We start from the raw sequence: 110,208 nt of genomic DNA, 5'->3' as shown, positions 1-110,208 counted from the left end.
GCTGCTGCTGCCCAGCCAGCGCGCGCGCGATACCGCACTGAAGGACCTGTGGCCACGCGGGCTGGGTGCCAGCCGCATGTTCATCCACGCCCTGCCCGGCTACGCCTACCTGCGCGGCATCGTGCCGCAGAGCGATATGCCCAACGCACGCGACTTCGCCGCACGCATGCTCACCCTGGGCAACAGCGCCTGGCAGACCCGTGAAGACACGGCAGAAATACTGCAGGCTCTGGCCCGCGCGTGACCCGCACGCGCATGCGTGGCCTGTGTTTCGCGCATTCTTCCAGACGCCTTCCTGAACGCTTTCCCAGCCCCTCAATGAAGCCTTACAACAGGAAAGGAACGAGAAAGGCGGCCTGCCTACATTGAGCCTGCCCCGGCATCGAGCCGGACGTTTCCTTCATCGACGGACCTGCCCATGCACTGGAGCATCCTGTGTGACTTCGACGGCACCATCAGCCTCGAGGATGTCATCGACTCGCTGCTGGAGAAGTACGGCCAGCCGGGCTGGCAGGCGCTGGAAGACCAGTGGAAGGCAGGAAAGATCGGCTCGCGCGAATGCATGCAGGGCCAGGTGCGGCTGCTGAAGCTGGACCCGGCCACGCTTGATGCGCACCTGGACCAGGTGCAGATCGATCCGGGCTTCGTCGCCTTCGTCGCCCGCGCCGAACAACTGGGCCTGCCGCTGCGCATCGTCAGCGATGGCCTGGACTATGCGATCCACCGCATCCTCGCCAACCACGGCCTGTCGCGACTGCCGGTGGTGGCCAACCATCTGCGCTGGTGCGAAGACCACTGGGAACTGGAATCGCCCTATCAGGCCGAAGGTTGCCGCAGCGGTACCTGCAAATGTACCTGCGCCGCGCAGGCGCGCGCCAACCAAGCACCGCGCGTGCTGATGATCGGCGACGGCAGCTCGGATTTCTGTGTGTCCGAAGATGCCGACTTCGTGTTCGCCAAGCGCCGCCTGATCACCCATTGCACGAAGGCCGGCATCGAGCATGCCGCCATCGACACCTTCCACGATGCAATCGCGCTGTTGCCGCGCCTGCTTGATGGCAGCCTGCTGCAGCCATGTCGCATCGACGCCAGCCCGCAGCCCGCCGTACTGCCCCTGATGCTGGCCACCGCCTGAGCACTCCCTTCCAGCCACGCTCCCCCGTTGCCCCCTTTCGAACGTCCTTCACGGAACCGAACTGCATGAATATTTTTGACAAGAACGCCGACGCCGCTGCCTCCGATGCGCAGCTGCTGGCCGACGAAGCCCGCTACAGCTCCTTCGGCGACACCGTCCACTACGTCGACCCACCGAAGATCTTCCAGCGCGGCGAAGGCAGCTACATGTTCGATGGTGCGGGCGTGCCCTACCTCGACCTGCAGATGTGGTACTCGGCCTGCAATTTCGGCTACAGCAACAAGCGCCTGAACGACGCGCTGAAGGACCAGATCGACACCCTGCCGCAGGTCGCCAGCCAGTACCTGCATCCGACCCGCGTGCAGCTGGCCAAGACCATTGCCGTGGACATGCATGAGAAGTTCGGCCTCGATGGCCGCGTGCACTTCAACGTCGGCGGTGCGCAGGCCATCGAGGATTCGCTGAAGATCGTGCGCAACGCGCGTGGCGGAAAGAGCCTGATGTTCGCCTTCGAAGGCGGCTACCACGGCCGTACCCTGGGCGCCTCGTCGATCACCTCCAGCTACCGATACCGCCGCCGCTACGGTCACTTCGGCGAGCGTGCGATGTTCATCCCGTTCCCGTACCCGTTCCGCCGCCCGAAGGGCATGACCCCGGACGAGTATTCCGACCACTGCGTGTGGCAGTTCGAGCGCCTGTTCGAAAGCGAATACAACGGCGTGTGGGATCCCAAGGTCGGCCAGGCCGAGTACGCCGCGTTCTACGTCGAGCCGATCCAGGGCACCGGCGGCTACGTCATCCCGCCGCGCAACTTCTTCACCGGTCTCAAGCGCGTGCTGGACAAGTACGGCATCCTGATGGTCGTCGATGAAATCCAGATGGGCTTCTGGCGCACGGGCAAGCTGTGGTCGATCGAGCACTTCGGCGTCACCCCGGACGTGCTGGTATTCGGCAAGGCGCTGACCAACGGCCTGAACCCGCTGTCCGGCCTGTGGGCACGCGAAGAGCTGATCAACCCGACCGTGTTCCCGCCGGGCTCCACCCATTCCACGTTCAACTCCAACCCGCTGGGCACCCGCCTGGGCCTGGAAGTCCTGAAGCTGGGCAAGGAAATGGACTACGAGCGCACTGTGCCGGAAAAGGGCGCGTACTTCCTCGACGGCCTGCGTGGTCTGCAGAAGCGTCACCCGGAAATCGGCGACGTCGACGGCCTGGGCCTGGCCCTGCGTGCGGAGATCTGCCAGACCGACGGCTACACGCCGAACAAGGAACTGCTGGACCGCATGGTCGACATCGGCCTGGCAGGTGACCTGCTGCACGACGGCAAGCGCATGGGCCTCGTGCTGGACGTGGGTGGCTGGTACAAGAACGTGATCACATTTGCGCCGTCGCTGGACATCAGCTACGAAGAGATCGACCTGGCGATCATCCTGCTTGACCAGGCGCTGACCAAGGCCAAGGGCTGAGGTCGGATGCGCTGCCGGTTCCCGTGCTGATGGAAATGACGTCACGTGCATCCAGCACCGCGCTGGAACCGGCCGCGCTGCTGGAAGGCTTCCTGGCCCACCCGCCGCTCGGATTCGAGGCAGGCCGCCTTCCCAGCGGCCTGCCGACCTTCCGTGCACCGCTCGACCTGACCACCACGATGGACGACGCGCTACGCAGCAGGCTGCTCGGCCTGCCGCTGTCGCGCCTGTGGCGGCCGTGGATCACCTGGAAGACCCGCTTCGTCGGCGCCACCGCCACCGAGTACACCCCGCTGCCGGCACACGTCGCGCCGGAGGCGCTGGCCGAGGACGTGACGCGTCACGCGATCGGCGATACCCGGCTGCTGGTGGTCAAGGACCTGGCCATCGATTCACCACTGCTGGACGACGCGGCCAATGCGCACAGCGCGTCCTTCCTGCAGGCATTGCTGGCGCGCGGCTTCGTTGAACTGGACGGCATGCCGCTGGCCTGGGTGGCGATCGATTTCGATTCGATCGACGGCTATCTTGGCCGGCTGTCGCCCTCGCGCCGCAAGAACATCCGACGCAAGCTCCGTTCGCGCGACGGCCTGCAGATCGACTGCATCGCCACGGGAGATCCGGCCCTGGCCGACCCGCAGCTGCAGGCCGAACTGCATGCACTGTACCTGGCCGTGTACGCGCAGAGTGCAGTGCACTTCGACCAGCTCGAACCCGCCTACTTCCGGCATCTGCTGGCCGATGGCCACGGCCAGGGGCGCATGTTCCTGTACCGCCACCAGGGCCGGCTGATCGGCTGGAACCTTTGCTACGTGCATGCAGGAAAACTGGTGGACAAGTACATCGGCCTGGCCTACCCGCAGTCGCGCGAGCACAATCTGTACGCGGTGAGTTGGATGCACAACCTTGAGTACGCGCTGCTGCACGGCCTGAGCCACTACGTGGCTGGCTGGACCGATTCGCGGATCAAGGCCGAGCTGGGCGCCCGCTTCACCTCCACCCGGCATGCGATCCACGCACGCTCCCCACTGCTGCGCGCCGCCCTGCGCCGGCTGGCACCATACCTGCAGGGCGAACCTGATGGAGGCGGCTGAGCAATGCTGGTGCGTTCCCCGCTGATCCTGGACCTGGACGGTGGCGTGCTGCCGCTGCCACAGGCGCAGACCCTGGCGCTGCCGCAGTGGCACGATCCACTGCGCTTCGCCTGCAGCAACGCCACCCTGGATCGCTTCGGCGCTGAAGTACTGGCGTCGCTGCCTGCGCAGCCGTGCACAGTGATGCTCGGCAGTGGTGACTTCCACCATCTCAGCCTGCCGCTGCTGCGCCGCATGCGCGCACAGGCGCCGTTCCAGCTGGTGGTGCTGGACAACCATCCGGACAACATGCGTTTTCCGTTCGGCATGCACTGCGGTTCGTGGGTGAACGCTGCCAGCAAGCTGCCGCAGATCTCGCACATTCATGTACTCGGCATCACCTCCAGCGACATCGGCCTCGGCCACGCCTGGGAGAACCACTGGCGCCCGCTGCTGGGCGGCCGCCTGACGTACTGGTGCATGGACGTGGATGTCGGCTGGGGCCATCGCCTCGGCATGGGCCACGCCTTCCGCCGCTTCGAGCACCCTGAAGCGCTGGTGGCCGCGTTCGCTGCCGAACAGGCCAAGTCGCCACAACCCACCTACCTGTCGATCGACAAGGACGTGTTCGCCGAGGACGTAGCCCGCAGCAACTGGGACCAGGGCCGCTTCCAGCTGGAGGACGCGCTGGTGGTGATCGAGGCGCTGCGTGCCGGCGGCCTGGTCGGCAGTGACATCACCGGCGAAGTGTCGCTGGCCAACTACCAGAGCCGCTTCAAGCGCTGGCTGTCGTCACTGGATGGCCAGCCGGACATCAGCGCCGATGATCTTCCCGCCTGGCAGGCCCGGCACCAGCAGGTGAACCGCGAACTGCTGGCAGCGATGGCTTCGGTCCCGATGGCCTGCTGACTGCAGGTGCCGGCCGCTGGCCGGCACTACACTGGATTCCCACCCCAGGAGCCCCCGCCATGACCCAGACCGTCATCCCGCAACTGCGCATGCGTCACGCCGATACCACCCTGCCGTTCTACGTGCAGGGGCTGGGCTTCGTGGTCGACTGGGAGCATCGCTTCGAGCCCGGTTTTCCGCTGTTCGCCCAGCTCACCCGCGATGGCCAGACGATCTTCCTCACCGAACACACGGGCGACTGCGAGGTCGGCGGAGCGGTGTACTTCATCGTCGAGGATGTGGATGCCCTGCACCGCGCCTTCAGTTCGGCCAGCGTGCCGATCGAGCAGCCGCCGCATGACACCGAATGGGGCAGCCGCGAAATGCTGCTGCGCGACCCGGATGGCAACCGGTTGCGCTTCGCCACCCACACGGACTGAATGACGCTGGCTTGAGACGGACATACGAAACGTATACGATTCGTATATTCACTCCTCAAGGAGCCCTCATGGGCATCGTCAACATCGATGACACCCTGCACGACCAGCTGCGTCGCGCCTGCACCGTCTCCAGCCGCTCGATCAACGCCCAGGCCAACTTCTGGATCCGGGTCGGCATGCTGTGCGAGATGAATCCTACGCTGAGCTTCCAGGATATCGTCGCCAGCGAACTGCGCGCGGCCGGCGTGCAGCCGCCACTGCTGCCGTCGGGCCAGGTCTGAGCCCATGGGCATCATCAAGCGCCCCGACGAAATCGCGCTGATGGCCGAATCCGGGCGCCTGCTGGCGCGGGTGTTCGCCGCGCTCGACCGGCTGCCGCTGCAGGGCCGAAGCACGATGGAGATCAACGATTTCGTCGAGCGCATGATCGTCGATGAGCTGCAGGCACGGCCCGCCAGCAAGGGCCAGTACGACTTCCCGTATGTGCTCAACACTTCGATCGACAACGTCATCTGCCACGGCGTGCCCAGCACCTCCGACGTGCTGCGCAATGGCCAGATCGTCAACCTCGATATCACGCTGGAGAAGAACGGCTACATCGCCGACTCCAGCACCACCTACCTGGTCGGCGAGGTCGACTACGCCGCGCGCAGGCTGGTGCAGACCGCCTACCAGGCGATGTGGAAAGGCATCGCCGTGGTGCGGCCCGGCGCGCGCCTGGGTGACATCGGCCACGCCATCGCCCGTCACGCCCGCAGCCACGGCTACAGCGTGGTGAAGGAGTATTGCGGGCACGGCATCGGCCAGGAAATGCACGAGGAACCGCAGATCCTGCACTACGGCCATCCCGGCACCGGCATGGTGCTGGAAGAGGGCATGGTGTTCACCGTCGAGCCGATGCTCAACCAGGGCAAGCCAGCCATCCGCCAGCAGCCGGGCGAATGGCCGGTATACACGCGCGATGGAAAGCTCTCGGCGCAGTTCGAACACACCGTAGCGGTCACCCGCAGCGGCGTGCGCGTGCTGACCCTGCGCCCGGCCGAAGCGCCCCTGTGCGCGGTGGATGCGGCCTAGAACGGACGCTGCTGCATCCCGGCCGCGTCATGCAGGGCGCGGTGTCGTCCCGTCAGCGGTTCACGCACGCGTTGTGCCACGTAGCCGACGCTGGCGGCAAGGATGAAGGTGTAGCCCAGCAGTTCGGTGGTTTCCTCGATGGTGTTCTTGAACACCCGGATGTACTGGTCTCCCAGCAGCCCGCTCCACAACGATGTCATGCCGATCAGGCGCGAGTAGAACAGCAGAAGGACCAGGCCGATGGTCATCACCGTACCCGGCCTCGATACCAGGAAGCGCACCAGCCCCTGCACGCTCCTTCGCCAGTCGCGGCCGGCCCAGGCCAGCGAACCGGCAATCAGCACGGCCACCGGATACTTCCAGAAACCGTGTGCGATCAGATCCAGCGCCTCGTCCATCTCACGCAGGAACATGCAGGCAAACAGCGCTGCAGCCAGAACGGCGAAGGGCCGATCATCCACACGTTGCAATGCCAGCCGGACGAAGGCGGCCACGCTTGCGACCAGAAAACCCTCCTGGGTCAGCTCGACCAGCGACCACTCCCCAACCGCGTTGCCCAACCAGTGGATATCAAGCCAGGCCAGCGCCGGCGGAATGGCCATCATCAGGCCGAACAGAAGCGTGCGTCCCAGATGGGAAAGGAGCAGTCGTAGATTGTCTTTCATGCAACACCGATGCCGCACAATGGCGGACGTACAACAGGAACACAGGCGACCCGGGGGCTGCCGGACGACGGCATGCGCGGCGGGGTCGCGGCGAGGCACGCATTATCCGCGCCGCGACCTGTCGCGTGAACCATACCGATGGAACACATACGCAACACCGGCGTACATCACGCACTCATGGCGATAGTGGACGCAACAGCAGCAGCGAAGCGAGGCAGAACATGAACACCGCCACGCCAGTGTCCAGCACCCGCCAGGCGCCCGGCCTGCGGAACACCGGCTGCAGAAGGCGCGCGCCGTAGCCCAACGTGCAGAACCAGACCACGCTGGCCATGCAGGCACCGGCGGCGAACGCCCAGCGCAGGTCACCCGGGCAGCGCGTGGACAGGCTGCCCAGCAGCACCACGGTATCCAGATAGACGTGCGGATTGAGCAGGGTGAACGCCAGGCAGGTGAGCAGCACGTGGCGTCCGTTGCCACCCGCTGGCTCGGCTGCGGCCAGCGCACTGCCACCGCGCCACGCGCGCAGCCCCGCCTGCAGGCCATACCAGAGCAGGAACGCTGCACCACCGAAGCGCAGCACCTGCAGCAGCAATGGCCACTGCAGCACCAGCGCGCCCATGCCACCCACCCCGGCCAGGATCAGCGCGGTGTCTGCGCCGGCACAGGCCAGCACCACGCGCCCCACGTGACGCTGCTGCAGCCCCTGGCGCAGCACGAAGGCGTTCTGTGCACCAATGGCGATGATCAGGCCGGCACCTGCAAGCAGGCCGGCGACGGTAGCGGCGATCCACATCAGGACAGGCCAGGCAGCGAGGGGACGCGCAGGGTGCGGTCGCCGCCCCTGTTTAGACAATCTGATTTTTCTTTATCCTGTGCAGGAAAACTGAAGAGGCACCGGCATGGATCTGGTACATCCGCAACTGGCCGCGTTTGCTGCGGTGCTGGAAGAAGGCAGCTTCGAGGCCGCGGCACGCCGCCTGTCGATCAGCCCATCAGCACTGTCGCAGCGGATCAAGGCGCTGGAGGACAGGCTCGGCCAGGTACTGGTGGTACGTCAGGCACCGTGCCGCCCCACCGCCGCAGGCGAAGCGCTGCTGCGCCGCGTACGACCAATGCAGGCACTGGAAGCCGAAGCGCTGGCCGAGCTGCTGCCCGAGCGTGGCAGCGACGCCGCGCGCACGCCGATTCCCTTGGCGGTCAATGATGATTCGCTCGATACCTGGTTCGTGCCGGCCATCGCCGACCTGCACCAGCGCCACGGCTACCTGTTCGACCTGCGCATGGACGACCAGGACCACACTCTGCAACTGCTGCGCGATGGCAGCGTGCTCGGCGCAGTCACCGCCGAAAGCCAGCCGGTGAAGGGCTGCAACGTGCACCCACTCGGCGCGATGCGCTACCACGCCATCGCCTCGCCCGGCTTCGCCCGCCAGTACTTTGGCGAGGGCATGCAGGCTGCGGCGCTGGCCCTCGCACCGATGCTGGTGTTCAACCGCAAGGATGAACTGCAATGGCGTTTCGTGCGTCGCCTGACCCGCGCGCGGCTGCAGCCGCCGCTACACTACCTGCCCTCCTCCACCGGTTTCGTCGAAGCCGCCGCGTGCGGACTCGGCTGGGGCATGGCCCCGGAAACCCTGGTCGCGCCCGCCGTGCGCGCCGGCCGCGTGGTGATACTGGAACCCCGTCGCTGGCTCGACGTGCCGTTGTACTGGCAGCATGCGGCCGTGCGTTCAAGCACGCTGCAGCACATCACCCAGGCGCTGCGCACCGCCGCCGGCGGCACCCTTCGCTGAGGACCACACACGATGACCGCAGACCCGGGCTTCACGCCGCGCGCACTACCGTTTGCGCACTTCTTCACTACTGGGACGGCATGGGCGTGATCGGCCGACGGACAAGGACGCACCGCGCGACGGCCGCGCTGGCGCTGGCAGCCTGCCTGCCATTTGCTGCGCCCGCGCAGAGCACTGCCGATGCACCGGCGCTGGACTGGGAACAGGCGCGGCAACGCTTGGAACAGGTCTCAGACGCGCTCGCGGCCGCCGACGCGGCGGTGCGCAACAAGCAGGATCTGCAGGACGCCACGCGCCTGCTGCGCCTGCCGGAGATCACCGGCGAAGTGCGCCGCCTGCAGTTCCAGAAGACCCTCACCCTACCGCTGGGCTCACTGGCGCCGGTGGCTGAGGCTTATGGCATCGACTCGCCGCTGTCGTTCACCGAACGCGACTGGCGCACGCGTCCGGTGGTGACGGCTGTGCTGCCGCTGTACACCGGTGGCGTGATTCCGGCCGCGCAGCGCGCGGCGAGCGCCGCCCACGAACAGGCCAGTGCCGAGCGCGAGGCACAGCGCCAATCGCTGACCGTGCAGCTGGCCCAGGCCTATTTCGGCCAGCGCCTGGCCGAGCAGGCGGTGGACGTACGTCGTGATGTGCGCGATGGCTTGAATCGCCATCTGTCAGACGCGGAAAAGCTGGAGCGCGAAGGCTTCGCCACCCGTGCCCAGCGCCTGCAGGCCACCGTGGCCCGCGACAAGGCCGAGCGCGAGTACCAGAAGACGGTGAACGACCTGGCCACGTTGAAGGCCGCGCTGGCCACGTTGCTGCGCAGTGGTGGCGAGGTACAGCCGGTGTCGCCGTTGTTCGTGCAGCGCGTGCCACTGGAACCGGTGGCCAGCTTCGAGCGTACCGCGCAGGCGCGCCAGCCGCAGATCGCGCGCCTGCGGGCGATGGTCGCGCAGGCCGAGCAAGGCGTCCGCGTGCAGCAGGCCAAGCTGAAACCGCAGATCTTCGCCTTTGGACAGTACGACTTCCGCCGCCGCGATGAAATGCTGACCGACCCGGACTGGGCGTTCGGCATCGGCCTGAAGTACACCTTCCTGTCGCCGAACTCGCGGCCGGCGCAGATCAGCGCCGCACGTGCGCAACAGGAACAGGCCGAAGCGGGCCTGCGCGAGGCCGAGAACCAGGTCGCGCTGGGCGTGCGCAAGGCCTGGAACGAACTGGAAACCGCGCGCCAGCAGTACGTGCTGCTGGACAGCAGCATCGCCCAGGCACAGGAGAACCTGCGCCTGCAGGAACTGGCGTTCCGCGAAGGCCAGGCCACCTCGCTGGATGTGATCGACGCACGGCTCGGCCTCGGCGGCGCCCGCGTCGAGCGAGCGCAGGCCGCCTACCAATACGATATTGCGCTGGCACAGTTGCTGGAGGTCAGTGGACAGATGGACCGTTTTGAAGAATTCCGGCGCCGTGCGGACGAGGTGATCGACCATGAGTGATGTGCTGCACGACGAAGCGACGACGCCCCCGGGCAAGCGCCGGTTGGGCCCGATTCTGGCGGTGGTGCTGCTGATCGTGGTGGTGCTGGGCCTGTGGCTGGCCTGGCGCAGCCCCGCCGACCAGATCCAGGGCATGGCCGATGCGGACACGATCAACGTGGCCGCCAAGATCACCGCGCGCGTGGCCGAACTGAAGGTGCGAGAGGGTGACCGCGTGCAGCCCGGACAGGTGCTGTTCCTGCTCGACAGCCCCGAAGTGGCCGCCAAGGAACAGCAGGCGCACGGCGCGCTGGCCGCCGCGCAGGCGGTGGCCGACAAGGCCGACGAAGGCGCGCGCAGCGAAGACATCCGCGCCGCGGAAGCCAACTGGAAGCGCGCCGAAGCCGGCGCGACGCTGGCCGAGGCCACTTACCAGCGCGTGCAGAACCTGTTCAACGAAGGGGTAATGACCCGGCAGAAGCGCGATGAGGCCCATGCCCAGGCCACCAGTTCACGCGAACTGGCGCGTGCCGCCCGCGCGCAGTACGACATGGCATTGGCCGGCGCCCGCGAGCAGGACAAGCGCGCCGCGCAGGGCCAGGTGCAGCAGGCGCAGGGCGCGGTGGCCGAGGTCAACGCCGCGCGTGCCGAAGTGGAAGGGCGCGCGCCGGTGGCGGGCGAGATCAACAAGCGCATGGCCGACCCGGGCGAACTGGTGCCGGCCGGCTACCCGGTATTCACCCTGGTCGACATCGACCGCATGTGGGTGGCGATGAACCTGCGCGAATCGCAGATGCAGGGTCTGAAGGTCGGCAGCACGCTGAAGGGCAGCGTGCCCGCGCTGGGGCAGGACGCTGCGTTCGAGGTCTACTTCATCAATCCTGCCGGCGACTATGCGACATGGCGTACCACCCGCCAGTCGTCCGGCTACGACGTCCGCAGCTTCGAGGTGCGGGTGCGCCCGGTACGCCGCATCGAGGGCTTCCGCCCCGGCATGAGCGTGCTGTTCGCATGGCCCCAGCACTGAGCCCGGACCGCAACGGCTTCGCCGCTTCGTGGCGGCGCGAGCTGCGTGCGCTGCGCGGCAACCGCGCCGACCTGATGCTGGTCACACTGCTGCCGCTGTTGATGCTGGTGCTGATGGCGTGGATGTTCACGCCCTCGGTGATGCGTGACATTCCAATCGCCGTGGTCGATCTCGACCACAGCAGTGACAGCCGCCTGCTGCTGCGCATGCTCGATGCCAGCCCGGGCGTGCGCATCGCCAGCCAGCCGGCGGACCTGGAGGATGCGCGTTCGCAGCTGCGCCGCCTGGACGTGTTCGCGATCGTGCTGGTGCCAAGCGATGTCACCCGGCAGGCGCTGCGTGGCCGCCAGGGCACGGTGTTCGCCTATTACAACGCCACCTACATGACCACCGGCCAGTCCGCCGCGCGTGATATCGGCGATGCGGTCTCGGCCTGGAACGCACGCCTGCTGCGCGAGCGCATCGGCCTGCAGGTCGGTCCAGGCAAACTGCGCGCGGCCCCCATCGCGGTGCAGTCGGACATCCTCTACAACCCGGCGCGCAGCTACGAACTGTTCCTGCTGCCGCTGATCTTCCCGGCGGTACTGTCACTGGTACTGGCGCTGGCCGTGGCCGGCAGCCTCGGCCGCGAGATCCGCGACGGCACGCTGCCCGCCTGGCTGGGCCGCACGCCGCGGGCGGCCATTGCCGGCAAGATCACGCCGTACATCCTGCTGTTCTCGCTGTATGGCGCGCTGGGGCTGGGCTACCTCGCCTGGCTGCGCGGCGATGGCGTGGCCGGCAGCGTGCTGCTGCTGGTGCTCGCGCAACCGCTGTTCTACCTCGCTACCGCCGCCTACGCGCTGTTCTTCGTCGGCGTCACCCGCGACATGGGCACCGCACTGTCCGCCGCGGGCCTCAGCATCGGCACCGCGCTGGCGTTCTCCAGCGCCACCTTCCCGGTGCTGGACGGTCCGTTGTTCACCCGCGTCTGGCATCAGCTGCTGCCGCTCAGCGCCTACATCAAGCTGCAGACCCAGCAGCAGTTCATCGGCTCACCGCTGCAGGTTTCGCTGTGGCCACTGGCCACGCTGCTGCTGATGTCACTGATCGCTGGCGGCATCGGTGGCCTGCGTCTGGTCGCCTTCGCGCGCACACCCGAAGCCGCGCAGCCGGCGGGGGCAGACGCATGAGCGCACTGTGGCGCAGCCTGCGGCAGACCCTGATGGCAGTCCTGTGCGACCGCTACGCGATCGTGGTGATGGTCGGCGCAGTGATCCTGTACTCGTTCTTCTACCCGGCCGCGTATCGCCACCAGGTGGCCGGCAACCTGCCGGTGCTGGTGGTGGACGAAGACCACAGCGCCACCAGCCGCGAACTGCTGCGCAAGCTCGATGCACTGCGGGTCGCGCGCGTGGTCGGGCAACCGGCAGACATCGACAGCGCGCGCCAGCAGCTGGAAGCGGGCCATGCCGAGGGCATCGTGCTGATCCCGGCCAACCTGGAGCGCGACATCCTGCGCGGGCACCCGGCCAAGCTGGTGCTGCTCGGCAACGGCGCCTACCTGGGCCGCGCCAGCTGGGTGCTGGGAAGTGTGGCCGAGGCACTGGGCGCATTCGGGCGGGATGCGGTGGTCGGACAGGCCGCCTTCATGGGCGCACCGCAGGCACCGCCGGTCGCGCTGGTGCAGCGCCCGCTGTACAACACCCAGGAAGGCTATGGCAGCGCCATCGTGCCCGGCGTGGCCGAGCTGATCGTGCACCAGACCCTGTTGATGGGCATCGGCGTGCTGCTCGGCGGCCGCCGCCTCGCGCTAGGCCGCCGCTTGCGCTTCGACCTGCCGACACTGATCGGCATGGCATTGGGCTTCGGCCTGATCGGCCTGTTCGGCCTGTTCTACTACGCCGGTTTCACCGCCTGGGTGCAGGACTATCCGCGCGGCGGCAATCCATTGGGCCAGCTGCTGGGTGGCACACTGTTCATCGCCGCCACGGTAGCGTTCGGCTTGTACATCGGCAGCTTCTTCCGCACCCGCGAACGCGCCTTCCAGTACATCATCGCCACCTCCATCCCACTGTTCTTCCTGGCCAACCTGTCGTGGCCCGCCGTGATGACGCCGCAACCACTGGTATGGCTGGCACAACTGCTGCCGACCACCTCGGGCATCAACCTGATGGTGCGGCTGAACCAGATGGACGCCCGCCTGGCCGACGTCAGCCACGAACTGATCACCCTCACCGCCCTGTTCGTGCTCTACGGCAGCCTCGCCGCCCACCGCCTCCTCGCAAAAAAGGGGACGGAGGGGAATAAATCGTAAGCGGCATGATTGGGGGATTGCGACTTAATCCCCTCCGTCCCCTTTTCTGCAATGAAAAACGCCGGCGTTGGCCGGCGTTCGACGTAGTGCATTCGGCGGAAAGGGCGCTGCGGTACGGTGGATCAGCGATAGACACGTTCGCAGCGGCGTTCAACCACGCGGTCGCCGTTCTTCTGCTGGCTGTTGCCCTGGATCTGCCGGCCTGCGGCACCACCGGCCACGGCGCCCGCAACGGTCGCGAGCTTCTTGCCGTTGCCGCCGCCGACCTGGTTGCCGAGCAGGCCGCCGATCACTGCGCCGGTAGCGGTACCCGCAATGCGGTTGGGATCGCGTGAGTTGCGCTGCACTTCCACGTTCTTGCACACCACACGGCTGCCATCGTTGAACTTGCGTCCTTCGTCACGCGGGCCATAGGTCTGCGCGCCGGCAACGGACGACGCCGCCAGCAGCGTGCCCAGCACCAGCAATCGGGTTGAGGTCTTCATGGCCATCTCCTGAGGTCCGGTATGGGGTCAGTGTCCTCCCGCATCCGGCAACTGGAAGTGAAATGCGCGTGTCCGCAGGTTCATCGGCCATCGTCCGTTCAGGAAAAATCGCGCCCACCGTGATCAGCCTTCGCGATGGGCGCCGTCTCCCTACCGACTTCCCGTGTTGCTAGAACTCTTCCCATCCCCCTGCATTGGCGGCCAGCGTCGGTTCGATGCGCGGCGACAGCACTGCCGGGCGCTTCACCGGCGCGACCGACGCAGCCACTGCCGCCAGAGCGCGTGGTACCGATACCGCCGCAGCCGCCCCGGTGCGGAACACCGACACTGCCTCGGCCAGCAGGCTGGCCTGCTCTTCCATGGAGCGTGCCGCAGCGCTGGCTTCTTCGACCAACGCAGCATTCTGCTGTGTGGTCTCATCCATCTGCACGACTGCCTGGTTGACCTGTTCGATGCCCGAACTCTGCTCCTGCGAGGCAGCGGAGATGTCAGCCATGATGTCGGTCACGCGCTGCACCGAGGCCACGATCTCGCCCATGGTCGTGCCCGCCTGACGGACCAGCGCTGATCCATCGGCCACCTTGCCGACCGAATCCTCGATCAGGCCCTTGATCTCCTTGGCCGCGCCCGCCGAGCGCTGCGCCAGCGTGCGCACTTCGCTGGCCACCACGGCAAAGCCCCTGCCCTGCTCACCGGCACGTGCGGCTTCCACCGCTGCGTTCAGCGCCAGGATGTTGGTCTGGAACGCAATGCCGTCGATGACCGAGATGATTTCGGCAATCTTCTTCGACGATGCCTCGATGGCCGACATCGTCACCACCACCTGGCCCACGACCTCCCCTCCCTGTGAAGCGACACCGTGCGCGCCGATGGCGAGCTGGTTGGCCTGGCGCGCATGCTCGGCGTTCTGCTTCACGGTGGACGTCAGTTCCTCCATCGACGCGGCGGTCTCCTCCAGATTCGCCGCCTGCTGCTCGGTGCGCCGCGACAGATCGGTGTTGCCGGAGGCGATTTCGCCCGCCGCCAGGTTGATGCTGGATGCACTCGCCTGGATGCGACCGACAATCTGCTTGAGCTGATCGACAGTGGCATTGCAGTCATCGCGCATGCGGGCAAATACCCCGTGGAAATCGCCCTGCATGCGCACGGTCAGGTCACCACGCGAGATCGCCTGCAGCAGGGTCGATACCTGCACGAGGTTTTCGTCAGTGGCCTGCATCAGGCGATTGAGTCCGGCCACCATGTCGCGGAAATCGTAGGCAAAGCGATCCTCGTCGCCGCGCAGGCTGAAGTCGCCTGCCGCTGCCGCCGTCGCCAAGCGGCGGATCTCGCTGTTGATCGCCGACAGACTGGTCTTGGTCTCGTCCATTGCCTGGGTGATCGCCGCCTTCTCGCCGGGCAACGGGTCCATGTCCACCGACAGGTCGCCGCGCGCATAGTGCTTCATCACCTCGATCAACCGGTTCTGTACCTGCACGTGCGAACCGACCAGGGCATTGGTTTCATGCACCATGCGCCCGTAGTCGCCGGGGAACGCGCTCTCGTCCATGCGGTAGCTGAGGCTTCCGCCATCGTGCTGGCGGGCCAGCTCACCCTGCGCAGCCATCACCGCCTGCAGCTGTGCCTGCATGCGCTGCATCGATTTCAGCAGCTGGGTCACTTCATCGTTACCGGACGCATCGATGGCACTGTCCAGGCGCCCCCCGGCAATACCGTCAGCCAGCCTCACCGCCCCTTCCAGCGGGCGGGTCAGGCTGCGGGTGATTGCCCAGGCCGCCAGCGAGCCCAGCAGCAGGCTCAATGCCCCGAACGCGATCAACAACGTGCCCGTCCAGGATTCCGTTGCGCGGTAGTCTTCGCGGCTGCGTTCGGTCAGCGTTTCCTGGTGCCGCAGCAACGCCGAGATGGATTCGTTCCAGGCGGTGGCCAGGCCGTGCTCGGCCAGCAGCTCTTTCGCCGCGCCATCGAAATCCCCTTCCGTCATGCGCTCATGCAGCTGCCGGGTGGATGCATCGGTGGCCTTGCGGGCCGCCTCGATCCGGGCAACCAGGGTATCGCCGGTGGCATCACGCGGAATCTTGATGTATCTGTCCCATATTCCGTCATACGTTCGTGACAGCTCCTGGGCACGCTGGTAATCCTTGTCAAAATCCTCGCCACGCTTGATCACCATCAGGCGGCGATGCATCAGCACCGCGTTGTTGGTATCAAGCATGTCGTTCAACAGCCGCATTTTCACCATGTTGACGTCCACCACTTTCTCGAACTGGGCGGACTTGAGGTGATTTCCATACAGCATCAGGCCGACGATGGCCATGATGAACAGCAGCAGCAGACCGAAGCCGGCGCCAAGCCGGGACCCCACACGGAGATTACGTAAGGCAAGCATCTCAATTCCCTTGATCGTGGCCGTACGTTCGATGGCGGCGCAACGAAGGGAAACTTTATGGGACTTTATATATGGACCGATCCAAATATATGGAACTGTGCAGGCCGGCATAAAACAAACGGATTAACCCCGGCGCCGTGGCAGTATCTGCCCCCGGGGCAATCCCGATGCGCAGCAGCAATCACGCCAGTTTTACACCATGAACCGGGGCAAGGTATCCGGAATGCATGAGCGCTCCAGACCGGACAGTACCATCCGCGCAGGCGCACCCCCCTGTTATTCTCGATGCATGATCGTCCAGAGTCGGCATATGCCGCTTGTCCTGCACATCGAAGGCGCGTCCATCAATGACATCGCCAGCCTGTATGCGGAAATCAACCGCGTGCTCATGGCCAGCGAAGACTGGCAGCTGGGCCCGAGCCTGGACGCACTGGATGACCTGCTGCGGGGTGGCTACGGCGCCCTCGCCGGCCATCCCACCGCGACGGTGGTGTGGCGCGATATCGCGCACAGCCGCGCAGCACTGGGTCACGAGGCCACGCGATCCTGGCTGGAGTCGAAACTGGACCAGGCCGGCAGGTTCAACGTCGCGGCCATCCGTGACCAGCTGACTGCGCTGGAGCGCGGGCACGGGCAGACCTACTTCGAGATCGTGATGGAGATCTTCGGCGCCCATCCACGGATCACCCTCGTCGCTGGCTGAGCGCGGTGCGGCAACAACACGTGCGTGCCTCAGAACTTCGCCAGAGCCTCGCCCAGACGCCGCGGGAACGCGATCTCGCTGGCCAGGTGCCAGGCGCGTGCATTGCTGCCCAGTCGGCTCCATTCAGCCTCATCCATCGCCAGCGCACGCTCCACCGCCTGTTCCAGCGCTGTCTCGTCCACATGCCACGTCCTGGACAGATTGCAGGGCGCGCCTTCATGCGCGGCGACCAGGATGCCCCGGCTCTCGTCGATCATCTGGTTCATCGGTGCGCCATCGCAGGTGATCACGACCGCTGCACAGCTCATCGCCTCCACCAGGTAATGGCCCCAGCCTTCGGTCTGTGAAAGGCACAGGTGGAACGCGTGCTCGTTCTGCAGGCGCTGCACTTCCTGGTCAGGCAGCCGCTCGCGGACGATCCGCAGGTTCGCCGCGCTGCCCACATCTTCCCCCGACGGACCGCCACGCAGGATGGTCAGCAATGGCCACTCCGGATGTCGCTTCCAGACTTCAACAAGTGCAGCGGTCCCCTTCATGCGGCTGCTGCCGGCCGCGTGCAGGAAACTGCGGGGCCTGCGCGTTACCGTCGGATCGTAGCGGTCGCGGCTGCAGAACCCGACCTCCAGCGCGCGCAGGCCCAGACCATTGAAGATGCGCGTGGCATCTTCGGTCTTGGTCAGCAACGCATCGAAGCGCGGCAGGGTACGCAGGCTGCGCGGGGACACCCATTCCGGGTTCGGTATCAGCAGATTGACCCTGGCCAGGCCGAAGCTTGCCGGCCGGACATGTTCCAGCGAGATGTTGATGTCGAAGCGGGCCGGCGTGCGCCCCAGGCTCAGCCAGGAGGCCAGCAGCCTGCGCAGTCGCATGCCGCGGAGTTTCCAGGCGCCCCCGTTGCGGACCGCATCGAGACGACTGATGGTCACCTCGTGCCCCAGCTGCTGCAGCGAGCGCTCGATCATCTGGATGTCATGCGACAGGCCGCGCTGGTTGTCTGCGGCGAGCAGATGGATATGCGCCATCAGCAGCTGCTGCCTCCCTGGCGTACATCACGCGCGGGCAAAGCGGTCGCCAGCATGAAGCCCAGCACCAGATAGAAGTAGAACGAATGGGGCATCGCCCGGTAGAACACGTTGTCCGTGAACGCCGACAGAGCGTAGACGATGACCACGGCAAGCCCCGCAGTGGCGATCATCGCCGTGGTTTCATCGGCATGGCCGACACGCCGCACGAAATGCAGGCCCGGCAGGATGAACACCAGCAGCATGATCACCAGCAACGGCACGCCGCCGGTCGCCGCCGCTTCCAGGTACTCGTTGTGCGGGTGGTTGTAGCGGAAGATCGAATCGGACACCTCACCGCGGGCGATGCCCTCGCGCGCATAGGTACCGAACTGGTTCAGGCCCACGCCGGCCACGGGATGCTCGGCAAAGGCATCGACCGCCACGCCCCACATGGCGATGCGCTCACGGACCGAGCCGACTTCATTTTCCTGGTTGAAACCAGTGATCTCTCCGCTGACCTCGCCGAAGCGCTGGATCACCTCGTGGTTCAGCATCGTGGTCGCTCCGACCACACCAATGACCAAGGCACCGACGAAGGCCAGTGCCCCCCGCCAGCGCCGGGTGCGCCGCACATGCACGGCGATCACCATCAGCATGGCGGGGATGAACGCCAGGATCGGCCCGCGGCTCTGCGCCAGGATCGAGCCATAGACACCGACAGCAATGGCCACGCCGTGCAGCCAGCGCTCGGCCGGATGGACATTCGGCTGGATCAGCCGGATGACCGAGAACAGCGCCATGCACAGCGTGACCATGGTGAACTCGATGGCTGTCCACTCGCCGCCGCTGAAGCCATGTGCGCGCTCCAGGCCCAGGACATGATGCTGAACGATGCACGATCCACCAAAGACCAGCGTGGACAGGGCAAGGATCTTCCAGATCAGGCGCCAGTCCAGCACGGTGGCGAACACGGCGGCCGTGCCCAGGTAGAGCAGTGTCTGCGCCGGCAGATCCAGCTCGTTCCAGCGCAGGTCGTGCCAGGTGATGCTGTAGAAGGCATAGGCCAGGCGCAGGAAGCAGACGATCACGACGAACCGTGCGATGCGGTAGCGCAGGCGGACATCGGGCTGGCGGCGGATCAGCACAATGCCGGTGACCAGCAGGACCAGCAGGACCAGCGCCTTCAGCAGGGTGTAGGGGGCGGATCCGGCAAGCGGAACGATGGCGACCAGGATGCTCAGCAGGACGGTGCGCCAGGTGTAGCCAGGTTCGGCGGCCATGCAGGCTGCAGTCATGCGTGTTCTTTCTCTTTCCATCAACGCCCGCCACGAGATCGGCCGCCCGGCTTTCATGGGGCCCGTTTGGCGGAAATCGCCGGGGCTGACACTACCGTGGGGTCCCGTGGAAATCAACCAAACCGCAGGTGTACGGCGGCTTGCGTTGGCATAGGGACAGGCATGGGCATCCGCCCTGCCCCCGGCGCCGCTGGCCGGGATCATCGACTGGCCCAGATCGCTACACTAACGGTCCTGCCGGCCATGTCCGCATGGCCACGCCCCGACGCCCTGCCCAAGACGCGAAACGCCTCAAGTGACTGATACAAAAGACAACACCAGCAACGCCAAGGCGTCCAAGGAACACACCCCGCTGATGAAGCATCATTAGCGTCTGTTCATTTTCGAGCGCGAAAGCCTTGCTGGGCAAGGCCCGGACAGCCAGGCCAATACTCTGACCTGACCGCCGCAACACTATCGCAACAACTCTTCCCTCTTACTTACGCGCTGTGCGGCCACCCGTCATCCCCAGGCCCAGTCACCGGCATCCGCCTTGACCGCCCAATGCCACGCGCCTTCTGCCCCTGTCACGCGATCGGCAATCGGTTTGACTTCTTGCCCTTGTGTGTGCTATGGCTTGCAACGGGGCAGGGTTTCTTACTCTTTTTCCCTGCCTCATTAAGCCCCCGAGCTGCAGGCCTCCTCCCCCGGTCGTTCGGGGGCTTTTTTTAGCTCGCTTGCGCTTTCCTGAAAATCCACTACCCCTGAAAGCATCTATCTACCTTTCTGGGAGGAAAGCATGCAACCGCGCTTTACCATCGCCGTCGTTCTGGCTTGCCTGACACTGGCTGGGTGTTCGACCGTTCAACCCAAACCCAAGCCCAGCAGCCCCTGGGTTTTCCAAACCCCGAAGCCGCACGGCGCCATTTACCGATTCTTCCATCCGAAAAACGAACGGATGTGGAAGGGGGTTTCCCCAGCGCTGCGGGAAAAGGTGGAAGCCGTCCAGGCCCAGCTGGCCGCGGAAGGGTTTGATGTGCGGCCCGTGGAAGGGTATCGAAGCCCCGAGCGCCAGGCGGCCCTGCTTGCCTCCGGGTCTGGCGTGACCAGCGTTGGGGCATTCTCCAGCTGCCACAACTTCGGACTGGCCTTGGATGCCGCCGTGTTCATCAATGGGGAGCCCAGCTGGAACTTGGACGATGCCCATGTGATGGCCGGCTATCAACGCTTTGGGGAGCTGGCGGAGATCGTGGGGCTGAACTGGGGCGGCCGATGGACCAGCCCGAAAGACTATCCGCACGTCGAGCTGAAAGCCGAGTGCGGCCAAGCCAAGTGGGCCTACCGGCAGGGGCGCAAGCCGGGCGCGTTTCCTTCGGTGACCGGGGAGCCCTCTTCGGAAGTGCTGGCCCGTGCGCTGGCACCGGCTTGGTGCCCTGCGGGGATGGAAACGGCGTGCTTGGCCTGGGGCAATGAAAACCGGATGGCCTGGAACTGGTTCGCGCCGGCACGGGTTTGCTTTGCGACCTTTCCTAACACCTTGAAAAAGATCGGATGATCACCTTGCGGAAATGAAATCGCCTGCTATGGATGAAGTATCAATCCATACTCGGGAGGGTTTTCATGTCTTCGCTTCGCGCATCCATCTTAACGGCTTTGATGGGGGCCTCGTTGTTTGCCTCCCCATCGTTTGCTCAAACCGCCACGGGAACCGGGGCCACGGCTTCGGAACCCAACTCGACGGCGACCGGGGAATACGCCCAAGCCTCAGCCCCGAATGCCACTGCAACGGGGGCCTATGCCAATGCCTCCGGGAACGGGGCCATCGCCACGGGCGTTCAAGCCAACGCCTCCGCAGACAACGCGGTGGCGTCGGGCACGAATGCCCAAGCGTCCGGTGCGAACTCCATTGCGACGGGCCAAGCCGCGAATGCCGCGGCAGCGAGGACTGTTGCCATCGGCACTTTGAGTTTTGCTGGTGGCGAAGATGCGGTAGCCGTTGGACAACAAGCCGTCGCGACCGGTGTTAAATCGTTGGCTCAAGGGGTGCAGGCGCAAGCCAGTGGGGATCTTTCCATGTCCTTTGGCTATTCCAGCCGTTCGCGGGGCAATGCATCGATTGCTCAAGGCCACTTGGCAGAGGCAAACGCTGACCATGCCGTCGCCATAGGCACCTCTGCCGTTGCCGATGCATTTCAGTCACTTGCGTTAGGCGTTGGGGCTGAAGCACGCGGGCAAGACTGCGTTGCCCTGGGCTCACATAGCCGCTGCTGGGCCAGTGACGAAGTCAGCGTGGGATCCACGTATGAGGACGGGGGCCAGAGCACCCGCCGAATCACGAACGTTCGAGCCGGCACCTCAGACACCGACGTCGCAAACCTCGGACAGGTCCGTCAGGCGGCCCAAGCGCTGGGCGGCGGTGCCACGTTCGTCAACGGCAACTTTATCGCGCCCATCTATCAGTTCCGCAGCGGTGCCACGCATCAAACCGTGGGAGCCGCATTGGACGATCTGGACGGACGCGTGACTTCGCTCGAGCAAAACCCAGGCAGCGGCTCTGGCACGCCAGGCCCGCGCGGCGCGGATGGGTTGAGCGCTTACGAGGTGGCCTTGGCCAACGGCTTCCAAGGGAATGAACAAGATTGGCTGGCAAGCCTGAAAGGGGAGCCAGGGGTCCAAGGGCCTGCCGGCACCGATGGGGTGGATGGAACCGCCGGGACCGGCGCGGGCTGGACTGTAAGGGCGGGCAAGAACGTCGAGGTGACCGACAACACGGACGGCACCCAAACCGTGGCGGTCAGCGACAACGTGCAGTTGTCCGAGCAGGGCTCTGTCCAGGTCGGCCAGACCACGGTCAACGCCCAAGGCGTGACGATTCAAGGCGGCCCTTCGGTGACGACTGCGGGCGTCAACGCGGGCAATCAGCGCGTGACCAGCGTGGCTCCGGGGCGCATCGAACGCGGGTCCACGGATGCTGTGAACGGTGGGCAGGTCTACGAAATGCAGCAGGTGTGGGATGACCGCTGGGTCGATACGGACCGCCGCCTTCGGCACCAGGATCGCCGCATCAACGGCTTGGGCGCGCAACTCGGCGCGATGAGCCAGATGGCCACCGCTGCGGCGCAGAACGGGGGCACGGCCGTTGGCCAGGTGAACCTGAACGTGGGCGTGGGATTCTCGGGGGGCAGTGCTGCAATGGCCGTGGGCTGGGGTGCTCGGGTGTCTGAAAAGGTCAGCGTCTCGGCGGGCCTGTCCTTCGGCTCTGGCAACAAGCCGGTAGCCGGCTTCGGGTTGAGCATCAACTTGGGGCGCTAAACGATTGCGTGGTGGAAAAGGAGGTGATCGTATCTCGGCAAGGGCCCTTCGGGGCCCTTGTTCGTGCCATGGCTTGACGAATCGGTTCTTTCTTTTATGGGTATGTAGGTATACCCATCGATGGAGGACCCTTGAACTGGAAACGCAATCAGAAATACCTGCCCCGCCCACGCCATCTCTACGGGTTGTTCTTTGACAACGGGTGCTGCTACGTGGGGCAGACCGTCGATTTAAAGCAACGCGAGCAGCAGCACCGCAGTGCTCGTGGGGGCTGGCAGGGACGCCGATTCTCGTTCGTCCCGCTGTCGAGCATGACGGGCACCCAGGCCGATGCCGAGGCTCACGAATACGCGTGGCGCTACAAGGCCTTTCAGAAAGGCTGGCGGATCTACAGCAAGCCACCGGGCATTCTTATTCGCGATCCCAGCAGGCGCACCACGGGTTACATGAAGTCCTTGGCGGCGGGGTATGCGTGGCCCGAGGCGGTTCCGCGCCGCTCGGCGGGGGCTCCGTCGTCCCTGGCTTGGGGGTTCTTCAAATGGCTGTTCCTCTACCCCTTCCTTTTCGGCGTGGCGGTGATGGTGCTGCAGGCTGTGGTCATGGCCGCCCTGTAAAGCAAGGGCCCCGGCGGAAGCCGCGGGCTGCCCTGCCGCACCCTCCATGCGCTTTTGACGTTGCTTTGGTGTCAAAAAGAACGCGGCCAGTGGCCGCGCCTCAAAGCAAAAGCGGTGTGGAGAGAAAAGCACATGGGCGGCATGGCCGCCCAGCCTGCTGCTCACAACGAGAAGCCCTGCCTGTGTTTCGGGGACTGCGCTGGCAGCTTGGGAGAGGCCTTTCGCGCCCGCCGCAACGGCTCCAGCACTTCCAGCAGCCAACGGGCCTTGCGCTCGCCCTCGCTCATCTGCGGTTTTGGGCGTTCCGCGTGCTCCTTCAGCAGTGCGTCGAGCTTGCCCTGGATGCGCGTTCGCTGAGCGGCTGGGCGTTGAGTGTTGGGGCGTGCAACCGCCCCAAGGCCCTGGACAACCGGCCGTTGCGGATCGTCTTTCAGTCCCGCGTCGAGCACGGTCTCTTTGAGGCGTTCCAGCCCCAGGCGTTCGCTCAACCGCTCCACGTCATCGGACGTCGCATACATGCGGTAGGAACCCTTCGTGAGTCGGGTGTAGGCCACCAGGGCGCTGTGGGCGTCGAGCATGCCCAGGTTCGCCAGGTGGTAGATCTCCCGCTTACCTTGGCCCTGGCTCTTGTGAACCGTCCCGGCATAGGAATGCGTCAGTGCTTTCATTTCGAAGCTGTTGAACGTCAATCGCCGGCCATCGGCCTTGGTCTCCGAGCGAATGGAAACGCTGATGTCGTAGCCGCCCGCCCTTGAGGGCTTGATGTTCTCCACCACCGCCTGCGTGCCATTGATGACCCCCAGGTCCTTGTTCTTCGCGGTGAAGACGATCTGATCGCCTTTGGACAACGCCAAGTCGAACTTGCGCCCCTTGTCCCGGGCCTCGATCACCACTTCGTCCTGGCCCAGCTCTCCCCGTTCTTTCAACCCAGCCCGGATGCCCGCATTGAGCGCGGCCACGTCTGCACGGGTGTGGGCGATGACCAACTTCTCCTGCATCGGGGTTGGGTCTTCGAAGTATTCGTGCAGCAAGCGCTCGCGGGAGTCCTTCTCCGTGGCCGTTTCGCGGATGGTGCCGAGCAACCGGGCCTTGATTTCGTTGCCCTTGTCGAGGGTCTGCGCCCGGGAACGGCTGGCCTTTTTCAGATCGATGATCTGGCCGCTTTCGTCCGTGGCGTAGAACGACAACGCGGTTTCTCGGTCTTCCTGTTTGCCCTGGCGTCGGATCTCCGTGAGTTTGGCATCACCCACCGCGCTCTTGGTCAACTGAAAGCCGGACCCAGCTCCGATGGGCTGAAGCTGTTCCACGTCGCCCTGCATGATGACCTTCGCCCCCGCCTTGGCGGCGTAGCTGAAAAGCTTGTGGGTGTTGCGCGCATCGACCATGCCTGCCTCATCCACCACAATGACGTCCGTCTTGCGGAACTGCATCTTTCCTTTGTCCAGGTCATGGAGCATCTGCGCCATGCTCACGCTGGACATGCCGCTTTCCGCCTCCAGCTTCTCGGCCGCGGCGTTGGAAACGCAGACGCCCAGCAACTCGAATCCTTGGGTTTCGTAAGCTGCCCGAAAACACTCACTGATCGTCGTTTTACCGGTTCCGGCGAGCCCAGAAAGATTGACCACGCCCCCGCTGCCCTGGGTGATGTGGTCCAACGCGTGGCGCTGCTCCTGGGAGAGTTGAAAGCCCTTGGCCTTCTCGTAGTCTTTCACCACCCGGTCCACGTCGGCCAGGGGCACGTGGTGATGGGTTTCCTTGGCTCGGTCAATCGCGAAGGCCACCACCTCCTGCTCGATCTGGAGCATCCACGGGGCGCAGTAGCGCTCCTGGGTATGCCGCCTTGCCAGCGAGTCGCCCTTGTCGTCGTCGTGCAGGCGCATGGGGTTGACCAGCACCAGGCCGTGCTCCTTCTTGAACGCTTCAACCAAGCCGTAGAGCTCTGGCACGGTCACGCTGCCGGCGTATTCCTGGCCCAAGACCTCCAAGAGGTTGTGGTCGCAGAAGATGGCGTCGGTCTCATGGAGCCGCTCCAGCAGTTCTGCCGGGGATTTTTGCTCCATTTCGTGCGCGTTGCCCTTGGCCTGCTTCAGGCTTTCCGTGGATACGTCGAAGCCTTTCAGCGTGTCCTGCCAGTGCGCGATGAGCTCCTGGTAAGGCGGCTCGTCCTTGTCTTTGCGCGTGGCCAACGTGGCCTGCTGATTAGACACGTTGTGCTTGGCCGCGTAAGCGAGGATTTCCTTGCGGCGGTTGCCATAGCGATCCGTCACCTCCTCGTCCAGGCCCGCGATCCGCGCGTAGACGCGCCCGGTTTCCTGGCCGTCGTCGTCCAGTTCACGGATGCGGTCCACCCCATAGCCCAGCGCCTTCATGCCCTGGTAGAGCTCGGTCTTGTAGACCTCATCCATGGCTTTGCGGTAGCGGTAGATTTCTTCAGCAGAGAGGCTGGCCTCTTTGCCGTCGTTGCCCAAGGAAAGGTTGTAGAGCAGGTTGTGGGTGTGGAGGTTCGGGCCCATCTCCCCGGTCGCTTCGTCGGCTCGTGAGGCGTAGTGGTGATGGCTGCTCCAGATCAACCCATCCACCCCAATGACGTCTTTCCCGGCCTTGTTGCGCCGGGTTTCGGACATGGCTTCGAAGGCTTCCATCGCCCGCTGGACCGCGTTGCGGTGCGCGGCATGAATGGCCTCTTGCTCTGCCGGATCGGACGCCAGTGCAAACGCCACGGAGATATCCAGCGGTGCGCTGATTGTCAGGTCAAAGCCGATGCGATGCCCACCGGCCAGATACGTGACCACCTTGCCGTCTTTGTCGCGCAACGGGGCCTTGCCGGTCTTATCAAAGCGGACTTTGACCTGTCCGCGATCCCCGGCTCCGTGGCATAGCGCTCGACCGGTCTTGGGGTCAAATCCATCCGTCAGCGGAATCATCAGCTCTTCCGTGGCGCGGACGCCTGCCAGACCCAGGTGCTGGGCCAAGCCGCCGTAGAACTTCGATTGCGCCTCTTTGCTCGGCGCGGAGCGGCTGTAGTAGCCAACGGCCATGCTTGCCTGCTCGGCTTCTTCAGAGAGCTTTTCCTGGGCCAAGAGGTAGTAAATCGACGCAGAACCACCCTTGGTTCCCCCGGCGTTTCGCTTCAGCAGTGTGGTGTTGATCATGAGTTCTCCAGGTCCTGGCTATCCCTTCAGATCTACCAAAACCCTGCGACTCCACAACCCCACTACTTGCGGAAGATGGCTTCCAGCTCGTCGTCAGAAACGGCGCGAAGTTTCGGCGGAGTGGCACCCCGCTTCTCCAGCTCTGCGGCGGCTTGGTCTGCGGTCATCTTGAGCACGCGCTGGACCTCTGCGGCGCTTTGCGCGTCGCTCTGCGGCATGGGTTTCTGCTCCACCGGGCGAGCGCCCTCCTCTGTCCAACTCGCCCGTTCCTGCCCATCTCGAACCTTGGGATAGCTCACGCCTGGCCAGTCCAGCAGAAGCGGATCCCCGGTGGTCTGGACGATGGCTCGGATGCCCCAGCGCTCGGGGCCGTAGGCCTTCCCTTTGCGGAAGCCTAGATCGTCGGTGAGGCGCCCTGGCGGAACAACGGATTTCGACTCCTCGTGGACAGTCGCCTTGTCGTCGTGCGTGCGCCAAGCCACCGTCCGCTTGCCCAGGTTCCGGGAGATCTTCTCTCGGGTCTCGCCGACCTGAAGCTGGCAAATGATGTGTGTGCCAACCAACCCAGAAAACGCCTGCGCGGTCTTGTCTCCGTAGACCTTCTCGACCTGTGACCAGTCTTGGACGGCCATACAAGCCACTACGCCTTTCGACCGGCCCAGGGCCAGCAACGGCTCGATGTTGAGCTTGCCGGCGGAGGTGAGCTCATCGAAGAAGAACCCCAGGAGTCGCCCGGCCTCGTCATCCGGCAGGCTTGGCGAAATGATCTCGGGCACCGCGCAGTTGATCATCGCGCTGATGTAACTGCGCGCCAGCACCTCATCCGGACCCGATTGCACAATGACCTGTTTTCGCCCCGTGTAATCGTCCTTGATCCAATCCAACATGGAGAACATGCGGTCTGACTTACGCTCCGGCCACGCCAAGGCCAGGCGCTCAATGACCGCGGTGCCGTTGGCAAGCACGGCCATACAGCTGCTGGTGGTGTTGCTGTCGGGGTTGGCAATGAGCGCGGCGGCGCGGGGATAGTGGATTGAAAGCGCTCTAGCCATCGGTTCAGCGGGACGGGCAACCAACGCGGCCAACTCTGCCCACCCCCAGCTCTTGCCCTTCGTGGCCTGGAGTTCGCGCACGCACCCTTCCAGCAAGGCTTGCGCCGCAGACGCCCAGAATGCGCCGCTGCCCTCCTCCGGGGGGATGATGCTTTGGGAGAATGCGGCGGCTTGGGTTTGCGTCGCCACGTCACGGCCCACGTCCCAGATCCAACTGCGTTTGTCGAAGGGGCAGACGATGACCGGGTGCTTAAAAATGGACGTAAAGTCCCCTTTGATGTCGTAGATGAAACTTTTCTTTTTGAGACGGACCGTTTGCTCCAGCAGGTGCTTGAGGATGACGCTCTTACCGCTGCCCACGCTGCCGTAGATGAACATGTGCCGGGCCAGCAGCTTCTTGCTTGCGATCCAGTCGGGATGCAGCGACAAGGCATGCAGCTCGTCTTCCTGCTCTTTCTTCGTGAGCGAACGACGCCGGGCTTCAGTCAGGGCCTCTTTCCCCTGTAGCAGTTGAGCGCCGGACACATGCCAAGTATTTGAGCGCGGGATGAGCCCCCGACGCGTTACCCAAGCCGACGCCCACCCGGCCAAGCCCGCCGCAACGCCGACCCGTGCCAATGTGCCAAACGTAGCCTGCTCCTTGGCCACCTCCCAGAACGCCGCGGCAGGCTCTCGGAAGGAGATGGTGCCGGTGGCAAGGTTCCCCATCGCTGCCAGGCTGCCAGTCAGTGCCTGGCTGTAGTTCATGAGGGTGTGACTGCTGGGCACCTGCCAGCCCAACCAAAGCGCGGCCGGATACGTCAGGGCAGCGATGACCGAACCGGAGAGCAACGCCTGGGGCCAACAACGCACCTCGCGGCTCGGCTCGATGCTCGACGGGACCGTCCAGCTCCAGCAGTCATAGACCGAAGGCTTGCCCATGCTCCCTCTCCCTCACCCGATGCACGTCCCCCGGTTTGCGGCCGGCGCTGTCCAGCTGCCCAGGGTCCGCGCCTGCGGCCATGAGCTCCAGGCAGCACTGCGCGCGTTTGTGTTGGGCCGCCACATGCAGGGGGGTCTCCCCGCGGGGATTCCCCAAGGCGGGGTCCGCGCCGGCCTCAATCAACCGACGAACGATGCCGGGGTGGCCGTGGCGCGCGGCGAGGTGTAGCGGCGTCTCGCCGTTGGCGTCGGGCACATTGGGCTCGGCCTGCATGCGCAAACAGGCCTCAACCCCCTCCAGGTTCCCAGTCGTTGCGTTCTCGCAAAGCCACGTCTGCCAAGGGGCTCCGTATAGCCCCAAGTGCGGGGCGTGCGCATGGGCTGCTGCCAGCACCTGGCTACCATGCATGGTGTTCAGCGCTTCTCCATAGGTCGCCTTGACGTGGTCCGCCGCCAACCGGGCTTGGGCATCGGGGACCTCAAACCGCCGGAGCAGTTGGGCGATGTCCAGAGGCGGCTGAGACGGCACCGGCAGTTCAGGCAGGACTCGGAGGGCCTGGAGCTGCTTCGCTGCGGAACGGTTCGACTGGACCTGGTCGATGGATTCCCTCAGCTCTCTCAACAGCCCCTCCCGCTGCTCGGCCGGGAGCAAGGCGTAAGCGGTGGCCAGGGGCTTGTGGCCCAGCACGCCGGCATGGATGGCTGCGTCGAGCGGGAGAGCGGACAGGTCCGGATCGACCTGAAGCAACGCGGCGTGGCCGCCCTGCCCCAGCTCCAGGGAAATGCGGTTGGAGAAACGGCTGGGGGTCAGCACCCAGTCAAAGCCCGCGTCGGTCTGGGTGTCCAACCCGGAAACCTGGGCTTCTCGGCAAAACCGCGTGGCCAGGTCCAACACTTCCCGCGCATCGGCGCCCGCGGCGGCCTCGTGATGCTTCCCGTAGAACTGGGCCAGCGTCAGGGGGTGCAGAATGGGATGAAGCAACGGCTCGTGGGGACGATTCAAGAAATCGCCCCCACCTGGGTTGCCTGCTGGATTGTCGTGTTGGGGTTCCATCCCCTTTGCATACCGTCTTTTTCGGTTTTGGCAATCAGCAAGCGATCTTGAGGATGAAAGCCGCGCCAACCAAAACCCCGGTTTGTAGGAAAAGCGAAACGGTGTGCAGATCCATCTGCTCCAAATCCCCCCTCAACCAGGCCATCAAGCCAGCAACCCTGCCACGTTGGCGGCCACGTAGCTCACCACCGAAAACGAAAGCAAGGTGATCAGCAGGTTCCCCACGTTGTCCACGGCGAACTCGTAAGCATCGGCAAAAATATACATAAGGGCCTCCCCCGGTTGTGTTTGACTGATTACAGTCAACCACATCCCATAAAACTGGCAACCCTAAAAATCTCGATTGATCGACACTTTTGATGTTTAGTCAAACCTTTTTTTCTCTCTTCCCCAGATGATCAACCCCCACCCCGCTTCTTGCTTTGAGCCGCTTTTTCCGTTTGCTTTTATGGGTAGATCGATCCACTCACAAACAAGGGAACGTGCCCAACAAAAAGGGCCCCGAAGGGCCCTGGATGCGACACGGGGAATGGACCGTCATTGACGGTAGATGTTCTTCTGGACTTGGGCCTCGTGCTTGTCCCAGTCGAAGCCCGCCTCATAGCGCTTCATGAAGTCCGCTTCCTTCTTCGCGCTGGCGGCGTAGTGCGCGTAGCCCAACTTACCAGGCCCCATGGTTTGCTGCCGCTGGGCCGCAGTCAGCATGGGGATGTTTTCCCCCAAGGATTGCCCTCCGTCCTTCTGCTGGCGCTTCTGTCGCCATTCGTCCACGGTGCTGAACACCACTTGGGCGTGCTTGTCTTTGGGCGCGTCTTCAGCGCGCTGCTGCACCTGTGCGTGCAACCGCTCACGCGCGTCGGTGATCTCGTCGGGCTTGGCTTGCTTGGCCCAGTCCAACACGGCTTGTTGCTTCTCCTGGATATCGGCCTGGTCCTTCGCCAGCGACTGGTCGAAGGCTGCTTTCTTCTGCGGTTGGTGGTCGTTTGGACGCTCTCCGGCCAGCTTGGCTCGCCGTTTATCGCGAGCGCCCAGCAGGTCGTTCAAGGCATCGAGGTGGGTATTACTCATAAAGTCCTCCTTCAAGGAAATGGGTGGTTGGGTCAGCATTGATCGATTTTGGGAAAGGGCAAGGGTTGCCTTGCCCTTTTTGGGCTCAGTCGTTGGGCATCATCTCGGCCAAGTCCGTGCGGCTCACGCCTGCCCGGCAGAGCGAGACAATCGCATTGCCGCGTGCAGCGGTCAGGGCCGGGTATTCCTCTTCCAGGAAGAGCGGCAGGACCTCCCGCTTGCCCCCTGTGGGCATGTCGATGTCCCGTGCCAGCTCCTCTTGGCCCACCGTGTCTTCAGCCCCGACGCGCCATTTGCGCCCCGTCGCCGGATCCACGCGAAGCGCGCTCAAGCGGCCTGCGCCCTGCATCAGCATTTGCTCGTAGGCCGCTGCGTAGGGGTGGTTCGGGTCGTTGAGAACGCTGTGGCGGAAGTTGGTCAAGCCACCCGAGAAATCGATGCCACGCGTCGGCTCCTTGAAGGTGGTCAACTGAGCCTTGCCCAGCCGCTTCATCAAGTAGTTGCGTGTGACAAACGAGTGGTTGAGCGCGATGACCGATTGCATGGTGTTGGCCAGCAAATCGGCTTCGTTCTCCGACCCGTAGGTGTTGATAAGGCTGTCGTGGCCCTGCACCGCGATCACCGGCATCAACCCCAGGCTTCGGGAGGTGCTGAAGAGCAGCACGTCGTCCGAAGTCAGCAGCAAATGCGCCTCGTCCATCATCAGCAGCACGTCGGTTTGGCCCGGCAGCATTTCGCGCCACTTGTCGCCGTGCGCCCCGCGTGCCCGAATGCCGTTCATGACACGCTGCTTGAGCAACCGCTGCATCATGTCGCCCGCTTCGCCGAACTGGGTGGGGGGCAGGAACAAGCCCACGAACTTCCCGTAAAGCGCCTGAGAGACGTCCACTTCCCCACGTTCGACGGAATGCCACGGGATGTCATCTGCCGTCCGGAGCTTTTCACCCCGAAGCAGTTTTTCGATGAGCCCCCGCGAGTTCAACGTGAAGGACTGGCGCTGCTCTTTATGCATTGCAGGAACGCCCAGCAATGCCCATTCCAGCGAGCTTTGCAGCTGGGACATGGGACGCAGCAAGTCGGGATGGACGGTCTCGGACCGGGTGGCCAAGCGGTTGTGGTAGTCCCGGGAGTAGGCGGCATAGGCCTCCCGCTCTTCGTCAGTGCTAGACGTATCCGGGCGCTCCAACCCCAACCAGTTCACCAACTCCAGCACGCGAGCGCTGGCAATCTCCCCGCCACGCGGCGTCGGCACCACCTGCTCAACCATCGCCAACAGCTTGGCATGGTGGAATGGGGTGTAGAACCAGTTCCGGGAAGCCTCCGCCACAATCGCGTAAGTGCCCATTTGCTCTTCCACGCGAGCCAGCGCCGCTTCCAGGTCTTCCAACCCCAAGCCACGCTTCTCCAACTCCTCCCGCTCCAGCAGCATCATCAACCGGGCGTGCTCCAACCCTTCCAGCTTGGCGATGCAGAAGTCTCGGTAGGCCTGCTCGTGCTCGCATGCGGCCTTCAGGATGATGCCGGTGTGGAAGAGGAAAGCGTCGCCGCCATCGCTCCAGAGCTTGGACTTCTCATCAACCTTGCCGCCGGTCGCGCCGCGAAGGGCCTTGGTGATTTGATCCGGCTCCAGGCCCTCGTAGGGGGCCACCGACATGCCTGCGCGCACGACGATATCAAACGCGTCCTTGCCCAGATCGGAGATGATCGCGCCGTCCTTCGCGTCGAGGATGAGTGCTCCACCCCCGCTGCGCTTCGCATCAAGAACGGTCTCGCCCGCGGCGCTCCCCTTCAGTTCATTCCGCAGTCCTACGGCTAATGCGGACTCGCGATAGCGACGGGCCAACGGCCGCAGCACGCTGAAGGACTTGCCCGAACCGATACGCCCGTAGACGATCAGGCCTTGGGTCAGGTCGCGCCAGGACAGCATCATCACCGTGCCCTTGTCCGGCGCAAAGCCATGGCCGCGGTCGTTCAGGTGACCAGACGCTCGACCCACCTTCAAAAGCGGGGTCTTGTCGCGCAACGCTTCGGCAGCCTGCTGCTCGCGGGCCTTCACGTGGGACTTGGACAGGGCACCCTGGGTCGCCAGGTTGTTGTCCAGGTTTTGCAGGTAGAGGCGAGCGGCCGTTTGAACGAAGTTGCCTTCCGTGAACTGCAAGGCATACATGGCCGCGATCACAAACGCCACGGCCACGCCCATCCCGTCCGGGAGAAGGGAGCCAATCCCCACCAGGGCCAAGATCACCACCATCCACTTCATCAACTGAATGAAGCGCTCGGCGGTCCCCCCCAGCACGCCCCGGTGGGGATGCGAGGCCGCACTCAGGAAGGCCGCAAACAACAGCAGGCCAGGAATGGTCAAGATCAGAAGAACGATGCCCGCCATTTTGGCAAAGCCCGCAGCGACCGCCATCATCCCCGCTCCCGTGTTCATCGGGTCAACCGCTGCTTGCCCCATGCTGGCCGCGTCCACGTGGAGCGCGGACGACAACGCCGCCGAAGCGGTTGCAATCAGCACGGGCAGCACCATCAGGGCCAGGCCCTTGAAGGCTTCCTTCATCCCTTCCGCTTGCTTCAACGCAACAAAGTAAGGAATCGCGGCCAGCAGCGCCACGTAACTAAAAGCGCCAATGAGCGAGCCCAAGAAGTATTGAACCGCACCGATCAGCGGGAAGGCCAGATACATCAGCGAGGTTGCAGTGCTGTCGCCGCCCAGCGCCATGTCGTCCCCCAGCACGAAGCCTTCGGCACGACGTCCTTCCTTGGTGATGATCATGCGGGCCTGGGTGTTGCGCAGATCCTCCGGAACCTTCGGCCACCACGGATGGAACTGGTCCAGATCCAGTTCTTCGGGCACAACCAGTGCCATCTCTTTCTCGTCGAAAACCGCGCCCGCTTGGACCGCCATATCTACATCCTCTGGGGGAACGTCCAGCACGCGGCTCTTCACGCGGTCGCTCACGTCAAAGCGCCCGACCAAGTTTTCGTAGCGGTCATTGCCGTCCAGAATGATTTGCTCCAGCGTGCTCGACGCTTGATCGTCCTTCTTGAACAGCTTGCGGCCAATACCGACCGTCCAATCCATCAGCGATAGCAACATGCTCAGTGCCTCCCGTTGTTGTTGTTGTTGGTTTGAGATAGCGCCTGACACGCCACGATTTCCTGAGGCGTGATGGTGCCGCTCGTCCATTTCTTTTTGCACTCGTTCAACGACAACGAGGGCGCGAGTTGGATCGCCGCCGGCGAAGGGCGTGTTCCTTTCACTTTGTTGACGACCAATGCCCCAAAGCAAAGGGCCACGCACGCGGCCGAGGTGACAAGAAAGCCGGCTTTGGACACATGTTTTTCGCTGGCGTGCCGAACCTGGCTGGCGCGCAGGGCGTCCATCCTCCAGGCATCAAAGTCCTCATCGTTTGCCACCGGCATCTTCCGGTCCGCCCGCAGGTAGTAATACGAGGTCAGGACGTTCTCTCGGCAATCGGAGAGCCCAAATCTTTCTGGGTTACCAATGAAAAATCGCCCATGCAGGTTGAGCCACTTCGATCCGAAGTGGAGCTTTCCGGGCTTTCGATACTGCGTAAACAACCACCCAAACATTTTTCCTCCCATCTTTCATGGATACACATTCTTTCTAGCAAGGCTTTCGATAAGCGCAAGCACCTCACCTGATCTTTTCTGCCCACGCGTCGATATCGCTGTTGGCTTGGTCCTGCCAATCGTTTTTCGGCTCGGGTTTAGCAACAGGCTTGGGGGCCGGCTTGGGCTTTGCAGCTGGTTTCGAAACCGGCACCGGCTTTGACGCCGGGGCAGTTGCCGGGGTCTGGGCCTTAGGTGGCTCTGCCAGCACCGGGGCTTCCACAACCGGGGCAGCGACCGCGGCCTTCTCTTCCACCGGGGCAGTCACGGGCTTGGGCTCCTCGACCTGGGGCGGCGCGGATACAACCGGAGCAACTGGCACGGCGACGGGGGCCGGGGCAGTCACTGCTGCAGCCGGTTTGTCTTGGAGCGGAACGGTTTCGCTGGAGCGGTGAGTGGTCCACCACGCCAACGCCCCACCCAGCACAAGGACGGCCACGCCCGACCCAGCCAGAAGTTGCCAGCCCTTCTTGTTGCTGGCCTTCGCCGACGCCTCACCGGCCGGATTGGCCTTGAGGGCTTCCGGTTTCACCGGGGCCCGGGTCGACGTCGCCTTGGGGGCCGGTGCCGGGGCTTGAGCTGACTTGCTCGGTTCGGGGTTCGGAACAGACGGGGCCACCAGCTCGGCCGGCACTGGAGCGGCAGGCGTTGCGTCCACGGCTTCACTGACGGCAGGCGCAGGAGCGCTGACCGGCTCTTTGATGACAGGCGCGGGGCCTGCTTCTGGTTCTGCTGTCGGCTCGGGAACCACCTCCTCAACAACCGGCTCGGGCGCTTCGGGAGCGGAATCGGTTTGAACGGGCTCGGGCTCAACCACCCGCGGCTCGGGCTGGGCAGTCGCTTCTTGCTCGGCCAACGCCTGGGCGCGCTCGACTTCCAGGCGCGCGTTCTCTGCGGCTTCGGCTTCCTTGCGCGCCTTGGCCTCTTCCGCACGCCGGGCCAACGCTTCTTGCGCCTCTCGCCCCTTCTCAGCGGCGACCGAGGCCGCTTGCTTGGTTTTGTCTGCCAAGGCTTTGCCAAAACTTGCAGCCAGCCGGCCTGCGGTTTTCAAGTTTTCTTTTGTCGCATCGCTGACGAGCTTCTCCGCGTCCGTGGGGGCGGTGGTCTTGGCTTGTGCTGCTTTGGCGAGCAGCTCGCGCTGCTTGCGTTGTTTGATGAGTTCTTCGGGTGTCATGGTTCCTCCCAGGCGCTTGAAAAAGATTTGAGCCAGGGGGCTTTCGCCCCCCAGCTCTCGGTTGGCTTAGCGAACGTCGGGGATCGGCGAAACCGTGATGGCGTAATCGCCCCGGCCGCACTGGTCATCGACCGTGGCGTTCTGAAGCGCACCGCGCTTTGCCAGCTCAACGACCGGCACCTGGCACACGGCGGCATCGGCACCACTGAAGCCAACCGTCAGCTTTTCTTTGCTCGCCTTGAGCAACGCGGCCAGCTTGTCCAGCGTGGCGCCGGTCTTGGCACTCACCGGCTGCATGTCAGCGGCCGGGTAACGGATGACCAGCTTGTCCAGGGCTTCGGCCTGGCCGTCCTTGGTTTCGACGGTCTTGGTATGCACCTGAGCATCCAGGCCAGCTGCCTTGGCTTCGGCTTCCAGTTCGCGGAACTCCTTGAGCTGGGCTTGATAGGACGCAATGCCTCCGACAATCGCCCCAGCAGCGCACACCGTCAGGGCCTTGTCTTTCTTGCCGGTCAGCAGGGCGATGCCTGCACCGGCAGCGCAGCCAATCCCGCCGGCCTTGAACAGGCGCAGCTTGTTGGTCTTTTGGGGTTCGGGCCGGGTGCTGTCCTGGGCAAACGAAAGCCCCGGAGCCAGCAACGCGGCGATGGTGAGAGTGAGGATGAAACGCTTCATGGGTATGCCTCCTTATGAGGTAGTGGGGAAAGGGTTAGAGTTTTGGAGGCAGGAACGCCGAGGTAGCAGCAGAAGCTCGACTGGGTTCGGCAGCCGGTTGCTTGGAGAGGGTTTCGGCGTCGGGTTCTTGCTGCGCCAGGAACTGGGAAAACGCTTGAAGGGTTTTCACCACCAGTTCTTCATTGGCCTGGAGCGCCGCGCTCTGCTCTGCTCGCAAGTCCGCCAGCGCGCTTTCTAGGGCAAGGGCATTCCGCGTTTCGGATTCGCGGACCGTGGCTCGGATGTCGCCCAACGCATCGGACGCTTCAAGCCCCTGAACCACGCCCCGGTTTTTCTCCAGGACCGCCAGGCGCAAATACTTGTTCAAGGAAACGCCTTGTTCTTTCGCGCAATACCGCGCGCTCTCCAACTCATCGGGAGCGATGCTGAAAGATTTGGTTAGAAGCGACGGACGACCCACTTAACCCCCTGCAATGAAAATCCACACCCATGGATTAGCAAAGGATTTAAGAAGCGCAAGTGGGCTAAGCCGTTTTTCTTCTGTTTTTCTGGGGTTCCGGCCATTTTTCAGCCGAACGGTTGGCCAAGTTGTTAGCCAAGACTGAAAACAAGGCGCAGCAAGGCCTGGACGGGTGGAAAGGCGCAGCGTTTCTAGCCAAGCCGGAAAAACACTTCAGTGCGACTTGTGTATGGCCTACTCCCTTCACCCTTCGGAAAACCTTGAACGGTGAATGGGCAGCCAACCTCTTCCCCCGCAGTCCTCCCCAAGTTTTTGCTCCCCCGCTCTTGCCCTTCCGCTTTTCCCCGGTAGAAGTTAAGTAAAGCCCCAATCCTCAACCCAACCGGAGCCCCCTATGCCCCTCACTCCCGCCACGCCCAGCCGCTCAAAAAAGTTTTCGCCAGCCCCCGCAGCCTCCCTCCCCACCCAGCCAGCTCCCCACCTCCCCACCGACTCCGCACCCCTTGCCTTAGAAATCCGGGACCGCCGTTTTCCCCACTCCCGCGACCTGTCCCTGTCCGTTTTAGTCAAGCGGAGGCCAGCATGGGATCGCGTGAGTGGTTGGGTTCAGTCACGCTGCCCGGGTGTTCCGAAAGCCCTGTCTCCATCCGTTTTAGTCAACTCTGCTTGGGGGTTTGGATGGTCGAGTGCGGGGGTTCTCGCGCTCGGTTCGCATACCCTGGAAACACTGACCCCATCCGTTTTAGTCAAGCCGTCTGACCTTGCCCTCGTTCGCTGTCCCCCGGCCTTCGATCAGCGGCTGGGGGTCCAGTGCTGGGCTGGGAATAGATCGGGCAAGCAGGTTATGGGTTTGGGATCGGCGGTAGCTGGGGAGGTTCGACAGGCTCGGCATAGCGTTTTAGTCAAATCTTTTTCAGGCTCCTGCAACGCCCCACTGCCCCCGTTCTGCGATCCAGGTGCTCGGCCTACGCAGAACGGCTGGGGGGTGTTCCGTGCGTGAGCTGACCCCCTTCTTGGATGCCATTGCCCGAGCCGATGCCCCGCTGGAAGGCAAGGCCAACGGGTGGCAACGCAAGGCTGTTTTGGCCGAGTTCGGCAGCGCCTGCGCCTTCTGCTCCGCTCCACTGGACCTGTCCTCTCCCAAGTCTTGGACGGCTACGCCACTGGTCCCCGCGCAACTGGGAGGGCCAGCTTCCGTTGTCGAAAACTGGGTGCCTGCCTGCCGTCCCTGCGCTGCTGCCAAGGGCCTGCGCGATGTGGTGAGCTGGTCCGAATGGCGAGCGAAGGCAGACCCTGACCGGGTGGCCCTGCTGCTGGAGCGTCGGCGCTCTGCGTTGCTCTACGCTGAAAACCACTTCACGCCCCTATCGCGTCACTCCAAGCGTGAGCGGCTGCTCTCCCACCTGTTGGCGCGTTTCGCCAGGCCCCGCTTCCAGGTCTATGCGTGGTCGGGTGAGGTGGATGGGGAGAGGGTGTGCATGGTGGGCTGGAACTCCCGGTCAGGCGATGCCTTGGCACTGAGCGAGACCCTGCTGGCGTTACGAATGAGGGACGGGGGCGAGGTGCTGTCAGAGGGCCAGACGACCCTTCTGCGGCTTCCGGTGGACGCGTTCCTGGGGGCCGTGTGGGCGCTCATTGAGGCCCATGGGATCGTCGTGCCGCTTGAGGTGCCGGGCGATGGCCAGGTGGACGATGACGACTGGCGGGAGTGCTGGCGCCACCGTGTGATGGACCCGGTGAGCAACCACAAGCGCGTCCCGATGACCGGCGGTCCGGCCCTGCCTCATGCCCCCCGCGTGCTGTCCACGAACCCGGATTCGGTTCGCCGGCTGGCCCAGCTGCAGGCCGCCAAGCGTGCTGACCGGGTGGAGGAGGCGGAGCTGCTGTATCGCGAGGCGATGGCCCGAAAGAGCAAATACCTGGAGCGTGTCAGACGCGGCTTGGAGGCCCCGATGCCGCTGGACGAATACCGGGCGTGGAGCGATGAGGTGAGGCAGCTGGGCGTGGACTGGGCTCGGATGGTCACCGAGAGCCGGGAGCAGTAGTCACTGCCCCCGGACTGGTCAGACATGCAACGTGTTTTCGAAAATGTCGGATTCGGGGTCCGTTTCAATGGTCGTGCTGCCATCCGCCTGGACCGTTACTGTCACCGTGACGTCTGGGTTCTTATGCTCGGCAACATAGACACCAGGCTTGCCTGGCACGGGCTTGAGATCTGAGGGAGTGATGAGGATTCCGTGCATGATAGGGTCCATGCCCTGCTCAATATCTCTCTCGTCATCGCTGTAAACCGGGACATCGATCTTCGCTTCACCCTTCAGCATGTTCACTTCCTTTCCGTGGTGTGGTCTCGCGAGTATCCACGTTCTGGAACCACCCTGCATAGGGCGAGTTTTTCACCAGGCACCGGTTCCAGTCCCTCTCCCCATCGGTCCACCACACCGGGCCACGTTCGCCCAAGCCTGTTTTCGCGCTGTCCACGGCGCGCCGCGCGGCGGCGAGTGCTTCCCCATCCTGGTTGGCTTCTGCTGACTTCACGGCACGCCGGGCGTCCATCAGCTCGTGGACCAGGCGCTCCCTCTCCGGCTCACTGAGGCCTGGGTTGGTGGTTCGCCAGAGGCGCCCGCGGACGATGAGGTAACGGCCGTCTGGGGTGGTAAGGGGATCCATGGGGAGGAGCGTATGGGGTGGGCGGTGACGGGGGAGCAGACAAAAGAAAGGCGGCACCCTGGCCGCCCTCCTCTCTTCGCACCCGCACTTAGGCCTCGTTATCAACAACCGCTGCGACAGCCTCGTTCGCAGCTAGCTTGTTGTAGAGCGGGAAGGTGGATTGGCCCACGCGATCCCACTCCGTGGGGTTCTTCAAGAGACGGTTCAAAGCCTTAGAGACGATTGACGCGCTCGCTCCAGAGCGTTGCATCCACTCACTCAAGTTGCGCTGAAAATGGCCTTTCCGCATGTCGGCTTTGATCTGCGAATGGCGCGTGGAGTGGACCACCATTCCCACAACAAGCGCAGCCTTCGACAAGTCTTGCTTACTCACGTTAGATTTTTGGATATTCATGATGTTTACCTTTTATTTTAGGTCAGCGGTATTGCCTCCCCACGAATCCAGATTACGACAGACCCCAAAAATGCAAACCCGAAAACAACACATTTATTTGACTAAAGTGTAAATATGACGGGCGAAAAGCAGATTTAAATAACCTTTGAACCGGCTCACATTTCAACGTCCCAGCAAGGCGCAGGCCTGGCGGAAGCCACGGCCCTTCCCGCCTTTTCTACCAAGACTCGGCGGCGAGCAGCCGCCGGCTCTTTGCTCTGGCCGCTTTTGCTCTTAAAACAACGCGGCCCCGGGCCGCGCCTGAAAAGCCCCCTCCGGGGAGGTTAGGACATGGGCCGGGGCTTCCGCCCCAGCCACCGCTCTACCTTCCCACGAATCCGAAAACCCAGCCCTCAGCAAAGGGGCACCTGCCCCTTTTCATCCCAACCCTTCCCAACCCCCGGGCATAAAAAAGGCGACCCTTGAGCCGCCGTTTCCCCTCCCCCTTGGCTCCCCGACTCACCGGCTCTGCTCCAGGCACCGATCCACCAGTTGCCGCATCGCCTCGCCCAGCGAGATCCCCGCCGTTCGGGCATCCCGCACCAGGCCCTCGGCCACCTCTTCGCTCACCTTCGGGTCCGGCAAAATCGCGCCGTAACGCTTCCCATCCGGCCCATGCTTGGCACGGACTCGGGGCGCGAACGGCTGGCGGATGTCGGCATGAGCGGCCACCAGGGCAGCCAATGCACCGCTGGCCGTGCCCCCCCGTTGGCGAGCCAGAGCCCGGAACTGGGCGGCCTTGTCCGCGGCGATACGCACTGTGGGCAACCGGCGCGGGGCCGGTTGCTTGGGAGAAATGGCGTAGGACCTAGGCACTGAACTGCTCGGCTTGGACGGCTGGGATGAGCTTCTCGATTTCTGCTAGGCGAGTCAGCAGGCGGCTGCGCTCCTGTTCCAGCTCGTCGCGGTTGATGCTCGGCACTCCCTGCTCGATGCTGATCCACTCTTTACCTTTCGCTACCAGCCTGCGAGCAACAACACCCGGGAAGTCCCGGATCAGAACAACGGCGTGCCCGTTCTTAACCTTAGTGGTCCAGTTCTTGACCGATCCGCCCGAGGTGAAGCCCCCCTCGATGATCACGATACCCGGGGACAGGGTGGCGCCACTGTCGCGCCCACGCGCACGGGCAATGGATCGACCGCAAACGGTGATGGGGCCACAAGAGCTATCGTCATCTGCATCCAGGGTCACGCGGACCGTGCAGGTGTCAGTCGTGATGCCGTCACAACCGTAGTTCTCCATCAGCGCCTCACGAACGCGCTTCTCGTTGTGAATGTCGAATACCCACTGCCCATTAACGAACTTCCCGCTGAAGTCCTCTTTGGCTTCCTTAACGAAATCCGCGTTCCAAGGCGAACGGACATAGATAAAGCCACCCTCAACAACAACAGTAACATCACTCATAAGAACCTCGATTCAAAAGGGACGGCGGTATTGCCCCCCCTACAAATCCAAGTTACGACAGGCCAGAAAAATGTAAACCCGAAAACAACACATTTATTTGACTAAAGTGTAGAACTGACGGGCAACCACAGAAAACACGAAACCCTGAAACTCCTCACATTTCCAGCCAAGCGCCGGGCCCGGCGGAAGCCGAGGCCCACCCCGCCTTTTCTCCACGTCGCTTTTGCTCTAGCCGCCTTTGACGTTGCCTTCCTCTTCAAGAGCTCAAAAGAACTCGGCGGCACCGCGCCCTAAAGGCGTCCTCCAGGAAAGTGAATGGGACTTGGCCCAAGGTTCCACCAAGGCCGCCGCTTCATTCCCACACCCCCATACACCATGCATAAAAAGGCGACATTGGACCGCCGTCTTACCCTCACCCTCCAGTTCCGCGCCACATTGGCTCTGCTTCAGAAAGCGGTCTATCAACCGCCTCTTCGCCCCGCCCAGCCCGATCCCGCCGGCCCTTCAATGCCTGGCTAGCTGGATGCCTATCCCAGCAGCTCGACCGAAGCCAAAAAATGCCGCAGCTGCGTGGTCGATTAGCAGGTGTGCTTAGGCGTCGACCGACCAAGTCCGGCGAACGTGTGCGTTGACGCGCCCGTCGAAAGCTCCTCTCCTGGCGTCTTAACGCTAGGCGCCATCAACGGTTCGGCTAAGATTGAACGCATCACCCTTTTGAGATGGAGATTGGATGGACAGCAAACAGGAAGCGAAGTTCGAACAGGTGCTTCTCGAAGCTGTGGACCAAGCCAAGGCATTCAACTATCACCCAAACCGATTCGTAGCGATGATCCGCAGCAAGGGACCGTTTCAAACGGTAAAGGACATCGTCGCGAGCGCTAAGCCCTCTGACGGGTTCAACGAGCTGCTGCTCGCGGGCCGAATGGACCTGACCTGTGAGGCCATCATCGTGCAGACCGAATGGCGCACGTTCTTCGATGAAGATCTTCTGGCGATCGCAGAACGGCGGCTCACTGCGCATGGCTACGCTTGGACGAGGTTCGCGGGGTGACAGACCGCGATTGCTCCGGCATTGCTTGGGGCTGGTTTGTCCCTCCGGAGGGCATCTGGGAACTACTCGGCTCTCGGGGAAAGCCTAGTCCAGACATGGGACCACCGGGCTATGTTCCACTGAATCAACCGAGCATCTGCCCTGCCCTACTTTTTCAATCCCAACCAAGTCAGCACCACCGCCGAAGCAACGGCCAACAGAAGTCCTACGGCGGCCTTGCCTAGGTTGTCCGCCAGCCAAGAACCCAATCTCCGATAGAGACTGTCTTCCCCAGGCGGCGCTTGGATGTAGCGCGAGGTGACATCATCGCCCTCCTCTTCCAAATCTTCGTCGCCCCAAGCGAAGCGCCCCAGGAACACCACTCCGCCACCTCGGTTGAGCTCATCTGTATTGCGGCGACTCGCCTCTGCCAGCGCCTCCAAAGTGGGCGCGGCGGCGTCGACAGTGGCTCGTATAGTGGTCCAAGTGATGTCCCGCGTTTGGACAACCGAGTTGTCCGGCAGCAACACCGGCTTCCCCTGCTTGTATGGCCTGACAAAGCGCCGCTTTAGCTCAGCCGCCGTCAAATCGGTGAACAAGGCCCTCTTTTTGTCACTTCCCTTGAGCAACACGATGACGTGGTGGAAGCATCCGCCGCTTTGGATTTCAGCCATGGACTAACGAGCCCTCCTGGCTTGGCCTACGAGTGCCTTCCGGACCTGCTTCCGCACCGGATCCAGGTCGTCGGTCGCCGTCGCCACCACCAAGCGCCGCTTGCTCCTTTTTAGTTCCTGGCAGGCCCAGGACGCCAAGGCGATGATCGCAGTGGTGATCACCGGGCTCTCTTCTCCCGTCAAATCCTGGAGCTGATCGCGGAGCTTGGGCGGCACGGTCACCATCGTTCTCTCGGTCCTGACGCCCTGGGCGTCTCGATAGTCAAACATCTGGCTACCACGCCCCACTTCGAGATACACCTTCTTCCCCGACCGGATAAAGGGCTGCTCTTCGCTGTAGTCGAAATAGGTCTTGCGCCCAGGCGCGTCCCCTGCAGCCACCATCAGCTCTGCCAGCTGCTCCTCGGAAAACTGGTCCAGATCAATGAGCGGCGCATACGTGCGTTGCGGCTTGGCGTGGACCACTTTCGCGGCTTTGGACAGGTCTTTGCGGGCTTTGGCAACGGCGTTCTTGGCGGGGGTCTTCTTGGCAGCCATGAGGTCCGGCAGGGGCAGCATTGGGAGCTCCATCATGCCTGCCCCCGGCCCGGGTTGGCCAACCTTTTTTGGATAGCCTGACCTACCCGCAAAATGTCTTCTCGGGCCTTGTCCACCCCAGCTCCTCGCATGGAGAACACGGTTTCCCCCAGTTCGTAATAGCTGGCCAGTGCTGCGCGTTCGGGAATGACGATGGCGCCTGCCAGGCTGGGATCTTCCAGCCGGCGGCGGTGCTCCGCCCGCTTGAGGTTGACCCGATTGGCGACCGGCAGGAAGGGCTTGCCCTGACGTCGCAGCGTGTCGATGGTCCGCAGGTAGACGACGTAACTGCCCCCGTCGAGCAGCGTTGGGACGATGTAGAGGTCCGCGTCCGGCAGCTGGTCTTTCACTGGGGCGCTGGGCGGCAGGTCTTGAATCTCCAGGTCGAAGCCTGGGGATGAGGCACGGCTCACGGTGAACGGCGTTTCCCCGTCGCTCATCGCTGACCACGCCACGGAACCGCATTGCGGGTCGCGGTCGTTGACGAGCACGCGGGATTGGCCGGCAAACGCGGCGGCGAGGTTGAGCGAGAGCGTGGTGCGCCCCACACCCCCTTTGAAGCAACAGACAACGAGACGCATGAGATGGGCTCCTTTTATGGGTAGGTCGTGCAACACACTACGATGCAAACCTATTCCCGCAAGAGCCATGCAGCGAGGGGGTTTCAGCGGTGCAGACGTCTTACGTTCAGCGACCCTGGGGCCCGGCGGAAGCCGTGGCCCACCCTGCCGTTGTCTCCACCCCGCCTTTCGGCGGCGAGTAGCCGCCGGCACGCGCTTCAAACCTCTTCAGCGACCGGTTGCTGAGTCTTGATGAACGCTGGGTGGTAGCGGTGAAGGTGGGTGTTCATCAAATCTGCGGTATGGCGTGCGAACCATGCCTGCATGGCCGGGCAAAGAACGCCCCCGCAGACCTCCGCCAGCGTTCGGCCTTCGTCCACCCGGCGCCGCTCCAGCTTCCCGGTGTGCCCCCGTCGCACCACGAACCGCTCCCCGATCTGAACCAGCGGATTGGCCCCGGCGTCCATAAGCGCCTCAATCATTGCCGCATAACGCGTCGCCAGGACCGGGTCCGACTGGATGGCCTTGGAATACATGAGGGAGGCGACGGCCAACGCAGTGATGCCAGGATCGCCGGCCACGCCAGCGTCGAGGTCGGACGTTCCCTTGAGTGTGTGGAGCCACCCATAGAAGGCCAGCGGGTCGTTGGTTTGGATGGCCCTGATGAGGCTTTCGGTCCCGGCACTCATTGCCCACCTCCCAGAACCCCGATGAGCACCAGGGCCACCAGCACGTAGAACGGCACCAGCACGATGCTCCACCACGCCTTCGAAACCTCTTGCAGCACGCTTCCTTGGCGATGCTCCGCCGGCAGTTGATAGAAGCGCATCAGGGCGCGCCCGGCGGAGATGGGGTTGGCGACCAGGTCCCGGTAGAACACCGCGGTGCTCAGGACACCGACAAACAGCAGGGCCATGTTCAAAATGCTCATACGAAGCGCTCCTCTTCCTTCTTCCAACGCCGCTCATGGCGGGCGCGGGTGGCCAAGCGCTGGATCCTGCGGTGCTTGTCGGCCAGCTGATTGAGGCCATTGGTGCGGTCCAGGAACCGCGCGGCGGTGTGGAGTTGGAAATGCGCCAGGTCAGTGCTGGCAGGCTCGACGGGATGAATCTTCATGTCGTCACTCTCTTTTTGTGGATAGGTCGGCTTACCCACTAAACCGCTCCTACACCACGATCCAACCACATCACCAACCTTTGTCAACCCATTGATTTGAAAGATTTTTGACTAAAAATGAAAACTGTCGCCAGGGCTTGTCAAAATGCGGTTGTGTCGCATGCTGAAGTGCATGACACCGCATGCCCGCCCTTCCCGCCGTTCTTACGCTCTAGGCTTTGGCCTGGTCGAGTTGCTGCTCGCATTGGGGGTTGCCACGGCCATGGGGGCCGCCGCGTTTTGGGTCTACCCCCGCGTCACCACCCGGGTCAACGTGGCCTCGGACGTCGAGAACGTTCGGGACCTGGCCAGCCGCGTTGATCGGTCTCATGGCGTCATCGGCACGTTCCGCGGCGTCAGCACGTTGAACGTCCTTGAGGATGGGCTCGCTCCCACCGACTTCCGCCAAGCCAGCGCAGCGACCATGAGCAACGCGTGGGGTGGTGCAGTGACTGTGTCCCCGGCCACGGTGCGCTTGGCGGGGGATGCCTTCTCCGTGGGGCTGTCCGGGCTTCCTGCGCGGGCCTGCGTGCCGTTCGTCTCCGCCCTTGCGGGCGACGCGAACGTGCGGGACGTGATCGTGGGCAACACCAGTGTTTTGTTGGGCAAAGGCGGAACCTTGGACATCCCCGGGCTGGGATTGGCGTGCGGGGCCGATGGGGCCGTGGTCGACGTCGTCTATTACTCAGGCCTGGTCGCCGGGTCGTCGGTGGCCGTGGTGCCCACGCTTCCCACTCCCTCCACGCCCGCGTTCCCGGCCCCTTCAACGCCAACCCCGGCTGGGCCCGTATCCACCGCTCCCAGCGTGCCCGATGCAGTGCCGGGCGTTCCTGGGAGCGTGTCGCCAAGCCCTGGGGTTGCTCCTTCCCCGGCGGTTCCGCCGCTTCCTGTTGCGCCCAGCGTTCCGGTGCCTCAGCCGCTCCCAACGCCGGTCCCCACCCCGGCTCCGCCGGCCTTGGTGCCGTGCCGGCAATCGGAAAGCTCGGCGGCCCGGGCGAGCTGTCCGGCGGGCACGTGGGGCACAGAGACGGTGCGCACGCGCCAGGTCTGCGCTCCCGGCGACGTGGATCCAAACTCAGACGCCGCGTGGGAGCATCCCGAGGCGTGGGTTCAAGCCCAGACGGTGGCGGCCGTGACGGCGAGGGATTGCCAGGCCTGCCCGGGGACCACCCGTGAGGAACGCGATCAATGGCTCCCCACGTCGCAAGCCTGCCCGTCGGGTCAAACCGGCACGCACACCTGGGAACGGCAGCAGGTGCGGTCGAGGGACGTGTTTACCCATTGCCCGTTAGGCACCACCGCTCTGCCCGGCCCCACTTATGGCGGCTGGTCCAACTGGGTGGATACAGGGGCGCGTCGCAACGAGGTCAACACCTGCAAGCCCACGGCTGCTCGCTGCAGCGACGGGAGCTTGCAGGTCGTGGCGTGGCACTCCGCCGATGGGCAGGACGTTCCGCCCCCCTCGGGTTCGAGTGGCATTTCTTACTGGTATCCCGATGCGGTGGTGCGCCTGACGCCAGCGGAGAAAGCAAAGCTGGACTGGGCCATCGCCAACGTGCCCATCCACCGGGTGGAGACGCCCGCACCGATGCCCGGCAACTGGCCCGCCAACGTGAGCGAGTCGGCGTTCTACGAAGAGCAATGCAACGCGCTTTCGGACGCCGGGAACATCCGTTATGCCTACTCCTACGATTTTGAGTGTGTCTCTAACATGGGCATGCATTACTGCGACTACAACTGGACCAGCGGAGGCACCTCTTTGGCCGTGTGCCGGCAAGCGTGCGCGTCCGACCTGGTGGGCAAGAGCAACAATCCCTATCGCTGGGAGTGGCCCGAGTCGTCCGTGGTGGCTTCGACGCCCTACACGACCTGCACGGGCCAGCCCGGATGCACGCCCAACGGTGGGTTTGGCACCCAGCAAGGCCTGCCGGCGTGCAACGAGCACAACGTGGGCCAGACCTTGGCGTTCAACTGGTATCGCCAGTTCTACAACCCGGTGCGGGTGGACTATCAAGAGATTACGTTGACGTGCCGGGGGCCAACCTGACATCGAGCTAGAGCCCGAGAACAGGTGACGCGCCCTTAGAAGGGATTCACCACTGGTTTCTCGGGCTTGGCAATACCAATCGTCAAACTCTTAACCTTGATCGCACCAATCGCATAGCGCAGGTTGGAAGGACACATGTCCATCACCACATCCGACAGCGAAGCTGTGACCGCTTCTGCATTTGGGCGATCCTGCTTCCACTCGTAGCGAATCGCTCCCGAAGAAACCTTGAAGTTCTGCCCGCCCTTGTAGACGCACTGCTCTTCTTTCATGGAGTTGTCCACCTTGGGCTCACCATACTTCCTGGTGATCAACGACTTGACGCTATCCACGATCCGATTGGAATCACCCAGATCAATATTTATCGATTGCAACTGCCCTGCGACGAACGTAAGAACCGCCTCTTGAGGCTGGTCACTCAAAGGACTGACGATCTTCGTATTAAACTTATCCTCGCCCGACACTGGACTTGAATGTTTGTATTCGTAAGGCTCCAGAGGAGCGGCAAGGTAAACCCCGTCAGTGGGCGAAAGGCCCTCAACGGCGCTGCGCGACACTCCAACCTCAAGCTTTCCAATACCTATAGGCCCCTTGGCAAAACATGCAATAGGCACTAGAGCCAATGCTGAGACTACGATTCGGATAACCTTCATGACTCCCCCTGATTGAGTTTCCGCACGCTTACCTAAGCGCGTTGCAAATGACATTAGGCGGCACCAGCTGGTCTTCCTGACCCAATGAACGGCGCGGTCGTAAGTCCGGCGTGGTGCTGCTTAGGTAGGCGAATATATCATTCAGACTAGGCGGCCAGTTGCAGAGAGCATCATCTGGGGAGGGCCGTTCTATCCCACGCCCGCTTGACCCACCCGAACACTACGGCCAGCACGCCGATCAACAGCACGCCCCAGAGCCAAACCAAGTAAAACGCTGCGGTAGCGATCTCCCCAAACTGGGGATGCTCCGCATACTTGAACCCCAGAACGGCGGCCGCCACCACCGTCACCACGCCCAATCCGCCCCCGAGCAGCGCCCCTTTCAGGAAGCCGTGCTTCCGAAAATACGGCATCCGCCCCGTGCGGACGTGCCAGTCCCAGAGCTGCTGAGCCCGGATGTGGAGCGCCAGGCAAAACGCCAAGAACGCGAAGACGAGCGCACCGGGCACACAACAGACCAGGCCAATGAAGAAGTCGCGCTTCATCACCTCCAGGCCGGCCGCCAGCCCAACCAGGCCCAACGGGCCCAAGATGACGCTCGGGAGGATCAGCGCGGATGGGCCCGGCGGCGCATACACAACTTGCTGCGGCGGATAGCGGTTCATATGGTCCTCCCCTGTTGGATGGCTGCACGCTTGATCGGGACCGGCGTGCAGTCAAGCGGCGGACTGCGGCCCGTTTAGCCCGCAGACGTCCCTTCGTCGGTCACTTCGACCACTTGCCAACCTTCTCCTTGCGGGCGGAACAGGGCCCGCAGCTTCGGCTTGAGGGTGCTCGGCTCGGGCTTAGTGGGCTGGCCACCGATGGACCCCTGCGCTTTTACCGACCCGCCCACCATGCATTCTTGATCCCCATTGGGCTTCTTCTCGCAGTCGAGATCCAAGCCGCCCGCGTCGGTCACTTCAAACCGCCAAGAGCGCTGGAGGGTTGCCTGCCTCCCCTGCTCGGTGAAAAAGCCTTCCACGACCTTCACCCCGTCCTCCTTCGTGGGGCCCTTGTCGCCAGAGCAGGCCGTCAGGGTCAAGAGTGCCGCTGCTGCGGCCACGATCAGTGCGTGCTTCATGTCATGCGTCCTTGTCTTTGGAGGGGGTGATGCCGATGTTCTGGGTCTTGTAGCCGATCTCCAGCCGGTCGATTTGGAGAACGATGTCGGGCAGGCCGTTGGGCTTCAACCTGCCCTCCACGACCTTGAAAAAGATTCGGTCTCCCGCGGCGTCGCGCCCCACCCGTCGCAGCTCGGCCGCGTCTTCCGGCTTCAATCGCAGCGCGGCGTGGTAGCGCCCGCCATGCTCGACCCCGACCACCGCACTGCCCTTGCCCAACGGCGAAGGGCCGATAACGGCCGTCGGAAGAAAGTCAGGCGAGCGGGGATACCAGTCGTGGTTCATGACCAGCACGTAGGCGTGGAGAATGTTGGTCTTGGGGTCGATCTCCACGTCGATGTAGGGCCGCAGGTAGAACGCATCGGTAGAGGCGATCTGCCGCGCCTTGGCCTCAAACGCAGACGCCGGGTCGCCCTGCAGGCCTATGCGTTTGAACTGGTGCCCCCATGAGCCGATGCAGTGGGCCCGCATGGCCGGTGTCAGCGCCGCGCCGGCCTTGGCTTGGGCAAAGAGGTCTTCTTCGCACATCTTGTGACCACCCGACGCGGTGGCCGCCAAGCCCCACCGGATCCGGGTGTAGCCGTCGAGCATCGGAGGGTCGCCGTCGTCCCAATAAGTGCCGGCGGGTTCCAAGTAACGCTTGGTCGCAGGCGCGGAGGCTGCATCTTTCCCCGCCTGCATCAACCCCTTGCCAATCTTTCCCAGAATGCCGTGCTGAGCGGTGGCGGTGCCGCTGGCCAACGCTAGGCACACGGCCACGGCTGCAATCGCTTGCTTCATGCATCCCCCTGATCCCGGCCACCATGGCCTTGTTTGCCATTTTGGCAAATGCGGTGCAGCATGGGAAGCGGCAGACTGAGGGATTGTTCCCGGTTCGTGATCGCCCATGCCTGCCCCTCTCGCCCCAGCTCACACGTTTGGCCGCCGCTTACGCGAGGCCCGGCTGGCCAAGGGCCTGACGCAAGCAGAGTTGGGAGCCGTGCTTGGGTTGGACGAGGAGAACTCCGCCGCTCCCAGGATTTCTCGTTACGAGAGAGGAGATCGGGTGCCGGATCCAGCCACGATGGAAAAGCTGGCCCAAGCGCTGGGCTTGCCGGTCGCCTATTTCCATGCCACCAACGATCTCATGGCGGAGACGTTGTTGGTGATGTCGCGGCTTGACCCAGAGCAGCAGCGAGAGCTGCTGAAGAAGGTGAGGGATTACGCCCAGAGCCGCGGCGTGGACATCGATCCTCCCGAGTAACGTCAACGATCTCAGGGAAGAGGAGACATGCTGAAACGACTTCGACGCTGGTGGCTGCGGCGGGATGCGCCAAGCCCGATGGCACCGGAGCAGTTGCAGGCGCTGATGGACATCAACCTTCTGGAAATCCAGTTGGCAGCGTTGGACGCCCTCAGGCCCTCGACGCCAGCCGCGGAGGCGACCAGGCTGCGATCCCATGCTTGGCTCGCGTCGGTCCGTGGCCAAGGCCCGGTCGGGACACCGAACTGGAGCGAACTGCGGGCAGAAGCGCGAGCACTGAACCGTGATCTGGCGGCCGCCCTGGCTGCCGCGCACGTCGCTGCGCCTTCAGAGACGTGAGACGAGCCTATCGCTCCATGCGAGGCGAACGAGCTCCGACGATGGCCAGGGTGCGGGGGTCATCAGAACTCGTAACCGTCTGGCACGCCCGAGGGGATGCCCTGCATGGGGCCCGAGTAGCCCACCTGCTGAACCAGGTTCTGGGCGGTTTGCGACATGCGATCCAGGCGTTCCGGGACTTGGTCCAGGGCGAACAGAACCATGCCAAAAAGGGCGATGTTGAGCAGTTTGTTGAAAAGTTTGCGCACGAGCGGGGTCCTCCGTGGTTGTCAGGGGTTCGGGTTTCAAAAAAGTTGGTGGTGTTGGGCGATGCCGAACAAGCAAAGCGCCCAGGTGGCCGCAATCGTTGGAGGAGCCAGGCAAAGCGGCACGCCGAGGGCGATGTCCGACAGCTTGGCCTTGGGGTCGGTGACCATCTCCCATCCCAGCTTGGCCGCCCCCATCCCCGACATGGCGTCGAACAGGAATCGCAGGAGCGCTGAGGTGGTGGCGACGGAGGACCGGGCGGGCGCTTGGGTTTGGCTGCGGGTATTCATCAGAGCGCATCCAGTCGGTCAGCAATGGCCAGTCCGGCGACCAATCCAGCCAAGAGGCAAAAAGCAAAGAACGTCAACATGGGGTTTCCTTTGGTTAAAGAGCATCGGCGCCCTTCTCTGATCTCAAGGTAAAAGAAAACCAACTTTTCGCAATAGATTAACCCTACATTTTTCTGACTAAAAAACAAAAATGATGAGCAGACGCAGAAAATACAAAAACCTTGAAACACCTCACATTCCCAGCCCCGCGTCGGGCCCGGCGGAAGCCGAGGCCCCACCTGCCCTTTCCCCAATGCGCTTTTGCTTTGAGCCACTTTTGCCGTTGCCTTCTCTCTCCTAGATCTCAAAAGAACGCGGCCCGGGGCCGCGCCTGAAAAGCCCCCTTCGGGGAGGAAAGGCCCAGGGCCGGGGCTTCCGCCCCAGCGTCCGCGTGGCTGTCCTTGGCCCCATGCCCGCAAAAGGCAGTCCGATTCGTCAGGCGCTGGATTGGATGCATCGCCAGACCAACTGGCGAACGGCTTCTGGCTGACGAATGCCGATTCGGTTGGCGTCGATGAGCAGGGCCATGGCGACCTGGGGAGCCACCTGCACACTGGGAAGCGCGGTTTTATAGCGCTCTCGCCCCTTTGCCTCTCCGGCCCACGGCGTCGGGCATCGAGGGGAAAACGGTTCTCGAATCTGGGCGTGTTGCTCGATGAGTTGAGCCAGTGCAGCGCGCATGCTCAGGCCTTGCGCGGCGGCCAGGGCTTGAAACGCGGCTTTGCTGGGCGCGTCAATCCACGTTTCATGGATGGTCTCCACAAGTGGCATGTTGTTCCGCTTGGGTTGTAGCGTGTAGCGGCTCATCCGCTCCTCCTCTTCTCCTTCAGGTCTGCTCTTACATACAACCCCGAATCCATAAAAACGAGGGCCATCTCACGAAACGAAACGCCCGCCGGAAACTCTTGACTCCAGACCACAATCCCATCTTTGAGGTAGCTGTATTCCTGGCGAGTCACTACGCCAAAGCCATCTTCTGAGTCGCACATGTATTTGACCCGGTGGCGGTAACCGGCGTTCTCGATTTCAATCAACTCTTTCATTCGAACCCTGCTTGTGAGGGCCAGAGGACGTAGCGCCTTGTCATGCGGTCCTCCGGCTGGGCTTGGCCATCCATCCTTGGGCGGCCGCCTCTTCAGCGGTCAGCAACGCGGAGGTGCCCAGGAAGCGCGTGAGCTGGTAATGGCCGATGGTGTGCGGATACCGCTGCAGGTGGGCATGCATGGCTTTGTCGAAGTAGCACGTGGACCCCGAGCGGCGTTGATAGGCGAAATAGCGGCGGCGACGCGTTGCTGGGGGCTTCATGCCGAACCCCCGCAATCGTCGCAACGCTGCATTTCTGCCGGATACGTTGAGAAGGGATAGGCCCCTTTCTGCCCCACTTCCCCGCAGCACCCACACCGCATGAGCCCCCGGGCGGTTTGACAAATCGCGGCCTCCGGGCCTTGCCAAACCACGCCGACCACGACGGCTTCCCACGAGCTGCCGCTCCGGGCAACCACGGTGAGCCTGTCGCCGTTCTGAACATTCTGGGTGGGCACCCGGGCGCCCCATTCGCCCGACTTGAGTTGGAGGGGCCTGGCGTGGTGGTGGGCCATTAGAAGCACCCCCGACAACCAAGGGGAGCAAAGCCTGACCGGCCAATAACATAAGCAATCATACGAAAACCTTTGAAGAGGGGGCACTCCCTCGCTACCCACTCAAACTAAGCCGCCTACAAAAAATCGCAATACTTTCACCCTACGTTTTATCGACTAAATATCAAAACTGCCAAAATGGCAGCAAAGCGTTGAAGAACTTGAAGCGCAGCACATTTTCCAGCCAAGCGCCGGGCCCGGCGGAAGCCGAGGCCCCTCCCGCCCCTTCTCCACACAACGCTTTTGATTTGAGCCGCTTTTGATTTTGGCGTTGCTTTTTTCTTTTCAAGAGATCAAAAGAACGCGGCCTGGGCCGCGCCTGAAAAGCCCCCTCCGGGGAGGGTTAGGACATGGGCCGGGGCTCCCGCCCCAGCCCCGCTTTGCCTTCCCTTGATTTCAACGCCCACAAAAAAGCCCCGGTTTCCCGGGGCTCTGTCTGCAACGCTCAATGGCAATCAGGCCTTGAACGGGTGCGCCGGCCATTCCTGGTCCGGGTGCTTCTTTTTCCACGCCTTGCCTTCAGCGGTTTCGGCCCACGCAAGGAAGGCCTTCGGCTGACGTCCAGTGCCAGCCCAGGTGGTGCCGTCCGGGATCTGGAACTTCGGGGCGCGACTGATGCCGGCGCTCGCGGAAACCGCCTTGCGTGGCTCAAGCAGCGCCTTCAGATCGTTCTTCTGCTTCGTTGTGTAATGCTGCCCAAACTGCTGCAAGGTCTCATAGACTCCTGCAAAGCTGGCCCCGGCTTCAGCGGCGACCGCTTCGCTTTCGGCTTTTTCCATTTCGGCCAGCAAGGCCTCGGCCTCGGCCTTTTTCTTTCGGATTTGTTCAAGCGTAAGTGCCACGGCTTTCCCTTGGGGTTGGTCAAACCCCGATCCTGCCCTTTTGCGAGACCGCTGTAAATCCTCAACGGCCCAACCCCGGCTCTCCCGTGGCAACTGCCACGGAGGTTGACCCTCAAGAGTCACTGAGGGGATGCCGTACGCCGACCACTGGAGCAGGCCTCGGCGGTTGCGGGGGACTGACCGTGCCCACCCCCACCTTCCACCATGCAATGCCGCAATGTCCAAGGGCTACCGGGCGCCGGCAAAGCTTTGGACAGCGGGAGCAATGCTTAGCGTGGTGCGGAGCGGAGGCGCGATGGCGGAGGGCCATACTGTAGGGTTCACCGGCCCAACACGCATTCCCTGACTAAGCTAGAGCGGTAGCCTACCGTGATAGAGGTGACCGATGGCTGAGGCCGCCCGTCAGTTTGCTCTGGAGTCGTTGCGGATCCTGGATTCCGACCCCGAGCCCTTTTTCGATGCGCTGATGCGGGCCGCGAGAAACATGACGGGCATGCCGGTCGCCCTGATCTCCTTGGTGGACGGGGACCGCCAATGGTTCAAGGCCCAGATAGGCCTTCCCGGTGTGGACGAGACGCCCCGCGACATTGCCTTCTGCACCTGGGCCATCCAGTCCGATGAGCCGTTTGAGGTGGCAGACGCCGGCCAGGATGCCCGCTTTTCGACCAACCCGTTGGTCTTGGGTCCTCCTTTCGTCCGCCACTATGTCGGCGCGCCCATCAGCGCCAATGGCCAGAACGTGGGAACGCTTTGCCTGCTCAGCCCAAACCCGGGAACGATCTCAGCGGAGCAGGGAGCAGCCCTGTCATGCTTGGCCCAGGCCGCCGCAGTCGGCATGCAGCAGCGCGCTCGCCTTCTTGAGCGGGTCAGCGAATCCCAGGCCTTGCAACGGCGTTTTCAGAGAAGCCAGTTCTTTCTGGAGCGCACCAATGCACTGGCCAAGGTCGGAGGGTGGGAGCTGGTGCTTGGAACTGGAGAAATCAAATGGACCAAGGAGACCCGGAGGATCCATGACGTCTCTGACGACGCGGTGCCCGGCCTGGACACGGCGATTGCCCTGTGTCCGGAAGGCGCACGGCAGCGGCTGGAGGCCGCCCTGGAAGACTGTATCTCATCGGGTGTGCCCATCGATTTGACCCTTCCGTCCAGCAAGCTTTCGGGGGAGCGCACGTGGGTCCACGTGGTGGGCCAGCGGGAAGAGACCGAAACCGGTGCCCGATTGATCGGCGCGATCCAAGACGTGACGGAGCAACGGGCGGCGGTCGAGGCCTTGGCGCATAGCGAGGCACGCTACCGCAGGCTGTTCCAACACAGCCTCGGCCTCATCTGCACGCATTCCTTGGACGGGACGGTCACGTCGGTCAACCCTGCGGCCTCGCACTCACTGGGTCTCTCGGAGGGTGACGTCGTCGGCCGATCGCTGGCCGAGCTCATTCCCCAGAGCAAGCAGGACGCGTTCAAGGCTTACTTGGATCGCATCCGGGAAAACGAGAGCGACTCGGGCATGATGGAGCTGGTGGCCCGCGACGGATCGCGCCGCTTCTGGGCGTATCACAACGTGCTGGACACAGAAGCCCAACCGCCCTACGTGCTGGGCCACGCGCAAGACATCACGACTGAGCAGCAGCTCCACGACTTGGCGACCCGCGACCCGCTCACCCGAGCGTTCAACCGTCGCTACTTGGCCGATCTGGCCCACCAGCAGTTCGATGGGTGGGGCTGTCTGGTGTTTGACTTGGACCACTTCAAAGAAGTCAACGACACCCAAGGCCACGCCCAAGGCGACAAGGTGCTGGTCGACTTCGTGGCTTTCCTGTCCGCCCCGCTCCAAGGCGAGGAAGCGGTGGTTCGGCTCGGGGGCGACGAGTTCCTCGTGTTCGTCCCCGATGCGACGTTGGAACGGCTGAGCGTGTTGGAGGACACCTACCACGAGCGCGCCGGCGAGGCACCGATCCGCTTTTCCGGCGGTTGCGCCATTGGTCGGCCCTCGGAATCGGTGGCCGATACCATCAATCGCGCAGACATGAAACTCTACGACCGCCGAAAGCGGGAACGGCAGTGAGCCTGCCCTCAGATCCGGGCATGGGGCCAGTTGTGGGCTGCCCCCTTACGCCGATGATCGCCTTTAGCGTAGCAAGCGGCCCTTCAGTGCCGCCCAATCTCACCGATGGAGAGGGCAACATGGATAAGCGGGTGTGCTTTGATTTCGAGATTGATTTCAGCAACGGGGGCGGGATTCAGGGCCAAGGCTTCCGGCTGGACATCGCCGGTGACGACATCACCAATGAGGCGTTGGCCGACTACATCGTGCGCGACATGCGCCTGCTGATGGTGGGTGAGGTTCGCATCCTCAACAAGGAAATCATTGAGGAGCCTCATAAGCGCCCGGCGCACGACCAAGACGGTTCAACTGTCCACGACTCAAAGGACGGGTGAGCGGCCATGCATCCTGATGTTCTCGGCTGGGCTGCAACCGTAGTGCTGATTGCCACGCTGGTCCGGCAAATGATCAAACAGTGGCAGTCTCCCCACCCCGAAACGGTCTCCAAGTGGCTGTTCGTCGGTCAGATGACCGCGTCCACCCTTTTCACCGTCTACAGTGCACTTTTGGGGTCAACGGTGTTTGTGGTGACCAATGCCCTGCTGCTGCTCACGGCCGTGGTGGGACAGATCCTGGCTTGGCGTCGACGTCGACGAACCGACGCACCGCCTCCCTGCTGACCCAGTATTGGCTGCACCAAGGAAAGCCGTGGTAGGCGTTTAGCAGCCACTCTTCGTCAGATCCGAAACGGACGCCGCCTGACATGCTCGACCCGGCCTCCGACCGTGACCAGCGTCGAGATGGCCCAGTCGCTGGAAGCGGACACGGGCGGAAGCAACAAGATCTCAACGCCAGCCCCCATCGCCGCGCCTTTCCATACCTCCACTGTGCCATCCTCGCTGGGACTGCGGTGGAGGCCCCAATCCGAGGCGAAATCCGTCAGCGCTTGCCGTCCATGTATCCTATCGAGCGCGCTGCAAAGCGAATCATACTGAGCACTCCTCATTCCCCTCCCCCTTGCATCGTTTTCTAACCTGCGCTTCACCATCCATCCCAGACTACTTCATGGCAGACATGAAGATCGAAAGCCAGTCTGAATCCCTCAGGAGAACGCCAACTTTCTGACGGGGCAGCCTCCGATCCATTACCTGAAGCTGGGACCAGGGACGACCGCCTAAGCCGATTCAGGCAGGGTTGCGCGGCTGCCCGTCGTCTATCAACAACACCGTGCGGCAAGCGCGCGCCAACTGCAAGGCAGCCGACATGTCCGCATAGCTTCGATAGGGAGAAAATGCGCCGAGCGGGCCCGACACGCGATCGCCCTACTGGTTGGTTCAGAACAGCTCCGTCTGAGCCGGTGGGTAGACAAGCGCTGGCCCGACGGCCTGCGCCATCGGGTTCAGCGGATGCGGTTTGGGTTCGGCGTGGGACACGATGTGCAGCACCTCATGGCCCCGGTGCGTCAGCAGGTCGGAGATGAGACGTCGGTGGCAACGCCACCACGGTGCCTCCGCGCACATCAGCGCGGTCCGATGTTCGCCCCCCAGTGCAAGCACCTTCGATAGCCCGCCGGCGAACTCGGCGGTCGCCATGTGGTCTGCGTAGCCCTGAAACGCGGCGTTGTCCCACGCACCATTGGGCGAATCCGGCTGCACCTTGCGCCGCCCGCCCAGTTCAGGAATCCAAAGATACTCCACGCCGTGCGCTGGCAGCGTTTTAGCCATCTGCTCGGATGCGAACCAAGGGTGACGACGCGATCCTGGGAAACGACGCACGTCCGCGATCGCCGAGATGCCTTGTGCGAACAGCAGGTGTAAGAACTCGTCCCAAGGTCGAGTGGAATGCCCGATGGTCCAGACGGTCACCGGGGTCGGAGCGGGAGCATCGCACTGCATGAGGCTCATTGGACAGGAGCCGGCATCAAGCCCGCGTGCTCATCACGTGCTCGGCAGCTGCCAACGACGCTCGCGTCTGCCCGTCTACGCTCGGACACGACCGCGGGGATAGCGGCTAGTCGTTTCGGGCCCATTTCGACAAGTTCTGCTTCAACGCATCGATGCCCTCCCAAGGATCCTTGCGGCGACGTTTCAGCTTGCCCGGCACGTCCTTGATCGTGAACGCGTCAGCCCGCTTGAGCTTGGCCAGCTCACTCCACGCCAAGGGCATGGCCACCGGAGCGCCAGGCCTCCCTCGCAGTGAATAGGACGCCACGGCGGTGGCTCCTCGTCCGTTGCGGAGGTAATCGACGAATATCCGCTTGTTTCGCAGGGCCTTGGTGGCGGTGGCCAAGAACCGCTGAGGTTCCGACTGGGCCAGCGCGTCGGCGAATCCTTTGGCGAAGCGCTTGGTCAGGTCCCAGTCGCACCCCGGGTTGAGGGGCACCACGACATGCAGGCCCTTGCCTCCGGATACCCGAAGGAAGGACTCCAACTCCAGCTGGACCAAAAGCTCCCGGATATCGGTGGCGGCCCTTTTCACTTCGGCGAAGGGCACGTCCGGGCAGGGATCCAGGTCGAACACGACCCGATCCGCCCGGTCGGGCTCCTCCGCGTGGCTTCCCCACGGATGGAACTCCAGGGCATTGAACTGGACCAGCTCCAGCAAGCTGGCCGCGTCGCGCACTACGAGGTAGTGGGCGTTGATGCCGCTGTCCTCCTTCAACTTGACCGAGTCCACCAGCTCCAGCCCGGCGGTGTGGTGCTTCTGGAAGAAGCAAGGCTTGCCGGTGCCGGCGGGGCAGCGAATGATCGAGAGGGGCCGATTGATCACCTCTGGGAGCAGGTGATCCATGACCGCCGAGTAGTAATCCCAAACGTCTTGCTTGGTATAGCCGTCGCCAGGGAAAAGGACCTTGCTCGGGGAGGACAGCTTGGGCGGCATGCGATCGGCTTGAGGCGTTGGGGCGGTCTTGCGGGCAGAAGACACCGCCGATGCCCGCTTCCCGCGGCCGCCCTTTACCGGGGCGCGGTCTGAGTCGGTCAGATCGGCCACGTCCTTGTCGGCCCTCACGGCTTTCAAGGAAGCCTGGCGCAGCAGTTGCTGTCCGCCGATGCCGCGATAGAACACCTCCACCACAAAGCGCGGCTCGAACCAAGTAGCGGCCCGGAGATCGGTGTCCTCCGTGGGCACGTAGGCCGTCGGCTTCTTGCCTCCCCCTTGGATCCTCTTGCTCACGTCCTTGATCAACGCGTCGGAGAACCCGGTGCCCACCCGGCCCACGTAGAGCCAACCGTGTTTGGGGTCAGGTTTGGCCAGAAGGAGCGAGCCAAAGCCGCTGCGGCTTCCTTTGGGGGCCGTATAGCCCACCACTGCGAACTCATCGCTGGCCAGCTGCTTGGTCTTGCGCCAGTCGTCGCTGCGGCCGGTGTGGTAGCCGCGATCGGCGCGCTTGGAAATGATGCCTTCAAAGTGCTGTTCGCCCGCCAGGCGGTAGGCCTCGTTGCCGTCGCCTTGGACGTGAGAGCTGAAGGCCAAATGGCCGGCTTGGCCCTCCAGCAGCTCCTGCAGGAGCGCCTTACGCTCCAACAGAGGTGCTGCGGCCACGTCCACGCCATCGATGTGCAGCAGGTCGAAGAGCGCGTAGGCCAGCGCGCCTTGCCGCTCCCCGGACAATGTCGCCTGGAGCAGGTTGAAGTCCTCCTTGGTGCCCGATCCGGCGATGAGTTCGCCATCCAAAGCCGCAGAAGTGAGGCCCAATGCCGCTACTGCGTCGCGTATCTCGGGGATCTTGTCGGTCCACTCCAACGCGTTCCGGGACCAGAGCCGGACGGCCCCATCGGCGACCGTTGCGAGGATCCGATACCCGTCCCACTTGATCTCATGGACCCATTGGTCGCCCTGCGGTGGGGCGTCCCCCAGCTTGGCCAACTGGGGCACGAAGGGGCCGGAAGGCGGGGCCGCCTCTTTCGCTTTGGGCAGGGCCAAGGCCTTCTTGGCCCAGTTCTTCCGTCGCGCACGCTTTGCAGGGAGGGCTTTGAGCTTCTTCTTGTCGGCTTTACCGCCGCCGGCCCTCTTGATGTCTGCCGTTGGGGCCGCCGACACATCGGCGAGCAGATCGTCCGCTTCCAGATCGCTCGCATACGCATCGTCGTCCTTGAACAACAGCCACTGCGGCTGACGGGCAGGCTTGCCGGAGCGGACCAGGTGCCACCCGCCTTTGAGCTTGGTGCCAAACAGCTCGAAGCGCAGGTGACCCTTGGCAAGTTGTGCCTCTGGGTCTCCTTGGGTGGCCCAGACGCCGTGATCAAACTGGGCCACGTGCCCACCGCCGTATTGCCCTTTGGGGATCTCGCCTTCGAAGCTGGCGTAGTCGACGGGATGGTCTTCTACTTCCACGGCCATGCGCTTGACCTTGGGGTCGTAACTGGGGCCTTTGGGGACGGCCCAACTCTTCAGGGCGTCGCCGATTTGCAGCCGGAAGTCGTAGTGCCGGCGGCTGGCGTGGTGGAGTTGGACCACGAAAATGGCGCGCTGCCCTTGGGGCAGCGCTTTGCCAGGTTCCGGCTCCTTGGTCTGGTCAAAGCGGCGCTTGCGGCGGTATTCGACCAAGGACATGACGGCTCCTCGTTACTTGCCCAGGTGCTTGCGAACGGCCGCAGCGGTGGGGCCCACGGCTTTGACGGCGGCCCGGAGCTCGTCGGCGGACACGCCCAGCGCCTTGGTCCAATACTGGAGCTCGTAGTCTTCGTTGACGTTGATGCGGTCGCGGTCCGGGCTGCCGGTGTTCTTCTTGTCGTCGCTCATGAGAATCTCCTTGGGTGATCAGGCGCTCTTTCGAGCCTTCTTGGCGGGGGACTTCTTTGCGGCTTTCTTTGCTGGGGCCTTCTTAACGGCGGCCTTCTTGGCAGGCTTGCTGTCTTTGGTGGAGGGCTTGGAGGCGGTCTTCACCGGCGTTGCCTTCGCCGGGGTGCGCTTGTTGGTCTCCAAGCTCTTTTGGAGCAAGGCCATGAAATCCACCACGTTGGTCGCCGAGTCATCGCGGTGCTCCGGTTCCTCAAACGTCGTCGTGGCACCGGCCTGCTTGACCCGCTTCTTGATGATGTCGGACAGGCGCTCGCGGAACTCGTCCTGGTAGCTGTCCGGCTCCCAGTCAGAGGTCATGCTCTCAATCAGCTGCTTGGCCATTTCGAGCTCTTTGGGCGCAACCCGGTAGTCCGACGCCCCCCCCTGCGGCAGTTTGTATTCGTCCGGAGCCACCAACTCCTGCGGGTAGCGAAGCAGGATCATGATCAACGCATCGCCTTCGGGCATCACCGCGCAAATGTATTCGCGCGTGCGGATGACCACCCTGGCGATGCCCACCTTGCCGGTTTCCTTCAGGGTCTCTCGGAGCAGGACATAGCCCTTTTCTGCCTTCTTGCCAGGCACCAAGATGTAGGGCTTTTCGAAGAACCTCAGCCCGATGCTCTCGGCGTCGACAAACGCCTCCACGTCGATGGATTCGTGCGTTTCTGGCGCGGCCGCAGCGATGTCTTCCTTCTCAATAACGACGTAGCTTCCCTTGTCGTATTCGAAGGCTTTGACGATGTCCTTCCAAGGCACTTCTTCGCCGGTTTCGGCGTTGACCCGCTCGTAGCGAATGGGCTTTTTGTTTCGTGCGTCCAACATGCGAAAGCTCAGATCCATGCGACGCTCGCCGGACATGAGGGACACCGGAACGTTGAGCAGCCCGAAGGACAACGAACCACTCCAGATAGGCCTGGGCATGCCAGCCGCCTCCAATCCTAGGGCCTTTCGTTGTAGGCCCGCCCGCGTCGGCCGGGCGTGAACCCGGCCGGCGCGGCGCAGTGGTTACTTTTTGGCTTCGACGCCCGGGGTGGCGTCGCGCACCATGAACTCCTCGGTCACCTCGGGCAGGTGGGCCGCCAGCCAGTCAGCCATCGCCTCTTCCTGCACGAGGATTTCTTCGCAGACCCGGGCCGTTTCTGCATCGCCCGCCGTCTTGGCTGCGGCGATCAGGGCCGTGTAGGAGGCGATCTCGAAATGCTCGAAGACGTAGCCGGCCATCGCGCCTTTGACGATCTCATCGGAGGCCGTCATGCCGCCGACGGCCTGACCGAAAGCCGCCATCTTGCCCATCACGTCCTTGAGGGTCGACGGCGAGCCGCCCAGGCGCTTGATGCACCCCTCCAGCAGTTCGCGTTGACCGATGGTTTCCTGAATGTGTTCCTCGATGCGCGCCTTCAGCACCGGGTAGTGCTCGATGCGGGACGCCTGCCCCTTGAGCATGGTCTCCGCCTGCTGCTCCATCGCGTGGGCGTCGCGGAGCCAGTCCAACAGGTTCTCTTTGAGCTCTGCCATGAATCTCCTCCTATCGTGTCGGGCGAAGCCTTACCGTATCGAGGCTGGGATGCGGATCAAGCGATCCCCGAGTGAAGGCTTGGCGAACGGCGGAGCGTCCGAGACCGCCGATGTGTGGGCCTGGCGATCGATGGTCTTCGTGGTGAACGGCGCGCATGCAACGCATTCGCAGGCCATTGACCGCTCCCGCCCCATGCTGAACGCTCCTCAGCGCCAGGCCATCCTCATGACCCGTTCCGCGCTTTTGCTCGTCTTGCTGGCCCCCTCTCTCGCCTTCGCTCAGCAGGGGGACGGAACCGACGTCCAAGCCAACGTCCACACGTTCAAACCGGCCAAGGCAGAGGCGACGCCTGAGCACGTTCAGGCCCTGAAGGTGCCCAGCGGCTTCCAGGTGCGTCCCCTTGCGCAAGGCCTTCAGATTCCCCGGATCATCGCCGTAGCGCCGGACGGGCGGATTTATATCTCACGTCGAGATCAAGGCGACGTGCTGTTGCTGGAGGATGCCAATGAAGACGGAGCCTTGGACGCCGAACCGAAGGTGGTCTTCTCACGTCCAGGAGCGCACGGGCTGGCCATCGCCAACGGGCAGCTGTATGTCGCCACGGCCAACGACGCGTGTATCGCGCCCCCATACGCCCGGACGGCACGTTGGGTCCAGAGGAACGGATCATCAACGACCTGCCCGATGGCGGTCAGCACCCCAACCGCACGCTGGCCTTTGGCCCTGATGAGATGCTCTACATCAGCGTGGGCTCGTCCTGTAACGCGTGCAACGAGACCAATCCCGAGCATGCGGCGCTGCTGAGGTCCTCGCCGGATGGCAAGAGCCGGTCCATCTTTGCCAGCGGCCTGCGGAACACCATCGGCTTTGCTTGGAACTCCAAAACGGGGGAGCTGTGGGGGATGGATCACGGCATCGACTACTTGGGCAACGATGAGCAGCCCGAGGAGCTCAACCGCATTCAGAAAGGAAAGAAGTATGGTTGGCCCCACATCTGGGGCAAGGACGGGGTGAATCCCCAGAGCACCCCGCCAGGGCAGATCAGCAAACAGCAATGGGCGGCGACAAGCGAGCCCATGGTGCTCGGCTACACCGCCCACGCGGCCCCCATGCAGATGCTGTTCTACACCGGCCAGCAGTTCCCGGCAGCTTACCGGGGGGACGCCTTCGTGACGATGCGCGGTTCCTGGAACCGCAAGCCTGCGTCGGGCTACGAGGTGGTGCGGGTTCGTTTCAACGCCGGCAAGCCGGTCGGGTTTGAGCCCTTCCTGACAGGCTTCCTGGTCGACAACGGCCAGGCGCATATCGCAAGGCCCGTCGGTCTGGCGATGACGAAGGGCGGTGCACTTTTGGTCGGCGACGATGCCAACGGCGTCATCTACAGAGTGACTTACGGCCCAGGCCAAGCGTCCGCCTCCCCCGCGACCGCAGTGCCTAGCGGGCCCTTGATGGCCCAAGTCAATCAAGGCTCGGGCGTGCCGTTGGCCAAGGATCGGATCGGCAAAGCCGCCACGTTCGAGTTCCGCTCCCCGTCGTTCTCCTCGGGCCAAGCATTGCCTCCCCGCTTCAGCGCGTATCACGACGATGCATCGCCCGCTCTTTCTTGGAGCCCGGTGCCTGGTGCCAAGTCCTATGCGCTGATCATGGAGGATCCGGATGCAGCCAACGTCAAACCCTTCGTTCACTGGGTCGCTTACAACATCCCAGCGACCACGCAATCGCTGCCGGAGGGCCTGCCGGTCGATCCGCGACTCCTGAAGCCGGAGGGAATGCTGCAGGGGGTGAACAGCCGGGGGTCTGTGGGGTATTTCGGCCCCAAACCGCCAGTGGGCGATCGACCCCACCATTACCACTTCCAGCTGTTGGCCTTGGACACCGTGCTTGATATGAAGGCCGGGGCAACGCGGGACGAGGTGCTGAAGGCCGCGAAGGGCCACATCCTAGGCGTGAGCGAGACCGTGGGCACCTACCAGCAGGTCGAGGCCCCGCTGAAATAAAAAAGGGACCCGAAGGTCCCGACCGGTGCCCAAGGCCCGGAAACTCAATGAACCTCCAGTTCCTGGCAAAGGGACTGGAGGGCCGCGGCGATCTCTTTTAGGCGAAACGGCTTTTCAAGGAAGGGCGTGCCTTTGAAGCGTTCGGGCAGCCGGTTGGCCCCAAGGCCGGTCGTAAACAGGAACGGCACCCCCAACTCGACCAAGCGATCGGCCACGGGGTAAGACTCGACCCCGTTCAAGTTGACGTCCAGCACCGCAACATCGAAGGCCGCCTCCTCGGCGCATGCCAAGGCTGTGGGCAAATCTTCGGCCGTCTTGGAGACGTCGTAGCCGACTTGGGCAATGGCCTGCTCCAAGACCATCATGAGAGTGGGTTCGTCCTCTACAAGAAGAACCCTTACTGCTTTGCCGTCCAATCCCATGACTTTCTCCCTACAAGCGCTCTGAGTGGATGTGCCACGATTGGACAGTGTGGCCCGAGGGCTCGCCCGATTTGTTAAGAGGGCGCAAAAGGATGACGGCCGTCGCTCTTCTACACTGCGCACTCTGTCGCCCTTCGGTGGCCCTGCCGAGAGGATGACCCATGAACCAACCAGCGAAAGCGAAAACCGATTTGAGGGACGAGAGCCGGCAGTTTGCCCTGCTGGTGAACTCGGTCACCGACTACGCCCTATACATGCTCGACCCCAGCGGGGTGATCCAGACCTGGAACCCGGGTGGGCAACGAATCAAGGGCTACCAGGCTGCCGACGTGGTCGGCACCAACTTTTCCCGCTTCTACCTGCCCGAGGAGGCCCAAGCCGGCCTACCAGAGCGAAACCTGCGGACCGCGGCCTTAGAAGGGCGCTACGTCGCCGAGGGCTGGCGATTGCGGCAGGACGGGACCCGCTTTCGTGCCAGCGTCGTGATCGATCCCATCTGGGAAGACGGGGAACTGGTGGGGTTTGCCAAAATCACCCGCGACATCACCCAGCGCCACGAAGCGCAGGAGCAGCTGCTCCAAGCCCAGCGCGATCTCCTGCAGGCGCAGAAGATGGAGGCCATCGGCAAGTTCACGCTCGGCTTGGCCCACGATTTCAACAACCTGTTGACCATCGTGGCCAACTGTTTAGACCTCATCAGCCTGCGGGTGAAAAACGGAGGCGTGGCCAAGCTCATCGATACCGCGCAGCGGGCCGCCGAGCGCGGGGCCCTTCTGACTCGGCAGTTGCTGACCTTCGGCAAGGGACAAACCTTGGTGCCAGAGGCAGTCGACTTGGCCGCCTTGATGGCCGAATGCGAAGCGATGCTGCGCCGCTCCGCCGGCGACGCGATCGCATTGACCGTCGAAGTTTCCCGGGGCCTTCCGACCCTGTCGCTGGACAAGGCACAGCTGGAGGCCGCAATCCTTAACCTGGTGTGCAACAGCCGCGACGCCATGCCGAAGGGCGGAACGATCCTCATCACGGCGTCTGCGCGGCAAACCCGTGATCCTACGTTGCCCAACACCAGTGAAAGACCTTACATCTGCCTGAGCATCCGAGACGACGGTTCAGGGATTGAGGCAGACCAGCAGGCCAGGGTATTTGAACCGTTTTTCACCACCAAACCCATTGGAAGGGGCAGCGGGCTGGGCTTGAGCCAAGTGTTTGGCTTCACGGCCCAGTCCGGCGGGTTCACCGAGCTCCAGAGCGAGCTTGGGAAGGGAACCCGCGTTAGCCTTTGCTTCCCCGCACCAGAGCATTGAGATGCCGATCCACGTGTTGTTTGTTGAAGACGAAGACGATCTCCGCAGCGTCGTCGTCGAGGCCCTGACCTCTCAGGGCTTCCAAGTCACTCCCGCCAGCAACGGGGACGAGGCCCTCGTCCTCCTGCGCGGCAGCGCCAAGTTCGCGGTGGTAGTGACCGACTTCAACATGCCGGACAGCGCCGACGGGCTGGAGGTCGCGGCGGAAGCCGCGGTTGCTCAACCCCAGGCCCGCGTCATGCTCGCGTCTGGCCTTCAACGCTCGCAGCTGCCCCCCCTGCCCGAGACGGTTCGATTTCTCCCGAAGCCTTACCGCTTCCGACAGCTTGTGACGGCGATCCACGAAGACTTGGGTTGCACGTAGGGGTCGGATTCCTTGCGCGGCCTGGCGGTCGCCAACAACTCACTTCCCCACCAGTGCGCGCCTGCTCACCAGAAACATCAAACGGTCGATCGCCGTTGCGTTCAACGCTTCTCCATCCCCCCGCACCTTGAAACCGGCCCAGTCGCCCACTGCGACCTCGCTCAGCTCCTTGACTTCCACTGGCAACCAGCGCATGGGCCAGTAAGGCAAGCGGCGATCCGTGATCGTCCCTCTTTGCAGCTCGATCAGATCGTGATGGCTCGAGGCTCCGAGCACCCTAGAGAACGCCACGTCCAACCCGTCCGGGGGTCCCTCCAAGTATTGGAGGAAGCGCGTCCCGTCGAACAAGAGCACCCCACTGACACCTGCGTCCCGGTTAAAACGAGTTGCGTCGTCGACCAGCTCCTGGAGCTTGCCGCTCCGGAGGCCAAGCAGATCGCCGCGCAACGCGTCGGACGCCTCGCTGACATACACCACAGCCCTGATGGGCATTGGGCGCTCCTTCTCAACTGGTCTGGCCGTCCCCCCTTCCACGGAATGTAGTCGTGCCTCGGCGTTTAGGCAATGGCGCAGACTAGAGGTCGAAGGTTTTCCAAGTGATTGCTGGTAAGGACGGGGATCGTCTGGTCCGCCCACCCGCGAAGGGGATCCGGACGCTTAGTCGCACCTCACCTCCGCCACAACCCCAATGCCCTGCAGCGGCGACGGCAACACGGCTTTGCACACGCCCGACACCTCGACGGCCATCCCCGGCTCGGGGTGCTCCAAGTAGAGCGCTCCGTCGTAGCCCACCATTGCTTGTTCGTTCGGCGTAGATGCCAGGGTGCCCGGCGCGATGCTGACCCCTGTCAGGGTGAAGGCCCGGGCGTTTTGGGTCAGCACGGGGAAGGTCACCCGCACGCCGCCTTGGCGGGGCGCCACGGATTGCTTCTCGGTCTCGCCGATTTCCACGCCCACGGGCAGGCCCTTGTCCTTCAGGCTCACGGTCGTGGTCATGAGCGCGGGGATGTTGGTGACCAGCACCCTACCCCTCTTGTTGGTTTTTCCCGCGGGCGCGCCGTTGACCCGCACCAGCAAGCCCGCTTGGCCCGGCACGTCCACGACCGCATAGCTGGCGTAGGCCGGACGCCCGAAGGCCACGCCGCGGTGGTCCAAGAACACGGAGCCGGAGAAGTTGGCCGCCACCTGGGTTTGGCCGTCGTAGCGGTCCAGCATGATCCGGGCGTCGCCGTAACGGGTCATGGCATCCGCCGTGGCCCGCGTGCTGCCCTGATCGCCCTCGATGTGCTCTGCAGCCAAGCGAAGGCCGCCCTCGGTGCGGTAGGTGGCCCGGGTGGTCAGGGAGTCTTGGCCTGGAGCTTGGCGGGCGCGCACGCCCACGCTGGCCTTGCTGCCGAAGCGGTAGGTGTAGCTGGCGGCCACTTGAAGATCGTCGCCTTGGAGGTCTCGGAGCACGTTCGCGGAGACCTCGCCCGCGGTGCCCAGGTTCGCGCTCACGCCCAACGAAGCGAAAGCCAGGCGAGAGCGCCCCGTGTCGATGGCGCTGTAGGTGCCGCGCGCGGCGAAGCGGCGATCCGGGCGGTAGGAAATGCTGGCTTGGGTGCGCGACGCGATGGGCAGCGCCGTCTCGCTCTGCAGGCGCCAGAAGCCGTTGTTCTCGTCATGCTCCAGGCGGACGCCAAACGTGGGCCCTTTATACTCGTAGGCAGCTGCCCAGCGCGTCCCGCCGTCGCTTGAACGCCCCACCTCGCCGTCGAGCACGCCCCAGGTGCCTGGGGCCCAGGCGGAACCCACAGTGACGTTGCCCTTGCCGTTCCCGCCCACCTGTCCACCCGCTCGAATGGTCCAGCGGTCGTTGACGCCTTTGGCCCAGGAAGCACTCACGCCGGCCGTGGCATAACGATTTTCGTCTTCGCGGACTTGGCCAGCGACGATTTCCCAAGCGGAGAGGCCGGGGCGCAGCAGGGTTGGCGCGACGTAGAGCCGTGCATTGGAAACGGCGGTTTCTCGGCCGTAGGCGTCGCGCACGACCACCGCCGTTTGGCTGGCTCCCAATGCCGCGTTTCGGCCGTCCACGGTGAAGGGGCCGGCCTTGACGTCTTGGCGCGTGATTTCGGCATGGTTGGACAGGACCTTGACCTGCCCCGGATCCAACGCGATGCCCCCCAAGGTGGGGACGGGCCACGTCGGCGTGAGCGGATCCAGGGCAGCCGGGTCCTTCGCGAGGCGAACGCCGCCCAGCGCCACGGGCCCGATGCGGGGCGTGGCGTAGACATCGCCAGCTTGCCAGGTCCGTTGGCGCTGCAGGTCGTCTTTCTGCCACGTAGTCATGCCGCGGCGCATGCCAAACCCGCTGGGGGATTGGTTGAGCTGCCCAGTGGTGGAGACCACGCCCCAACGCCCTCCGGTGCGCGCCTCCAGTGCCAAGGACGTCGCTTGTTGGCCGCCTGCAATCTGGGTGGCGAGGTTGTAGTTGACCAAGACGCCCCCGATGGCCGGCGAGGCCCGGGAAACCTGGGTGCCGCGTGGGGTGAGGTGCTGGGCTGGCTTGCGGTCGGCTGGGATGGTGAGCCGAACCGTGGCGTTCTCGGGGTTGTAAGTCACCGCAACCCCGAGCTGCTGTTCGGTGAGGTCATGGCCCTCCTCGCCCGGGCGAAGGGTCACGCCGAGCTGCTGCCACGTTGAGGACTCGGCCACCCACGCCCCGTTCTGCTGCCAGAGCACCACGGGGTCCTTGGCGGGCTGGCCGTTGGCCAGGATGGGCGCTGCAAGCACGGGCTCCACCCCATCTGGGATGGCCGCGTGAGTGCTGCCGATGGACAGGGCCAGCGCGAGGCCCAGGACGCTTCCCCGCCGCACGTGTCGCCCTCAGTTCACGGGGACGGCGACGGAAGAGCCGTTGACCGCGATCGTGAGCGAGGCCGCTTTCAAGCCGGGCTTGAGCTCAACCAGCTTGTTCTGACCAGGGAGCACCCACCCCAGCGCCCCTTCGCGCCATGCCGGCATGCCTTGAGGACCGACGGCGGTCAGACGTGCGGCGGTCGAACCGGTGTTGGTCAGCAGAAGGCCGTCGGCGGTGAAGCGGGCCGTGAGCACCGGAGGACCGGCCTTGGCGTCTTCAAACCCCACCGGCAGGTTCTGGTGAATCAACAACTGCACCTGGCCCGCCGCGGACGGCTGGGGCAACTGGCGCAGCAGCACGCGGTAGTAGCCGGGCGTGCCGACGCCCTGGGTGCGGACCAACCGCACGGCCCGGCGGGACCCAGGTGGGATTTCGACAATGGACGGCGCCGCAAGCACGGTTGTAGCTGGGCTGGTCACGTCCTGCCCGCTGGGATCTTGGGACCAGTCCAGCACCGTCACCTGAAAGCGCTCGGGGATTTCACCGTGGTTTTCCAAGGTCAACGCCCCTGCCTTTTCTCCAGCCGGGGCCACGATGCTTGTGGGAAACAACGACACGTTGCCCGCCCACGCAGGAGCGGCGCACAGCAAAAACAATGGAACCACCAACAAACGCTTCAACATCATTCCTCCAAATCGATCACCTCCTTTGATCCAACCAAAACATTTAAAGTTGTCAACCCACCCTCAAAAGAAAACCCCCGGAGATATCCGGGGGTTTGGTAGAAACCCTTTGAGGGTCAGTAAGTCAGGGTGACCGCAATGGTGTCGGAGAAGGTCCCGCCGGGCACCTTGTTCAAATCGTAGAAGGCATAACCGATGCCGATCATCTGCTGCTCACCGGTCCCCACGCCCTCCCAAGCATCGGCCCCACTGCCCCACACTTGGCTGGCACCAGGATCTTTGAAGAGGCCGTAGGCGACGAAGTTTCCGGCCCCATCGGACACGGCGCGGTGATTGGGACGAGCAATCGCGGCGCCGTAGTTCAACCCATCGCCAGGCACGATGCTGAAGGCGGTGCCTTGGTTGCAGCGAACCATCAACGCACCATTGGAATAGCCCTGCGTGCCGGACGCCAAGCCGTTGTATTCACCGCCGCCCAGCTGGGTCACGAGCAGGCTGCACTCGTTGTTCACGGTCGCAGAAATCATCAGGTCTTCGGTGACGTCAGCGGCGGACGCCGAAGTGGCAGAAAACGCGGCCATCAAGGCCAGAGAAAAAGAAAGGGTCTTGCGCATGAAAAATCCTCCTCGGATTTAGGGAAAGGGAAAGTGGCCCGGATTGGGCTTGCTTCACCAATACTCGATAAATCCATTTGCGCAAGAGGATCTGCTGACAAGATTTTGCGGATCCCCTCCAAGTGCTTGCACCGAAGACACGAGTTAGCTAAAAAGCAATCGCCGGTCGCAGAAGCGTCGGTGTTGTGCCCGCATAGCCAATAGGCTCCGGGTGCCCGAGGTCCACCCAATGGGGGCGCGGGAATCTTTTTTTGATTCCGGAGCCATCCATGACGACCAAGCGCCTCAAATCCATCCGCACATCCGCCTTCCATGCCCAGTCTGGCCGCTGCTTCTATTGCGGCCTTCCGATGTGGCTCGCGGCTCCTTCAGAGCTTGGGCTGAAGCCCAGCAAGGCCCGAGCCTTTCAATGCACCGCCGAGCACCTGGTCGCCCAGCAGGACGGGGGCCGAGACGTATCCGGGAACGTGGTGGCCGCACACGCCCGGTGCAACCAGTGCAGGCATAAGCGGAAGGGGCCAGCCCCTTCCCCTGAAGCGTTCCGGGCGCTGGTTCTGAAGCGGCTGGCAGTGGGAAGATGGTGGCCAAAACAGCCGCCAGGGATTGGGCATGCTCCTGTATGACCTCATCAAGCTCTACGAACCCTCGTTTGAGCCGGCTCGCACCAAGGTTCACTTGGCCCGAAACAATAAGATCGAGGATCCGATCGATGTTTGGCTGGACGGCCGGTTTGACGACTGGCAGTGCTGGCAGCGGCAGCGGAACTTCGACCGGGACATGGTCTTGTCCCTCATCCAAATCCCCAATACCTACCGTTGGATGTTCGCCGGCCTCTTCCGATCCGTGGGAAGCAGGCCCGATGTGGATGCCAACGGAACGCCCCACGTTGACTACACCTTGGAACGCATCGACAGCACACTTGCGTTAGAAGGACGCCTCTTCGTGACGGGGAAATACGTCAGCCGCACCTCCTACCTCAGAGGCGAGACCCTCACGGGGGACATGGTGGTGCACGAACTTCTGGCAGAAAAGCTGGGAGACGGAGAGTTCCCTGGGTTCGGACAAGTGGACATCGACAAAGATACCCTGGACCGCGTCGTTGCCAGCGGCAACAACTCTTGGCGTGCCGCTCTTTCCAGTGTGAAAGGCATCTATCTCTTAACGGACAGCAAGACCGGCCTGCTCTACGTCGGAAAAGCAGACGGCGACGCCGGCATCTGGGGACGCTGGCGCCAGTATTCGAGCACAGGGCACGGCTGGAACAAGGCCTTGGTCCAAGAGTTCGGCATCAAGGCCACTGACCGTCAACGGGATCTCCGCTTCTCGATCCTCGAAGTCATGGACCGGCGCTCCCAAGAGAGCCAAATCGACAAGAGGGAGTCGCACTGGAAGCGGATCTTGATGTCCCGCAACGGCTACAACCGCAACTAGCAATGTTCAGCTGAGCCGCAGAGAACCGTCATCTTGTGATCATAAGCGCCATGCCCGTGCCACCGCGTGCTCGGATTCCGAACGCTCTTTCAGAAAGACAGGCGCTCAGCGATCCAATCCATCCATCCGGACCGTGCAGCCGTCGCATTGGCGCTCAAGGGTCCACGCCCGGGGATGAGGTCAAGGGCGTCGGCTTCGGCGCGGAACTGAGGGAAGAACGGGCCATTGACGCCCATCACGAAGAAGTCGCCTTGTAATGCGCAACAGGCTTGGCAATGGTTGACCCAGTAAGTGGCATCGGCGGTTTCCGAGCGCCCTGGCTTGAGCCAAGGTGCCGCCTCGCGCACGTGCGCGGCGACGTGATCGTCCAAATCATGGATCCCGTGCAACGTGGCCGCATCGCCTGCTTCCGGCTCGTCCTCTGGCTCCTCTACGTCTGCGAAGTCCACGAAGGACGGGACCCACACCGACGTTACCGGCGTTGCCTCGCCGCACGTCCAACACTCCACGCTGGCCTGCAGGAGTGCATAGCTCGGAGCGGACAAGGTTCGTGTCATTTGCGCTGCCCCACGTCCGCGGCTCGCACCTCTTGAAGGCGCAGGGACAGCTTGCTGGCAGACACCTTCCCTCCACCACTCCCGCGCGCCTCACGGACAACCGCCAGGGCCATGACCACGGCTTGGAGGAGATCCGATTTCGTCCGCCCCTGCTCGCTCCACTCGCCCGGAAGGTTCGTCAATGCAGCGACCGCGTCCTTCCCTGACAAGTATTGGACGCACGTCAAGGCGGACCAATGAAGCCCAAACTGGGTGCGCAGTCGTGTTCCCGCCTCCTCTTGCAAGAGCGTTCCTTCCGCCATGTCGAGCAACACGTGTGCAGCGGCCAACGCCTTGGACGGGGCATTCGCAGGGCCTTTGTCCACGGGATTAAGCAGCCGGCTTCGGCTTGGCCTTCTTGGCAGGTTTCCGAATCGGCTTTGCCTTCTTGGCGACCTTGCCCACCTTCGCAGCTCCCTTAGCCGCGGCCTTCTTCACCTTGCCAGCGGCGGGCGGGAACTTGGCCCCAGGGTTGGCCTGCGCCCATGCCTTGCCTTCGGCCGACCTGGCCCATGCCGTGAAAGCCTTGGGTGCCAGCCCTCGGCCTGCCCAGGTCTCTCCGGTCGGGAGTCGATACTTGGGGGCGACTTTGCCGAGCTTTCGGCCCTTCAGCGACCCCGCAGAAGGTTTCGGGGAACGCGCCGGCTTGACGTCGATGGCCTCGCCAATGAGCTTAGCAATCTGGCGACGCTGGGCAGCACTGAGAAGCTTCGCATACTTCTGAAGCACCGCGATGGCCTTAGGAACCTCACCGTCGCGTTTCTCCACCAACCGTTTTTGGGCTTCGAGTTGTTTGATTTCCGCGTTGATCGACTGAAGGGTGGTCAAGGCCAAGGCAAATACTCCGTTGAGGGCAAGCAAGGGTTATAGCCGATCGGCGGACCGAGGACCAAACTGCCTCGACGCGAATGATCGGTGCTTCCGAGGGTAGCATTGGGCCCTTTTCCCGAAGTGGGACAATACGCACCGCCCCACCCCGCTCGATCGGCACCCTACCCGGACAGGCGGACGGTCCACATTGACCAGCCAACCGATCTGGTAGCCGATATCTCGCCTAGTGAGACAGGTGGGCCTCACCATGCGCCAAAACATTGGCACAGTTCCGAAGAATCCATCCAAGCCACGATCTGTGTAGCATATTGCATAGGCCCTTCTAGTCGGCCGCACTTCTATCTCAAGGAATGAACAGGGGGAATCGATGGAAATCCTGAATGCGGTAGCACACAAGGTGAACAAGGACAGAGGCGTTAAGGGAGCGAGCCTTGGTGAGGCCAAGGGGGAGCTCGCAAGGACGGACGAGCTTAACTCGTTGATGCTCACCCTCCTCGACAGCTACAACAATCGCAGCTCCAGATTTGCCGGATCATTTGAGGAGGATGAGGACAACTACCGTTTCAGCGTCCATCTCAGAGACCACTTGGATGGAAAGACAACCTTCATCGAGTTCTCGATTCATGCAGGCCGTCGATTGGTTGTCTCGATGAACGACGTCATCTTTGCTGGCGGCGGCTACATGCTGATGCTTCGATATACACATCAGCAGAGAGACATGCTGATGGTTGCGAAGTTGAACCCTCAGTCCGGAGCCATCTTTTCTGACGACCTCGACAAGGTCGTGCGGGCGCCATATCTGAACTTGGATCGCCTCCAAGTCGCCGCCCGAATCGATTTGGCAGCTTGGCTTGCTGGCGGAGAACGCTACCTCAGCTTTGTGTTAAAGAAGAACAAAGACGAGGGCCCGTCCGACTACTTCCAAGATTTCGTGGGCTGCAAAGTCGATCAAGACTCAAAAGTAGAATCAAAGAAGCTTGTGCTGGTTGTGAAAGATTTCGCAAGCAGCTTGGTGGATGCCGGGGCAATGCCAGCCGGCGACGTACCCGACCTCCAGCGTCGAGCATTTGATTACGTTGAGGGCCTGAGGAAAAGCGAATCGCCTCGGCTAGATGACTTCGAGGGGTTGGCCAATGCAATCTGGCCCGATGAGCCTGCAGCGTTCGTTCACTTCCTCAACGGCCATGAAAGCGCCCCATCGGCAGGATTTCTTCCCGATGCCACGTCCATCAAGGCACTGTCCGATATCAACTACAAGAGCAAGGAGCTTTCACTCAAGATGACCTACTCCTTCAAGCAGGAGCACGTCCATCTTGACGGAACGACTGTTGTTATCAAGCACGCCCCTGAAAAACTGATCCAGGAACTCAACGAGTCCTGACATGCCAGCATTCGATTCAATCGTCGGCCTATGCCGTTTGAGCCGCACCTGCCAGATCGCAGGTGCCAACTTGATCGTGCGAACCGAGTCATCTGCTGAAGTGTCGGCCCTTATCGACGCCATCGAGGCAGGCGGGCGGCGCGTCGCCACGGTCTTTGAAGGGAAGGAGCGCCCGTTAGGGGTTGCGGGCATTGAACATGGATCTGAGATTGAACTTGTAGTGCACGGTGTTTCGAAGGCTGGCGAGGTCGTCGCGCAGAATACTGGTGCTCTGCTTTCATACAACATGGGGCGGTTCCAGGTCGAAGCACCGGAAACCTTCTATTTGCTCCAAGAGGACTATGCGCTCGGCGAGGCCCAAGTCCCAAGCCTTGTTGCCGCCTACTTGCGTTGTATTGAGTTCGCGGAAATCCTCAAGCGGGTGGCCGATGACTTCCGCGCGGGCATCGGCGGCCCAGGCACAGCCATCATTCTCACTGGCCGCAAGTTGAGCATCCCGCTCACCTACAGCCAGTGGCTCCTCGATGATGTTCCTTCGGCAGAGGACTTATCGCAATCACGTCACGCGATTTTTGATGACCACCTCAAGATTGGTCGGCTCGACGCGATCAAGCGTGTTCTCGTCAGGTTTTTATTCAACGTCCCCACCGAGCAGCGCTTCGAAGTTCTACTGCGATCGTGGGGCGAGATCATGCAGGCATTCCTGTCAGACTTCGACATCTATGCCTCTGGGTTCAACTTCGACAAGGCAAGAGAGGAGTTTGAGCGCCGGAAGCTCGATTTCGTCGTCAAGATGAATGCTGCAAGCTCCGACGCCATGACCAAGCTCATAGCCATTCCGGTGGGGCAAGGCTTGCTTGCGAGCCAGATGAAGACGGATGCGGCTTACACCGTAGTGAACCACGCCCTTCTCACTGCGTCCTTTGTATTTCTTCTAGTTGCTGCAATGCTGGTTGCCGCTCACGTTCTGACACTTCGCCAGGTGGGCTTTGAACTGAAAGCCGAATCGGAGATGCTGCGGCAACGCGCACTGCCCACCTACAACCAGCTGCGCCCAATGATCGAGCAACTGCAAACGCGGCTTCGTTTCCATCAATGGGGAGTTCCCATCGTCATGTCGATCCTTTTGCTCGTCACCACCGGCATGACGCTTATTGCCTACTCGGAACTGACGGCGACCACCTGAGCCTACTGGACGCAGTAAAGGTCACTGGCCGACTCGAAAATACTGGCTCCAGCCTTGTCATGTTCACTGTTCACATCTAGGCGAAGCGATCCCGGCCAAGTTGCAGTAGCGGTAGACAGCTGAACTGCTTACCCCAAGGTCTCGGGCTAACCGAGCCCGGCTCACCTCTTTCAAACGGCCCCTCACTTGGTCCACGCCCAGCCCCCGCAAGCTGCGCTGCTCCGGCCTTTTCAGGACACGCCCTAACCGAAGGGCTTGGCGGTCCAGGCCGATAGTGGCCGGCGACACACCCAAGCGCTGGGCCACCTCGGCCGAGGTCAGCCCGGCTCCGACCAGCTGCTGCACCTGCTGACGGCGCTCGATGAGCTCGCGGGCTTGGCGGGCCCGAAAGGCCTGCCGTCCGGAACCGGCCAGGCGGTGGCGCCTCACAAAGCGGTTCACGGCTTGGTGGGTAACGCCCAGGCGTTGGGCCAAGGCGCGCTGAGTCCCCCCTTCGTCCAGCAAGGATTGAACCTGGGCCGGGGAGCAGCCGCCGAGGAAGCCTTTGCGTGGAATCATGATGGAGTGGCCTGACGACGTCGCCCATCGCGCGGCGCTTTGAGACCTGCTCTTTTCATGTAAACAGATATAGACGACGCGCTGACCCCAAGATGCAGAGCCACAGCGTTGGCCGTCTGGAATCGGGCGAGCAGGATCTCGACCTCTGCTCGACTCAAGCCCGAGAGGGTCATTTTCTCMGCCGGTTTACGCATGCCCGGAAGCTTCAGCGGTTTGCGGTCGCTCGATGGTGTAGTGGCCTGGCGGCATCGCCCGTCCCGTGGCGCTTTGAGGCCGGCTCTCTTCATGTAAGAGGACACATGCGCCCCACTGGTTCCGAGATGCAAAGCCACTGCCTTGATGGTCTGGAATCGAGCAAGAAGGGCCTCTATCTCTGCTCGACTCAAGCCCAAGAGGGTCATTTTCTCTGCCGGCAGACGCACACGCGGCAGCTTCAGCGCTTGGCGGTCGGCCGTTATGCATGCGTATGGCACGGCCAACTGTTGCGCCATTTCAGACACCGATAGGCCGGCCTCGCTCAACCGGCGCACCTCTTTGCGCCGAGCCAGAACAACCGCCTTCTTTCCGTTTTGCGGCATGTCCAGTTCGTATTTCTTGCAAAACAGGCTAACCGCTTGCTGAGTGACGCCGATCCGAGCCGCCACACGGGTGCGGGTGCCCAGTTCGTGGAGCAGGCTCAGCACCTCCTCGACCGAGTGCCCTGCAATGCTGCTCGGTTGTCGTTGGCAGACCGGCAACCGCAGTCCAAGGGCTTGAGCATCTTTCTGCAAGGTGTAAACAGCCACCCCGAGGAACCTTGCGATGTCCTTTCGTGCCATGCCGGCCTGAATGCAGGCGCGGACCGCATAGCGGCGTTGGCTCACATACGCCCGGTAGCGCTCCGAGGGCATGGCATCCGCAGGATCCACACGCTGGGCGTGCTCGATTTGCTCCGCTTCGCCGTGTGCGTTGCGGTGCGCGGCCAGGGCGTCGTCCACGTCCTTGCTGAAAGGCGTGTTGCGTTGGGCTGCGTCGTAGATGGCCCGGATGTCTGCGGGCATCGGCAACAGCTCGATGCCATCCGGCCCGGGAAGAACGCCTGGGGCAAACAAGGTGGACGGCTCGCGTGTCATCGGCCCACCCAGTAGCCCAGCCCCGCGCTAAGCAAGGTGGCCGCGTATAGAGCGGCGTCCTCAGCGCTGGAAATGTTGAGGGCCATTACCACCGCCCCGAATGCGAGCGTGAGGACGCAACCCGCGAAGATCCCCCCAAAAATCGCGAAATCCACGTAGAGCGATGCGTCGCGCTTCCCGGCGCAAAAAAGGGCCAGCGATTGCTTTACGGTCGGGTAAGTCAACGCGATCATAAAAGAGAGAAACGCCGCCGAGCAGAGAAACACAGCAAGGACCAGCATGGAAAGGACCAGCATCGTCAACGCACTCATCCGCGCGACCTCCCCTTGCCCCAGAAAAAGGCCAGCAGACAGAGCACCGCGACCGTGCCGAGGACAAACAGGCCTCCCCCGGTGGCGAGCTGGTGCCAGACGCTGAAGGTGGCTTGGGCCAAGAACGCGGCGATGACCACCATCCCAACTCCAAACAGCCCGCCATGGATCACGACGCGGCCGTGCGTGCGAGCGTCTCGCTCACCGCCCCTCACCCGTTGCCAGGCTGCCTTGGCGTCGGCAAAGCGCTTCAGCGTCCAGAGAGGGACCAGGACCATGAGGCCGAGCAGGGTCAGCAAAAGAATCGCGCTCACCATGGGCGGCCCCCCGGGTGACTTCTGAGAGGGCGCGCTTGGAAGGTGAGAGGTTGGCCCCACTGGCTGGGCTTGAGATTCCACGCCATTGGCAGGTGGTGCAGCTCGTGAGGTTGCGCAGGGGAGCAATCCATGCCGTCTAGAATGAGGTGACCGTAATGGTGGGCAATGCTTTTGAATGTGGCTCCCATTAGCGCCGCCCTTTGCCGGTCGTTGCCGCGTTGGCAGAGCGCACGCCCCAGCCCTTGGCTTGGCGCAACCGATCGATCTGGGCTGCTGCTTCGTGAGAAAGGCCCAGGTATCCGCTCTCGTCCATCAAAACGTGGCCTGGAGATTGCTTGAAGTCCTCGATGCTCAGCGCGGCATCGGGGCGCTTGCGGAAAAATGCGAGCCATTTCATCAGCGCTGCCCTCCAACGGCTACATTTTCTCTGCCCGCACCGATGACTACGGATACGGAAGCTGCCTCAAGCTCTGTAATCACTGGCTGCGCGGTCCCTTCGGAGCGGAGAAAAACTTGATCCCCCACCTCAAAAGCCCCCTGCTCGTCGCCCTGCATGTAGAACGGCAGAATGCGGCCAGCGATGCGCAGCGCACATACGCTGTCATCCACACCGTTGTTTCGCGTGTCGCGGCATGGGACGCGCTCATACGTCACTCGGAGCGTGTAGTAGCGCTGCGCCTCGTCAATCACCCACAGCGTGACGCTTTCGCGTGTTGCGGGGTTCTTCTTCAAGATTGAGTTGTAAGCCGCGTATGGGCCACGGCCCGGCGCTTCCATGGGTTCGAAGGACTGAACCCCGGTGGCGGTTTCCGTGGGGGACGCCTCCCAGGCGTGTGTGACCCTTACTGCGATGGTGTGCGGCGTGATCACGGTGGCATTCACCCCGACGGCAACGGCGACCGAATCGCTACGGGGCTCGGCGGCGCTGGCGGCAAGGGGGAGCAGGCTGGCAAGGGCCAGAGAAAGAATCAACGCGCGCATGAGGCCTCCTTTTTTGAATGGGTTGCACTACCCATAACAAACGGTTTGGTTTGCGCAAGGGGATCGGGAAAAGAAAAGGCGGCTTTCGCCGCCCTTTCCCTTGGCCTTAGAAGCGCGCTCGCAAGCGAGGGGCTTCCAGGGTTTGGCCGTCCTGCCCATGGGCCTTCATGGCCGCACCGACCTGCCGTTGGGCGTCGGCCCCAAACCCGCCTTCCGGTGGTTTCCAAGCGTTGGCAGCGGGAAGAAGCTCGTCCAAGAGCTTGGATCGGTTGTGGCATCGCAGCTCGTTCTCAGCGTTGCTCAAGAACGACTTGGTCTCTCGTTTGCTCGCAAAATCGATGGGCTTCATGCCAGGCTCGTTTCGAAAGCCGTTGACGTAGTTGTCAAAGCCTTGCTCGCCGACGAGCTTACACTCTTTGTTCCAGTCCGCCCCTGCGAACACCAGTTCTCGGCAGAGTTCCGTGTTCCCCTGCTTCGCCGCTTCGTGAAGGACGCTGTAGCCGGCATAGTCGTTGTAAGCCCAGCCCTCGTCTCCGTCGATGTTGAACGTTCGGTTCCGACTGACCAGTTCTTCGTTGGGATCCACCTGCTCCAGCAGACGTTTGGCGTCGCCGGCCTCAATGAGTTCCACAATGTTGAACACGCGGTCTTGCGCCTCCTTCGTCTGCTCCGCCTTTTCCGCGGCCTGCTCTTTCGCTTCGGCATCCCAATACCGAGCCTCGTGGTAGTGATCCCGGGTCGCATAAGGGGTTTCCCCCCTGTCGTTCTCCACATGGTGTTGCGAAACGCCTCTCCCCACCCCATCGACCAACTCTTCCATCGCGCGCTCGTCCGCGGTATGGGCAGGAATGTTTCCCTCCATGTCTTTTGCGTCAACCTGGGCCCCGGCCAACACCAACGCCTGCACCATCTCCCCCGTTTTGACGTAATGAAGCGCGGTTCGGCCCAGCGCATCGGTGTCCCTCACACTACCGCCCTGCCCCAACGCAGCGACAAGCTCGCTGGGCGTCTCGGCCAGGAAAATCGGGTCGGTCGCCGCATCGACGCGCTCACGCGGCGAAAAATCGTCTCGGTGGTTCCGAATACTTTCTCGATAAAGCATAGGATCATGTTTTAGCGCTGGCTCGCCATTCGAGTTCAGCAGGGAGGGATCGGCCTTGGCATCCAGCAAGCGCAGCACAACGCTTGGGTCGCTGGCCAGGTGGAGCGGGGTGTCTCCCCCGTCCGTCCGCAGATTCACGTCGGCGCCGGCATCGATAAGCATGTGGCAATCGCCTTCAAGCCCTCGCTTCGCAGCAACATGCAGAGCGGATTGCCCTTGGCTTAGGGCATTGACATCCGCTCCGGCCTTCGCCAACAGCGCCAAACCTTCCGCAGTAGGTTTTTCGGACCAAGCGGGTTCCCTTTGGTATGTGCTCAACAGGCGATCAAAAGGCGAACGCCCTTGTTTGTCCAACGCGTGAACATCCGCCCCAGCCGAGATAAGCAGTTCCATCTGCCACGGCTCCTGACATTTATGCAAGGCGGAATCGCCGCGCGCGTCGCGATACCCTTTCACATCGGCGCCGTCTTCGATGGCCTGCCTTACCTCGTGCTCGAAGCGACCCTTCGTCTTCAGACCAGCGAAGGCCAAAGTGTTCCCCAACCGATCCGTTGCCTCATCGTTGAACGATGGGGGCACACTTTGAGGGCCCTCAACGGGCGAAAGGGTTGCCGGCTCCGCTGAAGCCACTGGCCGCTGGCTTGAATCATCCAAGCGCTCCCGGACCGGGGGTTCAAGCGGCTCAGAAGAAGCCACGCCTGGTAGTTCCGTGTCCTTTTGACGGATGAAGGGTCGAAGTAGATTTGAAAAGACATTGCCAGCCATGGTTCCTCCGCTTGGTGAGTGATACTCATGTCTTAACAAAGAAAGGGGGATGCGCAAGGGGCTGCAAAGAGAAAAGGGGCGGCTTTCGCCACCCCTCTCAACCCAGCGTAAGAAGCTCAAGAAAAAACATGGCGCCTAGTTATTGATTTCTCAGGTCGGTTAACTAAGCATTCTTTCCACCCCGGCGACAGCAACCACCGGAAACCACCAAAAACAGCAAGGATAACCACCCAACCACCTTCTAACCGCTCACCCTGGAAAAGTTCTCAGTTAGAAGTAGAGGAATCGGACCACAGCCGGGACTTCCCCCAGCACATTCATTTCTAACTCGAAACCTCAAAAGGTCAACCCCCTACCTGCGCTAAGCAACCTGGCGCTCCTTGCGTCGCGATGGGGACCTTCGGTCGGCTTCCGCCTTCCGCCTCTGGTCCATGTCCTGCTCCTTCTTGACCTGCGGCAGCGGCTCGCGTTCAAACGTCGGGATGTCGAGAAAGGTCATGACCTTCTCCGCTTGGCTGGCTGCACGGAACAGGGTCCTGGGGTCGTCGGCCAGAGCTTTCATCCAGGACTGCAGGTAGGCAGCGTGTTGCTCTTCGTGCTTCTTGCCCAGGGCAATCCCCAGTCGCTCGGAAATGAACAAACTTGAGAGCTCGGCTACCAGCTCCTCTTTGGCATACCCCTCCGTCCCGAATCGCCCGGTTAGATCGCGGTCGAGCCGGTGCTTGGCCCCGGTCCAATGGGCCAGTTCGTGGAGCACGGTTGACGCATAACTAATCGGATCTTGAAAGCTGCCGGCTTTCGGAACGTGGATGCTGTCGGTAGCAACGGAGTAGAAGGCCCTGTTCCCGCCATCGTGATGAAGTTTTGGCTGGTGCTTGTCCAACAACTCTCGCAGACGCAGGTTGCGGATCGACTCGGGCATGATGAAGGGCGGCGGGGGCTCGGGCATGCCATCCATTTGGCTGGCATTGAACACCGTGGCGACGAACACCGATGGTCCCTGGTATCCGCTCTTCTCTTCGCCTTCGGTCAACGGCTCGGCACCGTCTTTGGCTTTGCCGGCCTTGCTGAAATCCCAGTAGGCGATCTGCTGCCCCTTCTCGCCGCGCTTGATTTGGGCCCCAATGCTTTGCGCCTGGCGATACGTCAGCCATCGGTGGTCCTCGTAGCCGTGGACCAGTTGAGCCCCGCGCAAGATGAGCGTGTTGCTGCCGCGATAGGCCTTGCCCGTGGTCGGGTTGTAGGGCCCGTTGATCGAGCCGTTCTGCGGGGCGTCGGGGTCGTTCCAGGGCCGGCGCCAGGGGATGGTGCCTTGCTGCATGAGTTGGAGCATTCGCTCGGCGGTGGTTTGGATGAGATCCGAATACTTGGACATGGGTGGTTGCCTCAAATCTTTTTCAACCTCCTGCGCCTCTCAACAGGTGGTTGTGGGTAGATGGGGTCAGAACTCGATATGAAGGGTCAGACTCTTGCGGTGATACAACGCTCGCCGCACCAGCTCGGCGATTTCGTCCTCGCTGCGCAATCCCTGGTCGCCGTCTTTTCCCAGACGGACATGGAGACCAAACCCGCTCTGCACGAGCAAGTATTGCGGGTCCGCTTCCGGCGTCTCTGGGCTCTCCAGATCGGCCGGGCCGATGGCCGATTCGGGGAACGCGTCGTCGGGGATGTGGTTGGGCGATGGCATGGGGGCTCCGTTTTGGTTTGGATACCCCTTTGCAATAGCGCACCATCGCCGGTTGTAAAGGCCTACGCGGCTTCAGCCATCGGTGCGCCCGACAGGAGGGCGATGGCTTCCATGGCCTCTTTGCTCAGAGGGTCACCCAACGGAACCTCCTCGTCCGGGATGGCCTGGGGAGCCCCGCCCTCCAGGCGCGGCTTCAATCCCCCCACGCGCAGGTTGACCCAGCGCTCGGCCTTCGATCCCTTCGTCGCCTTCTTCTGCTTCTGCTGGAGCCCCGGCATCCGTTCGCGCACCCGCTTCCAAAGCTCTTCAGCACCCACCGGCTTGCGGCCCAGCTCATCCAGAACGTAGTTTCGGTAGTCTGCATAGATGTCGTTCTTGTCGGTCCACGTGCCTTCTTCTTCGATGACCATGCGCTCGGCGAAATAAGATGCCGTGGTGTCCGTCTCTTGCCGGGTCTGCTCGGCCAGCGCTTTGACGGCCTCGGGCATTTCCTCGGGCAGGCCGCCACGCTCAATGAGGCGCATGGCCCCCTCCAGCAGCCAGTCGATGATCACGGCCATTTCCGCCGGGTCCTCGGTCAGCTTCTTGTGGAAGTCCGGATCGCGGTCCTTGTCGTTCTCGGCCAGGCGCACATTGAACGGGATCATGCAAATCTTTCGCCAGAAGCCGTGTTCGTGACTCGTCACCGAGAACATGGCGTTCAGTGCCAGGAAGAGCGTGCCGCGCGGCACCGTGGTGTAGGCATCTTTGCCCTTGTTCTCCGCTGACATGGGATCGCGCGAGATAAGCGCCTTCAAGACCTGCTGGATGGGATCGGAGAGGACCTTGGGCGCCTCTGTCGCCAGATAAAGAGTCTTGGAAGCGAGAGGTGCCATGGCGAACTGCCCATCCAGCTTGTCGATGCGGACCGCAGTGTTCTTGGGGTGGATGGCTCGCAGGACGTGAAGCAAGGTGCTCTTGCCGTTGCTGCCGCTTCCCAGCAACAGGAAGGCTTTTTCCAGGCACATCGGCATGACCGACGACGCCATGGCTTCTTGAAGCAACCCTCGCACGGCCATGTCCGGCATGAAGCGATCCAGATATTTGGCCCACCGCGACTTGGGGTCCAACGGCTTGGGGGTGTAGCGGCCGGACCTCACCTGGTCGAGGTTGAGCTTCGCTGGGACCAAGGAAGTGATCCCGTGTTTGGGGTCGGCCGGCAGGTATTCGATGTAGGCCTTCTTGTTGGCGTCCTTGAGGATCTCCAGGTAACCGCCCTTCAGCGGCACGATGGCCCGATGCTGGCTTTCAGGCAACTTCATGCCAGGCAAGCGGATCATTTCGAGAATGGCCGTCTTGACGCAGCTGGTCGCGCTGCTCTGCTTGGCGTCCTCCGGGGCGTGCTTGCGCATCCAGTCCAACGCGTGGGCTTCTACTTCCCGGGTGGCTTGCGGGGCCCAGATGCCTTCGGACTCATTCCACTGATACAGCGAAAAATCGATCTCGCCGTTGTCCATCTTGCCGCCAATGCGGAAACAGTTGGCGCGGCGCATATCGTCGGCATAAGCCAGCTCAAACGAGAGGTCTTCCCCAATAACGCCCAGGTCATCCGTGGCGTCGTTGGGATTGGCATCGGCCCCAAAGGCCTTGCCCTTTTTCTTCGGAGCCTGATCAACGGCGTCGCCATTGGCCTCCCCGCCCTTGACAGGGCCAGTCTTCGACTTACTCTTCATGTTGTAATCCCTAGTAGTAAACGCCCCGGTTCGCACCCGGGGTTTTTTATGCCGCTTGACTGGGGCGATGCACCCACTCTTGAAGCGCCTGACGCATGGCCTCGGAAGGGGTTTGCCCACGGGCCACCGCCGTCTCCTCCACCAACGCCTTAAAACTTTTGCTGACCCGGGCCTTCAACAACTCATCCCGTGCGGTCTTTTCGCGCTTCGTCTTCACTGCCTGCTCCGTTTCTTGATTTGTGGTCCTGTTGTGGCCACAAATCCATCTAAGCAGGCTTTACGGAACTGGCAAGGGCTCGCGCCAACGGATGTTCGTTTCTGCTTTCGATGCTCCAGAAACACTTGAAAGTGTGAAATACCTCAAGCATCAGCCTGGGAGGTAGCAAGTGCTTGTTACCCACTTGTTACCCTTCAAACCCTTATGTTTACTGGGGGTAACAGGTGGTAACAAGGTAACAAGTGGTTTAAGAGATCCACGCAAGAAAAATCCACTCACCGCTCACAACATCCATGCATACACCCATCGGGAGCTCGCGATCCACCCGTTACCCTGTTACCCCTTGTTACCTCCTTATGGGACAAGGCTTTCACGGGTAACAAGGGGGTAACAGGTGCTTGTTACCTGTTAGGAAAAACAAGAGCAAAAGCGGCTTGAAGCAAGAGCCGGCGGCTGCTCGCCGCCGAGTCTTGAAGAGGGAAAGGCGGGCCTCCGGCCTCTACTCGTAGAGGTGGAAGCGGGACCAAAACCCGGGGCGCCTGGGACCGATCAGTTCGTTCCCCACCGTGACTTTGACCGCCCCAAGCGGCAAGAAATGAAACGTTTGATTCGCGTGGATCTGCAAAGCCGTCATCGCTGCGCACAACGGATCGATGTCCCCCGCCAGCACCAGGATTTTTTCGCTTGGAAGGTGTTTCTGTTGACTCCTGATCGCGGCAAGGGCAAGCGAACCCGCGCCGCAACAGCTGTCGTAGACCTTGGCTCCGCTCCCACCAGGCCGATGCCTGGTGGCAAGGGTTTGAACCAGATCGAGAAGATCGCCGGGAGTGAAAGACTGACCCAGCCCTTCCCCACCCTTCCTGGCCAGCAGCTCGGCATGGACCCGTCCCAGGACATCGTCAAACGGCCTGCTTGCGAAGACCGCTTTGATGTAAGCGTTGATGGCTGCTACCACTTCAGGCGCTTCTTCGACATTTTTTTTCAAGGGTCCAAAAGCAAGGACTTTGGTGTCGAGGTGACCCTTGGTGTCTGCGTGGATATGTGCCATTGACATCAGTGCGTGCTGAACGAACGTTTCGAATGCAACCCGCGGATTCCACGGCTTGCCAGGAGTGGAAGGGATGGCGCGGATGGCCTTCACAAGGTTGGCGACCTCATTCATCGTTGGCCGCCCCCATGTCAGCGCCCGTCACCCGGTTGGCCTTCTCGAGCCGGATCTCCTCATCCATGGCGATGAACCGATCTCGCGTGAGAGACCAAAACACCACCCGCGTTTCCAGGTATTGAGTGATGATGTCTTTGCACTCGACCACCACGCGCCCGATGGGCATCCGCCAGATCAACTGGTTTGACAGCAACTGAAGTGCGGTCATCGCAGCACACAACGGATCGCGGTCGTTCGCTTTCACGGTAAGCCCCCGAAGGGCCTTCGAATCCTTCCCGGCCAGTTCGTGAAGCTTCACAAGCAACAGCGTGCCGGCTCCGCAGGTGGGGTCACCCATGGGCCACTCGTCTTTTTGAGGCGCTTGAGCAAAGGCGTTCATCGCCCTCGCCAAGCCCCAAGGGGTGAAATGTTGAGCGTCGTTCTTTTTCCCTGACCACACCAACTCATTAAACAATCGGCCCAGGATGCATTCGAACGGCTCGAAGGTTTCCACTGCGCCGCCGTAGGCCTGGCCCGCTTCGTGGCACCAATCCTCGCTTCCTTGCACGTCAGTCCCAAGCAGCGTCAAGTCACACCAGGCGACCAAGGGCCCAAATCCCCGGGTGAACAACTCCTCGGCCTGATTGATCACGCAAACCTTCAGCGCAAACGCGGTGAACTTGCGCATCTTTTCCCTGGGCGATTCCCCGGGGATGGCTTGGATAGCCTTCAACAACCGCTGGTAAGCATTGTTGCGGGGATCGGTCGGCTTTGCCTTCTTCGAAGTGCCCTTACTCATCGTTGGCCGCCCCCACGTCAGCGCCCACCCCAGAACTCACCCGGGCAAAGTCCAGCTCCAGGAAACATCCGCGGATCTGCCCCTCCCTGACCGCCCGCTTCAAGCGACGGGCGCCCTCCTCGCCGTAGGCAATCCACGCAGGGCCAGCAGGGGGCGCGTCACCTACGTCTCCGTTGGCCCGGTGGAACTTCAAGCGGCCCTCCTGGAAGACCACCGCGCTGACATCGGGGTGGTTCAGCACGAAACTTTGGAACCAGCGGGTCTCGGTTCGCGCAAACACCAGGGCGATGCCGCCCCCCGGGTGGTTGGCCATCTTCTCCATCCAGGCCTCTTGCCCCCGGCCGAACGGCGGGTTCATGAAAACGAAGGCATCCGCCGGCCATTCCGACGCCAGGCCGTCATCGCTGGGCTTGAGCATCCGAGCCGCGGTGGGCCACGGCATCCCGTTCTCGGGCGTTGCCGGATCCAGGTCGAAGGGCCCCAGGCCCGTGAAGCCTTCCCTCGGGCTGCCCCAAATATGCTCCGGAGGGGTGAGCCAAGTGGTGGTTGTCTCGAACTGCGGCAAGCGGTCGAAACCAACTGTGGCTGCGGCGAGCTTTTTAGTCCGGGGGATGGAGGTGGTTTTGCGCTCCTTCGGCATGAAGAGGTTGTTCGGGTCAGACGAAGCGGAGAGGATGTTCAATGTGCACACCTTATGGTTGATAGGGAGTTGTTGTTAGTTCGAGGGATTCAGACCTGCGTAGCGGGTCCGAGGTACAGCAAGGGCATCTACGGCAGCTGCACGTCCAGGTGCATGGCAATGTCTTCCAGCGCGTCTTCGTCGGCTTCACCGCCCTCGACCAATGCCCCCACGACAAGGCTGACGTCCACGTCCAGATCAATTCCCCAAATGCTCCACGTCGGCGCATTGAGCTCCTCGGTGCTGAGCCCGTGAAACTGACTCAATGCGTCTTCCCATGACTCGGCTTCGAAGGTGTAGCGGCGGCTGGCGAGCCCCGTCGCCGTCAGCAAGAGGCGTTGCGGCAACGCGGGCGCGACGGGATCGGCGACACCATCGTGGTCGTCCTCCTCGTCCGATCCGAACTCCATCTCACCGGCTCGGTTGAACACGTAGTCCGGGATCGCCTCGTACACCGCGTCCCCCACGCCTCCGCATACCTCGTGTTCGATTCTTTCCAGAGAGTAGGCCGATGACTCAATCAGCCACTGTGCGGCGATTTCAGGATCAAGCGATTCAAGATGGTTGATCGCATCGGACACACACGTGACATCCATGGCGACGCTGTAGTCGACCCACACCGGGCCGGTGACGCTGATGGTGTATCGCTGTTTCATTGGCTGTTCCTTGATGATTTGGCAAAGCTCCGCCCTCACGGCCAAAGGGCCGCGTTGAACGTTTGCTTTATGGGGTTGGGTTACTGCGCGCCAGCAGAGAGGCAAGCGATGCCCGCACTGCCTTAGGCAAGCCCGGAAAGGCGATCGCTGCCCGGGTTGGGGTTACGACTCGGACTGCAAGCCGGGCAGCGGCGCCGTGCGCAGGAGGGGCTGGAAGCTGCCGAGCCACGAGGGAGGCTGCAAATCGCCGGGTGCATGCTGATCGTATGTATCCAGAACAAAGCCGGGCTTGGATGAATGGCCTTTCGTAGCGGCGCGGCACCCCACGGACTCGACCACAAACTGCGTGTCGAAATGGGTCACGACTGCTCGGTAAGAACCGTAAACTTGAATGCAGGACGTGACTTCCTCCGACGTCAGCAAGTCCGGGAGCGTCATTTCAAAGAGTTCCCTTTCAATGCTATCCATCCCCTCAATGAGGGAAGCCGCACTGGTCGTCAAATAGATCTGCGGAACGATCGCTCCATGAGATCGAGAGGAACGATTCGACTTCCGATTACGGCGGGATTTGCTGCTGGGCTTCTTGCTCACGATGGACTCCGAAGGTTGATGGATGCGGAAGGTTGGGTAGCGGTACGAGAGGACAGAGATCACCACCACGAGTCGTAGAAGACATTCCAACCCTGATCGATGAGGCGGCACGCTCCATCGATGAAGATCAGGTCGAAGTGCTGTTCTTCGGGAAGAGACTCGCCAAAGAAGTGCCCCTCCGTTTTCGGAAGCTGTCCGGAAAGCACGGCCTGCCGGAGGTCCTCCAGGTCCTGCCTAGACAGAAACAGGGGCTTCTTGTTGAACTTCATCGGGTCTTTGCAGCCGCTCCGGCTGGCATACAGCGCCTGCATGTAGCCATGCAGATCCGGGTGCTTGCGCCATTCCATGATCGGCACGGCGGTGTTGTCCACCACGTCTTTACGGGTTTTTCCTGCAAACATATCGAGTCCCACGGGAGCATCTCCTTGGTTTTTGGGTAAAGCTTCGCCGTCGCGGCAGATCTGCCGCGCGGAAGAAGTGATCGAAGTAGTGAGCCGCTTGGCCTGACCTACGCCCTTACTCGGAAGCGGTCACGCCCGGACTACAGGTTTCCTTAGGCACCGACCCAAAGTGCGTGCTGAGAGCAGTGCCACTGGGCGGGCCTGGTAGGCGGGGGAAGTGTTCAAGGGCGTCTCCGTTTCTTGTGCGCCCATCCTACCCACTCGCTGGCGACCTCCCATGAAGGGCTAAATCACTGAAAGTGATCGTTTTTCAAGGGCTTGCAAGCAATCATTTTCACGACAAAGTGCGCGAGGACCCGGCATTCGGGCATCCCATTTCGCGGTAAGCCTTTGCCTCAGCCGAGGCTTGCCTCACGCGCCCTGTTCAGCGCTTGGCGGACATCGCTCAGGATCGAGTCGACAGCGTCCATCAGCACGTCGTGCAGACGCCGCTCGACCCAGGGCATCTGGAGCGCCTCCAGGGTCGTGTGAGGCTTTGCGAGGTGGGCAGGGTAGGCCGCGGCAGAGCCAAGCACCCGCCCTCGATCATCCACCGCCCAAGGCAGCACGCGTTCAAGCGCCTTAATGCCAAGCCGCTTGAGTGCCTTTGTCAGGGATTCAATCTCGGCATCGGCCTCAGCGCGCCTGATCTTGGCTACAGCCAATGCTGCCGACAGCGCACTTGCCTCATCCTCTTCGATACGTTGGCGGCCGGCCGATATCCATCGCCCGTTCACCTCCGCCTCGCTGCAATCCAGGACGGATCTCCAGTTGTAACGGGTGCCACCTTTGTTGCTCTTCGCCCTCGTGAAATCAGGAAAGAGCCCCTTCCCCGCCCGGCGTCGACTGTTCAATGAGTCTAGGCTGATGCCCATCGTGTAAGCGGCGACGGCGCCGCTCACATCAGGCTCCAAGCCTTTTCTTGCTCGCGATAGCTCGTCCTGATGTTGCTCGCTCAATGTAACGAGCGGTGACGTCGGATCTTTTCGAGGCCGGCCACGACGCTTGCCCCCCATAATCCCTGGGTCTCGACCTTTAGCTGTTGGCTGGCGTTCTCTCACTGGGCGGCCTCAGAAGCGGAATCGACCGCCACCGACATCTTTTGCGGGTCGGGCAGGCTCAGGCAGAGAGTCGTCCAATGCGTCTTGGCGGGCAGAAGAACGCGCCACCCGCAAGACCTTTTCCACCTCGTCCAACGCAGCGCTCATGGCGGCGTCGTAGGGTTCTCTTGCGTCGACGCTGACCCAAGCCTCCAGCAGAGCCTCGGACAGCGATGCATCCCACACGTTGCCTTCGTCCAGGGCCCGGTCCAGCAGATCTTCCGAGACCGAGAGAACGTGACCGGCGATACAGCCGTCGCTCATTACCCACCCATGGCTGATCGACACGCAGTCTCGCAACGACAGGAAGGACACGCCCTTGCCGACCGCCTTCTTGAGCTTCTCCAACTCCGTCCGGCCCGTCTTTACCGCGAGCTCCCGCTCGAGCTCGCGGATCTGCTGGCGCAGAGCGTCTTCCTCTGCCACCAGCCGGCGCTCCTTGGCTGAGCGACCCAATCGAGCGCGCTGCCACTCGACGAGATCCTCGTACAGATAGCGGACGTGCTGATTGGCCCCGCCGTGAAGGCTGCCCGCGCCTTTTTGAAAGGGCGGCCCCAGCGGGGGCGACCGGCGGCGCCACTCGCCCAGCGTGTCGAAATGCACCCCGAGAAACTGGGCTGCGGCCTTGGTTGAAACGGTGGGCGTCAGGCCGGCTGCAGCGCGCGACAGCTCTTGGTCCAGCGCGCGTTGAAGCTTGGCGCGGTAGTCCTCGTCACTGCGAACCGTTTCAATCGTCTGCATGGCTCAGCGCCAACTTCCTGTTCCTTGGAGCGAACAGTTTAACCGGCTCCTCGCCGGCCTCGTCGAGGCGGGGCTTGTCCAGCCCCTTGAGCCGGTTCCAGACCCGGGGACTGCGGGCCACCATCATCTCCTCAACCTCACCAAATGCCTCGCGAAGGCGTGCCCACTCCTGCTGCGTGTAGCGTTCGGAGACCGGAGACATGCCATCGCCACCGGCCGTGCGGACGTGGTGGTGGAGCATCTGCGAGACAATGCGGCTCTCGCCAAACTTCAGGGCCGCATAACGCCCAAGGGTCCGCCGCAAATCATGCGTGGTCAGGCCCTGGTCGACGTCATCCCGAATGTCCCCCGTATCTCCCTGCTGCCCAACCAAGCCCGCGTCGCGACGCACATTGGCGAGGATCGATTTGCTATCGAGGTAATGGCCCGACTTGCTGCGGCTAGAGCGGGCGGGGAACACGAAGCGTGTCCGGTCCACCTTGCGCAACGCTTCCTGGACGCCTGCCTCCAGTGCAGCAAGGACCGTTCGTGCCGCCCCCTTGGCCTTGGCTGACTTCAGCAACGACTCTGCTGCAGCCAGTTCGCGCAGGGCACCGTCGTCGTCCAGCCGGGTTTCAAAGCGCAGTCGCAGCACCCTCTCCGCGAAGTAGCTGATCGGCAGGAAGCGCTCTTCGCCCGATTTGGTGTCGAACATGAAGACCTGCGGGCCCTCCCGCTTCGTATAGCGGTTGATCTCCCCGGGCTGGCCCAGCCAGACCCATGACACTTCTTCTTGGATCAACTCGCTGTGGGAACAGCGATCCATCCAGCGCAGTTGCGCGGCTTCGCTTCGACGCGTGCCCCAAAGCAAGGTCAGCAGCAGATAATCGGACGCGCCGGCGTTGTGGCCACCCTGCTCATCCCGGCGCCCCACAATCGACTGCAACACCTTTGGGAGCGTGTTGTCGGTCAGCGGATTGCGGACCGCCGCCTTCTCATAATGCTTGCGGAGGTTCCGGGCGCCTCTCAGCAAGTGCCTATCAAAGATGGCCTGCAGGGGGTTGTGCCTCAGCCTAGACTCTCGCCCTTCCCGTCCCGCCAGGACGCTCTCACGTTTCAGCACCATGGCCACCGCGCGATGGGCATCCGTGAAGCTGTGTTCGGTGGCGGCCAGGCCACTGGCCCGGACGCGCTGGACATACTTTCCCGTGATCCCCAGGCTTTCCAGTGTCCGCGTATCCAGCTCCGCCCAGTCCTCGTAGCCCGCCAAAGCTTCTCGCATCGGGGTCGGAATGCGGTTGGATCGGACCATCGCGCTCTTGCGCAACGCGTCGAACGCGGCTTCCACGTCGTCGTCGGTCACATCGGCCACGGCCCGCTGAGCGAACCCCACTTCCGGACGTGACAATCGAGCAAGGCTGTCCTCCAACGCCGTCAGGCTGGACTGCTTCACCAGTCGCTTGGTCACCCGGTCCTTCATGTCGGCGATGTAGACGTCGAAACAGTCGGCCACGGTGAGCCGAGCCAGTCGACCGTCCTCTTGCTGCTGCTGGCTAGCCCGCGCTGCCCGAGTCTTCGGGTTCTCGCCTGACGCCTTGAGCTCCTGAATCAGCTCCCGGGCCACGGAGTAGGCCTCTTCCAGCCCCATGTCCGTGACGTTGCCCAACGCAAAGCGGCGGACCCCCTGCGTTCCGCGCCGAACCACTTCATAGGTCGTCCGGGTCTTGCCCACGTAGAAGCCAAACCCTACCGGCGCCCCTTGGTTTCCATCCAGCACGCGATAGGCCTTATCGCCCTGCTCCGCCGGCCGCTCCACCAGCTTGGCGCGCTTGCCCAAGCCTCCCGACGCAGGGATGCGCCGAACTGAAAGCTCCATCACCTGTTGGTGGGTCAGACTAAACTTGGTGGCCTGGCGCCGGGTGGCGCGGTCCGTCGCAACATTTTTTGGCATGATCGTCCGTGTCCCGATTGGCGTCGCAACACGATCTTTGCCCAAGCAACCGGCCGTCGCAACACCATCGCAACAAAAAACCCCGTTACTTGCCGTTTCTGACGGCAACCCGCCTTCACTCACCGAGACGGACTCCATTGCAAGCCACTGATTCAAAAACAAAACGGAACGAATCCAAGGGGAGTCAAGAGCACACCCCCCTGATGAAGCAGTTCTTCGCAGCCAAGTCCGACTACCCGGACCTGCTGCTGTTCTTCCGCATGGGCGACTTCTACGAGCTGTTCTATGACGACGCCCGCAAGGCGGCGCGGCTGCTGGACATCACCCTGACCCAGCGCGGCAGCTCCGGCGGTGCGCCGATCCCGATGGCCGGCGTGCCGGTGCATGCCTACGAAGGCTACCTGGCGCGGCTGGTGGCGCTGGGCGAGTCAGTGGCGATCTGCGAACAGATCGGCGACCCGGCGCTGGCCAAGGGCCTGGTCGAGCGCAAGGTGGTGCGCATCGTCACCCCCGGCACCGTCACCGACGAGGCGCTGCTGGACGAGCGCCGCGACACCCTGCTGATGGCCCTGTCGCGCAGCAAGCAGGGCTACGGCCTGGCCTGGGCCGACCTGGCCGGCGGCCGTTTCCTGGTCAATGAAGTGGAAACCGACGATGCGCTGGAAGCTGAGCTGGCCCGCCTGGAGCCGGCCGAGCTGCTGGTGCCCGACGAAGAAAACTGGCCGGAGTTCCTTCGCCAGCGTACCGGCGTGCGTCGCCGCGCGCCGTGGCTGTTCGATGCCGACAGTGGCCGCCGCCAGCTGCTGAACTTCTTCAAGCTGCATGACCTGAGCGGCTTCGGCATCGACGACAAGCCGCGCGCCACGGCGGCAGCCGGTGCCCTGCTCGGCTATGTCGAGGAAACCCAGAAGCAGCGCCTGCCGCACCTGACCTCGATCGCGATGGAAACCGCTGGCGAGGCGATCGCGATGAACGCCGCCACCCGCCGCCACCTGGAACTGGACACGCGCGTCGATGGCGATACCCGCAATACCCTGCTCGGCGTGCTCGACAGCACGGTGACGCCGATGGGCGGCCGCCTGCTGCGACGCTGGCTGCACCGCCCGCTGCGCCTGCGCGAGGTGCTGGTGCAGCGCCACCATGCAGTGGAAACGCTGATCGGCCGCGGCAGCGACGCCGACATCCGCGAGCAGTTCCGCCGCCTGGGTGACCTGGAGCGCATCCTCACCCGCGTGGCGCTGCGCTCGGCACGCCCGCGCGACTTCTCCACCCTGCGCGATGGCCTGGGCCTGCTGCCAGCGGTGCGCGAGGTGCTGGCGCCGCTGGATTCGCCGCGCCTGCAGGCCCTGCATGCGGCGTTGGGCGAACACGACGAGTGCGCGCAGCTGCTGGCCAGCGCCATCGCCGAAATGCCGCCGCTGAAGCTGAGCGATGGCGGCGTGCTGGCCGATGGCTTCGATGAAGAGCTGGACGAGCTGCGCCGCCTGTCCACCCATGCCGACCAGTTCCTGGTCGACCTGGAACTGCGCGAGCGCGAGAGCAGTGGCATCCCCACCCTGAAGGTGGGCTACAACCGCGTGCACGGCTACTACATCGAAATCAGCAAGGGCCAGTCCGACCGCGCGCCGGTGCACTACACCCGCCGCCAGACGCTGACCAATGCCGAGCGCTACATCACTGAAGAGTTGAAGGCGTTCGAGGACAAGGTCCTGTCCGCGCGCGACCGGTCACTGTCACGCGAGAAGTACCTGTACGAGCAGCTGCTCGACACCCTCGGCGGGCAGCTGGAGCCGTTGAAACAGTGCGCAGCCGCGCTCAGCGAGCTGGACGTGCTGGCGGCCTTCGCCGAACGTGCGCAGGCGCTGGACTGGGCACGACCGGAACTGCAGGTAGAACCCTGCCTGAAGATCGAACGCGGCCGCCATCCGGTGGTCGAGGCGGTGCGCGAGCAGCCGTTCGAACCGAATGACCTGGACCTGCATCCGGACCGTCGCATGCTGGTCATCACCGGCCCGAACATGGGCGGTAAGTCGACCTACATGCGGCAGAACGCGCTGATCGTGCTGCTGGCCCACATCGGCAGCTTCGTGCCGGCCAGTCGTGCGCTGATCGGGCCGATCGACCGCATCCTCACCCGCATCGGCGCCGGCGATGACCTGGCCCGCGGGCAGTCGACCTTCATGGTCGAGATGGCCGAGACCAGCTACATCCTGCATCACGCCACCGCGCATTCGCTGGTGCTGATGGACGAGATCGGCCGTGGCACGTCCACCTACGACGGCCTGGCACTGGCCGACGCAGTGGCCCGCCACCTCGCCTACCAGAACCGCTGCTACACGCTGTTCGCCACCCACTACTTCGAGCTGACCGCGCTGGCCGACGAACAGCACGAGGGCGGCCGCAGCGGCATCGCCAACGTGCACCTGGACGCCGTCGAGCATGGCGAGGCACTGGTGTTCATGCACGCGGTGAAGGATGGCCCGGCCAACCGCAGCTTCGGTCTGCAGGTGGCCGCACTGGCCGGCCTGCCGCGCGCCACCGTGGCGCAGGCCCGTCGCCGCCTGGCCGAGCTGGAGCAGCGCGGCGGCGAAACCCATGCAGCCGAACTGGCACCGCAGGCGCTGGATGCGCCGCAGCAGTTTGGCCTGTTCGCGGCACCGGCCAGCAAGGCACAGGAAGCACTGGCCACGATCGATCCGGACGAGCTGACTCCGAAGCAGGCGCTGGAAGCCCTGTACCGGCTGAAGGCGCTGCTGTAACCACAGCGCCGCGATAGGCCTTGGGCCCGGGGAGTTTCCCCGGGCTATCGAAAGCCCCCGCGAATCCGATTCTGCATTTCAATTGACAGAATCTATCAACCTGAACGAATCATTCGATTATTCATTTCATCTGGCCCTAGCTACAGTCGAGTGAAGATGTTTTCCCACGTCTTCACCGCCACCAGGAGCCAGCCGATGAGCCAGTCCGACAACAACAATGCCAAGTGCCCGTACCACACCGCCCCGTCACCGGAGCAGGGCGCCCAGCAACAGCGCGAGCTGAGCACCACGCCCAGGCAGAAGCATGGCGATGACCCGGTCACGCCGATGACCACGGCCTTCGGCGCACCGGTGGTGGACAACCAGAACAGCAAGACCGCCGGCCCGCGCGGCCCGCTGCTGATGGAAGACGTGTGGCTGCTGGAGAAGCTGGCCAACCTCAACCGCGAGATCATTCCCGAGCGCCGCATGCACGCCAAGGGCTCGGGCGCGTTCGGTACCTTCACTGTCACCCACGACATCAGCAAGTACACCCGCGCCAAGCTGTTCGAGAAGGTCGGCAAGCAGACCGAGATGTTCGCCCGCTTCACCACTGTGGCCGGCGAGCGTGGCGCCGCCGACGCCGAGCGCGACATCCGCGGCTTCGCGCTGAAGTTCTACACCGAAGAAGGCAACTGGGACCTTGTCGGCAACAATACCCCGGTGTTCTTCCTGCGCGACCCGCGCAAGTTCGCCGACCTCAACAAGGCCGTCAAGCGCGACCCGCACACGAACCTGCGCAGCGCGCGTAACAACTGGGACTTCTGGACGCTGCTGCCCGAAGCCCTGCTGCAGGTGACCGTGGTGATGAGCGACCGCGGCATCCCGCGCAGCTTCCGCCACATGCACGGCTTCGGCTCGCACACCTACAGCTTCACCAATGCCGACAGCGAGCGCTTCTGGGTGAAGTTCCACTTCGTCAGCCAGCAGGGCATCGAATCGCTGACCGACGCGCAGGCACAGATCCTGGTCGGCCATGACCGCGAAAGCCACGGTCGCGACCTGTTCGCCGCGATCGAGAAGGGCGACTTCCCGAAGTGGAAGCTGTTCATCCAGGTCATGCCGGAACTGGATGCGGAAACCTACCGCGTGCACCCGTTCGACCTGACCAAGGTGTGGCCCAAGAGCGACTACCCGCTGATCGAAGTGGGCCAGTTCGAACTGAACCGCAACCCGGTCAACTGGTACCAGGACGTGGAGCAGTCGGCATTCGCACCGAGCAACCTGGTGCCGGGCATCGGTCCGTCGCCGGACAAGATGCTGCAGGCACGCCTGTTCGCCTACTCCGATGCGCAGCGCTACCGCCTGGGCGTGAACCACCACCAGATTCCGGTGAACGCCGCACGCTGCCCGGTGCACAGCAACCACCGCGACGGTGCGATGCGCGTGGACGGCAACTACGGTGGCCTGCCGCACTACGAGCCGAACAGCTACGGCCAGTGGCAGGAGCAGCCGGAGTACCGCGAGCCGCCAATGAAGATCCGCGGCGACGCCGACTTCTGGAACTTCCGCGAGGACGACGCCGACTACTTCAGCCAGCCCGGTGCCCTGTTCCGCAGCTACAACCAAGCCCAGAAGGACCGCCTGTTCGCCAACACCGCCCGTGCCCTGGGCGATGCGCCGGACTTCATCAAGCAGCGCCACATCGACAACTGCAGCAAGGCCGACCCGGCCTACGGTGCCGGCGTGGCGGCGGCGCTGAAGGCCCTGGCCAGCCAGCCGTCGGATCCGTTCAAGCCGGCGCAGCCGGAAGCGGATTTCCCCACCGCCACCCCGGGCGCCGAAGACATCGAGCTCTGATCTCCCTCCCCCGTGTCCGGCACGCCGCCTCCCTGTGAGGCGGCGTCGCCGTTTTAACGGTCCGCGTCGTACCTTCTGCACGCCCAACCCCAATCAAGGATTCCGCAGATGAGCCTGACCGACGAACTTCTCGCCAAATTGCAGGGCGCCCCGCTGCAGCAGGTGTCGCAGCAGCTCGGCATCAGCGACACCCAGGCCTCCGGCGCCATCGGCGCCGCGCTGCCGCTGCTGATGGGCGCACTGGGCAACAACGCCTCGCAGCCGCAGGGCGCGCAGGCACTGCTCGGTGCATTGCAGAACAATCACAGCGGCCTGGACCTGGGCAACGTACTCGGCTCGGTGCTGGGCGGTGGTGGTGGTGCCGCCAGCGATGGCGCCGGCATCCTCGGCCACATCTTCGGCGGCAGCCAGCAGAAGGTGGAAACCGGACTGGCCCAGGCCACCCAGCTCGACAGCGGCCGCACCAGCCAGCTGTTGCAGATCCTCGCCCCGATCGTGATGGCCTTCCTGGCCCAGCGCCTGGGTGGCGGCCAGGCCGATGCCGGCTCGCTCAGCCAGGCCCTCGGCCAGGAAAAGCAGCAGGTGCAGCAGCAGGGGGGACTTGCCGGTGGCCTGCTCGGCAGCCTGCTGGACCAGGACGGTGACGGCCAGCTGGGCGTGGGCGATCTGCTGAAGATCGGCGGCAGCCTGCTCGGCGGCAAGCGCTGACGGTAGGTGTCGCCGGGCATGACCCGGCGCTACCGGGCGTCGCGCTGATCGATATCCGGCGGGCGAGACTGGCATCTCCATGGGTAGCGCCGGGCCCTGCCCGGCGGCCTACCGTTTGCCTGCCTTCAGCCGCTCCAGGATCGGCGCGAACACCGGTGCCTCCATGGAACGCGGCGGCGCCACGGTCTTCCCCTTCTCCTGCGCCTGCCAGTACGACCACGGCAGCGGCCCGTCGCCCAGCTCGTAGTCCATGCCATCCCAGCCATCCTCGCGGAAGGCGTAGAACGCCCAGTGCAACCGCTCCTGCTCGACCACGGCCAGCACGTCACGCAGGTAGGCGCCGCAATCCGGCCAGCGCCGCATGCAGCCGAACTCACCGACCACCATGCGGTTCGCCCCCACGCCATGCGTCTTGGCCCAGTCCATCGGCTGCTGCAGGTAACTGCGCACGCGCGCAGCATCCCAACGCTCGCTGTGCTCCCCGAACGGCACCACGTCCGGGTAGCGATACGGCGTGGCGCGCTTCTGGTTAGGCGCGCTGGTTGCGGCGTAGGGCTCATACATGTGCACGCTGTACAACAGCCTGTCGTCGTCCAGCGGTGCAGGCCAATAGTCGAATGCGTCGGCTGCGGCATACCAGCCGGCATCAAGCATCAACGGCATGTCTGCATCGACCGCACGCACGCTGGCCACCAGTCCGCGGTACAGCACACGCAGGTCGCGCGGCCCGTCCTGCACGCCGGCGTACCACTGCTGCATGGCCTCACGCGGGGCGTGTTCGGCCAGCGCGGTGCCGTATTCCGGCGCCGGCTCGTTGATGAGGTTGTAGGCGGCAAGCGCCGGGTGGCCCTTCAATGCGGTGGCCAGGTCGCGCCAGAAGCGCTGCGCAGGCAGATGGTTGTCCATCGACTGCCACAGCCGCTGGTCGACCACGTCATTGTTCTTCTGCTTCCAGCGCAGCAGGGGCAGTGACAACGGCACCAGCACCACCTTCAAGCCCGAGGCATTGGCGTCATCCAGCGCACGCCGCAGGATGGCCACGTCGGCCTGCACCAGGCCCTGGTAGTGGTCGGCATCACCCATCAGGAAGTCGCGGCCGCCGGTACTCTTCCATTTGTCCGGGCTCAGCCGGACCCAGGTTGCGCCGGTGTCCCGCAGCGCCTGGAAGTAGGCACGGTCAGGCGGGTTCTCGTTGAAGCTGTTGCCACCGCGCTGCGGCGTATCCCAGAAGGTGATGTCGGCGGCGAACGCCGGGGCGGCGGTGGCGAGGGCCAGGCACAACAGGTTGCGGCGGAGGAACATAGGGGTCTTCCATGAGAAGGAAGATTCAACGTGCGGGGCACAAACCGAACGCTGGCTGAGTGCGCGCGGCACGGTGCCCACCAAGGTGGGCAACTACCGGAGCGCGCGGCGGTTCAACCAGAGGAAGTACGTCACAACGCGTCGAGGTCACCAAGCGCGCGGATCAACCGACGTGCGCGCTTGTCCGGCTTGTGCTCCGGTGGCAGGAAGCCGTCGCGTGCGGCAATGCGCAGTGCACGCTGTTCGGCACGGCGCGCCTTCGAGGCCTCGCTCTCCGCATACAACTGCTGCGCCGCCGGCGCCGGCCCGCGCTGGTCGCTGATGCCCAGCACCTGGATCTCGAAATGTTCCTCGCCACGGTCCACCTGCACCTGCTCGCCCACGCGCACCGCGCGTGAGGATTTCGGGCGCTGACCGGCCACGCTCACCTTGCCGGTCTCGATGGCCTGCTTGGCCAGGCTGCGGGTCTTGAAGAAACGGGCCGCCCACAGCCAGATGTCCAGGCGGACACTGGGTGACAGCGGTGAAAGCTCAGGCATCGGTATGTACTACTCCGTTCGCTTGTTCAAGGGACGCGGGTTATCGGGGTCGGTACGGCAGCCGCTGCCCCCGATCAAGGCCGGTACACCTGCGGACAGATCCTGGCGTTGGCTGCCAACCAAGCACTCCGGCCGGTCGGTTGGCCGCACCTGGGTATCGCCCAGCCGGTCACCCGTCGAACATGCGGCCAGTGCAGCGCCGATCAAGGCCAGCGCCAGGTTCCGCTTCACCTGTAGGGGTTGATGCATTGCCACATCCTGCAAACCGGCTTGGTGCTAGTGTGCGCCTCCCGGGATTCGATCACCACTCCATGGCCAAAGCGCCGCTTGACCTGACCACCGGCCCGATCGGCCGCAGTCTCCTGCTGTTTTCGCTGCCGATCCTGGCAGGCAACATCGCGCAGTCGCTGAACGGCTCGGTGAATGCGGTCTGGGTCGGGCGCTTTCTCGGCGAGGCGGCACTGACCGCCACCGCGAACGCCAACAACATCATGTTCTTCCTGATCGGCTCGGTGTTCGGCTTCGGCATGGCCTCGACCATCCTGATCGGCCAGGCCATCGGCGCGCGCGACATCGCCCAGGCGCGGCGTGTGGTCGGCACCAGTGCCACCTTCTTCATCGGCCTGTCGGTGATCATCGCCATCGCCGGCTGGTTCATGGCCCATCCCCTGCTGGCAGCAATGGGCACACCGGCCGCCTCGCTGCCACTGGCCGAGTCCTACCTGCAGATCATCTTCCTGGCGATGCCAACGCTGTACGCGTTCGCCTTCCTCACCGCCGCGCTGCGCGGTGCCGGTGACTCGCGTACACCGTTCCGCTTCCTGATGGTGTCGGTGGTACTGGACATCGTGCTCAACCCGGTACTGATCTTCGGCATGGGGCCGTTGCCCGCGCTGGGCATTGCCGGCTCGGCCTGGGCCACGCTGGTCGCGCAGACGCTGTCGCTGGCCGGCCTGCTGCTGTACATGCGATACAAGCGTCACACGCTTTGGCTGGGCCGTGCCGATATGCGGCTGTTCAAGCTCGACCTGGCCATTCTCAAGGCGCTGGTGGTCAAGGGCGTACCGATGGGCCTGCAGATGGTGCTGATCTCGCTGTCCGTCATCCTGCTGATGACCATGGTCAACCAGTACGGCACCGATACCGGCGCTGGATACGGCGCGTCACTGCAACTGTGGAACTACCTGCAGATGCCGGCGATGGCGATCGGTGCGGCATGCTCATCGATGGCGGCGCAGAACGTGGGGGCGCAACGTTGGGACCGCGTGCGCGCCACCGCGCGCCAGGGCGTGCTGTTCAACTTCCTGCTGACCGGCGCGCTGATCCTGCCGCTGGTGGTGTTCGACCGCCAGTTGCTGGCGCTGTTCCTGCCGCCGGCCAGCCAGGCACTGGACATCGCCCGCCACCTCAACCACGTGGTGATCGGCTCGTTCCTGTTCTTCGGTGTCAGCTTCGTGATCTCTGGCGTGGTGCGCTCGACCGGCGCGGTGATCCCGCCGCTGCTGATCCTGGCCGGCTCGCTGTGGGGCGTGCGCGTGCCGTTCGCCGAGCTGCTGCAGCCGTACTGGGGTGCCGATGCGATCTGGTGGAGCTTCCCGGTCAGCTCGTTCGTCTCGATGCTGCTGTCGCTGGCGTATTACCGCTGGGGCGGCTGGCGCAAGGCGAAGATGATGGGCAAGCCCTCGCACGCTGAAGAACTGGCCACGCCCTCGGAGATTCCGGCTTGTCCGCCGTCGCCGGTGGCCGACCCGGACGCGTCACTGGAGTCAGCGCCACCGCGGTAGTGCCGGCCGCTGGCCGGCAACTTCAAACCTCTCCAGAAGCATCGCACAACAGCCGGCCAGCGGCCGGCTCTACCGCTTCTTCTTCGCCGCGTTGAACGCCGCCGCCGCGCGCAACAACGCCTTCAACGCCGCGGCATTCGGCATCGCACCTTCATGGATGTCGATCGCACGCCGCGTGTTGCCCTCCAGGCTGGCATTGAACAGGCCCTTCGGATCGGCCAGCGCCGCGCCATTGGCGAAGGTCAGTTTCACCGCCTGCTTGTAGGTCTCGCCGGTGCACAGGATGCCGTTGTGCTCCCACACTGGCGTGCCGCGCCATTTCCAGGTTTCCTGCACGTCCGGCAACACTTCATGGATCAGCGCGCGCACATGTGCCAGCGTTTCGCCGCGCCAGTCGCCCAGCTCGGCGATGCGGGCGTCGATCAGTTCAGCGGCCGGGGTTCCGGCATCGGCGGGGTTGGGTGCATGCGTGGCCATCGGGTGCTCTCGTAGGGAAGGAAATCGGAACAGCGGGGCTCACATGCGCTCGCCGGGCAGCGCGGCCGCCTGGCGCACCCAGTCGAGGAACTGTGCCTCATCCCTCACGCCATCCTGCTCGATGTGCAGGTAACGCGTAGCGGCACTTCTGGACGGCTCCGGCGGCACCGGCCTCAGCCCAGCGCCACGGAAGAACGCCACCTTGATGTAGCGGGTGAAGCAATGAAAGCTGAGAAACCAGCCTGCGCCCGGGGCAACCGCATACATCGGCGAGTTCCACTTCACTGCCTTGTGCACGCCGGGCACGGCCTGTTCGATGAGCGCATCCAGCTGGTCGCCAATCGGGCGTTTCCAGCCAGGCATGGCAGCAATATAGGCCTGCACCGGGGCATTGCCCTCGCCCTTGGCGATCTGCGGGTTGCCGCCGGCGAGCAGCCTGGGCGCGGCGGAAGGCGCGGTTCGCTTGGCAGGCATCGCACGGTACGCCCATGGGGATGAAGCTGCAGCCTAGCGCGCCCCGTCGCCGGCGGTCACGGCGCAGTGCGCCATCGGCTCAGTCCGCCTGCCGCGCGCGGAACTGCCGCCAGTCCGGCAGCTTGCGGTGGCGGCGCAGCGAGCGCATCAGGGCCGCCATCACCACGCCGAACAGCGCACCAGCCAACAGCCCGGCCACCAGCAACAGCGCCAGCGGGCGCTCACTGCCCTGCCACAGCATCAGCCACATCAGGCCGGTCCAGAACAGCCCGAACAGCAGGCCCTGCACCAGCGCATTGGTGCCGAAGCCGGCCAGGATCGGTGGCGGCAGCGCAATGCCCAGGCGCCACAGCAGGCGATGCAGCAATGGCGCCGACTGCACGCGCGCCAGCCCCTTGCCGTCGAGGAAGCGCAACGCCGACTGGATCACGGCGGGATAGCGCGGGTTGATGTCGTTCATCAGCTGATCGTGGCCGATGCGATGCCGGAAACGCAAACGGCCACCCGAAGGTGGCCGTCGCGGCAACAACCGAAGTTGTTTATCAGGCCTTTTCGGCCAGACGGGCAGCCTTGGCGGCAGCAGCGGCAGCCAGGTCTTCCTTGATGCGGGCAGCCTTGCCTTCCAGGCCACGCAGGTAGTACAGCTTGCCGGCGCGGACCTTACCACGACGCTTCACTTCGACCGAGTCGATGATGGCGCTGTGGGTCTGGAAAACGCGCTCGACGCCGTAGCCGTGCGAGATCTTGCGGACGGTGAACGAGGAATTCAGGCCGGCGTTCTTGGTGGCGATGACGACGCCTTCGTAGGCCTGCACGCGCTCGCGGCTGCCTTCCTTCACCTTCACGTTGACGACAACGGTGTCGCCCTGGCTGAACTTCGGCAGTTCACGGGTGATCTGGGCGGATTCGAATTCCGCGACGATGGACTTGTTCAGCTTGCTCATGGGTTACACCGATTCTTGTTCGGGTGGGCGTGTCGTATCGACAACGTAGGCTCATGCAGTCACCGGACTGTGCTGCACGTTTGTTCTGGGTACTGCGCACGCCGACCTGGGCCGGCGGGAATTGGCCATGATAGCCGATAAAGCCAGCCCTGCGCTAGGGGCTGGCCTTGTGCTTCTGGGCCTGACGGCCCTGCTCCAGCAGTTTGCGGTCGGCCTTGCCCAGCGCCTGTTCATCCAGCAGGTCCGGGCGCCGCTGGGCGGTACGGACCAGCGACTGCTGGCGGCGCCAGGCGGCAATGGCCGCATGGTTGCCCGAGCGCAGCACGTCCGGCACGTCACCCAGCGGGTGCTGGGCCGGCTGGCTGTAATGCGGGCAGTCGAGCAGGCCGAGGTCGCCCTCGAAGCTGTCCTGGGCCGCCGATTCGGCGTCGTTCAGGGCACCATCCTGCAGGCGGGCCACGGCGTCGATGATCACCGCCGCACCCAGTTCGCCGCCGGACAGCACGTAGTCGCCGAGGGAAATCTCCTCGTCGACATTGGCCTCCAGGAAACGCTCGTCGATGCCTTCATAACGGCCGCAGAGCAGGACCATGCGCGGCAATGCCGCCAGTTCCCGCACCTTGGCCTGGGTCAACGGCGCACCCTGTGGACTGAGGTAAATCAGCCGCGCCGGGGTCGGATCAGCATCGCGGATCGCCTGCAGGCAGGCCTGCAGCGGCTCGATCAGCATCACCATGCCCGGGCCACCGCCGAACGGACGGTCGTCCACCCGGCGGTAGTTGCCTTCAGCGTAATCACGGGGATTCCAGCCATGCAGGCTGAACAACCCCTTCTCCTGCGCGCGCCCGACCACGCCCAATCCAGCGGACTGGGCGAGGAACTCGGGGAACAGGGTGATGACGTCGAAACGCATGCTCACACTCAGAACTCGGGATCCCAGTCGACCACGACCAGGTTGGCCTCGAAGTCGACCGATTTGACGAAGTCCGGCTGCACGAACGGAATCATCCGCTCGCGGTCGCCCCGGACCACCACCACGTCATTGGCGCCGGTGCTGAACAGGTGCGAGACCTGGCCCAGGGAAACGCCCTCGGTGGTCTTCACATCCAGGCCTTCCAGGTCCACCCAGTAATACTCATCGGGCTTCGGCGGCGGCAAGGCACTGCGGGCCACGTAGATCTCGGTGCCGCGCATCGCTTCGACCGCATCACGGTCCTCGACGCCGGGGAAACGGGCGACCAGGTGCTTGCCGCTGTCGCGGCCACGCACACCTTCAATCGTGGTTTCCACGCCGGACGGGCTGCGCACGATCCACGGCTGGTAACGGAAAATGGCGGAACGTGGCTCGGTCCAGGACTCGAGCTTGATCTCGCCGCGCACACCAAAAGCGCCGACAACCCTGCCCAGCAGGATGCGGCGCTCGATATCTTTCATCTGCTTCAACCAAGAGGGCCACGCCGAAGCGTGGCCCGTCAGGATCAGGCCGCAGCGGCCTGGGACCTGGTCGCTTCCTTGATCAGGTTGCGGACCTTGTCGGTCGGCTGGGCGCCGTTCTTGACCCAATGGTCAACGCGGGCCAGGTCCAGCTCGATGCGCTTCTCGCCGCCCTGGGCGACCGGGTTGTAGAAACCAACGCGCTCGATGTTGCGGCCGTCGCGCGCGCTGCGCACGTCGGTGACGATGATGTGGTAGAACGGACGCTTCTTGGCGCCGCCGCGGGTCAGTCGAATCTTGACCATGGTGTTTTTCCTATTGCCCAGTCGCCAGGATGGCGAGGTAAGCGGGCGATTATAGCGGCAGAGCCCGGCCGAGCCAAGCCCATGGGTGGCCAGCCTTCACGGCAGCGCCGGGCCATGCCCGGCGGGGCATTTCAGCCCAGGCCGTTCCAAGCCACGCCCGCCAGCACCGCCCTGCCCTGTTCAGCCAAGGCCTGCGAGCCGGGCAGGACATGCCCATCAATGGCCTCCAGCGCCCACAGGCCACTGGCGTTGCAGGCAAAGGCCGCCTTCACGCCGGCCAGTTCCATCCGCGCCAGTGGCCGCGTCGCCTGCGGGCCGGGCCAGTGCTGCTTCAGCAGCGCCTCGGCGGTCCCACGCAACGCCGGCGCCCGTGGCCAGATCAGTTGATGGCCGTCGTGCACGGCAAGGTTCCAGGTGGTGCCTTCACTGACGTGGCCATCCCAACCGACAAGCAGCGCATCATCGAAACCGTCGGCCATCGCCGCGCGCCGTTCGGCAAACAGGCCAAACGTGCCCACGTGCTTGATCTGCGGCAGTTCGCGCTGCCAGGTCACGCTGCGCACGCGCTTCGCCGCCGTCAGCGACACCGGCGCGGACACCGCCACCAGCACATCCACTGGCACCGCCGCCAGCGGATTGCGGAAGTCGAAACGGCGCGAATACACCGTCACCCTCAGCGACGCATCGGCCTGTCCGGCCTGCTGCAGCGCCTGCGCCATCCAGGCCTGTACCTGCACCGTGTCCAGCGCACTGCCGAACAGTTCGCGCGTGGCCTGCGACAGCCGCGCCAGATGCAGGTCCAGTCCCTGCACGGCGCAGTCACGCACCTGCAGCGAGGTGAAGTGGCCGTAGTTGACCAGCGCCGGCAACAGGTCCTCCACCTGCGCCGGCTGGCCGTTGCAGGTCAGCGTCATCGCAGCAGTGCCTGCGCCTGTTCCCACATGCCGCGCAGCACGTCGGCGGCCGGCTGTGCCGGCGCCATCCACGCCGACTGCCCGGCCCAGGCCTGCATTGCGGCCAGTCGATTTTCCTGCACAGCCTGCCGGCGCATCGGCGCGGTCAGGCCCCGCTGCACCGGGTATGGGCGCGGCGCCGGCGCGCCTTCCACGGCGGCTGCACGCACGTACGGCGTGGCCAGGCCACGCCCCAGACGACCACTGAAGGCACGGGTCGGCCAGGTGTCTTCGGGTTCGCTGGCAGCCAGCCCATCGGCCCACGCCGACGCAATCGCCGCTTCCGGCGTGCGCAGGAAGGCGGTGCCGATCTGCACGGCGCTCGCGCCCAGGGTGAGCGCGGCTGCAATGCCGCGACCATCGGCGATGCCACCGGCGGCAATCACCGGAATCGTCAGCTGATCAGCCAAACGCGGCAGCAGCGCGAACAGGCCCACCAACTGGCGCTCGGCCATCGCCGGATCGAATGAACCACGATGCCCACCCGCTTCCACGCCCTGCGCCACCACGGCGTCGGCACCGGCATCCTGGGCGGCGCGTGCTTCAGACAACGTGGTCGCGCACGCGATCCAGGCGATGCCGGCGTCCTTCAGCTGCTGCACGTGACGCGGCAGCAGCACGCCCATGATGGTCGAGGCCACCGCCGGGCGTGCGGCCAGCAACGCGGCGAACTGTTCTTCGAAATCGGCGGGCGTGGCGTCGGCAGCGCTGGCCGGCACGTCCGGGCCCCACTGCGCGAGGAAGGCGCGGCTGGCAGCTTCGGCGGCGACATCACGGGTCGGTGCCGGATCCGGCACCCACAGGTTCACCTGCGCCGGGCCGGTCGAAGCGGCGCGGAAATCGTCCATCCAACGACCGATATCGGCAGATGACGACAGCACCGCGCCCATCGCCCCCATGCTGCCGGCGTTGGCCAGCGCAGCCGACAACGGCACGGGGCAGGCGCCAGCCATCGGCGCCAGCAGGATAGGAAGCTGCAATGAAAAACGCCGACAGAAGGTGTCGGCGCGTTCAAGAATCGGCGATGCGTTCACGCGACATACCTGTGGGAGAAGTCACCACCCAGCATACGCCAGTCGCTGCGACCCGATCCGTGACCCGGTCGCGCGAGGATCAGCGCGCCACCACCGCGTAGGTGCGCACCAGCTGGCTGTCCATTTCCTCGTTGAACTGGAAGGTCACGTAGCGTGCGTCGTCTGCGGCGAACTCCACCTCGGTCGATGCCCGCCCGATCTCGGTACCGTCAGCGTCCAGCGCGCGCGCGACCAGCTTGCCCTTGAAGGCCTTGTCAGCCACCACGTACACCGCCGCTTCCTTGGAGCCCATGCCACGGCTCTTGCCCAGGGTCACGGTCAGGCCATGCGCGGCCAGGCCCGGATCGGCCTGCAGCGTCACGTTCATGCGCTTGTCCACACCCTCACCCAGGCCCGCGACGAAATCAGCCGCCGTGCCACTGATGGCACTGCCGGCCTTCTGCGACACCGAGGTGTCGTCCTTGCATGCGGCCAGGCCCAGGGCCAGGACCATCACCACGATCACTCTGTTCATGAACATTCCCTTGTCGGATTCGGCAGGTAGTCAAGCAATACGGGCCCGCTCCCGCAAGTGCCGTTCCCGACACCTGCGCTCGGCCCTCACGTCGATCAACGGAACGGCATGCCGCGGCCGCCCATGGCCCCCATCATGCCCTTCATGCTGCGCAGCATGCCCTTCATGCCGCCGCCGGCCATCTTGCTCATCATCTTTTCCATCTGCATGTACTGCTTCATGAGCTTGTTGACGTCGGCCGGGGTCACGCCCGAGCCCTTGGCGATGCGCGCGCGGCGCGAGCCGTTGAGCAGGTTCGGGTTGCGTCGTTCCTTCTTGGTCATAGAGCCGATGATGGCGATCATGCGCGGCACTTCCTTGCCCTGGCTGACCTGCTGCTTCAGATGGTCGGGGATGTTGCCCAGGCCCGGCAGCTTGTCCATCAGGCCGCCAATGCCGCCCATGTTCTGCATCTGCTCCAACTGGTCACGCATGTCGTTCAGGTCGAACTTCTTGCCCTTGGCGACCTTCTCGGCCAGCTTTGCGGCCTTGTCCTTGTCGACCTGCTGCTCGACCTGCTCGACCAGCGACAGCACGTCGCCCATGTCCAGGATGCGGCTGGCGATACGGTCCGGGTGGAACACGTCCAGGCCTTCCGGCTTTTCGCTGACACCGACGAACTTGATCGGCTTGCCGGTGATGTAGCGCACGCTCAGCGCGGCACCGCCACGGGCGTCACCGTCGGTCTTGGTCAGCACCACGCCGGTCAGCGGCAGTGCATCACCGAAGGCCTTGGCGGTGTTGGCCGCGTCCTGGCCGGTCATGGCATCGACCACGAACAGGGTTTCGGCCGGGTTCACCGCTGCGTGCAGGGCCTTGATCTCGGCCATCATCGCTTCGTCGATGGCCAGGCGGCCGGCGGTATCGACCAGCAGCACATCCACGAACGACTTGCGCGCATCGTCGATGGCAGCGCGGACGATGGCTTCCGGCTTCTGGTCGGCGCTGGACGGGAAGAACAGCACGCCGACCTGCTCGGCCAGGGTCTTCAGCTGCTCGATCGCGGCCGGGCGGTAGACGTCGGCCGAGACCACCATCACCTTCTTCTTGCGCTTTTCCTTCAGGTGCTTGGCCAGCTTGCCCACCGTGGTGGTCTTGCCGGCGCCCTGCAGGCCCGCCATCAGGATGATGGCCGGGGCGGGAACGTTGAGGTTCAGGTCGCTGGCTTCGGCGCCCATCACCGCGGTCAGCTCGTCGCGCACCACCTTGATCAGGGCCTGGCCCGGGGTCAGCGACTTCAGTACTTCCTGGCCGACCGCGCGCACCTTGATGCGCTCGATCAGGGCCTGCACCACCGGCAGCGCCACGTCGGCTTCCAGCAGCGCGATGCGCACCTCGCGGGTCGCCTCGCGGATGTTCTCCTCGGTCAGGCGGCCGCGGCCACGCAGGCGCTCGATGGTGCCGGAAAGGCGCTGGGTCAGGGACTCGAACATGCGGTACGACCTGTCTGAAAACGGGGGACAATAAGGCAGACAGTATAACGGGTCCGTCGGCCTCCCCGGGCTGCGACGCCGGGGCCGTCGCCACCACCGCAGGGGTATGCGAAACTTCAACGATGACAATCGTTCTCATCGCCGTTCTGCTGTACCTGGCTGCCAGTGCCCTGCTGGTGCGTGCGCTCGGCCGCGATGGAACCTCTGGCGCGCCCACCTGGCTGTGGCCGGCACTGCCGGCGATGCTGCTGCATGGCGGCTACCACGTGATGGTGGCGATGCGTACCAACGGCGGGCCGGACATGCACTTCTTCGCCGCACTGTCGCTGGTCGGCCTGGGCATGGCCTGGCTGACCTCGCTGGTCGGCGCGCGCGGGCGGATGTCGGCGCTGGGCGTGGTGGTGTTTCCGCTGGCCGCGGTGCTGCTGCTGGCCTACCACGGATACGGCCACGAACCGAGCAAAGTGCTGGGCTGGCGCCTGGCCAGCCACGCCTGGTTGGCGCTGCTGGCCTACGCGACGTTGAGCATCGCTGCGCTGCTGGCGATCATGCTGTGGTTGCAGGAACGTGCCCTGCGCCGTCGTGAATTCCGGCCGTGGCTGCGTGCCCTGCCGCCGCTGGCCGACCTCGAATCGCTGCTGTTCCGGGTGATCACCGTCGGCTTCGCGTTGCTGACCCTGACGCTGGTCACCGGCGTGCTGTTCGTCGATGACCTGCTGGCGCAGAAGCTGGTGCACAAGACCGTGCTGAGCGTGCTGTCGTGGATCGTGTTCGGCGTACTGCTGATCGGCCGCCGTCGCTACGGCTGGCGCGGCATGAAGGCGGTGCACTGGACGCTGGCGGCGATGCTGTTGCTGCTGCTGGCGTTCTTCGGCAGCCAGTTCGTGATCGAACTGGTGTTCGGGCATACGCGGTAGAGGCGTGCCGACCAACGGTCGGCACCCAACCCGGTAGTGCCGGCCGCTGGCCGGCAACAGGACCACACCATGCCTGGATGCCGTAGGCGGTTCAGGGCGCCGGCTGCGCCAGGATCTTCCGCACCGAACGGCCGCTGTTGGTGAGGATGTCATCGACCTGCCAGCACCCCTGGCCCTGGCGCACCATCGGCAACCGGGTCACGTAGGCGGCCTTCCACACCGAGTACCGCATTTCGACGTGGCCGGTAGTCGCCGAGGTCTCTTTCCAGTTGTAGCGCACCGGGCTGTCGATGTCGCCGTCCTGCGCATCCAGCCACGGGTCCGAATCGATCTTGCAGATGCCTTCCTCGCGCTGCTGGCAAACACGCTCAGCACGCAGCGCCCTGCCGAAGGCCGCGCTGACCAGCGCCGGCGGCGGCTCCAGCAGATCACCATTGCCGGTCGTCGCCTCGTAGAAGGCGCGGGCCACGGCCGCAGGCTCCTGGCAGGCGGACGCAGCCTGCACGGCGGGCGCCAGCAGCAGGCCGGCAATCATCAACGTCCTTGTCTTTCGCATTGTGTTCGTCCTTGAGGTAGTGCCGGCCGCTGGCCGGCAATTGCAGATGTCCAAGGGGTTGCCGGCC

General features: G+C 63.5%; 120 protein-coding genes (1 of these 120 only partly in view). 37 read left to right on the top strand and 83 right to left on the bottom strand.

Annotated elements, in window-relative coordinates:
- The 8 genes from D7Y61_RS02980 to map form a co-directional block, all read left to right on the top strand.
- Positions 1–244, top strand: the end of a protein-coding gene (locus D7Y61_RS02980; RefSeq protein WP_180864901.1) for a DegT/DnrJ/EryC1/StrS family aminotransferase. Its footprint begins 959 nt before the window's first position; 244 of the gene's 1,203 nt are visible here — the last part of the coding sequence; the start codon falls outside the window, past its left edge; the stop codon is at positions 242–244.
- Positions 245–418: 174 nt separating this feature from the next.
- Complete coding sequence (locus D7Y61_RS02975) at positions 419–1,135, top strand: MtnX-like HAD-IB family phosphatase (protein WP_180864900.1); 717 nt, start codon at positions 419–421, stop codon at positions 1,133–1,135.
- 65 nt (positions 1,136–1,200) lie between these two features.
- The gene (locus D7Y61_RS02970; RefSeq protein WP_094000247.1) at positions 1,201–2,601 is read left to right on the top strand and encodes an aspartate aminotransferase family protein; all 1,401 of its coding nucleotides are present in this window, start codon (positions 1,201–1,203) and stop codon (positions 2,599–2,601) included.
- A 29-nt stretch (positions 2,602–2,630) separates the two neighbouring features.
- Complete coding sequence (locus tag D7Y61_RS02965; RefSeq protein ID WP_180864899.1) at positions 2,631–3,695, top strand: GNAT family N-acetyltransferase; 1,065 nt, start codon at positions 2,631–2,633, stop codon at positions 3,693–3,695.
- A gap of 3 nt (positions 3,696–3,698) precedes the next feature.
- Entirely contained in the window at positions 3,699–4,583 is an 885-nt protein-coding gene (locus tag D7Y61_RS02960) for an arginase family protein (RefSeq protein WP_180864898.1), read from the top strand.
- A gap of 59 nt (positions 4,584–4,642) precedes the next feature.
- Complete coding sequence (locus tag D7Y61_RS02955; protein WP_180864897.1) at positions 4,643–5,002, top strand: bleomycin resistance protein; 360 nt, start codon at positions 4,643–4,645, stop codon at positions 5,000–5,002.
- Positions 5,003–5,070: 68 nt separating this feature from the next.
- Positions 5,071–5,283, top strand: a complete 213-nt coding sequence (locus D7Y61_RS02950) for a ParD-like family protein (RefSeq protein WP_180864896.1) — start codon at positions 5,071–5,073, stop codon at positions 5,281–5,283.
- 10 nt (positions 5,284–5,293) lie between these two features.
- The gene (map, locus tag D7Y61_RS02945) at positions 5,294–6,076 is read left to right on the top strand and encodes a type I methionyl aminopeptidase (protein WP_180864929.1); all 783 of its coding nucleotides are present in this window, start codon (positions 5,294–5,296) and stop codon (positions 6,074–6,076) included.
- Here map and D7Y61_RS02940 read toward each other — a convergent pair.
- Together D7Y61_RS02940 and D7Y61_RS02935 are read right to left on the bottom strand one after the other, a co-directional pair.
- Positions 6,073–6,741, bottom strand: a complete 669-nt coding sequence (locus D7Y61_RS02940) for a hypothetical protein (protein ID WP_180864895.1) — start codon at positions 6,739–6,741, stop codon at positions 6,073–6,075. The genes map and D7Y61_RS02940 overlap by 4 nt on opposite strands.
- A gap of 175 nt (positions 6,742–6,916) precedes the next feature.
- A complete protein-coding gene (locus D7Y61_RS02935) occupies positions 6,917–7,537 on the bottom strand; it encodes a LysE/ArgO family amino acid transporter (RefSeq protein WP_180864894.1) in 621 nt (206 codons plus the stop codon).
- A gap of 106 nt (positions 7,538–7,643) precedes the next feature.
- On the opposite strand from D7Y61_RS02935, the gene D7Y61_RS02930 reads away from it, so the two are divergent.
- From D7Y61_RS02930 to D7Y61_RS02910, 5 genes are all read left to right on the top strand, one after another.
- Positions 7,644–8,537 carry a LysR family transcriptional regulator ArgP gene (locus D7Y61_RS02930; RefSeq protein ID WP_180864893.1) on the top strand — a complete coding sequence of 298 codons (894 nt, stop codon included), beginning with the start codon at positions 7,644–7,646 and terminating at the stop codon, positions 8,535–8,537.
- Positions 8,538–8,617: 80 nt separating this feature from the next.
- Positions 8,618–10,018 (top strand): TolC family protein, encoded by a 1,401-nt coding sequence (locus tag D7Y61_RS02925; RefSeq protein ID WP_180864892.1) that lies wholly within the window; start codon positions 8,618–8,620, stop codon positions 10,016–10,018.
- Positions 10,011–11,024: an HlyD family secretion protein gene (locus D7Y61_RS02920; protein WP_180864891.1), complete on the top strand. Its 1,014-nt coding sequence runs from the start codon at positions 10,011–10,013 to the stop codon at positions 11,022–11,024. Before D7Y61_RS02925 ends, D7Y61_RS02920 begins: the two co-directional genes overlap by 8 nt.
- Positions 11,009–12,196 carry an ABC transporter permease gene (locus D7Y61_RS02915; RefSeq protein WP_180864890.1) on the top strand — a complete coding sequence of 396 codons (1,188 nt, stop codon included), beginning with the start codon at positions 11,009–11,011 and terminating at the stop codon, positions 12,194–12,196. The genes D7Y61_RS02920 and D7Y61_RS02915 overlap by 16 nt, the downstream gene beginning before the upstream one ends.
- Positions 12,193–13,320, top strand: coding sequence for an ABC transporter permease (locus D7Y61_RS02910; protein ID WP_180864889.1), 1,128 nt, complete (start codon positions 12,193–12,195; stop codon positions 13,318–13,320). Before D7Y61_RS02915 ends, D7Y61_RS02910 begins: the two co-directional genes overlap by 4 nt.
- Positions 13,321–13,442: 122 nt before the next feature.
- Here the strand turns inward: D7Y61_RS02910 and D7Y61_RS02905 are convergent, their stop codons facing one another.
- Positions 13,443–13,811: a glycine zipper 2TM domain-containing protein gene (locus D7Y61_RS02905; protein ID WP_005415760.1), complete on the bottom strand. Its 369-nt coding sequence runs from the start codon at positions 13,809–13,811 to the stop codon at positions 13,443–13,445.
- A gap of 163 nt (positions 13,812–13,974) precedes the next feature.
- Positions 13,975–16,194 (bottom strand): methyl-accepting chemotaxis protein, encoded by a 2,220-nt coding sequence (locus D7Y61_RS02900; protein ID WP_180864888.1) that lies wholly within the window; start codon positions 16,192–16,194, stop codon positions 13,975–13,977.
- Between the two features lie 310 nt (positions 16,195–16,504).
- Between D7Y61_RS02900 and D7Y61_RS02895 the strand changes: the two genes are divergently transcribed.
- Positions 16,505–16,897, top strand: a complete 393-nt coding sequence (locus tag D7Y61_RS02895) for a barstar family protein (RefSeq protein WP_180864887.1) — start codon at positions 16,505–16,507, stop codon at positions 16,895–16,897.
- 29 nt (positions 16,898–16,926) lie between these two features.
- On the opposite strand, the gene D7Y61_RS02890 is transcribed toward D7Y61_RS02895, so the two are convergent.
- Complete coding sequence (locus tag D7Y61_RS02890; RefSeq protein WP_180864886.1) at positions 16,927–17,919, bottom strand: glycosyltransferase; 993 nt, start codon at positions 17,917–17,919, stop codon at positions 16,927–16,929.
- Positions 17,919–19,196, bottom strand: coding sequence for an O-antigen ligase family protein (locus D7Y61_RS02885; RefSeq protein ID WP_180864885.1), 1,278 nt, complete (start codon positions 19,194–19,196; stop codon positions 17,919–17,921). Before D7Y61_RS02885 ends, D7Y61_RS02890 begins: the two co-directional genes overlap by 1 nt.
- A gap of 778 nt (positions 19,197–19,974) precedes the next feature.
- Here D7Y61_RS02885 and D7Y61_RS02880 point away from each other — a divergent pair.
- The 3 genes from D7Y61_RS02880 to D7Y61_RS02870 all read left to right on the top strand — a co-directional run bounded on the left by D7Y61_RS02880 (position 19,975) and on the right by D7Y61_RS02870 (position 23,101).
- Complete coding sequence (locus tag D7Y61_RS02880; RefSeq protein WP_053091888.1) at positions 19,975–20,730, top strand: M15 family metallopeptidase; 756 nt, start codon at positions 19,975–19,977, stop codon at positions 20,728–20,730.
- A gap of 65 nt (positions 20,731–20,795) precedes the next feature.
- On the top strand, positions 20,796–22,487 hold the full coding sequence (locus D7Y61_RS02875) for a YadA-like family protein (protein WP_160314184.1): 1,692 nt from the start codon (positions 20,796–20,798) through the stop codon (positions 22,485–22,487).
- Between the two features lie 131 nt (positions 22,488–22,618).
- Positions 22,619–23,101 (top strand): GIY-YIG nuclease family protein, encoded by a 483-nt coding sequence (locus D7Y61_RS02870; RefSeq protein WP_053090785.1) that lies wholly within the window; start codon positions 22,619–22,621, stop codon positions 23,099–23,101.
- A 161-nt stretch (positions 23,102–23,262) separates the two neighbouring features.
- Here D7Y61_RS02870 and mobF read toward each other — a convergent pair whose 3' ends face one another.
- From mobF to D7Y61_RS02825, 10 genes are all read right to left on the bottom strand, one after another.
- Entirely contained in the window at positions 23,263–26,253 is a 2,991-nt protein-coding gene (mobF, locus tag D7Y61_RS02865; protein WP_049446842.1) for a MobF family relaxase, read from the bottom strand.
- A 62-nt stretch (positions 26,254–26,315) separates the two neighbouring features.
- Entirely contained in the window at positions 26,316–28,226 is a 1,911-nt protein-coding gene (locus D7Y61_RS02860; RefSeq protein WP_049451907.1) for a type IV secretion system DNA-binding domain-containing protein, read from the bottom strand.
- Positions 28,204–29,280, bottom strand: coding sequence for an ankyrin repeat domain-containing protein (locus D7Y61_RS02855; protein WP_180864884.1), 1,077 nt, complete (start codon positions 29,278–29,280; stop codon positions 28,204–28,206). Before D7Y61_RS02855 ends, D7Y61_RS02860 begins: the two co-directional genes overlap by 23 nt.
- A gap of 144 nt (positions 29,281–29,424) precedes the next feature.
- Positions 29,425–29,547: a hypothetical protein gene (locus tag D7Y61_RS22545; protein ID WP_255313069.1), complete on the bottom strand. Its 123-nt coding sequence runs from the start codon at positions 29,545–29,547 to the stop codon at positions 29,425–29,427.
- Between the two features lie 270 nt (positions 29,548–29,817).
- Positions 29,818–30,348 (bottom strand): hypothetical protein, encoded by a 531-nt coding sequence (locus D7Y61_RS02850; RefSeq protein WP_180864883.1) that lies wholly within the window; start codon positions 30,346–30,348, stop codon positions 29,818–29,820.
- A gap of 85 nt (positions 30,349–30,433) precedes the next feature.
- On the bottom strand, positions 30,434–33,448 hold the full coding sequence (locus D7Y61_RS02845) for a TraM recognition domain-containing protein (protein ID WP_180864882.1): 3,015 nt from the start codon (positions 33,446–33,448) through the stop codon (positions 30,434–30,436).
- Positions 33,449–33,450: 2 nt separating this feature from the next.
- Positions 33,451–33,945 carry a hypothetical protein gene (locus tag D7Y61_RS02840; protein WP_064968313.1) on the bottom strand — a complete coding sequence of 165 codons (495 nt, stop codon included), beginning with the start codon at positions 33,943–33,945 and terminating at the stop codon, positions 33,451–33,453.
- Between the two features lie 64 nt (positions 33,946–34,009).
- Positions 34,010–35,158 carry a hypothetical protein gene (locus tag D7Y61_RS02835; protein ID WP_049419281.1) on the bottom strand — a complete coding sequence of 383 codons (1,149 nt, stop codon included), beginning with the start codon at positions 35,156–35,158 and terminating at the stop codon, positions 34,010–34,012.
- Positions 35,159–35,224: 66 nt separating this feature from the next.
- Positions 35,225–35,833: a hypothetical protein gene (locus tag D7Y61_RS02830; RefSeq protein WP_049419283.1), complete on the bottom strand. Its 609-nt coding sequence runs from the start codon at positions 35,831–35,833 to the stop codon at positions 35,225–35,227.
- A gap of 34 nt (positions 35,834–35,867) precedes the next feature.
- Positions 35,868–36,200, bottom strand: coding sequence for a hypothetical protein (locus tag D7Y61_RS02825; protein WP_130519073.1), 333 nt, complete (start codon positions 36,198–36,200; stop codon positions 35,868–35,870).
- A 1,085-nt stretch (positions 36,201–37,285) separates the two neighbouring features.
- Here D7Y61_RS02825 and D7Y61_RS02820 point away from each other — a divergent pair.
- Positions 37,286–38,338: a hypothetical protein gene (locus D7Y61_RS02820; RefSeq protein WP_180864881.1), complete on the top strand. Its 1,053-nt coding sequence runs from the start codon at positions 37,286–37,288 to the stop codon at positions 38,336–38,338.
- An 18-nt stretch (positions 38,339–38,356) separates the two neighbouring features.
- Here the strand turns inward: D7Y61_RS02820 and D7Y61_RS02815 are convergent, their stop codons facing one another.
- The 5 genes from D7Y61_RS02815 to D7Y61_RS02795 all read right to left on the bottom strand — a co-directional run bounded on the left by D7Y61_RS02815 (position 38,357) and on the right by D7Y61_RS02795 (position 40,801).
- Entirely contained in the window at positions 38,357–38,617 is a 261-nt protein-coding gene (locus D7Y61_RS02815; RefSeq protein ID WP_099470322.1) for a hypothetical protein, read from the bottom strand.
- Entirely contained in the window at positions 38,604–38,963 is a 360-nt protein-coding gene (locus D7Y61_RS02810) for a hypothetical protein (protein WP_180864880.1), read from the bottom strand. The genes D7Y61_RS02815 and D7Y61_RS02810 overlap by 14 nt, the downstream gene beginning before the upstream one ends.
- Positions 38,964–39,051: 88 nt before the next feature.
- Complete coding sequence (locus tag D7Y61_RS02805; RefSeq protein ID WP_100468052.1) at positions 39,052–39,357, bottom strand: hypothetical protein; 306 nt, start codon at positions 39,355–39,357, stop codon at positions 39,052–39,054.
- 498 nt (positions 39,358–39,855) lie between these two features.
- Complete coding sequence (locus tag D7Y61_RS02800; RefSeq protein ID WP_100468051.1) at positions 39,856–40,155, bottom strand: hypothetical protein; 300 nt, start codon at positions 40,153–40,155, stop codon at positions 39,856–39,858.
- Between the two features lie 49 nt (positions 40,156–40,204).
- Entirely contained in the window at positions 40,205–40,801 is a 597-nt protein-coding gene (locus D7Y61_RS02795; RefSeq protein WP_100468050.1) for a hypothetical protein, read from the bottom strand.
- A gap of 730 nt (positions 40,802–41,531) precedes the next feature.
- On the opposite strand from D7Y61_RS02795, the gene D7Y61_RS02790 reads away from it, so the two are divergent.
- The gene (locus D7Y61_RS02790; RefSeq protein ID WP_100468049.1) at positions 41,532–41,852 is read left to right on the top strand and encodes a hypothetical protein; all 321 of its coding nucleotides are present in this window, start codon (positions 41,532–41,534) and stop codon (positions 41,850–41,852) included.
- A 146-nt stretch (positions 41,853–41,998) separates the two neighbouring features.
- Here the strand turns inward: D7Y61_RS02790 and D7Y61_RS02785 are convergent, their stop codons facing one another.
- The 6 genes from D7Y61_RS02785 to D7Y61_RS02760 form a co-directional block, all read right to left on the bottom strand.
- Positions 41,999–42,505, bottom strand: coding sequence for a hypothetical protein (locus tag D7Y61_RS02785; RefSeq protein ID WP_100468048.1), 507 nt, complete (start codon positions 42,503–42,505; stop codon positions 41,999–42,001).
- 3 nt (positions 42,506–42,508) lie between these two features.
- Positions 42,509–43,063, bottom strand: a complete 555-nt coding sequence (locus D7Y61_RS02780; RefSeq protein ID WP_180864879.1) for a hypothetical protein — start codon at positions 43,061–43,063, stop codon at positions 42,509–42,511.
- 11 nt (positions 43,064–43,074) lie between these two features.
- The gene (locus D7Y61_RS02775; protein ID WP_139726875.1) at positions 43,075–43,662 is read right to left on the bottom strand and encodes a ParA family protein; all 588 of its coding nucleotides are present in this window, start codon (positions 43,660–43,662) and stop codon (positions 43,075–43,077) included.
- Between the two features lie 197 nt (positions 43,663–43,859).
- Positions 43,860–44,330, bottom strand: a complete 471-nt coding sequence (locus tag D7Y61_RS02770; RefSeq protein WP_049419301.1) for a hypothetical protein — start codon at positions 44,328–44,330, stop codon at positions 43,860–43,862.
- Positions 44,327–44,572: a hypothetical protein gene (locus D7Y61_RS02765; protein ID WP_140222677.1), complete on the bottom strand. Its 246-nt coding sequence runs from the start codon at positions 44,570–44,572 to the stop codon at positions 44,327–44,329. Before D7Y61_RS02765 ends, D7Y61_RS02770 begins: the two co-directional genes overlap by 4 nt.
- Complete coding sequence (locus D7Y61_RS02760) at positions 44,569–44,757, bottom strand: hypothetical protein (RefSeq protein WP_031421735.1); 189 nt, start codon at positions 44,755–44,757, stop codon at positions 44,569–44,571. The genes D7Y61_RS02765 and D7Y61_RS02760 overlap by 4 nt, the downstream gene beginning before the upstream one ends.
- Positions 44,758–44,917: 160 nt before the next feature.
- On the opposite strand from D7Y61_RS02760, the gene D7Y61_RS02755 reads away from it, so the two are divergent.
- Positions 44,918–46,843: a type 4 pilus major pilin gene (locus D7Y61_RS02755; protein WP_180864878.1), complete on the top strand. Its 1,926-nt coding sequence runs from the start codon at positions 44,918–44,920 to the stop codon at positions 46,841–46,843.
- A gap of 35 nt (positions 46,844–46,878) precedes the next feature.
- Here D7Y61_RS02755 and D7Y61_RS02750 read toward each other — a convergent pair whose 3' ends face one another.
- The 4 genes from D7Y61_RS02750 to D7Y61_RS02735 all read right to left on the bottom strand — a co-directional run bounded on the left by D7Y61_RS02750 (position 46,879) and on the right by D7Y61_RS02735 (position 49,439).
- A complete protein-coding gene (locus tag D7Y61_RS02750; RefSeq protein ID WP_140222680.1) occupies positions 46,879–47,496 on the bottom strand; it encodes a hypothetical protein in 618 nt (205 codons plus the stop codon).
- A gap of 170 nt (positions 47,497–47,666) precedes the next feature.
- Positions 47,667–48,161: a hypothetical protein gene (locus tag D7Y61_RS02745; protein ID WP_224119381.1), complete on the bottom strand. Its 495-nt coding sequence runs from the start codon at positions 48,159–48,161 to the stop codon at positions 47,667–47,669.
- A 74-nt stretch (positions 48,162–48,235) separates the two neighbouring features.
- The gene (locus D7Y61_RS02740; protein ID WP_140222681.1) at positions 48,236–48,619 is read right to left on the bottom strand and encodes a hypothetical protein; all 384 of its coding nucleotides are present in this window, start codon (positions 48,617–48,619) and stop codon (positions 48,236–48,238) included.
- 1 nt (position 48,620) lies between these two features.
- The gene (locus tag D7Y61_RS02735; protein WP_049419311.1) at positions 48,621–49,439 is read right to left on the bottom strand and encodes a hypothetical protein; all 819 of its coding nucleotides are present in this window, start codon (positions 49,437–49,439) and stop codon (positions 48,621–48,623) included.
- A gap of 106 nt (positions 49,440–49,545) precedes the next feature.
- Here D7Y61_RS02735 and D7Y61_RS02730 point away from each other — a divergent pair, with 106 nt between their 5' ends.
- Positions 49,546–49,902 (top strand): helix-turn-helix domain-containing protein, encoded by a 357-nt coding sequence (locus tag D7Y61_RS02730; protein WP_049419313.1) that lies wholly within the window; start codon positions 49,546–49,548, stop codon positions 49,900–49,902.
- 27 nt (positions 49,903–49,929) lie between these two features.
- On the top strand, positions 49,930–50,241 hold the full coding sequence (locus D7Y61_RS02725; RefSeq protein WP_140222682.1) for a hypothetical protein: 312 nt from the start codon (positions 49,930–49,932) through the stop codon (positions 50,239–50,241).
- A gap of 62 nt (positions 50,242–50,303) precedes the next feature.
- On the opposite strand, the gene D7Y61_RS02720 is transcribed toward D7Y61_RS02725, so the two are convergent.
- The 6 genes from D7Y61_RS02720 to D7Y61_RS02695 form a co-directional block, all read right to left on the bottom strand.
- A complete protein-coding gene (locus D7Y61_RS02720) occupies positions 50,304–50,489 on the bottom strand; it encodes a hypothetical protein (protein WP_008268538.1) in 186 nt (61 codons plus the stop codon).
- 36 nt (positions 50,490–50,525) lie between these two features.
- Positions 50,526–50,777: a hypothetical protein gene (locus D7Y61_RS02715; RefSeq protein WP_049419319.1), complete on the bottom strand. Its 252-nt coding sequence runs from the start codon at positions 50,775–50,777 to the stop codon at positions 50,526–50,528.
- Between the two features lie 474 nt (positions 50,778–51,251).
- Positions 51,252–51,623 carry a hypothetical protein gene (locus tag D7Y61_RS02710; protein WP_049441131.1) on the bottom strand — a complete coding sequence of 124 codons (372 nt, stop codon included), beginning with the start codon at positions 51,621–51,623 and terminating at the stop codon, positions 51,252–51,254.
- Positions 51,620–51,859 carry a hypothetical protein gene (locus D7Y61_RS02705; protein ID WP_040008402.1) on the bottom strand — a complete coding sequence of 80 codons (240 nt, stop codon included), beginning with the start codon at positions 51,857–51,859 and terminating at the stop codon, positions 51,620–51,622. The genes D7Y61_RS02710 and D7Y61_RS02705 overlap by 4 nt, the downstream gene beginning before the upstream one ends.
- A gap of 40 nt (positions 51,860–51,899) precedes the next feature.
- Positions 51,900–52,121 carry a hypothetical protein gene (locus D7Y61_RS02700; protein ID WP_049427013.1) on the bottom strand — a complete coding sequence of 74 codons (222 nt, stop codon included), beginning with the start codon at positions 52,119–52,121 and terminating at the stop codon, positions 51,900–51,902.
- Between the two features lie 787 nt (positions 52,122–52,908).
- On the bottom strand, positions 52,909–53,295 hold the full coding sequence (locus D7Y61_RS02695; RefSeq protein ID WP_057502459.1) for an H-NS family nucleoid-associated regulatory protein: 387 nt from the start codon (positions 53,293–53,295) through the stop codon (positions 52,909–52,911).
- A gap of 385 nt (positions 53,296–53,680) precedes the next feature.
- Between D7Y61_RS02695 and D7Y61_RS02690 the strand changes: the two genes are divergently transcribed.
- The 3 genes from D7Y61_RS02690 to D7Y61_RS02680 are packed head-to-tail and all read left to right on the top strand — an operon-like array spanning position 53,681 to position 56,016.
- Complete coding sequence (locus D7Y61_RS02690) at positions 53,681–55,357, top strand: sensor domain-containing diguanylate cyclase (RefSeq protein ID WP_180864877.1); 1,677 nt, start codon at positions 53,681–53,683, stop codon at positions 55,355–55,357.
- A complete protein-coding gene (locus D7Y61_RS02685) occupies positions 55,354–55,731 on the top strand; it encodes a hypothetical protein (RefSeq protein WP_232281412.1) in 378 nt (125 codons plus the stop codon). The genes D7Y61_RS02690 and D7Y61_RS02685 overlap by 4 nt, the downstream gene beginning before the upstream one ends.
- A 6-nt stretch (positions 55,732–55,737) precedes the next feature.
- A complete protein-coding gene (locus D7Y61_RS02680; protein WP_049453293.1) occupies positions 55,738–56,016 on the top strand; it encodes a membrane protein in 279 nt (92 codons plus the stop codon).
- A 654-nt stretch (positions 56,017–56,670) separates the two neighbouring features.
- Here D7Y61_RS02680 and D7Y61_RS02675 read toward each other — a convergent pair.
- From D7Y61_RS02675 to D7Y61_RS02655, 5 genes are all read right to left on the bottom strand, one after another.
- Positions 56,671–57,240, bottom strand: a complete 570-nt coding sequence (locus D7Y61_RS02675) for a DUF488 family protein (RefSeq protein ID WP_024957540.1) — start codon at positions 57,238–57,240, stop codon at positions 56,671–56,673.
- Between the two features lie 106 nt (positions 57,241–57,346).
- The gene (gene ligD, locus D7Y61_RS02670; RefSeq protein ID WP_049419338.1) at positions 57,347–59,890 is read right to left on the bottom strand and encodes a DNA ligase D; all 2,544 of its coding nucleotides are present in this window, start codon (positions 59,888–59,890) and stop codon (positions 57,347–57,349) included.
- A 12-nt stretch (positions 59,891–59,902) separates the two neighbouring features.
- Positions 59,903–60,079: a DUF3606 domain-containing protein gene (locus D7Y61_RS02665; protein WP_008266817.1), complete on the bottom strand. Its 177-nt coding sequence runs from the start codon at positions 60,077–60,079 to the stop codon at positions 59,903–59,905.
- Positions 60,080–60,097: 18 nt separating this feature from the next.
- Positions 60,098–61,042 (bottom strand): Ku protein, encoded by a 945-nt coding sequence (locus D7Y61_RS02660; RefSeq protein WP_049419341.1) that lies wholly within the window; start codon positions 61,040–61,042, stop codon positions 60,098–60,100.
- Between the two features lie 84 nt (positions 61,043–61,126).
- On the bottom strand, positions 61,127–61,636 hold the full coding sequence (locus tag D7Y61_RS02655; protein ID WP_049419343.1) for a ferritin-like domain-containing protein: 510 nt from the start codon (positions 61,634–61,636) through the stop codon (positions 61,127–61,129).
- A gap of 615 nt (positions 61,637–62,251) precedes the next feature.
- Here D7Y61_RS02655 and D7Y61_RS22705 point away from each other — a divergent pair.
- Positions 62,252–63,634, top strand: a complete 1,383-nt coding sequence (locus D7Y61_RS22705; protein ID WP_197697522.1) for a YbhB/YbcL family Raf kinase inhibitor-like protein — start codon at positions 62,252–62,254, stop codon at positions 63,632–63,634.
- A 44-nt stretch (positions 63,635–63,678) separates the two neighbouring features.
- Here D7Y61_RS22705 and D7Y61_RS02645 read toward each other — a convergent pair whose 3' ends face one another.
- Positions 63,679–64,056 carry a response regulator gene (locus tag D7Y61_RS02645; protein WP_180864876.1) on the bottom strand — a complete coding sequence of 126 codons (378 nt, stop codon included), beginning with the start codon at positions 64,054–64,056 and terminating at the stop codon, positions 63,679–63,681.
- A gap of 161 nt (positions 64,057–64,217) precedes the next feature.
- Between D7Y61_RS02645 and D7Y61_RS02640 the strand changes: the two genes are divergently transcribed.
- Positions 64,218–65,360 carry a two-component system sensor histidine kinase NtrB gene (locus D7Y61_RS02640; protein ID WP_008267080.1) on the top strand — a complete coding sequence of 381 codons (1,143 nt, stop codon included), beginning with the start codon at positions 64,218–64,220 and terminating at the stop codon, positions 65,358–65,360.
- Position 65,361: 1 nt separating this feature from the next.
- Positions 65,362–65,724 (top strand): response regulator, encoded by a 363-nt coding sequence (locus D7Y61_RS02635; RefSeq protein ID WP_049441106.1) that lies wholly within the window; start codon positions 65,362–65,364, stop codon positions 65,722–65,724.
- 39 nt (positions 65,725–65,763) lie between these two features.
- Here D7Y61_RS02635 and D7Y61_RS02630 read toward each other — a convergent pair whose 3' ends face one another.
- From D7Y61_RS02630 to D7Y61_RS02615, 4 genes are all read right to left on the bottom strand, one after another.
- Positions 65,764–66,216 (bottom strand): BLUF domain-containing protein, encoded by a 453-nt coding sequence (locus D7Y61_RS02630; RefSeq protein WP_100437276.1) that lies wholly within the window; start codon positions 66,214–66,216, stop codon positions 65,764–65,766.
- Between the two features lie 165 nt (positions 66,217–66,381).
- Positions 66,382–68,499 carry a fimbria/pilus outer membrane usher protein gene (locus tag D7Y61_RS02625; protein ID WP_180864875.1) on the bottom strand — a complete coding sequence of 706 codons (2,118 nt, stop codon included), beginning with the start codon at positions 68,497–68,499 and terminating at the stop codon, positions 66,382–66,384.
- A 93-nt stretch (positions 68,500–68,592) separates the two neighbouring features.
- A complete protein-coding gene (locus D7Y61_RS02620; protein WP_180864874.1) occupies positions 68,593–69,249 on the bottom strand; it encodes a fimbrial biogenesis chaperone in 657 nt (218 codons plus the stop codon).
- Positions 69,250–69,365: 116 nt separating this feature from the next.
- Positions 69,366–69,863, bottom strand: a complete 498-nt coding sequence (locus tag D7Y61_RS02615) for a Csu type fimbrial protein (RefSeq protein ID WP_008266871.1) — start codon at positions 69,861–69,863, stop codon at positions 69,366–69,368.
- 269 nt (positions 69,864–70,132) lie between these two features.
- Here D7Y61_RS02615 and D7Y61_RS22755 point away from each other — a divergent pair, with 269 nt between their 5' ends.
- Both D7Y61_RS22755 and D7Y61_RS02610 read left to right on the top strand, forming a co-directional pair.
- The gene (locus D7Y61_RS22755; protein ID WP_425602129.1) at positions 70,133–70,486 is read left to right on the top strand and encodes an HNH endonuclease; all 354 of its coding nucleotides are present in this window, start codon (positions 70,133–70,135) and stop codon (positions 70,484–70,486) included.
- Positions 70,473–71,294 (top strand): GIY-YIG nuclease family protein, encoded by an 822-nt coding sequence (locus D7Y61_RS02610; protein WP_180864873.1) that lies wholly within the window; start codon positions 70,473–70,475, stop codon positions 71,292–71,294. The genes D7Y61_RS22755 and D7Y61_RS02610 overlap by 14 nt, the downstream gene beginning before the upstream one ends.
- Positions 71,295–71,383: 89 nt before the next feature.
- On the opposite strand, the gene D7Y61_RS22530 is transcribed toward D7Y61_RS02610, so the two are convergent.
- Positions 71,384–71,665 (bottom strand): hypothetical protein, encoded by a 282-nt coding sequence (locus D7Y61_RS22530; protein WP_258010188.1) that lies wholly within the window; start codon positions 71,663–71,665, stop codon positions 71,384–71,386.
- A gap of 555 nt (positions 71,666–72,220) precedes the next feature.
- A complete protein-coding gene (locus D7Y61_RS02600) occupies positions 72,221–72,724 on the bottom strand; it encodes an H-NS family nucleoid-associated regulatory protein (protein WP_180864871.1) in 504 nt (167 codons plus the stop codon).
- A 364-nt stretch (positions 72,725–73,088) separates the two neighbouring features.
- Between D7Y61_RS02600 and D7Y61_RS02595 the strand changes: the two genes are divergently transcribed.
- Together D7Y61_RS02595 and D7Y61_RS02590 are read left to right on the top strand one after the other, a co-directional pair.
- Positions 73,089–74,102 carry a nucleoid-associated protein gene (locus tag D7Y61_RS02595; RefSeq protein ID WP_099595996.1) on the top strand — a complete coding sequence of 338 codons (1,014 nt, stop codon included), beginning with the start codon at positions 73,089–73,091 and terminating at the stop codon, positions 74,100–74,102.
- Position 74,103: 1 nt separating this feature from the next.
- Positions 74,104–75,288, top strand: coding sequence for a hypothetical protein (locus D7Y61_RS02590; RefSeq protein WP_100442703.1), 1,185 nt, complete (start codon positions 74,104–74,106; stop codon positions 75,286–75,288).
- Positions 75,289–75,842: 554 nt separating this feature from the next.
- Here the strand turns inward: D7Y61_RS02590 and D7Y61_RS02585 are convergent.
- From D7Y61_RS02585 to D7Y61_RS02495, 19 genes are all read right to left on the bottom strand, one after another.
- The gene (locus tag D7Y61_RS02585; RefSeq protein ID WP_049419365.1) at positions 75,843–76,958 is read right to left on the bottom strand and encodes a hypothetical protein; all 1,116 of its coding nucleotides are present in this window, start codon (positions 76,956–76,958) and stop codon (positions 75,843–75,845) included.
- Complete coding sequence (locus D7Y61_RS02580; protein WP_024957519.1) at positions 76,955–77,269, bottom strand: hypothetical protein; 315 nt, start codon at positions 77,267–77,269, stop codon at positions 76,955–76,957. Before D7Y61_RS02580 ends, D7Y61_RS02585 begins: the two co-directional genes overlap by 4 nt.
- Positions 77,266–77,586 (bottom strand): hypothetical protein, encoded by a 321-nt coding sequence (locus D7Y61_RS02575; RefSeq protein WP_040008455.1) that lies wholly within the window; start codon positions 77,584–77,586, stop codon positions 77,266–77,268. Before D7Y61_RS02575 ends, D7Y61_RS02580 begins: the two co-directional genes overlap by 4 nt.
- 187 nt (positions 77,587–77,773) lie before the next feature.
- Entirely contained in the window at positions 77,774–77,983 is a 210-nt protein-coding gene (locus D7Y61_RS02570) for a hypothetical protein (RefSeq protein WP_008266166.1), read from the bottom strand.
- The gene (locus D7Y61_RS02565) at positions 77,983–78,567 is read right to left on the bottom strand and encodes a hypothetical protein (RefSeq protein WP_024957517.1); all 585 of its coding nucleotides are present in this window, start codon (positions 78,565–78,567) and stop codon (positions 77,983–77,985) included. The genes D7Y61_RS02570 and D7Y61_RS02565 overlap by 1 nt, the downstream gene beginning before the upstream one ends.
- A 106-nt stretch (positions 78,568–78,673) precedes the next feature.
- Positions 78,674–80,434, bottom strand: coding sequence for an ankyrin repeat domain-containing protein (locus tag D7Y61_RS02560; protein ID WP_080354581.1), 1,761 nt, complete (start codon positions 80,432–80,434; stop codon positions 78,674–78,676).
- A gap of 361 nt (positions 80,435–80,795) precedes the next feature.
- Positions 80,796–81,809 (bottom strand): ArdC family protein, encoded by a 1,014-nt coding sequence (locus D7Y61_RS02555; RefSeq protein WP_180864870.1) that lies wholly within the window; start codon positions 81,807–81,809, stop codon positions 80,796–80,798.
- Between the two features lie 66 nt (positions 81,810–81,875).
- Positions 81,876–82,121 (bottom strand): hypothetical protein, encoded by a 246-nt coding sequence (locus D7Y61_RS02550; protein ID WP_099595987.1) that lies wholly within the window; start codon positions 82,119–82,121, stop codon positions 81,876–81,878.
- Positions 82,122–82,183: 62 nt separating this feature from the next.
- Positions 82,184–83,833: a DNA primase family protein gene (locus tag D7Y61_RS02545; RefSeq protein ID WP_008265409.1), complete on the bottom strand. Its 1,650-nt coding sequence runs from the start codon at positions 83,831–83,833 to the stop codon at positions 82,184–82,186.
- Positions 83,834–83,879: 46 nt separating this feature from the next.
- Positions 83,880–84,050 carry a ribbon-helix-helix protein, CopG family gene (locus D7Y61_RS02540; RefSeq protein WP_140222693.1) on the bottom strand — a complete coding sequence of 57 codons (171 nt, stop codon included), beginning with the start codon at positions 84,048–84,050 and terminating at the stop codon, positions 83,880–83,882.
- A gap of 499 nt (positions 84,051–84,549) precedes the next feature.
- Positions 84,550–85,212, bottom strand: coding sequence for an N-6 DNA methylase (locus tag D7Y61_RS02535; RefSeq protein WP_049451765.1), 663 nt, complete (start codon positions 85,210–85,212; stop codon positions 84,550–84,552).
- On the bottom strand, positions 85,205–85,993 hold the full coding sequence (locus D7Y61_RS02530; RefSeq protein ID WP_146256385.1) for a hypothetical protein: 789 nt from the start codon (positions 85,991–85,993) through the stop codon (positions 85,205–85,207). Before D7Y61_RS02530 ends, D7Y61_RS02535 begins: the two co-directional genes overlap by 8 nt.
- A complete protein-coding gene (locus D7Y61_RS02525) occupies positions 85,986–86,675 on the bottom strand; it encodes a phage N-6-adenine-methyltransferase (RefSeq protein WP_229298517.1) in 690 nt (229 codons plus the stop codon). Before D7Y61_RS02525 ends, D7Y61_RS02530 begins: the two co-directional genes overlap by 8 nt.
- 86 nt (positions 86,676–86,761) lie before the next feature.
- A complete protein-coding gene (locus D7Y61_RS02520) occupies positions 86,762–87,328 on the bottom strand; it encodes a hypothetical protein (RefSeq protein ID WP_008267292.1) in 567 nt (188 codons plus the stop codon).
- Positions 87,329–87,490: 162 nt separating this feature from the next.
- Entirely contained in the window at positions 87,491–87,919 is a 429-nt protein-coding gene (locus D7Y61_RS02515; RefSeq protein WP_146256386.1) for a hypothetical protein, read from the bottom strand.
- 59 nt (positions 87,920–87,978) lie between these two features.
- Positions 87,979–88,332 (bottom strand): hypothetical protein, encoded by a 354-nt coding sequence (locus tag D7Y61_RS02510; protein WP_040008476.1) that lies wholly within the window; start codon positions 88,330–88,332, stop codon positions 87,979–87,981.
- A gap of 383 nt (positions 88,333–88,715) precedes the next feature.
- Complete coding sequence (locus tag D7Y61_RS02505; protein WP_049446852.1) at positions 88,716–89,261, bottom strand: hypothetical protein; 546 nt, start codon at positions 89,259–89,261, stop codon at positions 88,716–88,718.
- A gap of 168 nt (positions 89,262–89,429) precedes the next feature.
- Positions 89,430–90,200, bottom strand: a complete 771-nt coding sequence (locus D7Y61_RS02500; RefSeq protein WP_008266608.1) for a nucleotide-binding protein — start codon at positions 90,198–90,200, stop codon at positions 89,430–89,432.
- Entirely contained in the window at positions 90,187–92,130 is a 1,944-nt protein-coding gene (locus D7Y61_RS02495; protein WP_040008484.1) for an integrase, read from the bottom strand. Before D7Y61_RS02495 ends, D7Y61_RS02500 begins: the two co-directional genes overlap by 14 nt.
- A 137-nt stretch (positions 92,131–92,267) precedes the next feature.
- Here D7Y61_RS02495 and mutS point away from each other — a divergent pair, with 137 nt between their 5' ends.
- The 3 genes from mutS (at position 92,268) to D7Y61_RS02480 (ending at position 97,436) form a co-directional block, all read left to right on the top strand.
- Positions 92,268–94,889, top strand: a complete 2,622-nt coding sequence (mutS, locus tag D7Y61_RS02490) for a DNA mismatch repair protein MutS (protein WP_430543691.1) — start codon at positions 92,268–92,270, stop codon at positions 94,887–94,889.
- A gap of 195 nt (positions 94,890–95,084) precedes the next feature.
- Complete coding sequence (locus D7Y61_RS02485; protein WP_180864868.1) at positions 95,085–96,728, top strand: catalase; 1,644 nt, start codon at positions 95,085–95,087, stop codon at positions 96,726–96,728.
- 108 nt (positions 96,729–96,836) lie between these two features.
- Positions 96,837–97,436, top strand: a complete 600-nt coding sequence (locus D7Y61_RS02480; RefSeq protein WP_180864867.1) for a DUF937 domain-containing protein — start codon at positions 96,837–96,839, stop codon at positions 97,434–97,436.
- A 108-nt stretch (positions 97,437–97,544) separates the two neighbouring features.
- Here D7Y61_RS02480 and D7Y61_RS02475 read toward each other — a convergent pair whose 3' ends face one another.
- From D7Y61_RS02475 to D7Y61_RS22700, 3 genes are all read right to left on the bottom strand, one after another.
- Positions 97,545–98,738: a glycoside hydrolase family 5 protein gene (locus D7Y61_RS02475; protein WP_180864866.1), complete on the bottom strand. Its 1,194-nt coding sequence runs from the start codon at positions 98,736–98,738 to the stop codon at positions 97,545–97,547.
- Between the two features lie 131 nt (positions 98,739–98,869).
- Positions 98,870–99,277 carry an RNA-binding S4 domain-containing protein gene (locus D7Y61_RS02470; RefSeq protein WP_180864865.1) on the bottom strand — a complete coding sequence of 136 codons (408 nt, stop codon included), beginning with the start codon at positions 99,275–99,277 and terminating at the stop codon, positions 98,870–98,872.
- Positions 99,278–99,286: 9 nt separating this feature from the next.
- A complete protein-coding gene (locus D7Y61_RS22700) occupies positions 99,287–99,526 on the bottom strand; it encodes a hypothetical protein (RefSeq protein WP_345776220.1) in 240 nt (79 codons plus the stop codon).
- 62 nt (positions 99,527–99,588) lie between these two features.
- Between D7Y61_RS22700 and D7Y61_RS02465 the strand changes: the two genes are divergently transcribed.
- Positions 99,589–101,061 (top strand): MATE family efflux transporter, encoded by a 1,473-nt coding sequence (locus tag D7Y61_RS02465; protein WP_180864864.1) that lies wholly within the window; start codon positions 99,589–99,591, stop codon positions 101,059–101,061.
- 69 nt (positions 101,062–101,130) lie between these two features.
- Here the strand turns inward: D7Y61_RS02465 and D7Y61_RS02460 are convergent, their stop codons facing one another.
- The 11 genes from D7Y61_RS02460 to ffh form a co-directional block, all read right to left on the bottom strand.
- Positions 101,131–101,538 carry a DUF1801 domain-containing protein gene (locus tag D7Y61_RS02460; RefSeq protein ID WP_180864863.1) on the bottom strand — a complete coding sequence of 136 codons (408 nt, stop codon included), beginning with the start codon at positions 101,536–101,538 and terminating at the stop codon, positions 101,131–101,133.
- A gap of 39 nt (positions 101,539–101,577) precedes the next feature.
- The gene (locus D7Y61_RS02455; RefSeq protein ID WP_180864862.1) at positions 101,578–102,012 is read right to left on the bottom strand and encodes a DUF1801 domain-containing protein; all 435 of its coding nucleotides are present in this window, start codon (positions 102,010–102,012) and stop codon (positions 101,578–101,580) included.
- A 79-nt stretch (positions 102,013–102,091) separates the two neighbouring features.
- A complete protein-coding gene (locus D7Y61_RS02450; RefSeq protein WP_180864861.1) occupies positions 102,092–102,472 on the bottom strand; it encodes a DUF6404 family protein in 381 nt (126 codons plus the stop codon).
- 82 nt (positions 102,473–102,554) lie between these two features.
- Entirely contained in the window at positions 102,555–102,956 is a 402-nt protein-coding gene (rplS, locus tag D7Y61_RS02445; RefSeq protein WP_005408597.1) for a 50S ribosomal protein L19, read from the bottom strand.
- Between the two features lie 154 nt (positions 102,957–103,110).
- Positions 103,111–103,869 (bottom strand): tRNA (guanosine(37)-N1)-methyltransferase TrmD, encoded by a 759-nt coding sequence (gene trmD, locus D7Y61_RS02440; protein ID WP_180864860.1) that lies wholly within the window; start codon positions 103,867–103,869, stop codon positions 103,111–103,113.
- 8 nt (positions 103,870–103,877) lie between these two features.
- Complete coding sequence (rimM, locus tag D7Y61_RS02435; RefSeq protein ID WP_180864859.1) at positions 103,878–104,390, bottom strand: ribosome maturation factor RimM; 513 nt, start codon at positions 104,388–104,390, stop codon at positions 103,878–103,880.
- 44 nt (positions 104,391–104,434) lie between these two features.
- Positions 104,435–104,695: a 30S ribosomal protein S16 gene (rpsP, locus tag D7Y61_RS02430; protein WP_180864858.1), complete on the bottom strand. Its 261-nt coding sequence runs from the start codon at positions 104,693–104,695 to the stop codon at positions 104,435–104,437.
- 131 nt (positions 104,696–104,826) lie between these two features.
- Positions 104,827–105,609: an aminotransferase class IV family protein gene (locus tag D7Y61_RS02425; RefSeq protein WP_180864857.1), complete on the bottom strand. Its 783-nt coding sequence runs from the start codon at positions 105,607–105,609 to the stop codon at positions 104,827–104,829.
- The gene (locus D7Y61_RS02420; RefSeq protein WP_180864856.1) at positions 105,606–106,682 is read right to left on the bottom strand and encodes a nitronate monooxygenase; all 1,077 of its coding nucleotides are present in this window, start codon (positions 106,680–106,682) and stop codon (positions 105,606–105,608) included. The genes D7Y61_RS02425 and D7Y61_RS02420 overlap by 4 nt, the downstream gene beginning before the upstream one ends.
- A 79-nt stretch (positions 106,683–106,761) precedes the next feature.
- Complete coding sequence (locus tag D7Y61_RS02415) at positions 106,762–107,196, bottom strand: hypothetical protein (protein WP_180864855.1); 435 nt, start codon at positions 107,194–107,196, stop codon at positions 106,762–106,764.
- 95 nt (positions 107,197–107,291) lie between these two features.
- A complete protein-coding gene (ffh, locus tag D7Y61_RS02410) occupies positions 107,292–108,668 on the bottom strand; it encodes a signal recognition particle protein (RefSeq protein WP_014036403.1) in 1,377 nt (458 codons plus the stop codon).
- Between the two features lie 122 nt (positions 108,669–108,790).
- Between ffh and D7Y61_RS02405 the strand changes: the two genes are divergently transcribed.
- Entirely contained in the window at positions 108,791–109,585 is a 795-nt protein-coding gene (locus tag D7Y61_RS02405) for a cytochrome C assembly family protein (RefSeq protein WP_106549514.1), read from the top strand.
- 91 nt (positions 109,586–109,676) lie between these two features.
- On the opposite strand, the gene D7Y61_RS02400 is transcribed toward D7Y61_RS02405, so the two are convergent.
- Positions 109,677–110,141, bottom strand: a complete 465-nt coding sequence (locus D7Y61_RS02400) for a hypothetical protein (protein ID WP_180864854.1) — start codon at positions 110,139–110,141, stop codon at positions 109,677–109,679.
- Positions 110,142–110,208: the final 67 nt, after the last annotated feature.

Source organism: Stenotrophomonas maltophilia (assembly GCF_013464485.1).
Taxonomy (GTDB): domain Bacteria; phylum Pseudomonadota; class Gammaproteobacteria; order Xanthomonadales; family Xanthomonadaceae; genus Stenotrophomonas; species Stenotrophomonas maltophilia_AW.
Note: the sequence above shows the minus strand (reverse complement) of the source record. Positions and strands in the feature narration are given on the sequence as shown.

Bases quoted from the DNA above. Each gene is read 5' to 3' on its own strand.
- D7Y61_RS02975 (WP_180864900.1), top strand. From the start codon at position 419: ATGCACTGGAGCATCCTGTGTGACTTCGACGGCACCATCAGCCTCGAG.
- D7Y61_RS02970 (WP_094000247.1), top strand. From the start codon at position 1,201: ATGAATATTTTTGACAAGAACGCCGACGCCGCTGCCTCCGATGCGCAG.
- D7Y61_RS02965 (WP_180864899.1), top strand. From the start codon at position 2,631: ATGGAAATGACGTCACGTGCATCCAGCACCGCGCTGGAACCGGCCGCG.
- D7Y61_RS02960 (WP_180864898.1), top strand. From the start codon at position 3,699: ATGCTGGTGCGTTCCCCGCTGATCCTGGACCTGGACGGTGGCGTGCTG.
- D7Y61_RS02955 (WP_180864897.1), top strand. From the start codon at position 4,643: ATGACCCAGACCGTCATCCCGCAACTGCGCATGCGTCACGCCGATACC.
- D7Y61_RS02950 (WP_180864896.1), top strand. From the start codon at position 5,071: ATGGGCATCGTCAACATCGATGACACCCTGCACGACCAGCTGCGTCGC.
- D7Y61_RS02940 (WP_180864895.1), bottom strand. From the start codon at position 6,741: ATGAAAGACAATCTACGACTGCTCCTTTCCCATCTGGGACGCACGCTT.
- D7Y61_RS02935 (WP_180864894.1), bottom strand. From the start codon at position 7,537: ATGTGGATCGCCGCTACCGTCGCCGGCCTGCTTGCAGGTGCCGGCCTG.
- D7Y61_RS02930 (WP_180864893.1), top strand. From the start codon at position 7,644: ATGGATCTGGTACATCCGCAACTGGCCGCGTTTGCTGCGGTGCTGGAA.
- D7Y61_RS02925 (WP_180864892.1), top strand. From the start codon at position 8,618: ATGGGCGTGATCGGCCGACGGACAAGGACGCACCGCGCGACGGCCGCG.
- D7Y61_RS02920 (WP_180864891.1), top strand. From the start codon at position 10,011: ATGAGTGATGTGCTGCACGACGAAGCGACGACGCCCCCGGGCAAGCGC.
- D7Y61_RS02915 (WP_180864890.1), top strand. From the start codon at position 11,009: ATGGCCCCAGCACTGAGCCCGGACCGCAACGGCTTCGCCGCTTCGTGG.
- D7Y61_RS02910 (WP_180864889.1), top strand. From the start codon at position 12,193: ATGAGCGCACTGTGGCGCAGCCTGCGGCAGACCCTGATGGCAGTCCTG.
- D7Y61_RS02905 (WP_005415760.1), bottom strand. From the start codon at position 13,811: ATGGCCATGAAGACCTCAACCCGATTGCTGGTGCTGGGCACGCTGCTG.
- D7Y61_RS02900 (WP_180864888.1), bottom strand. From the start codon at position 16,194: ATGCTTGCCTTACGTAATCTCCGTGTGGGGTCCCGGCTTGGCGCCGGC.
- D7Y61_RS02895 (WP_180864887.1), top strand. From the start codon at position 16,505: ATGCCGCTTGTCCTGCACATCGAAGGCGCGTCCATCAATGACATCGCC.
- D7Y61_RS02890 (WP_180864886.1), bottom strand. From the start codon at position 17,919: ATGGCGCATATCCATCTGCTCGCCGCAGACAACCAGCGCGGCCTGTCG.
- D7Y61_RS02885 (WP_180864885.1), bottom strand. From the start codon at position 19,196: ATGACTGCAGCCTGCATGGCCGCCGAACCTGGCTACACCTGGCGCACC.
- D7Y61_RS02880 (WP_053091888.1), top strand. From the start codon at position 19,975: ATGCAACCGCGCTTTACCATCGCCGTCGTTCTGGCTTGCCTGACACTG.
- D7Y61_RS02875 (WP_160314184.1), top strand. From the start codon at position 20,796: ATGTCTTCGCTTCGCGCATCCATCTTAACGGCTTTGATGGGGGCCTCG.
- mobF (WP_049446842.1), bottom strand. From the start codon at position 26,253: ATGATCAACACCACACTGCTGAAGCGAAACGCCGGGGGAACCAAGGGT.
- D7Y61_RS02860 (WP_049451907.1), bottom strand. From the start codon at position 28,226: ATGGGCAAGCCTTCGGTCTATGACTGCTGGAGCTGGACGGTCCCGTCG.
- D7Y61_RS02855 (WP_180864884.1), bottom strand. From the start codon at position 29,280: ATGGAACCCCAACACGACAATCCAGCAGGCAACCCAGGTGGGGGCGAT.
- D7Y61_RS22545 (WP_255313069.1), bottom strand. From the start codon at position 29,547: ATGTATATTTTTGCCGATGCTTACGAGTTCGCCGTGGACAACGTGGGG.
- D7Y61_RS02850 (WP_180864883.1), bottom strand. From the start codon at position 30,348: ATGAGTAATACCCACCTCGATGCCTTGAACGACCTGCTGGGCGCTCGC.
- D7Y61_RS02845 (WP_180864882.1), bottom strand. From the start codon at position 33,448: ATGTTGCTATCGCTGATGGATTGGACGGTCGGTATTGGCCGCAAGCTG.
- D7Y61_RS02840 (WP_064968313.1), bottom strand. From the start codon at position 33,945: ATGTTTGGGTGGTTGTTTACGCAGTATCGAAAGCCCGGAAAGCTCCAC.
- D7Y61_RS02835 (WP_049419281.1), bottom strand. From the start codon at position 35,158: ATGACACCCGAAGAACTCATCAAACAACGCAAGCAGCGCGAGCTGCTC.
- D7Y61_RS02830 (WP_049419283.1), bottom strand. From the start codon at position 35,833: ATGAAGCGTTTCATCCTCACTCTCACCATCGCCGCGTTGCTGGCTCCG.
- D7Y61_RS02815 (WP_099470322.1), bottom strand. From the start codon at position 38,617: ATGCTGAAGGGTGAAGCGAAGATCGATGTCCCGGTTTACAGCGATGAC.
- D7Y61_RS02810 (WP_180864880.1), bottom strand. From the start codon at position 38,963: ATGGATCCCCTTACCACCCCAGACGGCCGTTACCTCATCGTCCGCGGG.
- D7Y61_RS02805 (WP_100468052.1), bottom strand. From the start codon at position 39,357: ATGAATATCCAAAAATCTAACGTGAGTAAGCAAGACTTGTCGAAGGCT.
- D7Y61_RS02795 (WP_100468050.1), bottom strand. From the start codon at position 40,801: ATGAGTGATGTTACTGTTGTTGTTGAGGGTGGCTTTATCTATGTCCGT.
- D7Y61_RS02790 (WP_100468049.1), top strand. From the start codon at position 41,532: ATGGACAGCAAACAGGAAGCGAAGTTCGAACAGGTGCTTCTCGAAGCT.
- D7Y61_RS02785 (WP_100468048.1), bottom strand. From the start codon at position 42,505: ATGGCTGAAATCCAAAGCGGCGGATGCTTCCACCACGTCATCGTGTTG.
- D7Y61_RS02780 (WP_180864879.1), bottom strand. From the start codon at position 43,063: ATGCTGCCCCTGCCGGACCTCATGGCTGCCAAGAAGACCCCCGCCAAG.
- D7Y61_RS02775 (WP_139726875.1), bottom strand. From the start codon at position 43,662: ATGCGTCTCGTTGTCTGTTGCTTCAAAGGGGGTGTGGGGCGCACCACG.
- D7Y61_RS02770 (WP_049419301.1), bottom strand. From the start codon at position 44,330: ATGAGTGCCGGGACCGAAAGCCTCATCAGGGCCATCCAAACCAACGAC.
- D7Y61_RS02765 (WP_140222677.1), bottom strand. From the start codon at position 44,572: ATGAGCATTTTGAACATGGCCCTGCTGTTTGTCGGTGTCCTGAGCACC.
- D7Y61_RS02760 (WP_031421735.1), bottom strand. From the start codon at position 44,757: ATGAAGATTCATCCCGTCGAGCCTGCCAGCACTGACCTGGCGCATTTC.
- D7Y61_RS02755 (WP_180864878.1), top strand. From the start codon at position 44,918: ATGCTGAAGTGCATGACACCGCATGCCCGCCCTTCCCGCCGTTCTTAC.
- D7Y61_RS02750 (WP_140222680.1), bottom strand. From the start codon at position 47,496: ATGAAGGTTATCCGAATCGTAGTCTCAGCATTGGCTCTAGTGCCTATT.
- D7Y61_RS02745 (WP_224119381.1), bottom strand. From the start codon at position 48,161: ATGAACCGCTATCCGCCGCAGCAAGTTGTGTATGCGCCGCCGGGCCCA.
- D7Y61_RS02740 (WP_140222681.1), bottom strand. From the start codon at position 48,619: ATGAAGCACGCACTGATCGTGGCCGCAGCAGCGGCACTCTTGACCCTG.
- D7Y61_RS02735 (WP_049419311.1), bottom strand. From the start codon at position 49,439: ATGAAGCAAGCGATTGCAGCCGTGGCCGTGTGCCTAGCGTTGGCCAGC.
- D7Y61_RS02730 (WP_049419313.1), top strand. From the start codon at position 49,546: ATGCCTGCCCCTCTCGCCCCAGCTCACACGTTTGGCCGCCGCTTACGC.
- D7Y61_RS02725 (WP_140222682.1), top strand. From the start codon at position 49,930: ATGCTGAAACGACTTCGACGCTGGTGGCTGCGGCGGGATGCGCCAAGC.
- D7Y61_RS02715 (WP_049419319.1), bottom strand. From the start codon at position 50,777: ATGAATACCCGCAGCCAAACCCAAGCGCCCGCCCGGTCCTCCGTCGCC.
- D7Y61_RS02710 (WP_049441131.1), bottom strand. From the start codon at position 51,623: ATGAGCCGCTACACGCTACAACCCAAGCGGAACAACATGCCACTTGTG.
- D7Y61_RS02705 (WP_040008402.1), bottom strand. From the start codon at position 51,859: ATGAAAGAGTTGATTGAAATCGAGAACGCCGGTTACCGCCACCGGGTC.
- D7Y61_RS02700 (WP_049427013.1), bottom strand. From the start codon at position 52,121: ATGAAGCCCCCAGCAACGCGTCGCCGCCGCTATTTCGCCTATCAACGC.
- D7Y61_RS02690 (WP_180864877.1), top strand. From the start codon at position 53,681: ATGGCTGAGGCCGCCCGTCAGTTTGCTCTGGAGTCGTTGCGGATCCTG.
- D7Y61_RS02680 (WP_049453293.1), top strand. From the start codon at position 55,738: ATGCATCCTGATGTTCTCGGCTGGGCTGCAACCGTAGTGCTGATTGCC.
- D7Y61_RS02675 (WP_024957540.1), bottom strand. From the start codon at position 57,240: ATGAGCCTCATGCAGTGCGATGCTCCCGCTCCGACCCCGGTGACCGTC.
- ligD (WP_049419338.1), bottom strand. From the start codon at position 59,890: ATGTCCTTGGTCGAATACCGCCGCAAGCGCCGCTTTGACCAGACCAAG.
- D7Y61_RS02665 (WP_008266817.1), bottom strand. From the start codon at position 60,079: ATGAGCGACGACAAGAAGAACACCGGCAGCCCGGACCGCGACCGCATC.
- D7Y61_RS02660 (WP_049419341.1), bottom strand. From the start codon at position 61,042: ATGCCCAGGCCTATCTGGAGTGGTTCGTTGTCCTTCGGGCTGCTCAAC.
- D7Y61_RS02655 (WP_049419343.1), bottom strand. From the start codon at position 61,636: ATGGCAGAGCTCAAAGAGAACCTGTTGGACTGGCTCCGCGACGCCCAC.
- D7Y61_RS02645 (WP_180864876.1), bottom strand. From the start codon at position 64,056: ATGGGATTGGACGGCAAAGCAGTAAGGGTTCTTCTTGTAGAGGACGAA.
- D7Y61_RS02640 (WP_008267080.1), top strand. From the start codon at position 64,218: ATGAACCAACCAGCGAAAGCGAAAACCGATTTGAGGGACGAGAGCCGG.
- D7Y61_RS02635 (WP_049441106.1), top strand. From the start codon at position 65,362: ATGCCGATCCACGTGTTGTTTGTTGAAGACGAAGACGATCTCCGCAGC.
- D7Y61_RS02630 (WP_100437276.1), bottom strand. From the start codon at position 66,216: ATGCCCATCAGGGCTGTGGTGTATGTCAGCGAGGCGTCCGACGCGTTG.
- D7Y61_RS02620 (WP_180864874.1), bottom strand. From the start codon at position 69,249: ATGTTGAAGCGTTTGTTGGTGGTTCCATTGTTTTTGCTGTGCGCCGCT.
- D7Y61_RS02615 (WP_008266871.1), bottom strand. From the start codon at position 69,863: ATGCGCAAGACCCTTTCTTTTTCTCTGGCCTTGATGGCCGCGTTTTCT.
- D7Y61_RS22755 (WP_425602129.1), top strand. From the start codon at position 70,133: ATGACGACCAAGCGCCTCAAATCCATCCGCACATCCGCCTTCCATGCC.
- D7Y61_RS02610 (WP_180864873.1), top strand. From the start codon at position 70,473: ATGCTCCTGTATGACCTCATCAAGCTCTACGAACCCTCGTTTGAGCCG.
- D7Y61_RS02595 (WP_099595996.1), top strand. From the start codon at position 73,089: ATGGAAATCCTGAATGCGGTAGCACACAAGGTGAACAAGGACAGAGGC.
- D7Y61_RS02590 (WP_100442703.1), top strand. From the start codon at position 74,104: ATGCCAGCATTCGATTCAATCGTCGGCCTATGCCGTTTGAGCCGCACC.
- D7Y61_RS02580 (WP_024957519.1), bottom strand. From the start codon at position 77,269: ATGAGTGCGTTGACGATGCTGGTCCTTTCCATGCTGGTCCTTGCTGTG.
- D7Y61_RS02575 (WP_040008455.1), bottom strand. From the start codon at position 77,586: ATGGTGAGCGCGATTCTTTTGCTGACCCTGCTCGGCCTCATGGTCCTG.
- D7Y61_RS02570 (WP_008266166.1), bottom strand. From the start codon at position 77,983: ATGAAATGGCTCGCATTTTTCCGCAAGCGCCCCGATGCCGCGCTGAGC.
- D7Y61_RS02565 (WP_024957517.1), bottom strand. From the start codon at position 78,567: ATGCGCGCGTTGATTCTTTCTCTGGCCCTTGCCAGCCTGCTCCCCCTT.
- D7Y61_RS02560 (WP_080354581.1), bottom strand. From the start codon at position 80,434: ATGGCTGGCAATGTCTTTTCAAATCTACTTCGACCCTTCATCCGTCAA.
- D7Y61_RS02555 (WP_180864870.1), bottom strand. From the start codon at position 81,809: ATGTCCAAGTATTCGGATCTCATCCAAACCACCGCCGAGCGAATGCTC.
- D7Y61_RS02550 (WP_099595987.1), bottom strand. From the start codon at position 82,121: ATGCCATCGCCCAACCACATCCCCGACGACGCGTTCCCCGAATCGGCC.
- D7Y61_RS02545 (WP_008265409.1), bottom strand. From the start codon at position 83,833: ATGAAGAGTAAGTCGAAGACTGGCCCTGTCAAGGGCGGGGAGGCCAAT.
- D7Y61_RS02535 (WP_049451765.1), bottom strand. From the start codon at position 85,212: ATGAATGAGGTCGCCAACCTTGTGAAGGCCATCCGCGCCATCCCTTCC.
- D7Y61_RS02530 (WP_146256385.1), bottom strand. From the start codon at position 85,993: ATGAGTAAGGGCACTTCGAAGAAGGCAAAGCCGACCGATCCCCGCAAC.
- D7Y61_RS02520 (WP_008267292.1), bottom strand. From the start codon at position 87,328: ATGAAACAGCGATACACCATCAGCGTCACCGGCCCGGTGTGGGTCGAC.
- D7Y61_RS02500 (WP_008266608.1), bottom strand. From the start codon at position 90,200: ATGCAGACGATTGAAACGGTTCGCAGTGACGAGGACTACCGCGCCAAG.
- D7Y61_RS02495 (WP_040008484.1), bottom strand. From the start codon at position 92,130: ATGCCAAAAAATGTTGCGACGGACCGCGCCACCCGGCGCCAGGCCACC.
- D7Y61_RS02485 (WP_180864868.1), top strand. From the start codon at position 95,085: ATGAGCCAGTCCGACAACAACAATGCCAAGTGCCCGTACCACACCGCC.
- D7Y61_RS02480 (WP_180864867.1), top strand. From the start codon at position 96,837: ATGAGCCTGACCGACGAACTTCTCGCCAAATTGCAGGGCGCCCCGCTG.
- D7Y61_RS02475 (WP_180864866.1), bottom strand. From the start codon at position 98,738: ATGTTCCTCCGCCGCAACCTGTTGTGCCTGGCCCTCGCCACCGCCGCC.
- D7Y61_RS02470 (WP_180864865.1), bottom strand. From the start codon at position 99,277: ATGCCTGAGCTTTCACCGCTGTCACCCAGTGTCCGCCTGGACATCTGG.
- D7Y61_RS22700 (WP_345776220.1), bottom strand. From the start codon at position 99,526: ATGCATCAACCCCTACAGGTGAAGCGGAACCTGGCGCTGGCCTTGATC.
- D7Y61_RS02465 (WP_180864864.1), top strand. From the start codon at position 99,589: ATGGCCAAAGCGCCGCTTGACCTGACCACCGGCCCGATCGGCCGCAGT.
- D7Y61_RS02460 (WP_180864863.1), bottom strand. From the start codon at position 101,538: ATGGCCACGCATGCACCCAACCCCGCCGATGCCGGAACCCCGGCCGCT.
- D7Y61_RS02455 (WP_180864862.1), bottom strand. From the start codon at position 102,012: ATGCCTGCCAAGCGAACCGCGCCTTCCGCCGCGCCCAGGCTGCTCGCC.
- D7Y61_RS02450 (WP_180864861.1), bottom strand. From the start codon at position 102,472: ATGAACGACATCAACCCGCGCTATCCCGCCGTGATCCAGTCGGCGTTG.
- rplS (WP_005408597.1), bottom strand. From the start codon at position 102,956: ATGAGCAAGCTGAACAAGTCCATCGTCGCGGAATTCGAATCCGCCCAG.
- trmD (WP_180864860.1), bottom strand. From the start codon at position 103,869: ATGCGTTTCGACGTCATCACCCTGTTCCCCGAGTTCCTCGCCCAGTCC.
- rimM (WP_180864859.1), bottom strand. From the start codon at position 104,390: ATGAAAGATATCGAGCGCCGCATCCTGCTGGGCAGGGTTGTCGGCGCT.
- rpsP (WP_180864858.1), bottom strand. From the start codon at position 104,695: ATGGTCAAGATTCGACTGACCCGCGGCGGCGCCAAGAAGCGTCCGTTC.
- D7Y61_RS02425 (WP_180864857.1), bottom strand. From the start codon at position 105,609: ATGACGCTGACCTGCAACGGCCAGCCGGCGCAGGTGGAGGACCTGTTG.
- D7Y61_RS02415 (WP_180864855.1), bottom strand. From the start codon at position 107,196: ATGAACAGAGTGATCGTGGTGATGGTCCTGGCCCTGGGCCTGGCCGCA.
- ffh (WP_014036403.1), bottom strand. From the start codon at position 108,668: ATGTTCGAGTCCCTGACCCAGCGCCTTTCCGGCACCATCGAGCGCCTG.
- D7Y61_RS02405 (WP_106549514.1), top strand. From the start codon at position 108,791: ATGACAATCGTTCTCATCGCCGTTCTGCTGTACCTGGCTGCCAGTGCC.
- D7Y61_RS02400 (WP_180864854.1), bottom strand. From the start codon at position 110,141: ATGCGAAAGACAAGGACGTTGATGATTGCCGGCCTGCTGCTGGCGCCC.